At 34.0% G+C, this 115,343-nt stretch carries 112 protein-coding genes and 9 pseudogenes; 29 read left to right on the top strand and 92 right to left on the bottom strand.

The window, feature by feature from the left end; genetic code table 11:
• Positions 1–115 precede the first annotated feature (115 nt).
• Complete coding sequence (locus ACQKMV_RS04790; RefSeq protein WP_427502619.1) at positions 116–307, top strand: RNA polymerase subunit sigma; 192 nt, start codon at positions 116–118, stop codon at positions 305–307.
• A 337-nt stretch (positions 308–644) separates the two neighbouring features.
• Here the strand turns inward: ACQKMV_RS04790 and ACQKMV_RS04785 are convergent, their stop codons facing one another.
• The 3 genes from ACQKMV_RS04785 to ACQKMV_RS04775 all read right to left on the bottom strand — a co-directional run bounded on the left by ACQKMV_RS04785 (position 645) and on the right by ACQKMV_RS04775 (position 2,007).
• A complete protein-coding gene (locus ACQKMV_RS04785) occupies positions 645–1,160 on the bottom strand; it encodes an SRPBCC family protein (protein WP_427502618.1) in 516 nt (171 codons plus the stop codon).
• Between the two features lie 29 nt (positions 1,161–1,189).
• On the bottom strand, positions 1,190–1,534 hold the full coding sequence (locus tag ACQKMV_RS04780) for an ArsR/SmtB family transcription factor (protein ID WP_427502617.1): 345 nt from the start codon (positions 1,532–1,534) through the stop codon (positions 1,190–1,192).
• Positions 1,535–1,755: 221 nt separating this feature from the next.
• On the bottom strand, positions 1,756–2,007 hold the full coding sequence (locus ACQKMV_RS04775) for a hypothetical protein (protein WP_427502616.1): 252 nt from the start codon (positions 2,005–2,007) through the stop codon (positions 1,756–1,758).
• Positions 2,008–2,298: 291 nt separating this feature from the next.
• Between ACQKMV_RS04775 and ACQKMV_RS04770 the strand changes: the two genes are divergently transcribed.
• Complete coding sequence (locus ACQKMV_RS04770; protein ID WP_427502615.1) at positions 2,299–2,943, top strand: GDSL-type esterase/lipase family protein; 645 nt, start codon at positions 2,299–2,301, stop codon at positions 2,941–2,943.
• 447 nt (positions 2,944–3,390) lie between these two features.
• On the opposite strand, the pseudogene ACQKMV_RS04765 reads toward ACQKMV_RS04770, so the two are convergent.
• The 3 genes and pseudogenes from ACQKMV_RS04765 to ACQKMV_RS04755 form a co-directional block, all read right to left on the bottom strand.
• A pseudogene (locus ACQKMV_RS04765) lies at positions 3,391–3,516 on the bottom strand (phosphoenolpyruvate hydrolase family protein); the annotation flags it as partial.
• 9 nt (positions 3,517–3,525) lie between these two features.
• Positions 3,526–4,095 carry a histidine phosphatase family protein gene (locus ACQKMV_RS04760; protein WP_427502614.1) on the bottom strand — a complete coding sequence of 190 codons (570 nt, stop codon included), beginning with the start codon at positions 4,093–4,095 and terminating at the stop codon, positions 3,526–3,528.
• A 52-nt stretch (positions 4,096–4,147) separates the two neighbouring features.
• Positions 4,148–4,633, bottom strand: a complete 486-nt coding sequence (locus ACQKMV_RS04755) for an Lrp/AsnC family transcriptional regulator (RefSeq protein ID WP_427502612.1) — start codon at positions 4,631–4,633, stop codon at positions 4,148–4,150.
• Between the two features lie 234 nt (positions 4,634–4,867).
• On the opposite strand from ACQKMV_RS04755, the gene ACQKMV_RS04750 reads away from it, so the two are divergent.
• A complete protein-coding gene (locus ACQKMV_RS04750; protein ID WP_427503091.1) occupies positions 4,868–5,746 on the top strand; it encodes a DMT family transporter in 879 nt (292 codons plus the stop codon).
• Between the two features lie 67 nt (positions 5,747–5,813).
• Here the strand turns inward: ACQKMV_RS04750 and ACQKMV_RS04745 are convergent, their stop codons facing one another.
• On the bottom strand, positions 5,814–5,987 hold the full coding sequence (locus ACQKMV_RS04745) for a hypothetical protein (protein ID WP_427502611.1): 174 nt from the start codon (positions 5,985–5,987) through the stop codon (positions 5,814–5,816).
• A gap of 235 nt (positions 5,988–6,222) precedes the next feature.
• Here ACQKMV_RS04745 and speG point away from each other — a divergent pair, with 235 nt between their 5' ends.
• Positions 6,223–6,738 carry a spermidine N1-acetyltransferase gene (speG, locus tag ACQKMV_RS04740; RefSeq protein ID WP_053484049.1) on the top strand — a complete coding sequence of 172 codons (516 nt, stop codon included), beginning with the start codon at positions 6,223–6,225 and terminating at the stop codon, positions 6,736–6,738.
• Between the two features lie 134 nt (positions 6,739–6,872).
• Here speG and ACQKMV_RS04735 read toward each other — a convergent pair whose 3' ends face one another.
• Positions 6,873–7,091, bottom strand: a complete 219-nt coding sequence (locus ACQKMV_RS04735; protein ID WP_427502610.1) for a hypothetical protein — start codon at positions 7,089–7,091, stop codon at positions 6,873–6,875.
• A gap of 540 nt (positions 7,092–7,631) precedes the next feature.
• Between ACQKMV_RS04735 and ACQKMV_RS04730 the strand changes: the two genes are divergently transcribed.
• Positions 7,632–8,093, top strand: a complete 462-nt coding sequence (locus tag ACQKMV_RS04730) for a putative iron-sulfur cluster-binding metallochaperone (RefSeq protein WP_427502608.1) — start codon at positions 7,632–7,634, stop codon at positions 8,091–8,093.
• Here ACQKMV_RS04730 and ACQKMV_RS04725 read toward each other — a convergent pair.
• The 3 genes from ACQKMV_RS04725 to ACQKMV_RS04715 all read right to left on the bottom strand — a co-directional run bounded on the left by ACQKMV_RS04725 (position 8,090) and on the right by ACQKMV_RS04715 (position 10,709).
• Positions 8,090–8,482, bottom strand: coding sequence for a helix-turn-helix transcriptional regulator (locus tag ACQKMV_RS04725; protein ID WP_427502606.1), 393 nt, complete (start codon positions 8,480–8,482; stop codon positions 8,090–8,092). The two genes, ACQKMV_RS04730 and ACQKMV_RS04725, sit on opposite strands and share 4 nt — an antisense overlap.
• A gap of 150 nt (positions 8,483–8,632) precedes the next feature.
• Positions 8,633–9,109 (bottom strand): metalloprotease family protein, encoded by a 477-nt coding sequence (locus ACQKMV_RS04720; protein WP_427502605.1) that lies wholly within the window; start codon positions 9,107–9,109, stop codon positions 8,633–8,635.
• Between the two features lie 190 nt (positions 9,110–9,299).
• Complete coding sequence (locus ACQKMV_RS04715) at positions 9,300–10,709, bottom strand: PLP-dependent aminotransferase family protein (protein WP_427502603.1); 1,410 nt, start codon at positions 10,707–10,709, stop codon at positions 9,300–9,302.
• A gap of 135 nt (positions 10,710–10,844) precedes the next feature.
• Here ACQKMV_RS04715 and ACQKMV_RS04710 point away from each other — a divergent pair, with 135 nt between their 5' ends.
• A complete protein-coding gene (locus ACQKMV_RS04710) occupies positions 10,845–11,756 on the top strand; it encodes a DMT family transporter (protein WP_427502602.1) in 912 nt (303 codons plus the stop codon).
• A 193-nt stretch (positions 11,757–11,949) separates the two neighbouring features.
• On the opposite strand, the gene ACQKMV_RS04705 is transcribed toward ACQKMV_RS04710, so the two are convergent.
• The gene (locus tag ACQKMV_RS04705) at positions 11,950–12,693 is read right to left on the bottom strand and encodes an amidohydrolase family protein (protein WP_427502601.1); all 744 of its coding nucleotides are present in this window, start codon (positions 12,691–12,693) and stop codon (positions 11,950–11,952) included.
• Positions 12,694–12,971: 278 nt separating this feature from the next.
• Here ACQKMV_RS04705 and ACQKMV_RS04700 point away from each other — a divergent pair, with 278 nt between their 5' ends.
• On the top strand, positions 12,972–13,844 hold the full coding sequence (locus ACQKMV_RS04700; protein ID WP_427502600.1) for an RCC1 domain-containing protein: 873 nt from the start codon (positions 12,972–12,974) through the stop codon (positions 13,842–13,844).
• A 258-nt stretch (positions 13,845–14,102) separates the two neighbouring features.
• Here the strand turns inward: ACQKMV_RS04700 and ACQKMV_RS04695 are convergent, their stop codons facing one another.
• The 8 genes from ACQKMV_RS04695 to ACQKMV_RS04660 all read right to left on the bottom strand — a co-directional run bounded on the left by ACQKMV_RS04695 (position 14,103) and on the right by ACQKMV_RS04660 (position 19,835).
• Positions 14,103–14,288, bottom strand: coding sequence for a hypothetical protein (locus ACQKMV_RS04695; RefSeq protein ID WP_427502599.1), 186 nt, complete (start codon positions 14,286–14,288; stop codon positions 14,103–14,105).
• Positions 14,289–14,404: 116 nt separating this feature from the next.
• Entirely contained in the window at positions 14,405–15,097 is a 693-nt protein-coding gene (locus tag ACQKMV_RS04690; protein WP_427502598.1) for an ABC transporter permease, read from the bottom strand.
• A gap of 30 nt (positions 15,098–15,127) precedes the next feature.
• Positions 15,128–15,433, bottom strand: coding sequence for a hypothetical protein (locus ACQKMV_RS04685; RefSeq protein ID WP_427502597.1), 306 nt, complete (start codon positions 15,431–15,433; stop codon positions 15,128–15,130).
• A 599-nt stretch (positions 15,434–16,032) separates the two neighbouring features.
• A complete protein-coding gene (locus tag ACQKMV_RS04680; RefSeq protein ID WP_427502595.1) occupies positions 16,033–16,605 on the bottom strand; it encodes a DUF1697 domain-containing protein in 573 nt (190 codons plus the stop codon).
• 25 nt (positions 16,606–16,630) lie between these two features.
• Positions 16,631–17,449, bottom strand: a complete 819-nt coding sequence (locus tag ACQKMV_RS04675) for an alpha/beta fold hydrolase (protein WP_427502594.1) — start codon at positions 17,447–17,449, stop codon at positions 16,631–16,633.
• Positions 17,450–17,460: 11 nt separating this feature from the next.
• Positions 17,461–17,934 (bottom strand): GbsR/MarR family transcriptional regulator, encoded by a 474-nt coding sequence (locus tag ACQKMV_RS04670; protein WP_427502592.1) that lies wholly within the window; start codon positions 17,932–17,934, stop codon positions 17,461–17,463.
• A 343-nt stretch (positions 17,935–18,277) separates the two neighbouring features.
• On the bottom strand, positions 18,278–18,835 hold the full coding sequence (locus ACQKMV_RS04665; protein ID WP_427502590.1) for a cysteine hydrolase family protein: 558 nt from the start codon (positions 18,833–18,835) through the stop codon (positions 18,278–18,280).
• 193 nt (positions 18,836–19,028) lie between these two features.
• On the bottom strand, positions 19,029–19,835 hold the full coding sequence (locus tag ACQKMV_RS04660) for an aminoglycoside adenylyltransferase domain-containing protein (RefSeq protein WP_427502589.1): 807 nt from the start codon (positions 19,833–19,835) through the stop codon (positions 19,029–19,031).
• A gap of 598 nt (positions 19,836–20,433) precedes the next feature.
• On the opposite strand from ACQKMV_RS04660, the gene ACQKMV_RS04655 reads away from it, so the two are divergent.
• From ACQKMV_RS04655 to ACQKMV_RS04645, 3 genes are all read left to right on the top strand, one after another.
• The gene (locus ACQKMV_RS04655) at positions 20,434–21,120 is read left to right on the top strand and encodes a YetF domain-containing protein (protein WP_427502588.1); all 687 of its coding nucleotides are present in this window, start codon (positions 20,434–20,436) and stop codon (positions 21,118–21,120) included.
• Positions 21,121–21,268: 148 nt separating this feature from the next.
• On the top strand, positions 21,269–22,183 hold the full coding sequence (locus ACQKMV_RS04650) for a class I SAM-dependent methyltransferase (RefSeq protein ID WP_427502587.1): 915 nt from the start codon (positions 21,269–21,271) through the stop codon (positions 22,181–22,183).
• A 20-nt stretch (positions 22,184–22,203) separates the two neighbouring features.
• On the top strand, positions 22,204–22,557 hold the full coding sequence (locus ACQKMV_RS04645; protein WP_427502586.1) for a cupin domain-containing protein: 354 nt from the start codon (positions 22,204–22,206) through the stop codon (positions 22,555–22,557).
• Positions 22,558–22,856: 299 nt separating this feature from the next.
• Here ACQKMV_RS04645 and ACQKMV_RS04640 read toward each other — a convergent pair whose 3' ends face one another.
• The 9 genes from ACQKMV_RS04640 to ACQKMV_RS04600 form a co-directional block, all read right to left on the bottom strand.
• Positions 22,857–23,192 carry a VOC family protein gene (locus ACQKMV_RS04640; protein WP_427502584.1) on the bottom strand — a complete coding sequence of 112 codons (336 nt, stop codon included), beginning with the start codon at positions 23,190–23,192 and terminating at the stop codon, positions 22,857–22,859.
• Positions 23,193–23,378: 186 nt separating this feature from the next.
• Positions 23,379–24,089, bottom strand: a complete 711-nt coding sequence (locus ACQKMV_RS04635) for an ABC transporter permease (RefSeq protein ID WP_427502583.1) — start codon at positions 24,087–24,089, stop codon at positions 23,379–23,381.
• A gap of 11 nt (positions 24,090–24,100) precedes the next feature.
• The gene (locus ACQKMV_RS04630; RefSeq protein WP_427502581.1) at positions 24,101–24,796 is read right to left on the bottom strand and encodes an ABC transporter ATP-binding protein; all 696 of its coding nucleotides are present in this window, start codon (positions 24,794–24,796) and stop codon (positions 24,101–24,103) included.
• A gap of 63 nt (positions 24,797–24,859) precedes the next feature.
• Entirely contained in the window at positions 24,860–25,408 is a 549-nt protein-coding gene (locus ACQKMV_RS04625; protein ID WP_049664804.1) for a PadR family transcriptional regulator, read from the bottom strand.
• Between the two features lie 497 nt (positions 25,409–25,905).
• Positions 25,906–26,316: a hypothetical protein gene (locus tag ACQKMV_RS04620; RefSeq protein ID WP_427502580.1), complete on the bottom strand. Its 411-nt coding sequence runs from the start codon at positions 26,314–26,316 to the stop codon at positions 25,906–25,908.
• 239 nt (positions 26,317–26,555) lie between these two features.
• Positions 26,556–27,596, bottom strand: coding sequence for an alpha/beta fold hydrolase (locus ACQKMV_RS04615; protein WP_427502579.1), 1,041 nt, complete (start codon positions 27,594–27,596; stop codon positions 26,556–26,558).
• Between the two features lie 422 nt (positions 27,597–28,018).
• Complete coding sequence (locus ACQKMV_RS04610; protein WP_427502578.1) at positions 28,019–28,714, bottom strand: response regulator; 696 nt, start codon at positions 28,712–28,714, stop codon at positions 28,019–28,021.
• A gap of 5 nt (positions 28,715–28,719) precedes the next feature.
• Complete coding sequence (locus tag ACQKMV_RS04605) at positions 28,720–29,895, bottom strand: sensor histidine kinase (RefSeq protein ID WP_427502577.1); 1,176 nt, start codon at positions 29,893–29,895, stop codon at positions 28,720–28,722.
• 1,140 nt (positions 29,896–31,035) lie between these two features.
• Complete coding sequence (locus ACQKMV_RS04600) at positions 31,036–31,935, bottom strand: LysR family transcriptional regulator (RefSeq protein ID WP_427502576.1); 900 nt, start codon at positions 31,933–31,935, stop codon at positions 31,036–31,038.
• Between the two features lie 238 nt (positions 31,936–32,173).
• Between ACQKMV_RS04600 and ACQKMV_RS04595 the strand changes: the two genes are divergently transcribed.
• Both ACQKMV_RS04595 and ACQKMV_RS04590 read left to right on the top strand, forming a co-directional pair.
• The gene (locus ACQKMV_RS04595) at positions 32,174–33,493 is read left to right on the top strand and encodes an aspartate aminotransferase family protein (RefSeq protein ID WP_427502575.1); all 1,320 of its coding nucleotides are present in this window, start codon (positions 32,174–32,176) and stop codon (positions 33,491–33,493) included.
• Complete coding sequence (locus ACQKMV_RS04590) at positions 33,490–34,893, top strand: sodium:solute symporter (RefSeq protein WP_427502574.1); 1,404 nt, start codon at positions 33,490–33,492, stop codon at positions 34,891–34,893. Before ACQKMV_RS04595 ends, ACQKMV_RS04590 begins: the two co-directional genes overlap by 4 nt.
• Before the next feature lie 127 nt (positions 34,894–35,020).
• On the opposite strand, the gene ACQKMV_RS04585 is transcribed toward ACQKMV_RS04590, so the two are convergent.
• Positions 35,021–35,866: an MBL fold metallo-hydrolase gene (locus ACQKMV_RS04585; protein WP_427502573.1), complete on the bottom strand. Its 846-nt coding sequence runs from the start codon at positions 35,864–35,866 to the stop codon at positions 35,021–35,023.
• 552 nt (positions 35,867–36,418) lie between these two features.
• On the opposite strand from ACQKMV_RS04585, the gene ACQKMV_RS04580 reads away from it, so the two are divergent.
• Positions 36,419–37,198 (top strand): DUF1266 domain-containing protein, encoded by a 780-nt coding sequence (locus ACQKMV_RS04580; RefSeq protein WP_427502572.1) that lies wholly within the window; start codon positions 36,419–36,421, stop codon positions 37,196–37,198.
• 96 nt (positions 37,199–37,294) lie between these two features.
• Here the strand turns inward: ACQKMV_RS04580 and ACQKMV_RS04575 are convergent, their stop codons facing one another.
• The gene (locus ACQKMV_RS04575; protein ID WP_427502571.1) at positions 37,295–38,053 is read right to left on the bottom strand and encodes a class I SAM-dependent DNA methyltransferase; all 759 of its coding nucleotides are present in this window, start codon (positions 38,051–38,053) and stop codon (positions 37,295–37,297) included.
• Positions 38,054–38,598: 545 nt separating this feature from the next.
• On the opposite strand from ACQKMV_RS04575, the gene ACQKMV_RS04570 reads away from it, so the two are divergent.
• The 3 genes from ACQKMV_RS04570 (at position 38,599) to ACQKMV_RS04560 (ending at position 40,661) form a co-directional block, all read left to right on the top strand.
• Positions 38,599–39,462 (top strand): AraC family transcriptional regulator, encoded by an 864-nt coding sequence (locus ACQKMV_RS04570; RefSeq protein ID WP_427502570.1) that lies wholly within the window; start codon positions 38,599–38,601, stop codon positions 39,460–39,462.
• A gap of 33 nt (positions 39,463–39,495) precedes the next feature.
• Positions 39,496–40,068 carry a GNAT family N-acetyltransferase gene (locus ACQKMV_RS04565; RefSeq protein WP_427502569.1) on the top strand — a complete coding sequence of 191 codons (573 nt, stop codon included), beginning with the start codon at positions 39,496–39,498 and terminating at the stop codon, positions 40,066–40,068.
• A gap of 209 nt (positions 40,069–40,277) precedes the next feature.
• Positions 40,278–40,661, top strand: coding sequence for a DUF2809 domain-containing protein (locus tag ACQKMV_RS04560; RefSeq protein WP_427503089.1), 384 nt, complete (start codon positions 40,278–40,280; stop codon positions 40,659–40,661).
• Between the two features lie 211 nt (positions 40,662–40,872).
• Here the strand turns inward: ACQKMV_RS04560 and ACQKMV_RS04555 are convergent.
• The 12 genes and pseudogenes from ACQKMV_RS04555 to ACQKMV_RS04500 all read right to left on the bottom strand — a co-directional run bounded on the left by ACQKMV_RS04555 (position 40,873) and on the right by ACQKMV_RS04500 (position 53,857).
• Positions 40,873–41,851, bottom strand: a pseudogene (locus ACQKMV_RS04555) (NAD(P)-dependent alcohol dehydrogenase).
• Positions 41,852–42,283: 432 nt separating this feature from the next.
• Complete coding sequence (locus ACQKMV_RS04550; protein ID WP_427502567.1) at positions 42,284–44,488, bottom strand: M56 family metallopeptidase; 2,205 nt, start codon at positions 44,486–44,488, stop codon at positions 42,284–42,286.
• 9 nt (positions 44,489–44,497) lie between these two features.
• Positions 44,498–44,890 carry a BlaI/MecI/CopY family transcriptional regulator gene (locus ACQKMV_RS04545; RefSeq protein ID WP_427502566.1) on the bottom strand — a complete coding sequence of 131 codons (393 nt, stop codon included), beginning with the start codon at positions 44,888–44,890 and terminating at the stop codon, positions 44,498–44,500.
• Between the two features lie 629 nt (positions 44,891–45,519).
• Positions 45,520–46,041, bottom strand: coding sequence for a GNAT family N-acetyltransferase (locus ACQKMV_RS04540; protein WP_427502565.1), 522 nt, complete (start codon positions 46,039–46,041; stop codon positions 45,520–45,522).
• 293 nt (positions 46,042–46,334) lie between these two features.
• Positions 46,335–47,132, bottom strand: a complete 798-nt coding sequence (locus tag ACQKMV_RS04535; RefSeq protein WP_427503088.1) for a tyrosine-type recombinase/integrase — start codon at positions 47,130–47,132, stop codon at positions 46,335–46,337.
• Between the two features lie 264 nt (positions 47,133–47,396).
• Positions 47,397–48,416 (bottom strand): sensor histidine kinase, encoded by a 1,020-nt coding sequence (locus ACQKMV_RS04530; RefSeq protein ID WP_427502564.1) that lies wholly within the window; start codon positions 48,414–48,416, stop codon positions 47,397–47,399.
• A 5-nt stretch (positions 48,417–48,421) separates the two neighbouring features.
• Entirely contained in the window at positions 48,422–49,105 is a 684-nt protein-coding gene (locus tag ACQKMV_RS04525; RefSeq protein WP_427503087.1) for a response regulator transcription factor, read from the bottom strand.
• A 20-nt stretch (positions 49,106–49,125) separates the two neighbouring features.
• The gene (locus ACQKMV_RS04520) at positions 49,126–49,857 is read right to left on the bottom strand and encodes an ABC transporter permease (RefSeq protein WP_427502563.1); all 732 of its coding nucleotides are present in this window, start codon (positions 49,855–49,857) and stop codon (positions 49,126–49,128) included.
• Positions 49,850–50,701 carry an ABC transporter ATP-binding protein gene (locus ACQKMV_RS04515; RefSeq protein WP_427502562.1) on the bottom strand — a complete coding sequence of 284 codons (852 nt, stop codon included), beginning with the start codon at positions 50,699–50,701 and terminating at the stop codon, positions 49,850–49,852. Before ACQKMV_RS04515 ends, ACQKMV_RS04520 begins: the two co-directional genes overlap by 8 nt.
• Before the next feature lie 674 nt (positions 50,702–51,375).
• A complete protein-coding gene (locus ACQKMV_RS04510; protein WP_427502561.1) occupies positions 51,376–51,546 on the bottom strand; it encodes a hypothetical protein in 171 nt (56 codons plus the stop codon).
• A gap of 16 nt (positions 51,547–51,562) precedes the next feature.
• Positions 51,563–52,659, bottom strand: a pseudogene (locus tag ACQKMV_RS04505) (DHA2 family efflux MFS transporter permease subunit).
• A gap of 844 nt (positions 52,660–53,503) precedes the next feature.
• Entirely contained in the window at positions 53,504–53,857 is a 354-nt protein-coding gene (locus ACQKMV_RS04500; protein WP_427502560.1) for a winged helix-turn-helix transcriptional regulator, read from the bottom strand.
• 120 nt (positions 53,858–53,977) lie between these two features.
• On the opposite strand from ACQKMV_RS04500, the gene ACQKMV_RS04495 reads away from it, so the two are divergent.
• Positions 53,978–54,403: a YybH family protein gene (locus ACQKMV_RS04495; RefSeq protein ID WP_427502559.1), complete on the top strand. Its 426-nt coding sequence runs from the start codon at positions 53,978–53,980 to the stop codon at positions 54,401–54,403.
• Between the two features lie 108 nt (positions 54,404–54,511).
• Positions 54,512–54,892, top strand: a pseudogene (locus ACQKMV_RS04490) (DUF6262 family protein).
• Positions 54,893–55,202: 310 nt separating this feature from the next.
• Here the strand turns inward: ACQKMV_RS04490 and ACQKMV_RS04485 are convergent.
• From ACQKMV_RS04485 to ACQKMV_RS04465, 5 genes and pseudogenes are all read right to left on the bottom strand, one after another.
• Complete coding sequence (locus ACQKMV_RS04485; protein WP_427502558.1) at positions 55,203–55,994, bottom strand: putative protein N(5)-glutamine methyltransferase; 792 nt, start codon at positions 55,992–55,994, stop codon at positions 55,203–55,205.
• Positions 55,995–56,334: 340 nt separating this feature from the next.
• Complete coding sequence (locus ACQKMV_RS04480) at positions 56,335–56,484, bottom strand: hypothetical protein (protein ID WP_427424930.1); 150 nt, start codon at positions 56,482–56,484, stop codon at positions 56,335–56,337.
• 259 nt (positions 56,485–56,743) lie between these two features.
• Positions 56,744–56,821 (bottom strand): annotated as a pseudogene (locus ACQKMV_RS04475) (hypothetical protein); the annotation flags it as partial.
• Between the two features lie 99 nt (positions 56,822–56,920).
• Positions 56,921–58,375: a hypothetical protein gene (locus tag ACQKMV_RS04470; protein ID WP_427502557.1), complete on the bottom strand. Its 1,455-nt coding sequence runs from the start codon at positions 58,373–58,375 to the stop codon at positions 56,921–56,923.
• 223 nt (positions 58,376–58,598) lie between these two features.
• Positions 58,599–58,772 (bottom strand): hypothetical protein, encoded by a 174-nt coding sequence (locus ACQKMV_RS04465; protein WP_427502556.1) that lies wholly within the window; start codon positions 58,770–58,772, stop codon positions 58,599–58,601.
• A gap of 200 nt (positions 58,773–58,972) precedes the next feature.
• Between ACQKMV_RS04465 and ACQKMV_RS04460 the strand changes: the two genes are divergently transcribed.
• The gene (locus tag ACQKMV_RS04460; RefSeq protein WP_427502555.1) at positions 58,973–59,392 is read left to right on the top strand and encodes a DUF3888 domain-containing protein; all 420 of its coding nucleotides are present in this window, start codon (positions 58,973–58,975) and stop codon (positions 59,390–59,392) included.
• Positions 59,393–59,485: 93 nt separating this feature from the next.
• Here the strand turns inward: ACQKMV_RS04460 and ACQKMV_RS04455 are convergent, their stop codons facing one another.
• A complete protein-coding gene (locus ACQKMV_RS04455; RefSeq protein WP_427502554.1) occupies positions 59,486–60,193 on the bottom strand; it encodes a hypothetical protein in 708 nt (235 codons plus the stop codon).
• A gap of 46 nt (positions 60,194–60,239) precedes the next feature.
• Between ACQKMV_RS04455 and ACQKMV_RS04450 the strand changes: the two are divergent.
• Positions 60,240–60,405: pseudogene (locus tag ACQKMV_RS04450) on the top strand (IS110 family transposase); the annotation flags it as partial.
• A 197-nt stretch (positions 60,406–60,602) separates the two neighbouring features.
• On the opposite strand, the gene ACQKMV_RS04445 reads toward ACQKMV_RS04450, so the two are convergent.
• The 4 genes from ACQKMV_RS04445 to ACQKMV_RS04430 all read right to left on the bottom strand — a co-directional run bounded on the left by ACQKMV_RS04445 (position 60,603) and on the right by ACQKMV_RS04430 (position 65,498).
• Positions 60,603–61,673 carry a saccharopine dehydrogenase family protein gene (locus ACQKMV_RS04445; RefSeq protein ID WP_427502553.1) on the bottom strand — a complete coding sequence of 357 codons (1,071 nt, stop codon included), beginning with the start codon at positions 61,671–61,673 and terminating at the stop codon, positions 60,603–60,605.
• Between the two features lie 459 nt (positions 61,674–62,132).
• Positions 62,133–62,978, bottom strand: a complete 846-nt coding sequence (locus ACQKMV_RS04440) for an alpha/beta fold hydrolase (protein ID WP_427502552.1) — start codon at positions 62,976–62,978, stop codon at positions 62,133–62,135.
• A gap of 769 nt (positions 62,979–63,747) precedes the next feature.
• Positions 63,748–64,467, bottom strand: a complete 720-nt coding sequence (locus ACQKMV_RS04435) for a GNAT family N-acetyltransferase (protein ID WP_427502551.1) — start codon at positions 64,465–64,467, stop codon at positions 63,748–63,750.
• A 617-nt stretch (positions 64,468–65,084) separates the two neighbouring features.
• Complete coding sequence (locus ACQKMV_RS04430) at positions 65,085–65,498, bottom strand: CotG/ExsB N-terminal domain-containing protein (RefSeq protein ID WP_427502550.1); 414 nt, start codon at positions 65,496–65,498, stop codon at positions 65,085–65,087.
• A gap of 232 nt (positions 65,499–65,730) precedes the next feature.
• Between ACQKMV_RS04430 and ACQKMV_RS04425 the strand changes: the two genes are divergently transcribed.
• Positions 65,731–66,822 (top strand): CotH kinase family protein, encoded by a 1,092-nt coding sequence (locus tag ACQKMV_RS04425; RefSeq protein WP_427502549.1) that lies wholly within the window; start codon positions 65,731–65,733, stop codon positions 66,820–66,822.
• A gap of 579 nt (positions 66,823–67,401) precedes the next feature.
• On the opposite strand, the gene ACQKMV_RS04420 is transcribed toward ACQKMV_RS04425, so the two are convergent.
• The 9 genes from ACQKMV_RS04420 to ACQKMV_RS04380 all read right to left on the bottom strand — a co-directional run bounded on the left by ACQKMV_RS04420 (position 67,402) and on the right by ACQKMV_RS04380 (position 75,791).
• Positions 67,402–68,574: a hypothetical protein gene (locus tag ACQKMV_RS04420; RefSeq protein ID WP_427502548.1), complete on the bottom strand. Its 1,173-nt coding sequence runs from the start codon at positions 68,572–68,574 to the stop codon at positions 67,402–67,404.
• 11 nt (positions 68,575–68,585) lie between these two features.
• A complete protein-coding gene (locus ACQKMV_RS04415) occupies positions 68,586–69,413 on the bottom strand; it encodes a hypothetical protein (protein WP_427502547.1) in 828 nt (275 codons plus the stop codon).
• The gene (locus tag ACQKMV_RS04410; RefSeq protein ID WP_427502546.1) at positions 69,413–70,099 is read right to left on the bottom strand and encodes an ABC transporter ATP-binding protein; all 687 of its coding nucleotides are present in this window, start codon (positions 70,097–70,099) and stop codon (positions 69,413–69,415) included. Before ACQKMV_RS04410 ends, ACQKMV_RS04415 begins: the two co-directional genes overlap by 1 nt.
• Entirely contained in the window at positions 70,096–70,485 is a 390-nt protein-coding gene (locus ACQKMV_RS04405) for a GntR family transcriptional regulator (RefSeq protein ID WP_427502545.1), read from the bottom strand. The genes ACQKMV_RS04410 and ACQKMV_RS04405 overlap by 4 nt, the downstream gene beginning before the upstream one ends.
• A gap of 427 nt (positions 70,486–70,912) precedes the next feature.
• On the bottom strand, positions 70,913–71,956 hold the full coding sequence (locus tag ACQKMV_RS04400) for a phosphotransferase family protein (RefSeq protein WP_427502544.1): 1,044 nt from the start codon (positions 71,954–71,956) through the stop codon (positions 70,913–70,915).
• Between the two features lie 12 nt (positions 71,957–71,968).
• Complete coding sequence (locus tag ACQKMV_RS04395) at positions 71,969–72,745, bottom strand: SDR family oxidoreductase (RefSeq protein ID WP_427502543.1); 777 nt, start codon at positions 72,743–72,745, stop codon at positions 71,969–71,971.
• Complete coding sequence (locus ACQKMV_RS04390; RefSeq protein ID WP_427502542.1) at positions 72,742–73,977, bottom strand: acyl-CoA dehydrogenase family protein; 1,236 nt, start codon at positions 73,975–73,977, stop codon at positions 72,742–72,744. Before ACQKMV_RS04390 ends, ACQKMV_RS04395 begins: the two co-directional genes overlap by 4 nt.
• Before the next feature lie 448 nt (positions 73,978–74,425).
• On the bottom strand, positions 74,426–74,803 hold the full coding sequence (locus tag ACQKMV_RS04385) for a hypothetical protein (protein ID WP_427502541.1): 378 nt from the start codon (positions 74,801–74,803) through the stop codon (positions 74,426–74,428).
• Between the two features lie 100 nt (positions 74,804–74,903).
• The gene (locus ACQKMV_RS04380) at positions 74,904–75,791 is read right to left on the bottom strand and encodes a LysR family transcriptional regulator (RefSeq protein WP_427502540.1); all 888 of its coding nucleotides are present in this window, start codon (positions 75,789–75,791) and stop codon (positions 74,904–74,906) included.
• Between the two features lie 139 nt (positions 75,792–75,930).
• Between ACQKMV_RS04380 and hutG the strand changes: the two genes are divergently transcribed.
• Both hutG and gltS read left to right on the top strand, forming a co-directional pair.
• Positions 75,931–76,896, top strand: coding sequence for a formimidoylglutamase (hutG, locus tag ACQKMV_RS04375; RefSeq protein WP_427502539.1), 966 nt, complete (start codon positions 75,931–75,933; stop codon positions 76,894–76,896).
• Entirely contained in the window at positions 76,893–78,080 is a 1,188-nt protein-coding gene (gene gltS, locus ACQKMV_RS04370) for a sodium/glutamate symporter (RefSeq protein ID WP_427502538.1), read from the top strand. The genes hutG and gltS overlap by 4 nt, the downstream gene beginning before the upstream one ends.
• A gap of 61 nt (positions 78,081–78,141) precedes the next feature.
• Here gltS and ACQKMV_RS04365 read toward each other — a convergent pair whose 3' ends face one another.
• The 7 genes from ACQKMV_RS04365 to ACQKMV_RS04335 form a co-directional block, all read right to left on the bottom strand.
• Positions 78,142–79,407, bottom strand: coding sequence for a polysaccharide deacetylase family protein (locus ACQKMV_RS04365; RefSeq protein WP_427502537.1), 1,266 nt, complete (start codon positions 79,405–79,407; stop codon positions 78,142–78,144).
• Positions 79,408–79,891: 484 nt separating this feature from the next.
• A complete protein-coding gene (locus tag ACQKMV_RS04360; RefSeq protein WP_427502536.1) occupies positions 79,892–80,731 on the bottom strand; it encodes a D-alanyl-D-alanine carboxypeptidase family protein in 840 nt (279 codons plus the stop codon).
• 206 nt (positions 80,732–80,937) lie between these two features.
• Complete coding sequence (locus ACQKMV_RS04355; protein WP_427502535.1) at positions 80,938–81,396, bottom strand: hypothetical protein; 459 nt, start codon at positions 81,394–81,396, stop codon at positions 80,938–80,940.
• A gap of 37 nt (positions 81,397–81,433) precedes the next feature.
• Complete coding sequence (locus ACQKMV_RS04350) at positions 81,434–82,045, bottom strand: histidine phosphatase family protein (RefSeq protein WP_427502534.1); 612 nt, start codon at positions 82,043–82,045, stop codon at positions 81,434–81,436.
• Between the two features lie 30 nt (positions 82,046–82,075).
• Positions 82,076–82,498 carry a DUF3995 domain-containing protein gene (locus tag ACQKMV_RS04345; protein ID WP_427502533.1) on the bottom strand — a complete coding sequence of 141 codons (423 nt, stop codon included), beginning with the start codon at positions 82,496–82,498 and terminating at the stop codon, positions 82,076–82,078.
• Positions 82,499–82,752: 254 nt separating this feature from the next.
• Positions 82,753–83,280, bottom strand: coding sequence for a TetR/AcrR family transcriptional regulator (locus ACQKMV_RS04340; RefSeq protein WP_427502532.1), 528 nt, complete (start codon positions 83,278–83,280; stop codon positions 82,753–82,755).
• Positions 83,281–83,542: 262 nt separating this feature from the next.
• A complete protein-coding gene (locus ACQKMV_RS04335; RefSeq protein ID WP_427502531.1) occupies positions 83,543–85,231 on the bottom strand; it encodes an AAA family ATPase in 1,689 nt (562 codons plus the stop codon).
• 94 nt (positions 85,232–85,325) lie between these two features.
• Here ACQKMV_RS04335 and ACQKMV_RS04330 point away from each other — a divergent pair, with 94 nt between their 5' ends.
• On the top strand, positions 85,326–85,754 hold the full coding sequence (locus ACQKMV_RS04330) for a hypothetical protein (protein ID WP_427502530.1): 429 nt from the start codon (positions 85,326–85,328) through the stop codon (positions 85,752–85,754).
• Positions 85,755–85,841: 87 nt separating this feature from the next.
• Here the strand turns inward: ACQKMV_RS04330 and ACQKMV_RS04325 are convergent, their stop codons facing one another.
• From ACQKMV_RS04325 to ACQKMV_RS04285, 9 genes are all read right to left on the bottom strand, one after another.
• Positions 85,842–86,819 carry a helix-turn-helix transcriptional regulator gene (locus ACQKMV_RS04325; protein WP_427502529.1) on the bottom strand — a complete coding sequence of 326 codons (978 nt, stop codon included), beginning with the start codon at positions 86,817–86,819 and terminating at the stop codon, positions 85,842–85,844.
• A gap of 500 nt (positions 86,820–87,319) precedes the next feature.
• Positions 87,320–87,637: a YbjQ family protein gene (locus tag ACQKMV_RS04320; RefSeq protein ID WP_427502528.1), complete on the bottom strand. Its 318-nt coding sequence runs from the start codon at positions 87,635–87,637 to the stop codon at positions 87,320–87,322.
• Between the two features lie 12 nt (positions 87,638–87,649).
• Positions 87,650–88,129 (bottom strand): nucleoside 2-deoxyribosyltransferase, encoded by a 480-nt coding sequence (locus tag ACQKMV_RS04315; RefSeq protein ID WP_427502527.1) that lies wholly within the window; start codon positions 88,127–88,129, stop codon positions 87,650–87,652.
• Positions 88,130–88,139: 10 nt separating this feature from the next.
• Complete coding sequence (locus tag ACQKMV_RS04310; RefSeq protein ID WP_427502526.1) at positions 88,140–88,574, bottom strand: GNAT family N-acetyltransferase; 435 nt, start codon at positions 88,572–88,574, stop codon at positions 88,140–88,142.
• A gap of 404 nt (positions 88,575–88,978) precedes the next feature.
• Positions 88,979–90,040 carry a suppressor of fused domain protein gene (locus ACQKMV_RS04305; RefSeq protein WP_427502525.1) on the bottom strand — a complete coding sequence of 354 codons (1,062 nt, stop codon included), beginning with the start codon at positions 90,038–90,040 and terminating at the stop codon, positions 88,979–88,981.
• Positions 90,041–90,439: 399 nt separating this feature from the next.
• Positions 90,440–90,988, bottom strand: a complete 549-nt coding sequence (locus tag ACQKMV_RS04300) for a hypothetical protein (RefSeq protein ID WP_427502524.1) — start codon at positions 90,986–90,988, stop codon at positions 90,440–90,442.
• A gap of 783 nt (positions 90,989–91,771) precedes the next feature.
• Entirely contained in the window at positions 91,772–92,170 is a 399-nt protein-coding gene (locus tag ACQKMV_RS04295) for a GNAT family N-acetyltransferase (protein WP_427502523.1), read from the bottom strand.
• 220 nt (positions 92,171–92,390) lie between these two features.
• Positions 92,391–92,924, bottom strand: a complete 534-nt coding sequence (locus ACQKMV_RS04290; RefSeq protein ID WP_427502522.1) for a hypothetical protein — start codon at positions 92,922–92,924, stop codon at positions 92,391–92,393.
• Positions 92,925–93,108: 184 nt separating this feature from the next.
• Positions 93,109–94,143, bottom strand: coding sequence for an IS1595 family transposase (locus ACQKMV_RS04285; RefSeq protein ID WP_427502521.1), 1,035 nt, complete (start codon positions 94,141–94,143; stop codon positions 93,109–93,111).
• A gap of 254 nt (positions 94,144–94,397) precedes the next feature.
• Here ACQKMV_RS04285 and ACQKMV_RS04280 point away from each other — a divergent pair, with 254 nt between their 5' ends.
• The gene (locus ACQKMV_RS04280; protein ID WP_427502520.1) at positions 94,398–94,874 is read left to right on the top strand and encodes a GNAT family N-acetyltransferase; all 477 of its coding nucleotides are present in this window, start codon (positions 94,398–94,400) and stop codon (positions 94,872–94,874) included.
• A 796-nt stretch (positions 94,875–95,670) separates the two neighbouring features.
• On the opposite strand, the gene ACQKMV_RS04275 is transcribed toward ACQKMV_RS04280, so the two are convergent.
• The 3 genes from ACQKMV_RS04275 to ACQKMV_RS04265 all read right to left on the bottom strand — a co-directional run bounded on the left by ACQKMV_RS04275 (position 95,671) and on the right by ACQKMV_RS04265 (position 96,711).
• Positions 95,671–95,919, bottom strand: a complete 249-nt coding sequence (locus tag ACQKMV_RS04275; protein ID WP_427502519.1) for a DNA-binding protein — start codon at positions 95,917–95,919, stop codon at positions 95,671–95,673.
• Between the two features lie 506 nt (positions 95,920–96,425).
• Positions 96,426–96,575, bottom strand: coding sequence for an S-layer homology domain-containing protein (locus ACQKMV_RS04270; protein ID WP_427502518.1), 150 nt, complete (start codon positions 96,573–96,575; stop codon positions 96,426–96,428).
• A complete protein-coding gene (locus tag ACQKMV_RS04265) occupies positions 96,523–96,711 on the bottom strand; it encodes an S-layer homology domain-containing protein (RefSeq protein WP_427502517.1) in 189 nt (62 codons plus the stop codon). Before ACQKMV_RS04265 ends, ACQKMV_RS04270 begins: the two co-directional genes overlap by 53 nt.
• 21 nt (positions 96,712–96,732) lie before the next feature.
• Between ACQKMV_RS04265 and ACQKMV_RS04260 the strand changes: the two are divergent.
• Positions 96,733–97,005 (top strand): annotated as a pseudogene (locus tag ACQKMV_RS04260) (DnaA N-terminal domain-containing protein); the annotation flags it as partial.
• Between the two features lie 118 nt (positions 97,006–97,123).
• Here ACQKMV_RS04260 and ACQKMV_RS04255 read toward each other — a convergent pair.
• The 4 genes from ACQKMV_RS04255 to ACQKMV_RS04240 all read right to left on the bottom strand — a co-directional run bounded on the left by ACQKMV_RS04255 (position 97,124) and on the right by ACQKMV_RS04240 (position 99,885).
• A complete protein-coding gene (locus ACQKMV_RS04255; protein WP_427502516.1) occupies positions 97,124–97,381 on the bottom strand; it encodes a hypothetical protein in 258 nt (85 codons plus the stop codon).
• 465 nt (positions 97,382–97,846) lie between these two features.
• Positions 97,847–98,038 carry a DUF1643 domain-containing protein gene (locus ACQKMV_RS04250; RefSeq protein ID WP_427502515.1) on the bottom strand — a complete coding sequence of 64 codons (192 nt, stop codon included), beginning with the start codon at positions 98,036–98,038 and terminating at the stop codon, positions 97,847–97,849.
• A complete protein-coding gene (locus tag ACQKMV_RS04245; RefSeq protein ID WP_427502514.1) occupies positions 98,025–98,789 on the bottom strand; it encodes a hypothetical protein in 765 nt (254 codons plus the stop codon). Before ACQKMV_RS04245 ends, ACQKMV_RS04250 begins: the two co-directional genes overlap by 14 nt.
• A 286-nt stretch (positions 98,790–99,075) precedes the next feature.
• Positions 99,076–99,885, bottom strand: a complete 810-nt coding sequence (locus tag ACQKMV_RS04240) for a VanW family protein (protein WP_427502513.1) — start codon at positions 99,883–99,885, stop codon at positions 99,076–99,078.
• A 428-nt stretch (positions 99,886–100,313) separates the two neighbouring features.
• On the opposite strand from ACQKMV_RS04240, the gene ACQKMV_RS04235 reads away from it, so the two are divergent.
• Positions 100,314–100,493, top strand: a complete 180-nt coding sequence (locus ACQKMV_RS04235; protein ID WP_427502512.1) for a hypothetical protein — start codon at positions 100,314–100,316, stop codon at positions 100,491–100,493.
• 245 nt (positions 100,494–100,738) lie between these two features.
• On the opposite strand, the gene ACQKMV_RS04230 is transcribed toward ACQKMV_RS04235, so the two are convergent.
• Positions 100,739–104,569, bottom strand: a complete 3,831-nt coding sequence (locus ACQKMV_RS04230) for a S8 family serine peptidase (RefSeq protein ID WP_427502511.1) — start codon at positions 104,567–104,569, stop codon at positions 100,739–100,741.
• Between the two features lie 224 nt (positions 104,570–104,793).
• Positions 104,794–105,114, bottom strand: a pseudogene (locus ACQKMV_RS04225) (UV damage repair protein UvrX); the annotation flags it as partial.
• Positions 105,115–105,137: 23 nt separating this feature from the next.
• Between ACQKMV_RS04225 and ACQKMV_RS04220 the strand changes: the two are divergent.
• A pseudogene (locus ACQKMV_RS04220) lies at positions 105,138–105,506 on the top strand (DNA topoisomerase III); the annotation flags it as partial.
• 107 nt (positions 105,507–105,613) lie between these two features.
• On the opposite strand, the gene ACQKMV_RS04215 reads toward ACQKMV_RS04220, so the two are convergent.
• Genes ACQKMV_RS04215 through ACQKMV_RS04200 form a run of 4 tightly spaced genes read right to left on the bottom strand, consistent with a single transcriptional unit; the run spans position 105,614 to position 112,991 of the window.
• On the bottom strand, positions 105,614–107,917 hold the full coding sequence (locus ACQKMV_RS04215; RefSeq protein ID WP_427502510.1) for an FtsX-like permease family protein: 2,304 nt from the start codon (positions 107,915–107,917) through the stop codon (positions 105,614–105,616).
• Complete coding sequence (locus ACQKMV_RS04210; RefSeq protein ID WP_427502509.1) at positions 107,911–108,612, bottom strand: ABC transporter ATP-binding protein; 702 nt, start codon at positions 108,610–108,612, stop codon at positions 107,911–107,913. The genes ACQKMV_RS04215 and ACQKMV_RS04210 overlap by 7 nt, the downstream gene beginning before the upstream one ends.
• A complete protein-coding gene (locus tag ACQKMV_RS04205; protein WP_427502508.1) occupies positions 108,600–112,475 on the bottom strand; it encodes an AMP-binding protein in 3,876 nt (1,291 codons plus the stop codon). The genes ACQKMV_RS04210 and ACQKMV_RS04205 overlap by 13 nt, the downstream gene beginning before the upstream one ends.
• Before the next feature lie 3 nt (positions 112,476–112,478).
• Positions 112,479–112,991, bottom strand: coding sequence for a 4'-phosphopantetheinyl transferase superfamily protein (locus ACQKMV_RS04200; protein ID WP_427502507.1), 513 nt, complete (start codon positions 112,989–112,991; stop codon positions 112,479–112,481).
• A gap of 860 nt (positions 112,992–113,851) precedes the next feature.
• Between ACQKMV_RS04200 and ACQKMV_RS04195 the strand changes: the two genes are divergently transcribed.
• Positions 113,852–114,673 (top strand): MBL fold metallo-hydrolase, encoded by an 822-nt coding sequence (locus ACQKMV_RS04195; RefSeq protein WP_427502506.1) that lies wholly within the window; start codon positions 113,852–113,854, stop codon positions 114,671–114,673.
• Positions 114,674–114,897: 224 nt separating this feature from the next.
• Here ACQKMV_RS04195 and ACQKMV_RS04190 read toward each other — a convergent pair.
• A partial coding sequence (locus tag ACQKMV_RS04190; protein WP_427502504.1) for an IS3 family transposase occupies positions 114,898–115,343 on the bottom strand: 446 nt, incomplete at its 5' end.

Below are 115,343 nucleotides of genomic sequence, written 5' to 3'. Positions count from 1 at the left end.
TCCCCTTTTGTTAATTAGGGTCATTCCATCCAGTGACCTTTTAATAGTTATTTTGTGATTCTACAGACACAATCTTTATTTTAATTTACTTATATTACATATAGAGGTGCTTTAATTGACTACATTCGGAAAATGCTTGTATATCGCTTTCTTTGTAACACTGTTTTTATTTACAACAGTTTGGGATTATTTTAAAAATGGTAATTCTGCATTGCTTGAAAATTTTTTCTTTTCCTTCTGGGTAGCAAGTTTTTTATTCACGGCATTGCTACTTAGAAAGAAAAAAGATGCAACGGAAAAAAGCTAAAAACCAGAAATACACCTTTCCCTCTTGCGTTACGCTGGCTAGTTTACTCGTGATCATGCCAGTGAGTAAATATTTACTGAACCGTCCTACCCTCCTAGTTTACTTCATATTTTTCAATTACAAACTATCGTACATGTTATAGATTTGTTCCTTTTGCAACGTGGCAAAATTAATCTCCAACCAACAATCAAACATGCAAAATGCGATGCCTTTATTCAAGCATCGCATTCGTAAATTGGCTAAAAATTAATTTGTTACTATTACTACATAGTGTCATTGATATTTAAATTTGATGATTCTAAACTTTTCTAACCACTAAAATCAGCGGTTGATAACTCTACTTCTGCGACTGCACATGCTCACTCAAACGATCCCAAGTTTCTGTGATGCCCTGTAGCATGCCCATATCCATAACAGTCTTAAGTGCCTCTGAAGAAATATACTCTGCACGATTGATCAGCTTAGTCTTTCCACCCAAATCGACGAATTCCAATGTAATCTCAGTCGTCGGCATGGAGTCATCCGAATTACCTTCAGCATCCGAAAAGTAATCGGTATAGCTGATCTTCTCTGGCTCGATAATCTCCTTATAAACCCCTTTTCCCCACGCTTCCATACCAAAAAATTCACCTAGGTTTTGATCGACGCACTTCATACAGTAGTGCCAAACGCCTCCCGGACGAAAATCAACAGTGCAGACAGGAATTTCCCATCCCTTTGGCCCCCACCAGTGTTTCAGATGCTCTGGCTCTTTAAACATTTTGAATAATAAATCACGGGGTGCATCAAAAACGCGCTCCAATATTAGTACACGATCGTTTTCTACTCTTGAAACCATTGAATTGTTTGACATTGTAATTCCTCCATGATCATGAAATGATTTTATATTTCTTCTTTTTTCTGCAATACCTTCAAATACGCATCTAGATTATCGAATCTTTCTTCCATTACACACTGGAAGGACTGTATCCAAGAATCCAGCGCTTGAAATGGCTCAGGCCGGAGCTTGTAGATTCGACGGTTCGCTTCTGCCTGCACTTCCACAATCCCGTTGTCGCTAAGTACCTTTAGATGCTTTGAAGTTTGGGGTTGCCTCAATCCAAGCTGATCGGCAATTTCCCCTACGGTTAGAGGACCCTGGCGTAGTAGTTCGACGATATTCATACGATTTGTTTCAGACAAAGCGTTCAACGTCGTTATGTCTACACCTGGAATTTTCCCTGACATGTCGCTCACCTCGTGATCACAGTATATCTAAACAGGAATATTCCCGTCAAGGAATATTCAAAAATAACCTTTCAACTACTTCAGCATTCGGATTAATAAAAATTGTTATGCTAAATGTACTTTTCAATTGCTTTCATACTATCCCCATAAAGGAGCCTGTGTAGTACTTCAATTTTTCAATTTGACCTGTGCAAATTTGTGAAGTAAAGGGTTAGGTTAGTTTATTTTCTTTTATTTTTTCCAATTTTCTCATTATCACGTTTGAAATTACCGGTAATTTTAGCTAACAATAACTGTAATGCTGTTATATTATCTTCAACTTCTTTGATTCTTGTGATAAGACGCTCAGCCTCCTTATCCTTTATAATTTTAATCTGTTTATTTTCGTAATATATTACTACCGTCCCTTTTTTCGTTATTTGATAATCAAACGGTTCTTCATTTAATCTGTTTCGTTTGTCTATTTTGCTCACTACTCCATCTCCCTAATTCTTTTAGTTTCAAACATTATATTCAAAAAAAATGTTGGCTCACTTGTTTTCTTTAATTTATTCTCAATATGTATCCTGTGTTATAAATAATGATTTCTCTTTTACATGCAAACCGTTATTACTAAATTCTGTAGTTTCTGTAAACGCCGTGACTTTTTTATAATTTTTTTTGATTCTATATGCGACAATTGCATTCTTTGTCTAGGTATCGTTTCCCCATTCATCTTTTACTGAATATTATTAGAAGATATAACTAATTAATTGAGGTGAAATATGGATTTCAATCATTTACGTTATCTTGCGCTAGGTGATTCCCTTACTGTGGGTATCGGTGTGCTGTTTTTGGATCCTGGGTTTGTTGAATATTACAGAAGTCTAAGCCAGCAAATTTTAAAAAAGCATATTTCTTATCAAAAATATGCAAGGTCTGGAGCAACGACAGAGGATGTTTTAGCTATGCTGGACACCCCGATTGTTATGGAAGCTGTAAATTGTGCAAATATCATCACGATAACAGCCGGAGGGGATGATTTAATTAACGCTGCTAAAGGATACTTAATAAATAAAAACGAAAAGAGTATATCTCAAGCTATTAAACAATCAGGGAATAACATCTCAAAAATATTAAAAAAAATTCACCAGCTAGACAAACAAGATAAATATATTTTACGGTTACAAAATTTATACAATCCATTTATCGATATTCCAATAGCAGATGAGGCAATTAGAGCGTTTAATTCATTGATTAACAGTTTTGGTCAGGAATTGAATGTAAAAGTAGCTGATATCTATAGTGTATTTAAGGGGAATGAAAAATTTTTATTATCACCAGGAGGAATTCATCCAAATAGTAGAGGATATTACCAAATGGCATTAGCTCTTAGTAGGCTCGGATATTCCCCGTTTAGAGGTGATTAACATATGAACTATATTGATGAAAACTATGACCTATGTATTTCCGAAAGTTTATGATTGGGTCGTTAGAGAAGTGAATGTTCCAGTCCAAAAATTTCTTGGAACTGCTGGACTTGATAGACTCAACTTTACTTGTGGTGCAAAATATGAACAACTTCGGTTTGGTAAACTTGCCCCACATTGATTCTTAACTGATGTGGAAGGCTAGTAGATAATTTCACGGAATGTAATGTCAAAATAGCGACGTCACGATAGATATGGATGGAGTGATATGTGAACCACCAGTTTATAACTGGTGGTTTACTCTGGGGTACTGACAACTTTCTATTTTGGTATCACCGTTTAACGTTCATTTATTCTTTCTTAACCCCGCATAGAAAGAGGTTCTATAAAATACAAAAAAGTCACTCATGTTTGCTTATGAGTGACTCTAGCAATCGTTATAGAAAATCACTTTAAAAGCTTCTGTTGCTCCTTTATTCCTCTTTCTGCAGCAAATCTTTCAATACTAGATGCTCCAAAGAATCCAACTATTCCAACTACTTTTTCAATAATATAAGCAGCATCTTCTGGTTCTACGTGAGCTTAAACCTCCCATAATCTTTTTACATCGACCAATTCTTGCCCATCGAATTCCATTCTGTATATGTCTGGCTTTGTTGTATGTAATAAAAAGTTCAAATCGTATCTACTATCATAAAACCCCATCATTAAAGTCATTATAGCCCCATGTGTGCCAATTACTACTTTCTGTCCCTGATAGGTGTTTAATAATTCTTTTAAAACTTTTATAGCACGTTGCTGGCAATCAGCATTCGACTCTCCTCCCTCTAAAGCATAGCTTGGGTCAGAAAATGACTTTTCTAATAAAGGGAATAATTCCTTGTCAGAAATTCGCTTATCTCCAGCAATAAATATTTGCTCTTTAAGATCTTCAAATACAATTACCTCTTTTTCTATTTGATGAGCTATTTTCTGAACAGTAAGGATTGAACGACTATAAGGGCTTGAAATAACAGCATCAATGCCCTCTTTTTGTAGGATGTCAGTTATTCGTCGAGAGTCTGATTTTCCTTTTTCAGTTAATTCTCGCGTTCTCTCATTGCCTTCTTTTGGTGAATCTCCGTGTCGTACCATATAGATAAATGTTTTCATAATACCTCCTACTTTCTGTGCTAGATTTTTTCCATATTGCTCGGAAGAACTTCTACTGTTCATCTTCTGCTATCGGTAAGACTGTTGAATATTTAACTTCTCTTAAAGATAAGTTCGTTTGAATGCGGGATATGCCCAGCCTATTTAATTTTCTAATAAAGCTATCTAATTCTTTTCGATCTCTAATAATAACCTTTAAAAGATAATCATACTCTCCTGTTAAACAATGACATTCTAATATCTCGGTCATTGTTTTTAAGGCATTCTCCAAAGCTTCTAATTCCTTAGCTTGATGAATATTTGTACTCATGAAAACGTAGCACAGTAAATCGAATCCTAGTTTCTCATGATTTAAAATGGCAACTTGTTTGTCAATAAATCCTTCGCTTTCTAAACGTTTTATCCTTGTATGGGTTGCAGGTGGGGACAAATTCACCCGTCTCGCTATCTCTGCATTACTAATTTGAACTTCTCTCTGCAAAATATCTAGTATTTGAGTATCCACACTATCTAACAATTTTCTTTCGACATCTCTCATGCTATTTTCTCTCCTTTTTTTATTCGAAAATCCCGCTATTTCTGACGGGCATTATCAATTTTATTCCGTAAAACTCCGTTAAATTTACTATTATTTTGATTTTTATTCATTATACAAAATATTATACTGCCAAAAAAGCAAAAATGTTATGATTCTTTCATCTAATATATACTCTATTTAACATACGAGAATAAAAGGAGAGATCGTGATTTGCCGAATGTCTATGTTTTATTAATGCTTTTAACTAGTTTACTTTGGGGAGGCAATTTTGTAGTTGCCAAATCTCTTGTTAATCATGCCTCTCCGTTAACATTAACGAGCTTAAGATGGCTCATTGCCGTCGCTGTACTTTTTCCAATAGTATGGTGGAAAGAAAAAAGATTGCTTCCCTCACGAGATGCCCTTCTTCCTTTATTGATAATGGGCATTACAGGTGTGGTATTGTTCAATATCTTTCAATTTTTAGCATTGGAAAGAACTACATCGACGAATGTTGGCCTCATTTCAACATTAAATACAATTTCAATTGCCTTTTTTTCGTTTATTTTTCTAAAAGAGAAGATTAATATACTTCAAGCACTTTCAATGCTAGTTTCGTTGTTAGGTGTACTTCTCGTACTTTCAAAAGGGAACATCAACCTATTATTTTCTTTTCATTTTAATTTGGGGGATTTATGGATGCTTGCAGCTGTATGTGTATGGGGTATTTATTCTGTCTGTAATAAATGGGCAATGAAAACTACCTCGCCACTAATGGCTAATTTGTATTCAGGAATATTTGGACTTCTTGTACTATTGCCGTTTAACCTTAAGGATTTTACTATTTCTAATGTTAATCATTCTTTTATACTATCCCTTTTATATACAGGCTTTATCTCTACTGTCGTTTGTATGGTACTTTGGAGCATTGGTATTCAAAAGTTAGGGGCTACGACATCCGGTGTTTTCCTTAATTTCAATCCTATTTTCACGGCACTTTTAGCGTTTTTATTTTTAGGAGAAAGCATTTCTTGGACGCAAGGGATTGGGGGATTGATTGTTATTATTGGATGTTTTTTATTTTCGTATTTTAAAACAAAAACAACTTATTTAAATGCGTCCCTTTCAAATTAAGAGTAAAACATTGAAAGAAGCTGTATAGAAAAAAGTGTCAACGCAATTAGTTGACACTCTACCGAAATTAAAGAGAATTATATTTTTTCACTTCTAAAGGAATAGATATTAAAAATAAGTCTATAGCATAAGTGCTAATCGTAATCCCTTTACCTTCTTCAGCAAATTTTGCTTGAAGAAACTGTTCTGAAACTTTTCTTTTCCCCCATTTTTTTGGTAACCATTCAAATCCTGAGAACATAAATATTAATCTACCTTCTTTTTACTAAATTGTATTGGAAACTCAAAGGTTTGAAGATACGAAGCAATACATTTTCCGGAATGCCTTCCCCGCTGTATTTTACCATATACCTCTGAAAAGTATTTTTTCGTTGGTTCCTTGACTATATAGTTACTATACAGCTTATAGTTTATAACTGGAATAATTGTTTGTATGTAAAACATACACTTTTATTAATTTAGGAGGAACATCGATTATGTCAGAAAGTATCAAGTTAAGACCGTTAGAAAGAGAAGATTTAAAATATGTTCATAAATTAAATAATGATTCTAGAATCATGTCATATTGGTTTGAAGAACCATATGAATCTTTTGTAGAACTACAAGATTTATTTGAAAAGCATATCCATAAACAAAGTGAAAGACGTTTTATAGTTGAAAAAGAAAAGGAAATTCTTGGACTAGTGGAATTAGTTGAAATTGACCTGATCCATCGCAATGCAGAATTTCAAATTATTATTGATCCTAATTCCCAAGGAAGAGGATATGCCTACTCTGCTACTATTTTGGCAATGAAATACGCTTTTCATATTTTAAATTTACACAAACTATATTTAATTGTTGATAAACAAAACGAAAAAGCCATTTACATTTATAAAAAAGCTGGATTTCATATTGAGGGAGAACTTAAAGAAGAATTTTTTACTGAAGGTAAATATCGTGACGCCCTTCGCATGTGTATATTCCAATATGAGTTTAATAACCAAATATAGCTATACTTGCCCTTCTATGTATTATAATGCTTTTATGAAAAGTCATAGAAGGGCATAATCAATTGTTAGCTGTAGCATATTACTTTACTACGGCTTTTTTCTTTCAGTCAAATTTCCTCAGAAAATTTATAACCTCATTCAAACAAGGAGATGATTGCAACAATCCACGCTGCTATCACAAGTAATAAAAACCACCAACCTATAAACTTTAGGAACATTTTTAAAAATGGTTTCTTTTTGAATTCATCTGAAAAGGAACTCATCTGTATAGCACCCTCAGGATGCTTCAACAGCATATAAGAAATACTGCCGAAAATTAATGTAATCAATATTGCTACTATAAACAATTCCAATAGTCCCACCTTCACGTTTAATTCATTATCCCTCTGACAAGAACCTCGAAGTGTTTGTTCATTGTCATTTACACTCGTAAAATTCCCAAACAAATACTCTTTTGGCTATCAGCTTGTATATTTTACTATTTTCTACTCTATAAATCTCCCCTTTTTTCGTTGAATAATTATTCTTCCATACAAATCTTCAGTCCACATTGTTAGCAATGTAGCCTTATGTATGCTTTTGGATTCTATTAGTGAGTCTCGACATTTTTAGTAATTCATCTACTGTTAACCAATCATGACCACGCACATATGCCCTAACAGCGTCTATTGTAAAAGAATTTTATTGAAGTTCAACTTATTTAATTAACTCGTCATTTTTTCATGCGTGTTCACGATCTTGTTGATATTGATAACTGATTAGTTGAATCAAATAATTATAATTTCCTGTACCTTAGCATAATCGTTTATACTTTATATAAGATGAATTATGAATCCTAACCAAAATATTGAAACTTTCAGGGACTAAAAATAATAAGTAAAGGTGGGAAAATGATGGGAAACTGTTGTGATAGTAGCAATAAAAAAATTATAAATGAAAACACTATTGTTTGTCCTTCTTGCAAAAATAAAGCTAAAAATGTACAACTAATCACGATTAAATCAATGATGAAACCATCTGTCTTAGGATCTATAAATGCTATGGAAAATCACTATTTTTGTTCTACTAAAGATTGTCATGTCGTTTATTTTGATACGAGTAATAAAGAGTACCTTCTATCTGATATAAAGGTAGATGTACATCAAAAGGATGACTCATTAAGTACACCGATTTGCTATTGTTTTGATTGGACTAAAGAAAAAATTAAGCAATATGTTGAAAATGAAATCACACCTAATCCATTAGAACATATTCGAGCAAATATAAAAGAAAACCGTTGTGGCTGTGAGGTAAACAATCCTCAAGGTAGTTGTTGTTTAGGGAATGTGACGAAATATATTAAAGGTCTAGCCTAACGAAAAAAATAGCCCATCATCATAACGTATAGTTGATTTCCGTTCCAACTGGGCGCTTTGTTGCTGACGCTTCGCTTTCGCACAGATAAAACATTTGTAGCTGTCGCTTTGCTTTCGCTACAGAAAACATTTGCCGCTGACGCTTCGCTTTCGCGCAGAGCAGAGCTTCCTTGAGGCGTCCGATGAGCAATATTATTTTCTGTATGAATATTATTCAGTGCGTCTAAACCAATTAGTATTGTTTGTAATTCATCAATGGAGAAAAACTTTTTATCAATTTTATAATTGGCTAAAATTCCTAATCCTCCACCTTGACCGGGATAACTTACTATCGGAATTCCAGCTAAATTCAGTGATTCAATATCGCGATAAATCGTTCGTTTTGACACTTCAAGCTTTTCGGCTATTTCTTGTGCTGTGAGTTTCTGATGATTAACTAATAAATTTAATACTAAACATTCGGGCTGATTTCATTTCCTCTTCCTCTTTCATTTGTTTCTATAACGGTATTATTTCTTTTAAGATGACTTTCGTTATCTTTACCCTTTTTGTTCAGTCTGAGCTTTTTTCCAATAAGTGTTTGCTCCATTACTTGTTAAAGTTGCATTTTTCGGTACCTGTTTCATTATTAGAAGAAGATTTAGTAAATCAACTGACGATCCCATTGAGTTTAGTATAATCAGGAACTTTAATGTCGTCGTTAAGAGTCCAAATACACTTAAAATTAGTGGGAAAATTATTGAAAGTATAATAATCGTAATGAACAAATATCTTGATTTTGAAATCTCTTCTTCCGTAATGACAAAACCCCCAAATAGAGTAAGTCCCACAGAAGTTTTTTCTGATTTAATAAAATTAGGAATGAACATCAAATGAAGCAATTCGTGAAGTATTAATAGTAAAACTATCCCCCAAATAATACCAAAATTAATTGTTATGGATAGCGCACCAGATGTAAATCCAAAATCGCTCAAAGAAATACCGGAATAAATATTTATTACTCCAATAGAGATCATTAAAGCGACCATCATTAAAGGGATCGATAAAATATAACACTTATTAAATTCTTAGGTTCTTTCATCGGAACCCAGCCATTTCTAACTAAATCTAAATGTAGATTGGGGTCACTTTTCGGCAATTTCTTTAATATTTTCATTTGCCCCCTCCATTCAAGAAATTTTATAACCATCCTGCTCCATAATAATTCTATTGATTTTTAATAATTTCACTTAATTGGAATATGCCTTCTTTTATTTCATCGAGTGAAGCATACCCATAAGAGATTCGTATAAACTGTCCTGATTTTTCAGCATAAATACTACCAGGATTAAGAAGGATATTGCAGGATAATGCTTTCTCAAATAGCCTATTTACTTTAAATTCAGGCTTAATTTTGACCCAAATGAACAATCCACCTTTTGGGATGTCCCATGTAGCGTATGGGCTTAAAAATTTGTCCATTGCATCTAAAGCAACTTTTCTTCGAATCCGAAGTTGTTCTCTTACCTTATCAAGGTGACCATCATATAAATTACTAGATAACCACTCTGCTGCAACGAGCTGGGAAAGCGTACTAGATCCATAATCAGATTGCATTTTCAAATCTGCTAATCGATTAATGACTGACTCCGAACCAACTACCCAACCAATTCGTAATCCTGGACTCAGGGTTTTTGATAAACTTCCAACATACAATACATTTCCGTAATGATCCATTGCTTTCAGTGGTTTAGGTGGTGGATTGTCAATCCATAAATCACGGTACACATCATCTTCTATAACTGGCAGTTGCTCTCTTTCACAATATGCCATTAATTTTTTTCGTCTGTCTTCTTGCATTAAGGCACCTGTTGGATTGTGGAAGGTTGGAATCGTATAAATAATATTCTTTCCTTTTTCCTTTATCGGGTAAATTGAATCTATTACTATCCCCTCATTGTCCATCGCTAATCCTTGCAACTCCATCCCCGCAGACTCAAAAACAGTCAACGAGTAAAGATAGGACGGCATTTCTAACAATACCGTTGAACCTCTTTTTAGGAGTCCAATTGAAATTAAATGTAGAGCTTGGAGCGCACCAGAAACTATAAGAATCGACGACGGAGATGCTTCGACTCCTCTTACATTTAAATAATCACTAATTGCTTGGCGTAATTTTATATTTCCTTTTGGTTCTTCATATCCAAAAGAGGTCAATTGATTTGATACCTTTTGAACAATGAATTTCATCTCTTCTAACGGAAACATCTCAGGCGATAATTCTCCCTTACTCAGTTGAATAAGATTCGTATTCGATTCCGCTTCGTTAATCTCCTGTACCATAGAAACGCTAGGTTTATGAATTCCTAAAGTGATATTTTCATTCCAGTTAGTCGAAGATTTTGCCCCCATCAAAGTCCAAGTATTATTGGTGACCACTGTTGCCTTCCCTGCTTTACCTTCAATTAGTCCTTCTGCCATTAGTTCCTCTAATGCAGTTATAACTGTACTACGATTAACTTCAAACTGTTTTGCCAGATTACGTTGACTTGGTATGCTACTTCCTATTGCCCACTCTCCCTTAGCAATTTTTTCTTTTATAAAATCAATAATCAATTGATATTTTGGCTTTTTCATATGTACTCTCCTATGTATACCCCATTCAAACTGGTTGGTTTTTTTTATTTTAACCTGTTGAAGAAATTTCACCAAAGTCCTATTAACATTAAAAACATCCATTTATTGTTTGATAAAGAAAAACGAGGTGTATTCATGTTAAAAACATTAGATTTCAAAATTATATCTGCTCATTTCATAACAATTATTTTGTGGGCATCAGCTTTTCCAGGAATACGAGTTGCATTGACGGCATATTCCCCTGAACACATATCACTTTTACGATTATTAATCGGCTCATTCGTATTAATAATTATAGCAGTTATCACAAAAATCCCTTTACCTGCATTGAAAGATTTACCAATTATATTATTACTTGGCTTTTTAGGTTTCTCCGTGTATCAAATAGCATTAAATTATGGAGAGAAAACGATTAGTGCCGGCGTTGCAAGTTTACTTGTTTCTACAACACCGATATTCACCGCACTGATAGCTGTAATCTTTTATCGTGAGAAGCTTGGATTATGGGGATGGGTAGGCTCCCTGGTTGGTTTTTGTGGTGTAGCATTTATTTCCGTAGGAGGTTCAACTACAAGCTTTTCATTTAATACCGGGATTATTATTGTTTTAGTAGCATCTCTTTCAGAAAGTATATACTTTGTTTTTCAACATCATTATCTTAAGAAATATGGGCCAATCCCCTTTACAATGTACGCAATCTGGTCTGGCACTATTTTCATGTTGATATTTTCACCCGGACTAGGTGAAGCAATAATGGATGCCCCGATAAATGCAACATTAGTCATTGTGTATCTTGGCATTTTCCCAACAATCATTCCTTATTTTACGCTAGCCTTTGTTACTTCACGAACGGGAGCAGCTGAAGCAACAAGTACACTTTACTTAACCTCTGTTTTTGCATTTCTTATCGCATGGATCTGGCTTGCTGAGGTTCCGCATTTTTCTGCCGTAACAGGTGGCTTTATTACTTTAATAGGTGTATTTATTGCAAATATAAAGAAAGAAAATGTTATTAGAGAAAATAACAATGCTCAAAGTTTAAACTAACTATTGACCATTACAAACTGTTGACAACGAGTATTAATGTAGTTAACGCTCTATACCTGTTGTCTGTTTTTCAATCTTATTAAATAATCTCACAGAACAAAATAAAAGCCCTTCACATTTGATTGTGAAAGGCAATTAACGATTTATTTCTAAAATTTCATTAGGAATGAAGAAAAACAGTATTTTTAGCAACTCACTTGAAATAAAAATTCATCGCGTTTTGATATAAAATTTTCTCAGCTGACTTGGAATCAAATAATTCTTGAATTAGTTCAATATCTGCATAAGCAAAAGGTCTTTTCGCTCTTGTAGACGGCAAATCTGTGCCGAACATTAATGCCTCTGGATTGACAGCATGAATAGATTTCAAAGCATGTTCAACATCGAGCTCCACACGACCAAAACCTGTCGCCTTTACTCGTACACCTTTTTCTACGAGATGCAACAAATGAGGTAAGCCTTCCTCGGATAACCCTAAATGATCAATAGATATCGCCGGTAATTTTTCAATCGTTGAGGCAATTTCAGGCAAATCTTTTGCATCTATATATAGTTCACTATGCCAGCCAGCTAAATCATAAACACGTCTCGCAAAGTAATCGAGCTTAGATAAATCTTCGGAGCCACCACGCTTCACATTGAATCGAAGTGCCTGTACACCTTTTTTATGTAAATCCATAATCTCATCATCTGTCATCGAAAATGGTAGCTGCGTAACACCACAAAATGCAGAACCCATTTTCTCTAAAGCATTGACCAAATAATCTTGGTCAAAACCTTGGAAAGAACCTGAAACAATTGCACCACCTACAATCTTGTATGTTGCTGTTTCATTTTGGTAATCTTCAACAACATAGCTAGGTGGTACATATCCTTGATTTTCAGAAATAGGAAAATCAAAATCAATAATGTGAAAGTGTGCATCAAAAATTCTCATCTTTCCGCCTCCTTTCTTTTACGTTATCAAATACAGAACATAAAGGGAATATATGATTTATTATGTAAACCCATAATTTTTTCTTATCAAATAGAATGTCACTTTTGGAATGAGTTTTGGTACAAATAATAAACCTTTAAAAATTTGAAGTCTTATAAGCTATAATAAAAGAAAGGAAGGGCACTGTTTTATTGTTCAGCAATCGGGCCATTTTGTAGAACAAGTTTTTTCGTGAGCATGCCAAAATAATTGAACGCAACGGCGCTTTGGAAAGGAATGTGAAAGAATTGAAAAGATTAGTTCCAAAGGATACCATAGCGGCAGGGCATCGTCATACGGTTGGGCTTAAATCTGACGGAACGGTGATGGCTGTGGGTGATAATAAATTTGGCCAATGTGATGTAAGCGGTTGGCGCGATATTGTGGCGATTGCGGCTGGTAATGTTCATATGGCGACGAACACCGGTAATGCTCATACTATCGGTCTTAAATCCGATGGTACTGTGGTGGCTGTGGGTTGGAATAAGCATGAACAATGTGAAGTAGATGACTGGCATGATATTAAAGCCGTTGCGGCGGGGTGGCGTCGTACCATTGGGCTTAAATCGGATGGTTCGGTGGTAGCGGTGGGCCGAAATAATGAAGGTGCATGCAATGTAACCGGCTGGCATAATATTGTAGCGATTGCAGCAGGTGACTGGCATACCATCGGACTTAAATCGGATGGCACGGTTACGGCTGTGGGTATAAATAGGTATCACCAATGTCATGTTAGCGATTGGCGCGGTATAGTGGCGGTTGCGGCGGGTTACCTACATACCGTAGGGCTCAAATCGGATGGCACAGTTACGGCTGTGGGTATGAATAAGCACGGTCAATGCGATGTATGTGACTGGAGTGATATGGTGGCGATATCGGTAGGAAGTTATCATACCATCGGACTTAAATCTGACGGTACTGTGGCGGCTGTGGGTATGAATAAGCACGGTCAATGCGATGTATGCGACTGGTACGATATTGTGGCAGTTGCGGCAGGGTGTGCTCATACTCTTGGGCTTAAATCTGACGGCACGGTGGTTGCAGTGGGTGGCAATGAATATGGCCAATGCGATGTAAGCGATTGGCGTGGCATCCAACTGCTTGGTAATTAATTTTCAATGATTTGAACCGTGTCCAAAGTGGTTGAATTAAAAAAGCATAGATTATACAGCAAACAGCAGCTATTCCGAAGTAATGATAAAAGTCCCATTTCTTAATTTTAATGTTGAGAAATTGGACTTTTTATATTTATTTATATTGCAAAATAGCGCTTAAAACAGGTGCAAAATAACTCCTAAAGTGACACAAATAGAACATCCAAGTCGTTAAATATCCCCTTCAACATTTGTCTTGAGCCAACATATAACTCCTTATAAGAAATACCTTAAAGCATTATTTCCAGCTGTAATTAACGCTATAAAACCTGCTACCATGATCCATACCGCATAGCGATTCTCTTGTTGTTTTTTCTTACTATTCCAAATTGAAATCATGCTGCTTAATAATAAGATCACACCCAAAACTGCACCTGAAATAATGCCTATAATCATTCCCATTTCTTGTTGCCTCCTATTTTCACATTTTTTGTAAGCGCAAATCCATGCTTATTTCTGTCGTATTTATTACAAAATCTCTTCCGTTCCACTTAGGTCTTCTGATTTTGTTGACCACTTTAAATCGCATCCACGTTTTCAGTATTACGAATACCTAGATATGCAATTATTACTCCAACTGCTGCAAGTCCTAATTGAAGTGGAATGAAGGTCACTAAAGAAATTTCTGGGTTATAAGAACAAGCAATTGCCACAACGAGTAACGATGAACCGATAGTGGCAGGAACAGAATGGTTACGCATCCCAAAATACAAAGGGATTAAGCTTGTTCCTGTTGAGGCAATAGCAAATGGAACCATGCTTATGACTTCACCTATGAACTGATTTGCAGTTAATGTAAATGGAACGATAGGAATATAAATATTAATGATAAAAAATAGACCAGCCACAACGATATTAGACACTATCATAGTGCTAACCGTTAAGAAAGCTATCAAGGTCAGTTTACTAGCGATCAGCTTCTTCCGACTAATAGGATAAGAGAACATAATCAAAATTGTCCTGTTTTTATATTCTTCAATAACTAGTTTCGCAATTAATACAGAGGCAAACACAATAAACGTTGCTCTCACGCTTGCGCCTATCAGTACATAAACATCTTGATACGTTGAAATGGGTAAATCACCTTCTCTTTGTGCTATATAAATAACGGAACACACTACTGCTGTTATAATGATGTTTGCGATAATCGCACCTTTTACATACCAATGTAAATTAAATTTCTTCATTTCCAGCTTTAGTAACTTTAACATTGCATCATCTCTCCTCTTCAATTTATTAGCCTATTGTATGATGATATAAACAATACTCATTATGTTGAATATTGGTGGACTATAATGATTCTTGTATTCATCCATTTTTAAACGAATTAAAATAACAGCTAAAATAATGATCAATATTGTTTTAATAAGAATGTTCAATATTGATATTTGTCCAATATACTCTGTAAACATCAGTCCACTTTCTACTTTACCTCCCCATGGCATAAGACCAACCGGGAAGATGGTTGCCACAATACAAATGATTATTCTTATAAAATAGTTAGATAAGTGAAATTTTTTCCATCCTAGTTCCATCAGTTTAAGCATGGATTCTCTCTCCGTTCGTTGTTTTAAGACATACTCCTCATAAGAGCAGCGTTTTTTTATTGATACTTTCAATCTCAATGGCATTCCTATTGAGTGTTATTTGCAAAGTAACTGATATTTCATGTGAAACTTTTATTGGTGGGTATTTTCTTCTTTCCCTCCGATTAGTCTTCACAAGCAAGCTTTTACGACCAGTTCCCTTACACCTTTCTTCACAAACCTGTTTACACTAAAACGACCCCTTTCATGTACTTTAATTGTACGAATCGATCATCTCTTTTTTCTTACTCATTCCTTACAAATTTATTAATTGCAAATCTCTCGTAGGGGAAATCTACAAAATAAACAGAACCCCAAATGTTAGAAACTACTAACATTCGGGGTTCTGTTCCATTCATCAACACAAAAAAGCTAGGCTCACAAAAGATTTGTGAATACCTAGACTTTTTTATGCGTGTTCATTTATTAACCTTGACATTATAAGTTTACCACATAATTCTAAACAAATTCTGAACAAACCCGGAAGTTTTCAATTTATGCGATGTAATTACAAGAGGCTACTTCGATTTATTAGATTTTAAATAAAGCTTTAAAAAATGTTATTCACTTTTCTTATGTTTGACTTCTTCGACCATACTTGAAAGCTTCATGAGTGTTTTCCAATTACGCACAGTAGCTGGAACCTCAAGCTTTTTTATATTATTACCAAGTTTGGAATTCCGAATGCTGTCATAAAATAAAAGATAGACATCTCTTCCATTTATGACACTGAGTTCTTGATCACTTGTATACGATAAAAACTTGTCACTATTGACCTTAGAAGGAGCTGTCGGCAAAAAAGCAACATGCAAACATTCCCCCTTACATGATTGTTTCGCTTCTGAAATCTCTTGATCTGAAAAAGGGGAATGACTAATAATTTGCTGTATTTCTTCTGCTGTCCTAATAACAACATCACTGGAAATGCCAAAATCCTCTTTAATTTTTTCGTGAATAATCTTTTGCAAAAGCTCCTCGATTTCGCCTGATTCAAAAAGGATGTTTCCACTTTGGATATATGTCCTCACATTATGTAATCCTAATTGCTCAAGAGAACTTCTTAATTCTGCCATGATGATTTTATTATGCCCGCCTACATTAATTCCTCTAAGTAGAGCAATATATATGGTCATACTATCCCGCCTTTCTATCTACATTTTATTTGTTAAACATAGCAACATCCTTATATTGCTGTAAAGGCTGATCCTCTAGAAAGTCAATGATCATCTCATTAAAAATATCTCTGCGCATCGTACTTAAAGGATCGAATGCATTTTTGAATAATGCTAGTTTTGCATTTTCAATATGGTTGAAAATAGTTCGGGATCCTTTCCCTTCATCAACGCCTGTAATCATTTTCCCTTCGCCACCCATTACAAGCGTAGGTGACTTTATTCGATGTAATTGATCAGTATGAGTTGGAAATGGTGCTTTTTTCATTGCAAGCAACATCTTCTTATCAATCGAAAAAGAATCTCTTAGAATCCGTTGTGTATAAGGATCCTCCTTATAAAATTTCATCATGATATTTATAATTGTTCGGTACGGAAGTAGACTAAATATAAAATTTGAGATTGACAATACCCAGCTAGCAGCGAGTGTTGGCATCTCACTATAACTATTAGAGATTACGAGTTTGTCTACGTATGTTGGGTACTTTATTGCAAGCAGCGTAGCCAATTGACCGCCTTGTGATACACCGACGACATTAATTTTGCTAATTCCAAGTACATCTAAAAAACATTTTATATCCTCCACAATGATATGATGATCATATTTATTATTAGGAAATTCCTTTGTCGAATCACCGTGCCCTCTATAATCGGGCATAATCATTTGATAGCGTGATGAGAATGCTTCAAATTGAGGCTCCCACATTTTCCATGATGCTCCGCTGCCGTGCAAAAACAAAATAGGCGTCCCTTGACCTCTAATTTCATAATGGATTGTGATACCGTTCGCTTTAACTTTTGGCATAAAGACTCCCCCTACTTTGTTTTACTATCCTTTCTCTTTTCCCACTGAACTAAAATTTGCTCTGTCTGTTGGATCACAAATTCAAAAAACTCGATACTCTCATCGATTGTTGATACAGCTTGTTCCTCAAGAACTAGCTCCTTCGCTCTACGCAAATATTGTGCCATCATTGCGCCTTGTGCAATGCTCGTATGCAAAGTCGATGTCCATGCGTCTGAATGTAGTTGATAGAAATCTCGTTTGCTACCAGGAATCCCTACTTTTCGAAATAAAGAAATTTGAACTCCTTGTCGAACGGACAATGATGCCATGCCTTTACTAATTTGCAAGTCACTTACCATATCATCAAGTGACTTTGGCGTACTCGATATCAACAAGTACCCCCATATCTTTCCAAGTGTCCTTGCACCACCTGAGGATTCTATGTAAGTTCCAAAATCCTCTATTAATTCCTTCTGTTGATCGTTTAATAAAGTGTTTTCCATATCGTACACCTCTTTATATTTAATACGTTTAATATATATTAAACGTATTGAACGTATTTTGCAATAAGTGGTATTATATACAATAATCTCTGACCTTATTTTTCCTTATCTTAACAACAAATGTCTGTGTTTCATGAACTGGTTATTGCGTTTAACTAAAAAGCAAAGACTATGTCAGCGATTTAGCTTACTAAAACGGTCATACTTTTTCTTAAAATCAAATTTTGTACATATATTAGATCCCTTAGTAGCTTTAGTTGCGCAAAATCTATTCTATTTAAGGTAATGTTAAATGGCCAAAAAGAAAAGCACCCATCAAATGAGTGCCTTTACATACTTTTTCTTATCTATACGAATCATGTGTAGGTTGAAACAAGTCTTCTTCTGAATTTCTAACAATAGAAAAATGTTCGACATTATAATGACCATGCAGTGTATGATTATGATGTTTGATAATTTGTTCTGCACTTATAACATCACTATCCGCTGTTGAATGCCCATCACCTACTAATGTGACATCTAAACCACTAATAGTCGCAGTTCTTACTGCACTATCGATACAGTGCTGCGTCGAGCAGCCCATCACAACTACATGTTTAATATCTTGCGATTGTAAATGATTTAGCAGTTCAGTCCCATGGAAACAATTTGTTGCTTTTTTATCGAAAATTCTTGCTTCCCTAGGTACGCTAATGCCATTATGAATATCGAACCCTGTCCCTTTACCTTCAGCAACATCGAGATCCCTTACAAAGACGACTGGTACATCGGATTTCCTTGCTTTGTCAATGACTAAATTGATATTTCTAATAAGATGTTCTTTATTAAAAACTGCTTTTTCTTTCTCATTACCATCCATTAATTCTTGCTGAGCATCAATAATAAGTAATGCTTGATTCAAATAATTTTCCCCTTTCAATTTGAGGAAACGCTATATAAAATTTTAGTTAGACGATTTCCCCTTTTTGTTTATTACGCTAACATTATTTTTTTTCATAATATCTACCCCCCTAAATGAAATTGTCATTTAAGACCAATTAATTTTATCATATTTTTTCCATAAACGGTAATGGCAGATGAACTGAAACCATTCACTATTTTTTGATATTACTACAATTTTTAAGTATATAATCCATACATTGAATAGTATCATCAATGCGTTGTTTTTTCGATTTACAATAACGTAAATTGGAACCTTCTCGAATACTAATGGCTTCGTAAATAATATTGTGAAATTCTTCTGGTAAATTATGTATTGCATATTTACAAGCATCTACTTTTGAAACAATCGCATGTTCTTGCAGTGTGTAAAATTGTCGTAACATCCCTGTAATTGACCACTCTACTTCTTCATCAACTAATTTATTTGGTATTAAAAATGCTTTATATTTTTTTATTTTTTTCAATCTATTCGACCAATAACTGTTCATATTTTCTAAAACATAATTACTTAGCACTCTTTCATCTACAATGAAGTTATATGTAGCTATATCCGGTCCAAAAATGGTAATCCCTTTATTTTTTAAAATCCACCACGTAATTGGGTTAATATCATCATTACCCCAATTTATTTTACCTTCATTTACGTTTAAACATCCGTTTACCTCACGTTGTCTCTTCCCAACATCCCCAACTAATAAATAACATCCGTCCATCCCTATATCTTTATATTTTCGATTTAATTCTTTATGAAGATCTGATATTACTTTCATATCTTCTTCGGTTAAGGATCTGTTTACAACTGTCATAAAGTCGATATCACTAGAACCGTTTATGTAAGCGTCCAGAGCAATTGAACCATGTAAATAGAACCCTTCAAGCGTATTCGGTATTTTATTTTGAAATAGTGTTATATATTCATTTAAAATTTTTAGAACTTGAGTAGGAACTCTAGAATTCATAAAAACTCTCCTTTTAATCAAATAATACTTATATTACCAAAACACCTACTGTATTTTCCATTATTGATACTAAGTTCTTTCCTGAAAATAAGAAATACAATTTGTTAAAACGTATACTATACAAATAAGTTGATTGGAGTGGAGACTGGGTGACTCCTTGGGGATCAGCAATAGAAGAACGAAGGCTAAAACCATCACATCCTGTGATAACGCCTTCGTGACCAACATCGGTGCTGTTGCTGTCGCTTCGTTGCACTACGCTTTCGCACAGAATGAACCCCTTTTGCTGCCGCTACGTTAACACTACGCTTTCGCGCAAAAAACATCTGTTGGCCCGAGACCCTGGAGCGAGCAACGCGAATGAAGCGGCTCATCGGACGCCCCCAGGAAGCTCTGCTCTGCGCGAAAGCGAAGCGGCAGCGATAAAAGCACCCAGTCGGAACGGAAATCAACCCTACGTTATGATGAAGATCCAATAATGCACTGATTTTGTTATATTATTGATGAAATGTAAATTCAAATTCTCTCTATTAATTTATTGGAGTATCTTTTAAAAATTCATTGGGTATTCTAAGGATTAGATAAGGAGTGGGGGAATTTGTACACAAGTTATTTACAAGTAGTTGTTCAAACGATTATTAGTTTTTTTGTTCTTCTGACATTTACGAGGTTTTTAGGTAAGAAACAACTGAGTCACTTAACCTTCTTTAACTATGTAACTGGCATTACAATTGGTTCAATGGCAGCCAATATGGTAGTTTTAAAAACAATTGTATACACAAAATTTTTAGTAAGCTTAATTGTTTGGTGTGCGCTTACTACTTTAATTAGTTACATCGCTCTAAAATCTGGAAAAGCAAGAACATTACTTGATGGACAACCGACAATCGTTATTAAAAAAGGGAAAATAGATAGAAAAGCTTTAGCCAGCACTAAAATTAATATTGATGACCTTACGATGATGATTAGACAGTATCAAGTTTTTTCAATTACAGAAATTGACTATGCAATATTAGAACCAAATGGCATGCTTAGTATTTTGAAAAAGCCAGAATTTCAAAGCACGCAAAAGATAGATTTAAAAATCTTCCCTTCACTTCCGACATTTATACCCATTGAAGTAATCACAGATGGGAAACTATTGCCACAAAATTTACTGGAAGTTGGAAAAAGTAGAGAATGGTTAGATAACGAATTAAAAAAGGTAAATATCCACTCAATCGAAGAAGTTTTCTATGCAGAAATTCAACCGAACGGTAAAATATTTATCCAAAAATTCGATTAGGTAGATTTCTTTACTCAGTTGCTCTCTAACACATAATACTTGACAAAAAAATTTTTTTATGCAATAATTTACTTTTAAGTAATTTATTTATACAATAGGATTCTCCTGGCCAGGGGAATCCTATTTTTTTTTGAAGGAGTGTATTTGCATGAATAAAGGTGAATCCAGTTTAACTTCATTAATCTCGGCTTTTAGTAGAGCTTATCATAGTCAATTCGATACCCCTAAAATTTTTAATGACTACCTAGCTCAAGAATTAATCACACAACAAGAGTTCAATGACATTCAAACAAATATGGTTCAAGGCATCCAGTTTTTTAACAAAGAAATCGCAGAAAAACTAAATGGACAAACTGAAGAGCTATTAAAATGGATTGTGCAAACTCAGCTCTCCCCTACACCCTTGGCACGTGCAGCATATTGTGAAAAAGTTTTACAAAATGAAATCATGTTAGGTTTACAACAGTATGTCATACTCGGAGCAGGGTTAGATACTTTCAGCTTAAGACATCCTGAATTTGAAAACATTTTAGAAATCTTTGAAATTGATCACCCTGCAACACAGGAATTTAAGAAGAGTAGGTTGACTGAAGTTAATTTAAAGCTTCCTAGTAATGTACATTTCGTTTCGATGGATTTCACAAAAAAGTTTTCATCTCAAAATCTAATAGATAGCGGCTTTGATAATAAAAAGACTTTCTTTAGTCTGCTAGGTGTTTCATATTATTTAACGAAAGAGGAAATCTCAAGCTTAATCGATCATTTGTTTGCCAATGTACCTTCGGGAAGTTCCATTGTATTGGATTATGCAGATGAAAAATTATTTGAAGAAAAAGGAGTTTCAAATCGAGTAGATAATATGGTGAAAATGGCTGCAGCAAGTGGTGAACCGATGAAATCGTGTTTTACTTACGAAGAGATGGAAAAAATGTTAGAAAACTCTGGCATGCTTATTTATGAACACCTATCGCCAGATACAATTAATGAGCTTTATTTTGACAATCGAGAAGATTATTTAACAGCCTTTGAAACGATTCATTACGTTCATGCTGTAAAAAAATAAGTTAAGTTCGGAGGAATCTAATGAAATTTTATCAATTGTCTAAAGAAAATGGGAAAAACATAACACAGTTTAAATCAAATTTCATTATGTCTCGGATCATTAACACGGAAGCACCAGCTAGTATCGGGTGTATGTATTTAGAAGAAAACGGTGTTATTGGCTATCATCAAGCGGCAGTTCCCCAGCTTCTTTTAATTTTAGAAGGCAAAGGATATGTAAGAAGTGAACAGGAGCAATATTTTCAAGTCCAGCCTGGAGATGCAGTTTTTTGGGAAAAGGGTGAATGGCATGAAACAAAAACGGATAATGGATTGACAGGAATCGTAATAGAATCTGAACAATTAAATCCCGCAGCTTTTATGCCTTTAAAATGACGAACTAATATTTTTAAACTATTTCTCAGGCAATTAACTATGCAAGAATAACATCGTATCATATTTTAGTAATGTAAGATGGTTTAGTCTTACACCTCCGAGGCTTGTTACTAAGGGTCACTTATAATAATAAGTGACCCTCTACAAATTCACTATTCTGAAAATAGTGTTTCTATATAGTTTATTGGACAAACCCCTAGTATATTTCATCTGGATCACACACAATGAAAGAATGAATTTCCCGATACCAAAATAATTGCCTAGGAAATTTAGTGGAATCTAACTACTCTTTTCAAATCTTATTTTCCATCATCGTATTTTTCTTTAAAATTAGGACTCAGCTCACTCCACACATCAAATTTATTTCCATCTAAATCATAAAAAACAAAATTTCTCCCCGCATGTCCTCTATTTTCAACTTCTCCAACTCTGATTCCTTTATCGAAAAAAACTTTACGTATCGTCTCTAATGCACTTATTCCATCAACCTCAAAGGTTATCGAAAAATGTTCTTCGCCATAGCAATCAATAAAATTTGAGCTTTGATTGTTCATTGATCTAACAAGAAAAAAACTTTGATTGGCAAAATTAAGAATAGCTTTATCACTATCTTGGTAATTACACTCCGCTCCCAATTTACTTACATACCATTCACACGACTGTTCTACATTGCTAACTGGAATATAAGTAGTTCTCTAATTAACGTTTCACTCATCTATTCCGCCCTCTCCAGTATCTTTGCAGAATTATTCCATTCTTAGCCTTTTTATCCCTTCAAGGCAGCTCCTTAATTTCAAGCAAAGGTTAAATAACTTCAGTTTTTATTGATCACTATACTTGAATGTTTTTAAGGAAATAATAAGTGTCAAAGCTAGGCATCCCAGTAAAAGGAGTAAAGATTCTCCCCATATACTAAAGTTATTTAGAAACGCTGCTTTAATTCCATTTAAAAACCATTCAAATGGATTTACTAGACTAATATATTGTATAAGGTTTGGCGCTTTTTCCATTGTAAAAAATGCATTACTACAAAGTAGCATTGGTATCATCAGTACATTTGCAGTCATACTTAAATGTCCCTCGTTTTTCACGATACTTGAAATAAAGAAGCTTAAAAAAACAAAACTTAATGAAGCTATTAGGATAATCGGTGTCATATATAAGAGAATGTAAAAAGAAAAGTTTAGTTGATTGATAACGATAGCGAATAAAAGTACGATATAAGATAAAATAATTGCTACTATAGCCCATGAACTAGAAATACTGACGATATATTTCCATAATGGCATTGGTGTAGCGTGAAGTAAATTATAAACCCCTCTTTTTCTTTGCGATAACGCTATAAATGCAGTGGTCATAAATGAATAGAAAAATACACTAATGGCAATTATCCCCTCTACATAATTTCCTGCATAGCTCGGTAAAAATATTCTTAAAGCAATAATTGCAGCAAATGGCATTAACAATGACCAAAAGATTAAATATATATCTTTTATGCTCGATTTTAAATTTAATACGAAAATAGCCTTCATTTTCTCTCTCCTCACTTCGTTAATTCAAAAAATAATTCTTCTAAATTTTGCGTTTGGTAGTGCTCCATTAAACCATCAGGAGAGCCGTTTGCCATTATTTTTCCGCGATGCATAATCAACACTCTGTCGGCTACATTCATTACCTCCAACATATCGTGGGAAGAAAATAAAACGGCAACCCCGCTATCTTTTAATCGTTTAATAATCTGTTGAATTTCTCTTTGTCCTCTAGGATCCAATCCAGCAGAGGGTTCATCCAAAATTACAAGTTTAGGATTATGCAAAGTTGTCACGATAATGGCTAGGCGTTTTTGCTGTCCTAATGACAATTTAATAGCTGGCGTTTTTTTGACCTGTAATAAATCAAAAGTGGAGAGTTTTTCATCAATTTCATTTTTTGTTAGCGATATTCCATAGAATGCCGCAAATAATTTTACATTATCTTCTACAGAAAAGCCTTCGAAAAAAGGGGTTGATTGAAGCTGTGTACCTATTTCCTTTTTATAATCAGATGTCCAGTATTCAATTGTTCCACTGTCTTGAGGAATAATGCCAAGAAGCATACCGATTGTTGTAGTTTTCCCAGCACCATTTGTGCCCACTAAAGCCATTATCTCCCCCTCTTTAATGTCAACATATATATGATCAACGACACACCGAGCTTTATAACTTTTCGTTAATTGACTAGCGCTAATGAGCTTTTTCATATTTTCTCTCCTTACTTAATATTGTATATTCAACGTTGAATATATAGCTATTTTTTAACTCCCTCATTCGAGAGAGTCACTTTTTTTCATAATTTCAATAGCTTGATGGACAAATTTTGATTGTACTTTAACAATTTCAAGCATATTATCAAATGCTAGTTGTGTTAATGCTGGCAGTTCTCCTTGCATAGCAATCAATTTCGCCTCATAGCCAGCATTGATAGCCTTTTCTTCTTGTTCCAAAATTATTTTCTGTTTTTCTAATGCATCCACCGCTTTAGCTTTTGGCAGTTTAAATGCAAAAGATACCCCAGAATATAAAGTAGTAGGATAAACTACAGAGGATTTTTCAAGAGCCTCGATAATTAATTCTTGCTCATGCGCCCTGCCCTTTTCAGTAATTTGGTAAATTGCTTTCTGTCTATGACCCGTGGATTCAATACTAGCCACCTCTATATAGCCATCTTTTTCAAGCTTCTTTAAAGCATTATAGATCGAGCCGATTAGTACACCACCCCATCGTTCAGCGTCACTTAATTCAAGCATCACTTTAATATCATAGCCAGTCATTGGTTTTAGCCCCAACATAGCAAGAACTAATAGTCTTGTCATAATAATCACCTTTTTATATTCAACGTTGAATAAATTAAATATACAGTTCCTTCATTTTTTTGTCAATAGGCTTATTAATTAGTTATATGCTTTAAAATCATTATTCAAAAAAAACAAAAAACATAATAATAATGTTTTTTATGATAAAATGAATTATATTGCACTATCAAAGGGCATAAACCAATTTCGGCTGTAGCAAATTTAATTTTGCTACAGTCTTTTTTTATATAATTGTGCCTGGATTTGGCTTTGTGTAGCTTTTGAATAAAGTTCGATTAAAAGTAAGTTGCAAACGCTGATTTTATACAGAAAGAAACCAACTGTTTTGAAACAAAGTTTAATCAAAACAGTTGGTTCTTTATTTATCTAGTTTGATTTTTATAATAAAGATTGATTATTTCTGGAAGCGAATCTTCAATTAAAGCACCCCGTTAGTTGGAGAACAAAAGCGATGCTTATTCAACAATCACGCTCGTTTGCGGATATATGAAAATTGATTAACCCTCAACAAGCCCATAATATTTATAAAGTTTACCTTCTGATACTACGAGTAAAATTGGTCCTCCAATTTCTTCTCTTTCTTTAACCGAAAAGACTTTTGCACCAACAGGCAATTTGTTCGACATTTCGTCTTTAAAGTTTGTATCTGTATCGTTTTTTGTTTTTATTTCTCCTACCTGCTCGCCTTTTGTTAAGGTTAGTTCTTCAACCCAATCAATTCCAGTCTGATAAATCACTCCATTGAACTGAAATATATCGGCTTCAGGGTCTAATTTTAAAACCTCTTCTGCATTAGGATTTTCAGTTTCATGAACTTCTACTTTACCTTTATCCGATGAATTAGAACATCCGACAGCAGTTAATAAAACGAACATAACCAAACCAAAAAATAATCTGGACACTTTCATGTTATCCCTCCTCGGATTGTTAGACGGATAAAGGTTAATTAAGTTACCTATTTATTCCATAAAGTGACCCGATTGTTTAACACAAGTTAAACAACACTGTTCGACTAACCTGCTCCGTTAGTTGAATAAGAAAAAGATGGGATCTCTGTGGAATCCCATCTTTAAGTAAAGCCCCCATTAGCTTAAGTACAATTCTTCACAATCTCTCTTTCAAAGTAAGAAAAAAACTCTATTTATTTTTATTTCACAAACGTATCGCACATCCATTCATAAAATTTTTCCTTCTCTTCAAATTGTGGATAATGAGCTGATTGTTCAAAGGCAATAAATTCTTTTTTATCGGCTTCAATCATATCAAAGTATTTTTTTGCTGCATTAGATGAAGTGTTATAATCATATTTACCCATAACAAAATAGAATGGTAATTCAAGTTTTTTTACTTTAGTAGGTAATGGGTTTTGGTTTTTCGTTAATTCCTCAAGTAGAGTTTTTTGAGAATAGGATAGCCCATAGTTGTAACGAATCACATCTAATAAGTTATACTCACGACTGAATAACATAGTATTTATGATATTCCCATCAGGGTTATCAATAAGTCTCGAAGATCCACCATATTTTGCAACATAATTCCGTGGAGTAATCAGCTCACCATTTTTAATTTGTTCAGTTAACTCTTGTAAATATTGAGCATCATCTGTATTGCCAGCTTTTTCTGCTTGCTGAATAACGTAGTTCAAACCGTCAATTTCGCTTCCTACTATATCACTTATCTGTCCAATTCCAACATATGCTGTATATTTTTCAGGAGCTTTAGAGGCAGCTTGAGTTGCAATATACGTACCATAAGAATGGCCAATTAATATTACTTTTTCTTTGCCAAGACGATCTGATATATAATCCGTCAAGGCTAATAAGTCATCTACGAGTAAGTCTGATGAAAGATTAGAATAATCCTCAAAAAAATGATATGATTTTCCGCTTGCTCTTTGGTCATAATTCACGACCGTAAAATTGTTTTCCAATAAGTTTTGATACTTACTGGCATACGGTATTTCTGAACATCCAGGCCCCCCATGTACAAAAATAATAACTGGATTATCCTTATCTTTGCCACGTATCATAATTTCATGATCACTTCCATTTATCTCTACTTGTTCTAATGCCCTTATGCTGTTATTACCTTTTATATGAGGGGTCCATGTAGGAAAAAAAAGTGCTACTATTAATGCTATTATAATAAATACTCCTGTATATTTTATTAATTTCTTTATATTTTTCATCTTATTCCTTAAATTCCTTTCTTGCTTAATGCAATCTGCAATCCAAATATAAGATTGATCAAAACATACTTTTATTTAATGTGATAGGTATACTACAATTACCTTTTAATTTATCTTTATTTACGTCTTCTCCAACTTCATTAAATAAACAGTTTGCAGTTTGAGCATGCACTTTTTTACCTCCTTTTTAAATTTCATTTCATACTTTTACTCTACAAATGAAAAGTAATATACGGTAGTGCCTGTAAGTCATTAATAAGTAATAACTATTTTAAAAAAACGACAATTTATGACCATTGGCTAATATATATTACTTCTTAAAAAAAGTGGCTATTGAAAAGCTATTGATTCTCTCTTTTATTACGAAAATCAAAAGACGTTCCAGTTCATCACAATTAAAAAAGAATGTAGTCAAAGTCGATTTAACTTTGTCTACATTCTTTTATTTCAATGCTACCTTCTACTAGACTCTCTTCCATTGCTTTAATAATAGCAGCAGATCTGTTTTTTACATTTAACTTCGAATAAATGGTGGAAATATAATTTTTCACAGTTCCAATTGAAAGAAACATCTTTTCTGAAATGTCTTTATTGGACAATCCTTGAGTTATACATTTTAAAACTTTAAATTCTTGATTATTTAAATCATATGGATGATTCATGAAGTTATAGTCAAGTTGTTCCGAATGTTCGTTATTATTTGAACGTATCTGACCAAAGACCTCTTTTGCTAATTGTTGAGGAATGAGAGAACCTCCGTGATACACCATTTTAATACCTTGAACTAAAAACTCAGGATCAACTGCCTTTAATATATAACCCTCTGCGCCAACATTTAAGGCATTCAAAACATGTGTAATATCTTGAAAAGTAGTAAGTATTATAACTTTTATATCGGGCCAACGTTTTTTAATTTCATCTGTCGCCCTTACACCATCCATCACCGGCATTTGAATATCCATTAAAAGAATATCAAGGTTTTCCCTCTCGCATAAAGCAATTGCCTTTTCTCCATTTTCCGCAGTTCCAACAATTTCAATGTCAGAAATACTTTCAATCACAATTTTTAAGCTTTTTCTTAAAATCTCTTGATCTTCAACTATTGCCGCTTTAATCATTATAACTACACTTCCTTCACCATCGGTATGCTGCACGTTATTCTCATACCATTATTCAATTTAGAATATAAGTCAACTGTACCCGCTAATGCCGATATTCTGTCTTTCATTGAATGTAAGCCAAATCCTAAATTCAATTCATCACAACCGTTTCCATTATCTTCAATAAGAATAATCAATTCTTCTTGTTGAAAAGAAATATTTACTTTAATAAAAGTTGCCTGACCATGCCTTTTCGCATTTGTAAGTCCTTCTTGTATACAACGAATGACGGCAAACTTTATCCTATCACCGACTTTGATCTCTCTCCCTTCGACATTCAGGGTTATATCCGTTGATGTATGTTTCATAAAATCGACAATCAATTCTTTAACAGATTCAACAAGAGTTTGATGATTCGTTGGCGACATCTGGTGAATTGTTCTTCTCACATCGTTCAATCCATTTCGTGCTAAATCTGAAATCTCTTTTATACTTTTTTCTGCTTCTTTTTTATCTGCCCGATATAGAAAAGGAAGAGCATCTAAACTTGTTATGACCGATGTGAAAATATGGCCTACTGTATCATGTAAGTCTTGTGAAACTCTATTTCGTTCTTCCTTTATTGTTAGTTCCTCAATCTTTTTTGAGTAATATTCCAAATCCATGTTTTTATCTTCAATAGAAGCAATTAACTCTTTGTTAGCGTTATTGACAATGGTCATCCTTCCTAAACATAACCCAATACCATAAATAATAGTTGTGTCAATTAAGCGTGCAAAGATATCCTCATAAAGATTGCCGGCCCATGTACCAGCTAAAAAAATTGAAATGTATAAGAAAAGTCCTACCCATATTAATGGCTTAACTTGACAAGCATATGCAACAATAAGGATAGGCACGAATAAAATACTGTAAGTTTCTGATATTTCATATTGACTCGATATATAAATAAACAAAGAACCCGTTAACAACATCTCGGCAATTAAATAATATTGGAATTTTATAAGCTTAGGCCGATAAAATAGATGAGGTATTATACAAGAACAACTAGTCCATAAAAGTAAGGTCCATTTTTCCAAACCTGTTGTATTAACGAATATCGAGTAGCCATTAGAAGTAATCCATATCATACGAATAAGAGATAGAAAATAGTCCAACCAATGCCATTGCCTTTGCCTTTGATCCATTACTGCTTTCATACTTTTATCCCCCATTTTCACTGTCTATATCATCGTTCCTAAAACTTCTCATTTTCAAATCAAGGCTAGAGAAAATAAATTAAATTGCACTGCAGTTTTTGAGGGAAACTACCCATTCATTTCATTAACTATCCTCGTTTAAATTGCGATTAGCATCCCATGTATAATTCTCTATCACTATATGATGCAGGGATGATATTTCCTTCTTGTCTATATTCAAATAGATTCAATATAGAAACTTTCAATTAAAATATAAATTTACGACCTTTATATTTTATCATATTAAGCTACTTCCCTTTTACATTTTTATCAAATTATATCATTCCCTTCTTCAACTAAACCGTTAGTTCAATTAAGAAAAAAAGAGCTGCATTATGCAACTCAATGATCTTCAAGTAAAGCACCCCGTTACTTGAAGTACTGTACTTCACAATCTACTTTGTTAAGCTAACCGAAAAAGGCGATACCTTTAAAGAATTGCACTCATTTAGACTAGTAAAATATATTCTTGATTAAACGAATCATCATTCTTGGTATAAACATTAAGATGTTCCACACTATTTCAAATAAGATTGAATCTCGAATTTCAATAAGTATGTCTCTAAAAATGCCGTCCCGACCATTCTTTTTCTCTGTCTCTTTCCTGATTTTCATCCTCTATCTCCTAATAACTCAGTATTTACCATTTTACCCCTGCTAATATTTTAGCATTTTGTAATTTAATGAGTAGTCTTGTTTCATTAACCTGCCCCGTTAGCCATCCATGAAGTGCAAAAATCAGCACTTCACCACAGAAAATGAAAGATGATTAAGTTCTTTCATGGGAGTTTAAGTACATTTCTTCACAATCTCCACAGTGATATCACCATAATTTCCAATAAAAAAACCTCACCTCTAAAAATTATAGCGGTGAGATGTTTTTAATCAAACTTTATTACAAATTATCAATCTTTATTATAAATGATCAAACTTTTTTATTAAGCTACACTTTGTGCTTTCGCTACAAAAATAATTGTAGCTGACGCTTCGCTTTAGCTACTGAAAAGAATTGCTGAAAGAAGTAATATATATCCATCACAGAAAGTAAGAAATGGGGAATGCACACATGCATTCCCCATTTTCTAATTATCTTTTTTGCGTTTAGCTTAATGTTTCACTAAGATTATTGCTTACTGGCCAGGCGTTTTGTAAAAATTCATTAAACTTTAGTATATTTGGTTCATCTGAGCGAACTTTTAAATTAATGGCTGATGTAATGATAGATTCTGAAACATGTTGGAGGATGGTGATCGAACCGTCCTGTATTTCATTTGCAATAGCATTTTGACCTAAAATCGCATAGCCTGTTCCGTTCAACACGGCACGCTTTATCATCTCATCGCTTCCACCAATCATAATAGTGGACTGCGGTTGAAATTCGGCTTTTTTGAAGTATTGTTCTATGATATTACTGAAACTACAATGATAGTCATAGGAAATAAAGGTATCTTCTCTTAGAATTTCATGAAAACTTCTTTCTTTGCTAATTCGAGAAGAAGCAACTAAGAAAGCCCTTTCCTCTTCTAAAAAAGTTTTACTAATATCGATAGCATTACACTCATTCGCAATAATAGCTATATCCGCAACGTGGTCTCTCACACTTTTAATAGCATGTACACTATTTAGTGGTAGAAGACTTATTTTCACACTCGGGTATATTTCCAAATAAGCTTTGACAATCGGTGAAAGATGTTGAGTACAATAATAATCCGAGGCAGCAATAGTTAGAATGCCAGATGGTCCATGTAGTTCTTCCATGTCTTTTTCTATCTTATCTATAAAAATAAATAAGCTATCGACATGGTCTTTTAGCTTTCTTCCAGCAGCTGTTAGAAGAGTCTTTTTACCAACTCTTGATAATAGAGTGTGATTCAATTCTTTTTCTAAAGACTGTATTTGTAACGTAATCGTGGGCTGTGTATAACCTAATCTTTTGGCAGCCTTTGTGATGTTTAATTCCTCTGCGACCACTTGAAAGGTTTTTAAATTCCTTAGTTCCATCTAATCACCATCTACTTTCCCCTTATTCCCACATAAATAATAAATCTGTATTTCCATTATAAAGTAATTATTACCCGTCTTCCATTTAAGAAATTATGAGTGTTATGCAAGGTCGATTTAGATATTTGTTCTTTCTATCCTGCTTTATCAACTATTAAAATTTCTTATGGTAGGCATTTGACGTTTTTTCTGAATTAAGAGAAAATTCTTTCAACACCAATGAAATGGGGATGAATTTATGATTGATTTGAAAAACATTAATGAAGAAGGCTTATTAGCGCCTACAATGGCGAAGGATTTTCCAAATCTGCAGGTAGTAAAATCTGAGGGCTTATTTTATATAGGAGTCGATGGTAGAAAGTATTTAGACTTTACTTCTGGTATTGCTACAGAAAATACAGGTCACAGACATCCAAAGGTAATTAAAGCGATTAAAGATCAAGTTGATCATTTAGTTCATGGTCCTATCGGTATTATTAATTACGATTCAATTATTCTATTAGCTAAAAAATTGAGAAAGATTTTACCAGAGCCATTAGATTGTTTTTTCTTTGGAAATAGCGGAGCAGAAGCAATTGAAGGTGCAGTAAAATTAGCAAGACATGTAACAAGGAGACCTTACGTTGTTTCTTTCCTTGGAGGATTCCATGGAAGAACGATGGGCGCCTTAAGTCTTACTACATCGAAAAGTAAATACAGAAGGAATTTACCGGTTGGAGCAAACATGACCTATCAAATACCTTATGCTCAATTAACGGAAACACCTGAGGGTTTAAACCATGATGAATATTGGTCAGAACATGTTGAAAAAGATTTTGAACGTTTATTTAATCATCAAGTGTCTCCAGATGAAGTGGCAGCTGTTATTTTAGAACCTGTTCTCGGAGAAGGTGGTTATGTTATCCCTCCAACAGCATGGTTACAAAAAATAAGAGAAATCTGTGATCAAAACGGAATTTTATTAATATTTGATGAAGTTCAGACTGGTTTTGGTCGAACTGGTGGCTGGTTTGCGGCAAATAGATTTGGTGTGACACCAGATATTATGGCAATTGCAAAGGGAATTGCCAGTGGCTTGCCCCTTAGCGCAACAGTAGCTTCACGAGAGTTAATGGAACAATGGACAATTGGCAGTCATAGTACTACATTTGGCGGAAATCCTGTCGCATGTGCAGCCGCATGCGCTACGATAGACGTTTTAGAAGATGAAGGTTTAGTGGAAAATGCTAGAATATTAGGTGACTATGCATTAAATAAATTAATACACTTAAAAGAAAAACATCCCACGATTGGCAATGTTCGTGGTATTGGCTTGATGCTAGGAATTGAAATTATTCATCCTGAAACTGGTGAACCAAATGGTAAGGGTCTACTAAACATCCTTGAGAAGTGTCTGCATAAAGGAGTTATTTACTATTTAAGCGGTAATAAGGGCGAGGTAATTCGCATGATGCCTCCATTAAATATAGATAAGGAACATTTAGACTTGGGAATATCCTTACTTGACGAAGCAATTACAGAATACGAATTAGAATTAAGTTCGGGGGTGTATAAATGAATATACTGGATACTTTTGTTCTTCTTCTCTATTTCGGTGTATTGATTATTGTAGGAATAATCGGAATCAAAAAAGCGAAATCTGAAAAAGATTTTGTCCTCGCAGGAAGTCGTTTAGGGTATTACAGCCATGTCGGTTGTTTAGCCGCAGTTATTATAGGTGGTGCGGCTACCATGGGTTCAACGACATTAGGCTATAATTTCGGAGTTTCTGGACTTTGGTTTGTTTCAATGATGGGCTTTGGTATAGCTGCCTTGGGGCTTTTCGTCGTTAATAAAATTAGCGGTTATGAAGTATTTACGATTAGTCAGTTACTGGGAAAGCGCTTTGGAGAAGGAACTCAGCTTATTAGTGCGATTGTCACAGCCATCTATACTCTTATGGTTGTGGTAACACAAGTAATTGGTATGGGAAATGTTATTCATGTGTTACTAGGCTGGTCCCTTATTCCTTCTATGATAATTGGCGGAGGGATCGTGCTCTTTTATACAATCTTAGGAGGAATGTGGAGCATTACCCTAACTGATATCATACAGTTTATAGTAATGACGATCGGTGTATTTTTTATTATGTTCCCGTTTAGCGTAAACAGCGTCGGAGGTTTAACAGCCCTATTTAGTAGTGTACCAGAAACGCATCTTAGCCTTACAAATATCGGCTGGGATCGTATCTTCCAATACTTTTTATTGTACTTCTTTGGTTTAATGGTTTCTCAAGACATCTGGCAACGTGTATTTACAGCGAGAAACCAAAAAGTAGCGAAAAGCAGTGCTATATCAGCCGGTCTATATAGTGTTTTATATGGTTTAGTACTAAGTATTGTAGGTATGTGCGCTCTTGTGCTACTTCCAAATCTAGGGGACTCTCAATCAGCGTTTACTAGTCTTGCATTAGAAATTCTCCCACCAGGCTTGTTGGGGCTTGTTCTTGCTAGTGTTTGTTCTGCACTTATGTCAAATGCTTCAGGTGCTATCTTTGCCTCTGCGACCCTAATTACTAACGATATAATAAAGGTATATGTAAAAAAAGATATGACGGATAAAGATGTCATCAAAACATCTCGAATTGTCATACTTTGCTTAGGTGTGTTAGCAATCATTTTCTCAGTATGGATTCAAAACATACTAGTGGCATTAGACATGGCCTATGCAATTTTATCAGGTGCTATCTTCGTACCTCTCATTATCGGTCTTTATTGGAATCGTGTAACAAGTAAAGCTGCTTTCTATTCTATTATTGCTAGTTCACTAGTTATCTTTATTTCATTTATTATTTTTGGAATTACTTCTACTCTACCAATCATTTATGGTTTAATTACTGGACTCGTTGTTATTGTAGGTTTCACCCTTATTATTCCCGAAAATAACATGGAGGTGAACAAGGAAAATACGACAATTTAATCAGTAATTTAGTATAAGCTGCACTCCAATTGTTAGACACAACAAACAATTGGAGATGCAGTTTTTATCTTATCTAGAACGAATAACTTTATTTTGTTTCTTCGTCCTACAGAGACCTTCTAATATGTTAATTCAGGAATTTGCTATGATTAGGTATAGCAATCTGCTCAAATTCAGTCGCTAACTTATGCAAATTTCTAGTAAGCTCCTCCCCTTTCATTGGTAATCCATGTCCTGTAATAGCAACTGAAGGTTTTAGTGCCTCTAATTTTTTTACGGAATCCCAAGCAGCCTGCCAATCCGTTGTGAAATATCGTGGCGGTCCACTAATCTCCTTCTTTTGTAGCACCACTTTGTAGAGAGACTCTTGTTGAACCGTACCAAATGCATCTCCAACAATTAACGCTCGATCCTCTTCGCGAAATAAAGATATATGCCCTAGCGTATGACCTGGAGTATGAATCCAACGAAAACCTTGCATAAATGGAACACTGCCATCTGACGGGAGCGCTTCAATGTTGTTTCCTAAGTTAATAGCTTCATTCGGAAAAATGGATGACATTTTGGCTATTAAGCCACCATTTACAACAGGATCAGGTTCAGGATAATTTTTTTCCCCAGTCAAATAAGGTAATTCTAAAGGATGGGCATAAACTGGCATACCCCAGTGTTCAATAAGATCAATTATCGCCCCAACATGATCAAAGTGACCGTTAGTCAAAATTAATGCTTTAGGTCGACTATTTGGTCCAAATCTCTTCTCTGCTACTGAAATAATATTATGTGCACTTTTTGGCATACCAGCATCCACTAATACAAATTCACCTTTATGAGGTTCACCGTAAAGCACAATATTTACAATTTGAATCGTATGTTGGTATAAATCAGCTAATACTTCAATACCATCTCCACTCCAAATAGATGTTGCTGGAATATATTTAAAATCACTTCCATAGTTCATATCTTTATTCATGGAAAACCCTTCTTCCTTCATTAAATTATAGTCAATCATATTTTTCCTTTATACAGTAAAAATAAAGCAGGAAAAAAGTGGATTATTATTCAAAACTAACGATTTTTTTAGCTAAAATCTAGCAGTTATAGTTTATTTCAATGGATTTACTTTCTAATGCAATTCCTTCTTCACTCGATAGTGATGTAATAATCTCCCCTGTTCGCTAGCTATATGTTTAACTATTAGCATCTTTTGAATTCTCTTTTAAACAGAACAGATTTATCAGCATTAATCAAAATTATATCCCTTTTCAAGTAAGGATTTTAGAAACGCCTAAGATCAACTCCCGCTTTATGTCCCCTTTCTTTAGTTCCTTTCAATCACTCGTACCAAAGCCTATACGCCTACAAATGTCATCTTCACTTACGTTATCAAGTAATAAAATAGTCGTATTGTCTATTATTACCTATAAATGTATAATTTTACTGTCCTTTGTTCAAAGTGAATGATTCTGATTTAAACTGCGCGAAATAAAAACATGGAGAGGAACGTGATAGTTTGGAGACCTTTATGTACATTGTAGGAATTATTGTAGCGATTGTGTTTTTACTTATTGTAGGTTTAATTACAGCTAGCAAGCGAATTAAGAAGAATGATAAAAAAATGCGAGTAGACATGGAGATGGCTAACCCTTTACCGAAGGAGAAACAGCATTTGCTTGCCTACGGTGCCAATCTCGCTCTTTATCGGTCTGAGTCGCCTCGGATCCTATCAGTAAAAGTAGATCATGAAACTTTGAAGGAAGGTCTTTCTTCATACTGGGACGTTAGTAATCCAGAAGAGGCTGTAGAAACCCTAGAATGGCTACTTACGGAAGGACATCGTACGAGGTATGATCAGCTTTTTATGGCGTTGAAAGCAGGCCAGTCTTTTACAGAGGAGGAAGTGGGAAAATCGCAGGTATGCTATGAATCAGCACAAGAAGCGATGATGAAAAAGCTTTCCTTTGCGAAATCCGATTTTGACAAGGTGGACACTATTGCTGCCTGGGATTTTGACCGAGCTGTAAATATTGCAAGATGGAGCTACATACTAGGTTATATTACAGAGGATCAGGCATGGGGCTATATTGCAAGAGCAGCAGATGCAGGTAGCCATTTCTTCCAATCTTGGAAGGACTATTTTATTTCATTTGCATTTGGTCGAGCTATTGCTTATGAGGGTGACATTTACGACATCATTTGGGATGGAAAAGAATTGCTGAATGAAAAGGACTCGATCTGGAATGAATTTAGCATTCAGCGATTAACTGCACACGAAGTCGATAACTTAACATTGGATAAGGTATGAGCGAGTGTGCTGCTTGGAGCAAAAAAATGAATTATGATTAAAACAAAACCTGCTAGATTTTTAGCGACTTTCTTAGCTAAAATCTAGCAGGTTTATTTATTTACGCACAGCTTCAAATGTAATTAGTGAATGTTCTTTTGAAGGCTTCTTATTATAAACATATTCAGCGGAGCAAGTAATATCCGAAAAACCTAAGCTTGTTAATAGGAGCTGGAATTCTTCTATTCCGTACCACCTTAATGGGAATCTTTGTAATTCTGTGTCTATTAATTTCCCATTTCTCCATTTTTCATATTTTAAAACGGTTAGCGTATATTGATCGGCCCAGTTCATTTCAACGGCTTTTCTTTCTAATGAAATTCCTTCCTCTTGCGAAATTTCATAGTAGGATGAAGTAATCTCCCCTGTTTGCCAGTCTGTAGGTAAAAGCAAGTCTACAATTAGGCGGCCTCCAGGTATTAAATGATTATACAAACATTTTAATGCATCCATCGCCTCTTTTGAATTCTCGATTAAACAGAACGAACCTGTCGGCATAACAATCACTTCATATTTTGAGTCTAATGAAAAGCTGGTCAAGTTACCTTCATATAAATTTGGCGTGAACTCTCTATCTTTACAGCGTTGTCGGCATATATCTAACATTTCAGGTGAGTAGTCGATTCCCTCAACATCATATCCTTTTTCAAGTAAAGGAATTAAGAAGCGTCCAGAGCCTACTCCCGCTTCAAGTACTTTTCCCTTTGTTCCTTTTAAGCGTTCAAGATAATATTCAATATCTCCACCAATAGAATATCCTACTGGTTTTGTCAAATCATAAAGTTCTGTACATAAAGGTCCGTAATTACTATACATGTCAATTCCTCCGATTTCGTGCAGAAGAATCTATTATACTTACTTCTTCCACACCTTATATTTGTTTGTTGGAAAAATAGAGCTGACTTTCATCTTAAATCACTCACTTTCTGTATATTATAGTAAAATTATACATAACAAAGGAATGTAGTTCAATATATTTATATTTTAATAATCACCACAGTGTGTGATTGATTTCCCTTCCGACTAGTCGCTTTCCTCGAGGTGTCGGGGCAACGCGAAAGCGAAGCGTTAGCATCAGGATGTTGGTCACGAAGGCGTTATCATAGGACGTGATGGTTTTAGCCTTCGTTCCTTTATTGCTGTTGCTCAAGGTGTCGCCAAGTCTTAACTCCGATCAACTTTACATAAGGCATTCGTTTTATCATTCCAAACTTTAGATGCCTAGAATGATTTATTATAGACCTCCTTCTAAAAAGACATTGGTTTCCAATCATTTCTACAATATAATGTACGAATTAGCACAAATTATCAAAAAACATTATAGTTTATCTTTACTATTATCAATTGAGAGGGGCTATGGTATGGATTATTATGAAAGGATTCAAAACTCAATTGAATATATTGAAGAGCATTTACAGAATGAATTATTAATTACAAAAGTATCATCAGCATCTTATTTTTCAGCTTTTCATTTCCAAAGGCTTTTTCAAGCAATTACTGGATTTTCAGTTCAACAATATATTAGAAATCGAAGGCTAACTGAAGCTGCCCTATTATTAGAAACAACATCAAAAAACATATTAGAAATCGCAATTAGTTTTCAATACGGTTCTCAAGAGGCATTTACACGTGCTTTTGCAAACTATTTCGGGGTAACTCCTTCGAAATACCGGAAAGTTAAAAATACCACTCCCCTTCAAACAAAAATAAACTTTTTGGATTATAAAATTAAGGGGGAATTAACAATGAACAAGCCTGAAATTGTTTACCTCAAAAAAAAGCTTATTACAGGATATGTATACAAAACTACGTTACAAGACGAAAAGTATTTTATAGATATTCCTGAATTTTATTTTAATTTCGGTAAAAATCAGTACTATGAGCGTATTTCTAACAAAACAGCACCGAATATGGCTTACGGAGTCTCTACTCAATTTCAAGATGATGGACGATTTTCCTTTATTGTTGGCGAAGAAGTAGAGAAATATGATATTTCTATAAATGACAACTTCGTCAATACTCAGATTCCCGAAGGAAAATATGCGGAATTTAAAATTGATGGCTCTGCAGAATCCGTTCAAAATACTCGACGTTATATTTACGGGGTTTGGTTACCAAATTCAAATTACGAGAGAAATAACGGCCCTGACTTTGAGATTACAGACGTAGTAAATTCTATATTTCCAAATACAATGAAAATGAAAATTTATATTCCGATCAAATAAAGAAAACTTAATAAAAAATAAGGAGAGAATGCTATGAATATTGAAAAAGTGTTTGCAGAATTCCCAATCTTAAGCTCCCAAAATATTGTGTTAAAAAAAATTGAAGATGCACATTTACAGGAAGTATTTGCTATCTATGATAATGAAAAAGTCCTTGAATATTGTGGGATAATCCCGAAACATAATATCCAAACAGTGAGTAAAATGATTGGTCATTTCCACAGGGATTATCAGAAGAAAAGCAGAGTTAAATGGGGCATTTTTCAAAAGTCTCAAAGCGATAAATTAGTAGGCATTATAGAAGCAATGGATTTTAATCAAAAAGTGAATATGGTTACGATTGGTTACTTTTTAGCAGAAGACGATTGGGGTAAGGGCCTTGCGACGGATGCGGTTAAAATACTTGTCAAATTTTTATTTGAGGAAGTAAATATAAATCGCATACAGGCTGAGGTTATGCCATTAAATAAAGCATCTAAAAAGGTGCTCCTGAAAAATGATTTTTTAAAAGAAGGACTTTTAAGACAAGCTACTTTATGGTCTGGTAAAGGTATAGTGGATTTAGAAATATATGGACTTTTGCAAGAAGAGTACTACGATAAATAATTGAGTTATCTTCATAAAGGTTGTATGTTTTATAGTTAGTTTCACCTTTTCTTGTATTTATACAAATTGACCAATTCAAATGTCTATAAAGACAAATTCTTACTGACACCATTTATGACATAATGAAAATTAATGAATGATATCAACATACCGAAAGAGTGATTCTATTGACTAATGAGCATAAACCTAGCAACTTGCAATACCGTAACATGCGAATAGCTTATTTGATAACTATTGTAATCACCATTTTATTAGGCCTAGCTTCTAGAAAATGGAGTATCCTACTTCCGTCATTTGTTGCGCAGAACGCTGGGGACATGCTATGGGCTATGATGGTCTATTTCGGATTTCGTTTGTTGCTAGTGCGTAAGAGCACCCTCACAGCCATTTGGCTCAGTTTTTTGTTTAGCTTCGGCATCGAATTTAGCCAGTTATATCAGGAAGATTGGATTAATCAGATCCGCGGGACAACGCTCGGTGCTTTGATACTTGGGAAAGGTTTTCTTGTAGAGGATTTGGTTCGATACACAATAGGGATAATAGTCGCTACTGTTTTAGATGCCGTGGCACTTAGGTTCATTCTTCGAAGTTAAATTTTAGAATTAAAAAGTAACTAATCTTTTTTAGCATTATCGGTATACAATTTTTACAAAATGTGTGATTATTTATAGTGGTCCTTATTCAACAAAAGCCACTGTTTTTAGTTGAATTACACTTCTTCATATTATTTGTACCGGTATGATGATATACACTACAAGCCCATGATATTTGATTGCCTAGGGCGTTCAATCATTAGTTTTTCATTTATTTGTTTTCTTCCACATTAATGACGACATTTCCTTTCTTGTGCCCTTTCTCCACATACCGATGAGCTTCCACAATCTCTTCAAATGCGTAGGACCTATCAATTACCACTTTTAACTTTCCCTTTTCAACAAGTTCCTTAAGGAAGTTTAATGCTTCGGGAGTTTCAGGGGCATTTTTACTCAAAAGCAGTTTCTTCCTACTTGTCAATTTAGTCCATAGCATTCGAATATCGGGTAACACTTCAGTGATATTTATATAGGTACCGCTCTTTCTTAAGGACTTCATACAAGCAGAGAACGAACTTTTGTTTACTGCTTCAAAAATCACATCATAAGTTTCTCCTGTACTTGAAAAATCTTCTACAGTGTAATCAATTACCTTGTCGGCTCCTAGAGATTTTACCATTTCTAAATTTGAGGTACTGCATACCCCTGTAACATTTGCTCCTAGGAACTTTGCAATTTGTACTGCATAACTTCCTACACTTCCTGAAGCACCATAAACAAGGACCTTTTGTCCGCTTTGAATGTTCGCTCTTCTAAGAAAAAACAAGGCTGTACGTGCCCCAATTGGAATGGCCGCAGCTTCCTCAAAAGTTATATTGTTGGGTTTAAGAGATACCGGGCCATCTTCTGGCAGACACTTAAATTCTGCATAAGCACCAAAACCCATCAGAGATGCCGCGAAAACCTGATCACCTACCTTAAATTTTTTTACCTTTGTCCCTACTGCTTCAACTTCTCCAGCTAACTCCATCCCTAAAATCTCTTTTTTGGGTTGTTTGAAACCGAGTGTGATTCGGGCAGGCAACCAAAAAGCAGGAGGAACTGTAAAACTTCGTGACCGAATATCTGCTACTGCACAGTCGTCGCTTTTATTTTTATCAAAATTTCATTTTTCTTGGGAACAGGTTTTTCAACTTCTTTCAGTTGAAGAACATCGGGGGACCGTATTTTGTGTATACAATTGCTTTCAAATAAACTCCTCCGATTCGTATAATTTTTAATATCATATGAACTATACGAATAAAAAGAACATTACGTTTCACTATTCCAAAAACTGCACTTATTGCACCAACCTGCTTCGTATTTTAAGAAGAAAAAGATGGGATCTCTGTGGAATCCCATCTTGAAGTAAGGCATCTCTTTAGTTCAATAAATAGTGTCCTAGCTGTTGCTTTGAGATAAAATTTGAGCAAAAATACTTCGCAAACTCTTATTTTGCGATAAATAAGAAGAATCCCTTTTGAAAAAAGTTTGATCAAAAGGGATTCTTCTTTAGCAGTTTTAAGTTAGGTTATTATAAAAAAGTTTGATTATTTTCTACCTGTGTTGCTCCACAATCGCGCCCGATTGCAGAAGATTGAAGAATTTAAAAAAATTGATTGTTTTGTATCGTATGCCAATAATTATTCAGCAATTTTAAGACTATCTATTTTATATCCCTGTGCAAAGGCTTGGAAAGTAAATTGAGATTTTTGAGGTGAAGCTTTAGCCAATAGTAATGTCCCTTCCTCACCATTGACTTCTATAGTATCAACTAAGTATCCCTTTTTCGCATGGATATACCATGTATCATTCTGATGTAAAATAGTCGTTTCGTTTGGCTTCTTCTTAGCTTCCTCCCATTGTTCCTTTAATTCTTCAGGAATGTATTCATCGATATTTCCTGTAATTATTTTTGGGCCATTCCACAGTTCTTCTTTTTTATAGTCATTCAAATTCGGCGTAAATCTCTTTGTATCAATTGGAACATTCACTTCAAGGCTTGTAGGATGCAGATAATCAACGAGCTCTCCTTTAGCATCATAAGTTTCATATTTCACTAATATTCCTGTATCTTTATCCACCCAAAATCGGAATGACCTGGCGTCCCTATGGTTTATATTCCCTTTTATTACAAGCGTGTTATGACCGAGTAATTCTTCATTTTGATTCTCTATTTCCCATTTACTTAAATCTCTTGTATAGTTAGAGGCAATCTCATAAGGAAATAAGGTTGCATTTGCCAAGCCAAATGGGGATCTTTCTCTATAAATGGTTAAGGGATTTCCATCAGGGGCAGTTGAAAATGCTTGTTCTAATGTTAGTGTAATTCCTTTTTTTAAGTTCTCTTCCATTCCCATTACTTGTGATTCTATATAGGTTTTTGCTGAATCATTAAGGGACCACACTGTTCCATCTTTATAAAATTCTTGAGAAGAAATTTCACCTGTATTAAATGTTATTTTACCATATCCTCCTGGTTCCTCTTTTAAACTAATAGCATATTTAACTACCTCATAACCAGGACTAAAATCGTAATGAATTTTATATTCACCTCTTGCGGTTTCAAAATAATCTACCGTGTTAATCATTTTAGTTAGAATCTCTTCTTCAGTCATTTCATCATAATTTTCTTTATGTTTTGGCGGTGTATATACAGTTGTCTCCGTTTTTGTTTCTATTTTTGCTTTCCCATCTGTGTTCGCTTTTATTTGCTTTTCACTCGACCCATCTGCATTAGCATTCAGTAAAGAAACTGATGCAACAGCAACCACCGCCAAGATACCAAGTGCTGACCAGCGATACGATTTCTTTTTGAATTTTTTAATCATAAGGATTCTCCTCTTTAATATTCTTTTATTTTTACTTAAATTGGCTAAACTGGGCACCGGATAATAATTCCTATAGTGTTCTAAAAGACTGATAATGGTATATCCATATGGTACCTTTTCCTCTTCCTCCATAAAGCTGAGAGCGTACGCATCACATGCAAGTTCCTGATCCTCTCGCATACAAATATAAGCAACCCAAATAATCGGGTTAAACCAATTTAAGATTAGTAAAAAATGCATAAGCCAATTAATACCGACGTCTCTTCGTTTTATGTGAGCTAATTCATGATGGAAAATATGTCGTAGTTGCTGTTCATTGAGAAGATTGATTTGATCACTTGAGAGTAATATTCTTGGTTGAAGGAATCCAAGCACTGTTGGACTTGGGATTTTTCCAGCTAAAAGCAAAGGGACATTCTGCTGAATAGACATTGATTTCTTACAGTTTTCAAAAATGGTGATAATCTTTTCATCTGTTATAACAGGTTGTTGTTTTATATAGTGCTGTAATCGTCTATTCGCAAGATAAGTTGTGAAACCTAATAGAATTACACCTGTTAACCAAATGTATAAGGCAATGCTTTGAATGGAAAGTGGCTTTTCCTCTTGTTTGCCATTACTATTCATTGTCTCTTTCTTGCTATCCACTATCGTTGGTGAGGTAGGAGTATCAAAGCGTTCGTCATCTGTAACGACCTTTAGATTAGACAAATTGTTTGTTTCATGCAGCTGCTCTTTTTCTGAGGAGCTAATGGATTGGTTTTGTTCAGAAGTAATTGATTCATAGCCATTTAATAGAATGGAATAAACACTAAAGGAACTTCCTGGTGACCAGGGAAGTATAAGTCTCACTATTAAAATCATCCATAGTAGATAGTGCCATCTTGGAGTTAAACGGTTTCTCAGTAATACCTTGACACATAAGATGACTCCCACTAATATGCTTGCCATAATAGACGTTTCTATCACCCAGTCAAAAAGGTGAGGCAGGTAGGTGTAGAAAACAATATCAATCATTTTTCCTTATCACTTCCTCCGATTCTCTTCAGCCTTCTCATCGAGAATACGTTTGAGTTCATTAATGTCTTCTGAAGATAACTTTTCTTCCTTCAAAAAATTTACAAGTAAAGGTTTAAAGGCTGCGCCATAGAATCGTTTCAGCAAAGACTTTGTTTCTACTTGCAAATAACTTTCCTGCGACACCAAAGGATAATATGTATACAAACGTCCTTTTTCCTGATGATAAGAAACTGCTTCCTTTTGGACTAATCTGTTAATAAGTGTTCGAATGGTTTTTGGTTTCCAGTCCGTTGTTGACCCCAGCCTTTCAATGATTTCATTCGCTGTTTGAGGCGATTCCACCCACAAGACTTTCATAACTTCCAATTCAGCCTCAGATATTTTAGGTAATTCCCTCATCTTATGGAATTACACCTCCTTTAATATTACGAATGTAATCTATGATTAAATATTACATTTGTAATCCTATAGTGTCAACCATATATCTTTTCTAAACTTTAATAAAAATATCTAGGTGTTGTTCAAAAACTTGAACTGGTCCAATTCAACAAGGACACCTTCTCGAATACAAGAATGGCGCCCGATTATTGTATAGCCCCTGTAATTGAAGTATAGGAACGATAAAAAAAATGCTGGTATACAGCTTCTCTATATACAGGTTTTTATTCAGATAACACACTCTGAAAAATCTCGAAAAGTCCTATCGTAGCTATGTTTATATAGCTTTGCATAAAAAGCTGTATAAACAATAATCCTCGTAAAAAGGCACGAACGTTGATTTAACAACATTCGTGCCTTTTTGATGTGTTTCCAAACTTTCATTTGGGAACGTTATTCGGTTTATTTATGTATACGTTATAAATCTTTAATAAACTAAAGTATTTTTGAATTTAATAAAATAATAACGTTTCTTAAACAATCGTGCCTGATTGCGGTATAAATATTATATTTTTGCTAGAACAGAGCTAACAAAATCAGTGTTTATTATAGGTCAAGCCGTGATAGCTTACATCTCTTTCTAAGAGGTCCTAATATACTACGGCTTCTGTTATTTTCACATCTAGATTTCTAACCGCCAGCATCGAATTATCCTGAACGATTCCTGTTTCTGAAAAACCAAATGAAGCGTATAATGTTTTAGCTGTGAGATTACTTGTGTGATAAAAGAGTGCTACATATTCTGCTTCGCCATAAGGCATCGCTTCAATATCCATCAACATTTTTTCAAAGGCAAGCTTGCCATACCGTTTCCCTTGATAACGCTTGTCAATCATAATATGATTGACAAAATAGCCCATCTTCCTGTAAAAATCTTCATTTTCAAATGATTCATGATCCAATATATCATAAGAATACATCAAAAACCCTACCACAACTCCATCAGCATAAATGGCGAAGGGGATAGCTGGTTCGCCGTTTTCGTTCAACACATAAGCGTCTGCAATGCATCTGAGGTTAGTAGTTAGTATAAAATCTTTCTGGTTTTCTTCAACATCAAGCGCTATTACTTCATCTATGTTATCCCCGTCTATTTTTCGTAATTCAATCATCTTTTTATCTCCTCTCCTAAGACAAACTACTTCCACACCTAGTCTAAAACATTATAACTATAATTTCCATAATTATAAAAACAAGGTATATAAATATTCACTCATACTAACTCTTTTTCCCTTATGATTTCTAACCTTTGTTTCGTAAAATGACTCGATTGTTGAATAATGAAAAAGTGCCCAAAGCGTCGTTTGGTAACATTTCATAAAAGGTTGTTATTCAATAATATGGCCCTATAACAGAAAAGACACGCACTTTTACATGGGTGTCTTGAATTACTAAGAGTTTAATTTTAAAAGTATTTACTGTAATAATCTTGTCTTAGTTTTCCGCTTAACTGAGCATATATCTTTATAGTCTCACTCTTTTCATGCCCAAGTAAACTTTGGATGACATCTATTGGCGCACCGTTATTAATCATATGCGTTGCATAGCTGTGTCGTAATTGATGCGGATGTATACTCTTTTTTATTCCAGCCCGATTTGATACGCGCTTAATAATATATCTTAAATTATCAATGCTCATACGCCTTTTAGGCTTTCTGTTCGTAATAAACAAACAAGGATCTTCATCCTCTCGTTCATCTAAATACCTTTTTAACCAAATGGAGCAGCGAGTATTAAAGTATACTTCTCTTTCTTTATCACCTTTCCCTTGTACAATGACGGAATTTGTTCGAAAATCAATATCTTCACGATCTAATTTTACTACCTCCCCAATACGGCAACCGGTTGAATACATAAATTCAAATAGCGCATTTTCCATCGTTGTTTGGCAAGCTTCCCTTAGATGTTCAATCTCTAATTCTGAGAGAAACTTAGGAATTCTTTTACCTAATTTCGGCTCTTTCAATTTAGCAGCAGGATTTTTTAGAATATATCCCTCTTCATGCGACCATCTAAATAGTGATTTAACACAACGAATCCTATGCCCTAAACTAGAAGGCTTTAAGTGATTTCCTGACTGTATTAAGTATTCTTTTAATTTTTCTGTACTAAATCCGTTCATATCAATATCACCAAAAAACCGCAATAAAAGATTGTATTGAAAACAATATGTTTTTAATGTAAGTGTTGAATATCCCTCGATTTTTTTATCTTATTGGTATTTTTTCCACGCCTCGGATAATAACATTTATCTTTCACTCTCCTTCTAAGGTTAAATCTAGTATTCTATATTCTATTATGTTCAGAGAGAGGCTTTTTCATACAGTGATTATTCAATAAGCTAAGATATTGATAATTTCTAAAGTCTTTTTAACCAGTTAATTAGAAAAGGGGCCTTCCCCTTTTTCCAGGAAAGCGCCCGTTTTGCGATACAACTATATCTTTTTCTGTAACTATAAAAAACCTTTTATGAGTTACTAATATCTGTTTGAGTAAGTATAATTTTTGTACCCAATTCATTGCTCTCTATTGAAATGTGAAGATTTAATAACTTAGGAACCTCATTAATAATATTCAATCCTTTTCGACTTGATTGTTGAAGTTTTTTCATTGGGTTAAAGCCTATCCCATTATCCATTATAATCAGCTTCTGTTTACCTTCTTCTTTAGAACCTTCTATTGTTAAATGATTAGCTTCAGAATGATATAAAACATTTTGTAATACATTATCGAAAAGTCTTTCGAACCATACTTTATCCAACGTCCAAATAATATCAGGTTCTATATTGGATAGATATTTTATTTTTTTATGATATAAAGCGTTCTTCCACTTCTCCATAAACTGATTCATAGTTTCTTCTAAGTTAATTGGTGACCTGTGGGTAATTATTGAATCAGAGTTCAAGTAATTTTTGTGATATATCCGATCACTTAGGGTAGATATAGTATCTGTATTTTTATTTATTTCTTTTATTGCTTCATCGGTGTTTTGTCCAGTTTTTAGGTAAAATAAATTAATTTTAATTATAGATAGTGGTGTTTTAATATCATGTGCAAGTTGATCTAAGTACCTTTTTCTTAGTTCTTCCGATTCCTTATATTTAACTTGATTATACTTTAAACTGTTAATTAATATATTAACCGACTCACCAAGGTGTTTCATTTCGATATTCTTTAACATTTGAGTCTTTACCGGTTCCGGATAGTTTTGGTCATTAGCTATATCTCTAATAAGATCTGAAAGAAGGCTTATTTCAGATGAAATATTAATTATAATTCTTGAAAGAAATGCAACATATAATAAAACCATAACGAAAAAAATGGAGAACACGTATATATAATTTTCATCTGCTATGAAAGGAGTGTCTGTTCCATTTATATAATCACTTAATAGATGGATACCTAATACAATGTAGTTCGATATCATAAGGGCAATTGGGAAGAACAAAATCGAGATAAGCGTGAAAAGATATAGCTTTTTATTCAATAACATCATTCCTTTGGTACAGATAATTTATAGCCATAACCATAGATGGTTTGGATCAATTTGCCCTCAATATCCACTTTATTTCTCAAACTATTTATGTAAACGTTTAAGGAAGTTGCTTGATTACTTTGATCGTTTCCTTCCCACATATGATTTATTATTTGTTCCCTTGACAAGCTAATATTAATGTTTTCATATAGGTAAAAGAATAATTTTTTTTCAGTTTTGCTTAAAGGTATTTCTGTTCTTGTTTCACTGTTTAAAATTATATGTGCTTGTTTATTGACAACTAAATCATTTATATAGACAAGATTACTATACCTGGCTTGCAGTAGGTTTTTTAGCCTTGCAATAAGTTCTAACGGTTCAAACGGTTTAGGTATAAAGTCATCTCCCAACTCCAGCCCTTTGATTTTGTCATCAATTTGACTATGGGCTGTAAGAAAAATAACAGGCTTTTCAGGATAAACCGTTTTAATCCGTTTACAGACCTCATACCCATTATCAAATGGTATTTCTATGTCCAATAAAAATATATCTATATTGCCAAAATCTGAGTAATTAAATCGATTATCCGTTTTCACAATAACCTTATTAAAATAATCATTCAAAAATACATGTAAGAACTTTGATATAGTGGGATCATCCTCAAGCACAAAAATGTTTAACTTTTTAAGTGTGTCTTCCATGGCCAAGTTTCTTCTCCTTTTTATAGCTTCTTTTTATATATTATTCTTAAATTTATAATCAGCATAATAGAATTTATTAGAATAAACAAACCTATACCTATAATAATTGATGACATACCTCCTTCATAGTAAAATTCTTTATCAATTATATGCAATCCAAGTCTATACCCGAATGCTGTAGGTATGAAAAATGAAAAAGGTGCTGCCATTAGAATCATTGACAATAAAGAAATCCCTATCCCAATAGAGATGCTTGCCACTACATTTTTGGATAATTGAATAATTACGGAGAATGTTAATATTATAGTCGTAACAACTATTGCGTTCAGGGTTGTATAAGAATAAATCAACTGCAGTATATCTTTAATACTACCGTCCACAAAAAAATAAAAAACAGATAAAATAAGTAATTGTATTAAAAAGATAACTGACATAATGATTAAGCTTACAAAGATCTTGGAAAAAAGTAACCGAAAACGTGGGATATTATAAGTTATCCAGTCCAAATATGTTTTGTTCTTAAATTCAATATAAAAAACATAGGAGATTAACACGCTTGAAATGATCGGCAACATCATAAAATATTGATTATAGTAGGTGAAGTAAAAACCACTATCAAGGCTTATATCTCCATTATTTATGGCAAAGTTAGCAAAGTTCATTATTAATGGAATCAGGCTAAGCACCACAATAACCAGAATTGCTTTTTCGCTTTTTATTTTAATCCATTCATTTTTAATTAACTTAAGCATGTCTTTTCACCTCAATTAAATCTGATGACATCAACTTGATATATAAGTTCTCCAAAGTAAGTTTTTGTACGTCCTTGTATATAAAATCCTTATCTTCCAGTAAATCATTAAACTTAATTTCACTTGCAATGAAATAGGTTTCTTTTTTATTGTCTTCAAGTAATGTAATATCTTTTTTAACATTATTTTCTATGTGCTGTACTTTTCCGTACATATATATATCTTCTTCATTGTCAATTTCCAAGATTTTTTCTCCGTTTCTCATGAATAACAAAGTGTCTGTAATCAAGGAAACTTCATTTAAATTATGACTCGAGATCAATATTATTCTGTCTTTATTTTTAAGATTCTTTTCTACAAGATCCCGCATATCCTTCATACCCATAGGATCTAACCCATTAGTAGGCTCATCCAACAGTAATAAATCAGGACTACCCATTAGGGCTTTTGCCACACCCAATCGTTGTTTCATCCCCATGGATAATTCTTTAAACTTCTTTTGTTTAGCATCCATTAATCCGACTACCCTTAATAAGTAATTTATGCTAGAATCATCCTGAACAATATCGGCATATGATGCATGTAATTTCAGATTTTCTATACAGGTTAAATTAGGGTAAAAGGCAGGGTATTCGATTAACTTTCCAATTGTTATGTTATCCGGTTTTTTGAGAATGTCACCTTTATAATTAATTGTATTTAATAGCGTTTTAAATAACGTAGTTTTCCCTGCCCCATTTGGTCCCAATAGTCCATATACTTTCCCTTTTTCCAACTCAAGATTGATACTTTTTAGAATAGTATTTCCATTTACATCTAATGAAACGTTTTTCAAAGTTATCATTTCTTCACTCCTAGTTGTTATATATAATTAAAAATGATATTACGCTAATGATATAAACAACAAATAATATTAATGCTGGTTTAAAATTACTGTTTTTAAATCCATGTTTCACTATCTCAATTATAAAAAAGGAAACAGACAGTAGAAATGAAACAATTGCCAGCAAAATGAACATTTTCTCCATAATTACACCCCTTTGACTTGTATTGTATCTGTACTATAATTCATGATTATTAAAAAAACATTAATAAAATGTAGACTAAGTATTTCTTTCCGAAGTAGTATTAGGAAATTGCGTTTACAAAAGTAGAAATCTTGATAATAAGGACCGGAAAATCAATCTAAAAAGTCGCTTTCCTTACGTAAGGGAAAGCGACTTTTTGTATAGTCTTATTCAATTAAATGGCCCGATTGCTGAATAAGGAAAAATCCTGCATATAACAGGATTTTTGTTCAAACTTTTTTAAATTATCATTCTAAGTTCTAAAAAACAGTTCATCTTTTTTATAAACGGTACAACTTTCTTACAAACGGTTAAATTTTGTTTTAAAGATACACTAGCTATCCATAATTAATTGCTCCCACTCACTTAAGTACATACGTTTTGTAATTTTCTTAGGATTTTCAAATTTACAAAAAACTCTAAACTATTAAACTAACCTTCTATTTATGTGTTATTTAGAAATATCCATTCTTTTTTTACTTTTCAAGAATAAGTCCAATACTAAACCAATAACTGCAATCACGATTGAAAACATGAAAGTGTCATTGTTTCCTGCAATAAAGGCTTCGGTTGATATCGTTTGTTTCAGCTGTTGAAGTGCATCCGCAGACATTCCATTCATCGAAGCTTTATGCCCTTCAATCATTTCTTTTGCATGAAGTTCTGTACGATTCGATATTAAAGTAATGATTAGACTCGATGTAAGTGCTCCAATCGTTTGTCCTAACGTACTGTTCATCGCTGTACCATGAGATACTAATAATCCATGAAGCCGTTCCTAATGTTAAATTCCCTAAAATCACAGATGCTATTATCATTAAAGGGAAACCGATTAGTACCATCGGACACATTCCAAAACGATCAAATAACTTTCCGTTAATCGGTGACAGTATACCCATAATCAATGCCCCAGGAAGCATAATTAATCCTGATTTTAGCGCCGTCATTCCTTGAATAGTTTGCATGAATAAGGGCACTGGAATCATCACGGAATACATTCCGAAAATAGTTGTAATTAGCACAATAATTGATAACGTATATTTCGGATTTAAGAAAATTTTAAAGTTTAACATAGGCTTCTCTAAGAAATTTTGACGAATGACTAAAGCCACTACTCCTAGAACTCCTGCAATTAAACAAATGATAACTACTGCTGAATCCCAACCCTCTTTACTTGCTGAACTAAAGCCATAAATGATACCACCAAAACCAATTGCACTCAAGATTACAGATAGCACATCCAGAGACCCAGGCTGTGTTTCTTTATCCTTTTTCATGATTTTAAACGAGATAAGCGTAATGATCAGAGTAATCGGCCAAATCATGTGGAACAACCATTCCCACGTCGTTACCTTTAAAACAAGTCCAGAAATAGTAGGTCCAATCGCTGGAGCAAAGACCAAAATTAACCCGACGAACCCCATCGATTTCCCTCTTTTTTCTGGTGGAAATGAAGTATACAACAAGTTCATTAACAATGGTGATAAAAGTGCTCCACCCATCGCTTGAATAATACGTGCTGCAATAAGGAAACTGAAGCTTGGAGCGAAATCGTTCCAATTGTAAATAACGACATACTCCATAAGAATAGATTACGAATTGAAAACTTATTTAATAAAAATGCTGATGTTGGAATAATAATCCCACTCACCAACATATAGCCTGTTGTTAACCAAATTGCACTTGACGCACCAACATCAAATGTTTTCATGATTGTTGGAATCGCGTTGCTCATTAATGTATTACAAAGAATGGCAAAAAAAGCGCCAATCATTACATTCGCTAACAATAACATATCCGGTTTTGTTTGCTGTACTTGTTTATGCTTATTCAACAATCCTGCCCTATTGTTGAAGTTCTCAAAATATAAAAAGTATCGACTGCATACATACGTTGTAATGAAGTAAACTATATTATAAAAAGCACAAATGATTTGTGTTTTATTAGTTTAGTTTGACTCTTCAATAGGAGCTGGATAATTACAGAATATAAGGTAGGAATTGTCAAGAAAAGAAGGGGTGATATGATGTTCGATCAAGTTGCGTATTTTATTTTTCAAGCCATGTTAATTCTAACGATTTTTGTTGTTGTGTTTGGAATCCCTCTTGTGGATACACTGATTAGAAAAAAATAAGACTGCATCCAAATTGTAACTGGTTCCGATAATGTAGAGAAACATTATAAATAGAGTATTAATTAGCAGACTAATTCGCATAGCGTTCTGGACTGCTTTTTTTATTGTTATATCAACATTTATAAAGAATTAACATATGGAATAACGATACTTTTAAGTAAGTAAATTGGAGAGGTAACGAAGTATTCAGATATGGAGGGAATTTACTCTAGAAAATTCTCCAACGTTTATGAAAAGGGAACTCGCCAGATACAGATATTACCACAACTACAACTCTAATTTTTCTTTATATTGTAAACTGTATCCATATGAGAAACTAAATTGAAAGTATGCTCAACCATTAACTAAATGAAAAAGCGTATCAGACTCGTTCATAAACTAACCTACTACACCAATTACAATTCCTTTGTTTTTGTGTACGGGTCAACGACTTGTAACGGTAAAATTACCTTTCTGTATTGTCTTCCGTTTCTTTCTTTTGTAAAGCGATATATTTTTCACCCATTACTATCATTTGTTCAAGAATAGGTTCTAAACTTTTTCCGAAATCCGATAAGGCGTATTCTACCTTTGGTGGGACAGAAGGGAAAACTGTACGTATTACTATTCCGCTCTTCTCTAGCTCCCGCAATTGTACTGTCAGAACATTCCTGGACACTTGGGGAATTAGACGATGAAGTTCACCAAAACGTCTAGTTTCCTTCAACAATTCAAAAATGATACGAGATTTCCACTTTCCACTAATCATATGTAGACCCACTTCTACTGGGCAACCAAAAACATCATCCTGATAAGGCATAGCTTCCTCCACTAGTTAGATTTTTATGACTATGTCATCTTTTTATGCGTACTTATATAATTACAAAAATTAAGATAAGTTAGTAGTGTAACATAAATAACATGAAAAGAGGCGATATCTATGACATCCCCTATACAAAAACGTCCTGTCACGAATCCAGAAGATATGAATGTTGCATTTGCTGATGCATATAACTCAAATAACATAGACAATCTTCTTGCATTATACGAACAGAACAGCATTCTGATTAACCCAAACGGTGGCAAAGAACAAGGTATCAATCATCTACGATTCACACTTGAGAATCTGTTACAACTGCAAGGTACTATGGTCTCGAAAAACATATATTGCATTCCTTTTGAAAATATCGCTTTACTACGCGCTCATTTTATCCTTCATACGGTTGACAATGACGGGAAATCTGTACAACTCCAAGGACATACTTCGGAAATCGTGAGAATGCAAACTGATGGAAGCTGGCTATATATAGTAGATCATCCTTTCGGTGCAGATTCGTTAAAAGATCATCCAATCTTTAGCTCGTAACTTTTGTTTGCATCTCTTATGGCCAAGAATCTAACCAGTGAGCTAGTTCTCATTTTAATGTTTTTTTGTAAAAACTAGGGTTTCGGTACCTTTTGATAGGTGTTAAGAATGACTGAATCTGACCGTTCTGCCCATTTAAAAGGCGTTCATGCCCAACGTAAGGCTAACTACCCATCAAAAGGTAGATGAAGCTATAAAAAGGCTTATACGGGCTAACGAGAATATTAATATTAATAGTGTTTCTTGTGATGCTCGAGTGTCGAAAGCAACACTATACATCAACAAGGATATTCGTGATAGAATTGAAACTTTAAGGCAGCAACAAGCACAAGTACCACACCTAAACAAGTGAAGCGAGAAATGAATGAAAATAATAAAGACACCCTTATTGAATCTCTAAAAAGAAAGGTCAAGAAATTGGAGAGTGAAAATAAAGAACTAAGGGAGCAATTGAAATTCGCTTACGCAGAGGTGTATAAAGAGTTATGATCGAGAACAGCAAAATTCGATATTTTAAATAGGTATCTAGAAGGTTGAAATAAAAATAAAGTTATTTAATTTTAAAAACTCAAACAAGCATAACCCCGTTCAAATTTAGGACGGGGTTAAAAATATAGTTGTTTAATTTTTTAATTTAAGAAACTTCACTATACTAAAAAATATAACAATCATGTTGTTTGAAAAATCTAAGTCTTATTGAACAATCGCGCCCTTTAATTGAATAAGTTGAATAAGTATTTTTTGTTTATTAGCATAGTGCTAAGAAATTATCATTTCATTTGAGATTAAGACTAAGTACTTATTTACTCAAAAAACCAGAATGGGATCCGATAACGACAGTAGCGTCCAGTTCCTCGTCTCTAGCCTCTTTTGTGGTAAGCCCAGCACCTGAAAAGATTTCAATCGTCTGAGGTGCTTGCATTTCGCTCGTCTCTATCAAAAGATGTCCTCCAGGTGCTAGCCAGAGAAATGCTTCTTCCGCTACTCTTCGCTGAATGTCAAGTCCATCCTCTCCCCCGTCAAGTGCCACCCTCGGTTCATGTAAGCGAGCCTCCTGTGGGAGCAGCTTGATTGCCTCGGTAGGAACGTAAGGTACGTTCGCAATTAGGATGTTCACATGTCCTTTAAGTGAATGGGGCAGAGCTTTATACAAGTCACCTTCAAAGACATGGCCACCGAAATCCTTTACGTTGCGGCCAGCGCATCGTACTGCGACAGGGTCAATGTCAACAGAATACAATTCAACTCTACCTAAAGCTACCGCCAGTGCTACACCCACAGCACCTGACCCGCAACATAGGTCAACGACGATATCACCAGAACACGACAGGGCTTCTGCCTGGTGAACAAGAAACTCGGTACGTTGGCGAGGCACAAAAACGCCTCGGTCCACTTCTATCCGCAAACCACAGAACTTTGCGTATCCAACAACATATTCAAGAGGTAAACCATCAGTTCGCATTTCCACCATTTTCTTGAGGTCCTCCGGAGTTCGTGCCTCTAAGATAAGTAACCTGGCCTCATCTTCTGCAAAAACACACCCCGCGCTCCGAAGCCTGTTAATTATACATTTTTCTGTTTCATTGTCCAAATTAAATTTTTTTCCTATTTATCTCACCACTTTTGATAAATTTATTTATAACACTGTATTCGTTAAAAATTGGAGATATCCTTCTTCAACAAAATAGCCCGTTGTCGAATAGCATGGCTAATATTTTTAAATAACTTATTATATTCCATATGACCTTATTAAAAATTTAACAACTTTATTATCTGTATACAGATGGAGAACAGCAAAATTCGATATTTTAAATAGGTATCTAAAAGGACCAAACATATTTTATATGACTAATATGTTTGGTCCTTTAATTGATTTAACTTTTTTCGATTTTGGTCTTGATAATTATTTTCTTTCTATGTTTACATTCATATTATTTATCTGTTTGTTCTTGCTTCTTTTTCAAATACTCCGCACGTATTTTTTCAAGTTGCTGCTTTTTATCAAATTTGGCAGGCTTGTGTTTTTCATGATACTTTGCCACAGCCACCTTACCTTTGGTATCTAATTGATATTTCCCCACTTTGTTCACCTACTTTTCTTGTCTTTAAAGAGAATCTATTCAACAAATATAATATACCTTATTTTACAGAAGTAAACCTATTTACTTTATTAGTGTACTGCCTAACCCTGCATATATCGATAAAAACTTAGTAAAAAAAGAAACCCCTTCCAGTTCTAAATAATAAAAGAGAGTTTAATTTTTGAAATATAAATAGTTGTACGTTAGACATTGATATGACTGCGTTTATAACCTGTTTAGTTTATATTACTGAACAGTTCTATTCCCACTCAATAGTTGCAGGTGGCTTAGATGTAATATCATACAGCACACGGTTAACGTGTTTTACTTCGTTGATATATCAAGATTTCCACGCTATCGCTCAAAATCCCGATTGCTGAATATCGTTAGTGAAATACTTCACAAAGCTTTTTTTATGGATATACACTTCAAACTTTTATCGTCTCTGTGGAACCGTCATTTCTTCCCACGAATAATTGGGTATAGTTGCAATCCATAACGTATCTCCCATGATATCCACATCCCAAACGATGGAATCCCCCACATCAAACACTTTTTCAGATTTACTTTCATCTTCCGTGTTGATGGAATAAATAGCTTCACCTCTATGTGTGTATCCGAATAATTTCTCTCCTTTTTTAATAAGTTTAACTACCACTTCATCAACTTTAATTTTTCTCCAATTTCCCTCTTGAAGATCTCGGGTCCAAATTCCACTTTGTGTGGTAATAAATAGCCTATTATTAATCACTTTCATATCTAAAGGTTCATCATTACTATTCGGCATAGATATCTCGTTCCACTCATCATTTGTCTTTTGAAGAATCTTCCTTTCTTCTGTAAGTCCTACCAAATCACCATTATCCGATATTTGGACCTCATAAAATGGTTTAGGTACTATAGCTTGTTCCCAACTCTCTCCTTGATTGGTCGTATAGTGAATCTTTCCATTTGATAGCACAGCTATATGGTTGCTGATCGAATAATCGATTTTCTCGATTGATTGGTCTAATGAAAGAATTTTCGTTCCTTTACTTTTTGATGTAATACCTGCCCACAATTCTTTTTCCGTTGCTGCATATAATTGATCATTTATATCAAACCAAGCGTGTGTTACATAATTATTAGCTTGGAGTTCTGTCCATGATTCTCCATTGTTATGGCTCCATTCAATAAAAGGTTGCTTGGTTGTACTAAATTGTGTTGGCTTTTTGTCTCCCCATACCACTAAATTGTTGTTTCCAGCGACAACCCCCGTTATCGCCATCCCTTTTTTTGTTAGGTTTTCGGTGCCAATACGTTTGGATATTAATCCTCCACCGTATGGTAATTTATGAATGGCACTGACCACATCTCCGTTTTGGGCATTAAATGAAATTGAAGTAAAACGGTTATCTCGATCATTTCCATATACTTTTAGAATGGGCGTACCATCGATACTATCGAGTGTAAAATGATATCCTGTTGCCCAATCTTTTCCTTGTTTTAGTCCGTATTTATCCTTTGCTAGTTGGAGTACATCAGAGCTATCCAACTTAATCTCATCGTAGAGTATTGTTGGATTCGGAGATTGCTTACTCGGTCTAAACAAGGTAATTTTTTTTTCTGAGATACCAATTAGTACATAATCATCTGTACCTGGAACTATAAAGAACAGAAACCAATTAAAACGTTTCCCTGTTTCTCCTCTCGAGCCTCCCATCGTTTCATCCACACTGTTTACGCTTGTAAGTGTTGCGTTTACATTCCATTCTTTTGCTCTCTGCAATCCAATATTAATCGCTTCTTTTAACGTAATTTCACCATCTGAGGCGATTCCTTCACTACAAATCAAATTTAAAAAAACTAAAAAAACAACTAACAAACAGGAGATTTTTTTTAAGAAACTCAAAATTAACACCATCCCATAACTAAATAGGTATATTAATATCTGATTAATATACCTATTTAGGATGCAATAAATCCTTTGTTATATGCCCTCTTAGAACCAATATAACAAACAAAAAACTCCATTTATCAGAGAATCCTTCTTGTACTAACCTGCTTACGTTAGCTCAATAAGAAAAGCAGCCATTAATTTCAGCAACTGGATCTTAAACTATTGCACCAATTAGCTAAGTAAGAAATAATGAAATGGAAACAACAAATAAAACCACTACTAAAAGAAATGGAACAAATGCCTTTCTTATCTCTTCTGAGTTTTCAGCTTTCTTAATCTTCTTTCGGCAACCAATCCAACTACCAATCAATACAATCGAAATTATTATTACATATGGAAATTCTTCCAAATTGAATCCCCCTTATCCCCTAGTGTATCGAAAAAAATCTAACCTCTACTTCAACTAAATTGCTCCTTTAGTTTAAGAAGAAAAAGGCTCTACTCTTTATTAAAGTAAGCACCCGTTACTTCAATAAGTACATACTTTATTCAATAAAGGTAATAATACATTTAATTATGTAAAGACCGTAAAGAGGTGTATTCAGAAAAATGAAAAGGATATTACTCATTTTTATACTCTCCCTTGTTCTAATTACATCTTTTCAAACAACAATCGTTTCATCATCTAAACCAACTCAAGACTCTGAAGAGCTTAGATTACAGGATATGCTTATGTTAATGCTTACTCCTTATATAGAAAAAGATTTAAATAGCTATTATTATCCTAAGATTTTGAAGGGATTTTCACCTGCTGTCACACCATGGAAAATTGAAGTGATTGAAACGAGTAGAGTAAATGGTTTCCGTGGTTTTATATTGCAAATTACATTTGAAATTGAACCTACGGATGGTGGACAGTGGATTCCAGTAGGGAAGGATCGAATGACCTATGAAATTTCCACTAGCCCAAAGGTTAAATTAATAAATCACACGCATCTAAAGACGTTATCCGCCAGAATAATTACCTGATCCGTTAGTTGAACTAAAAATTTTAGACTTCTTATATTTCAAAAAAACGTTAATCCTTCTTGGATCAACGCATTTCACTAGTTAAACAATACATTATTCATTTGGTTTGAATTCAATTGATTTTGCTTGATACATTTTTTCCTTAAACATATACGTAACTTGAATATCACCTATATTTCCACCTGCAGGAGAAATTTGACCTCCGATTTTCGCAATAAGTTGATGGTCGTTTATTTCAAAGTTGATAATATTTCCAAAGTATATATCAGGAAATAAATGTTCATGTTCAGTATCAATTTTTAAAGGTTTAGTATCAATTACATATTTCTTTTTACCAATATTAATGATTGCTTTGTTAGGTAATAACTCTGTCTTTACGTTTTTTAACACTATTGCAATCGGGTCGTCAACAAGCACTTCAACTGGTACTTCAACAAGCTCCTTACCTATTCTTTTATTTTGGATATGGAAAACGTGAACTTCTCGTTCTAATATTCCAGTACCAGTACCCTTGGTCAAAATTATGATTAACTCATTTTTTCCATCTTTATTGATGTCCTCATAGATAATTTGAGGTGACCAAGTAGGACTGGTTGTATTCATCCAAAAAGGTCTTGTAAGAACACTGCCTTGAAAATAAATTTTAAAATCTGTATATACTCCATTCATCTTTTTAGCATAAAGGGTAACATCCGCTTTATCAGACTTTGCAATTTCTTCATATTCATTTATCATTGCTTTAGTATTTGTTAAAACAGTAAAAAGTGAAATGGCAATAATTAACACGATAATTTTTTTCATAAGAAAAGCACCTCATATTAAGTGTTCTCTATAACTGACTGTTTATCCCACTAAACAGTTTTTAAAAGCAAGAAAATACATTGCCATTATCGTAAATCCATTGGTATCTTACCGAGCAAAAAGTTCTAGCTTACGAAAAACCAATACAGATGCCATTGATGCTTATCACTTAGGCGAACTGTATCACAAAGAGGATTTAGAGCCTCAGAAAAAGTTGTGGTATTCAGTTATTAACCTTCCCATCTACGCTATTCATAGGCGTTTCTTCGGTATACATTTGTTATCTGAAACTAATACTAAATACGTTATAAAACTGGAATTACTTCTTGAACTAAGCTGCTCCGTTTAATAAAGAAAAAAAGAGCTGCGTATGCAACTCAATGTTCTTCTAGTAAAGCACCCCATTAGCTTAATAACTATTTTTTATTTCATATTCCTCGATTACAATGTCGGGGTAGTTTATTTCGGATAGCAATTCATCTATATCAGTTATTTCAAAAGGATAAACTACACCTTTCACATTTTTCTGTTGAGCAATTTTTGCTAAAGAAGCAGTTGCCATTGCTGTTGTATGGTAATCAGAAAATGTGGATAGGGCTAATATTTTTACCGTTTCTTTGTTATCGATTACTCCTTTTACCTCAACAGTAAGATAAGCATTTTCATTTTTATGAGACTTATGTTTTACTACCTTAGAAAGAAAACCCTTGTACTTATGAACATTTTTTATGAAGCCAACCTGTCTTAAAAAAGATACCAGCTTATTGAAAGCATTAACATTCCAAGAAGTCCAATAATTTATAGAGTTAATGTCCAACGTTTCTTTTAAGAAAGCTTTTTCTGAATGGTCTATACATCGTACTTCTTTTTCTTTAAGGTGATGAAGGAAATACATTTTTCTTTTATTAGTAAATCCAGATATAACTTTGTTTTCAAGCTTTACCGGTTGAGCAATTATATTTAACATATCCAAAATTCCAGATATTCCAGCTTTAGCATTTGTATTTTGTAGTAATCCAACATTTATCTCTGTCACTTCTGAAAAATTTGAAATAGCCTTTTTTATCATTAAGCCTGATAAGCCAGGGAAAAATCCAGACATTACAACTGAACCTATATCATTTTTTTCTGCATCTTCATTTAGCTCTTTAACATTCGCTACAAAGTCATAATATGGTGTAACATCTAGACATAATATTTTATTTTCTATACATGCTTTTTGAATGTATGGATTTTTCTGTTTCAATACTACAACTACAATATCAATATTTTTTATTGTCTGCTTCACATTTTCTTCATTATTAGCATTTAAATATTGGAATTGAACTTCAGTCTTAAAAGAATTCGCCAATTTTTCTCCTCGTTCAATTTTATAGTCGGTCACTATTAACCTTATTTGATTATCAAATATTCTTAATAATTCGCTACAAACTAATTGACCAAGAACTCCTGATGCTCCAACAACCATAATCTTCTTCATGATTTTTAATGTCTTCTCCCTCGTATAAATTACCAAATTTTACTATAAGTAATTTTATTCATTTCTACTGCAACGTTAGCACAAGAAGCGTTTGCTCTAATCGAACAATCACCTCTTTGCTCATATGTATGTATTGACAAAATTAAACACCATAATGAATCAACCATCTATCTTCTTTTATTGCTTCAGCTATTTTTTTCATCAATTCTTCAAGTTCTTCTAATTTGTACTCGTCGTTTGCTTCACTAACCATATTTAAAAATTGTTTATGAGAACTCGGTGGTATCAATGTTATTCCAAAATATGCGAGACTTTTATAAAAAGCCGATACCCTATATGCTAAGAGATCGGCTTCTTACTGTTAAATTGTCTGTAGTGGTCGTAGAGAGACTAATGGCACAATTTCTTTCTTTATTTTAAATGATCAATCTTTATTGCAAAACCTCATGAGTAACTTTTCTATTCATTAATCCAATCAATTAATTCTCTATCAAAAGTATCTGGTTCTTCAAACATTGGGTTATGGCCACTTTTTTCAAAAATGACCTTCTTCACTTTTTCATATGAATAATCAATTAAATCCCAGAGCGAAATAGGAGCGACTAAATAATCATACCTTCCTAACCCTACAAAAATAGGTTTATCTACATGAGCTATAGATTGGATTAGATTTCGTTCAGCAAAAGCTACACCCCAAAGGTAATCAATAACCTCCATATTTGTATATACGCCATCCCACATATAAGCAGCATCGAACGTATAATCATAAAAGCTATGTGCTCCCATACGAAGACACATATGCACAAATCGTCTTTCAGGATCATTGTGAATATCATTCTCTAAACATGCAATATCATGCTCAAATTGCTTTTTACGCTCAGCACTGGCAGTTTCATTAAAAAATGAAAAGCTTTGCTGCTGTCTCTCTTGACTGTTTGTTGGTGCTGAATTTAATAAAATGACCTTCTGAACATACTGAGGATATTTTTCGGCATAAGCCAAGGCCATAAATGCATGTCCAGAATGTCCTAAAATGATAAAATCCTCTAGCTTTAGCAATTGTCTTGCTGTTTCGATATCCTCGACAATTTTATCTAAAGTATAATCTTCTTTAGTTAAAGAGAGTGGAGGCTTCACAAAACCTCTATGATCTAAGAAGATAAATTGAAAATGTTTATATAAGTTTTCCGAGAACAAGCGTGGATAATATACACTACTACCCACTACCAATATCGGCTGACCTTGTCCCTTAACACAATATTTTAATTCAAATCCTTCACTAAAGATGCTTTGATAATTACTCATAATAATAGTCCTCTTTTCTTTTTATATAGAAGAGCTATTAACGTTATGCTCTTCTTTCTATCACTCCCTTTCTTTTTTACATTCCCGTGTTTTCTCCATAGAACGCTCCAGCATTTTAACTCACCTCTATTATTATTTTCTATGTATATATAAAAGTTGAATTTTTTAAATAGGAACTTATTTCCCAAGTATACAATAATAATTTAAAAGTTTAAAATTATTTAATATTAAGAAAAACTAGAAAGGTAGAGGATATAAAAAAATGGATAAGCGATTACAACACATCCTAACATAAGAGAGAATGGTCGATTGGAAGAAGCAAATCAATTTATGGTGGTACTTGTTCAAGAAGAGCCTAAAAATGGATACTACTAATTATTGTTGCAAAGATATCATCCCCTCTTTTCATCCATAATGCTTGTTAAATACGAGCAATATGATAAAACAAGAACATGCATTCGCTCTCTCTTAATTTTTTCACGGGAATATTTTTTTATTAAAATAAATTGGGTGCGAGAATATATCTTAGAATATAATATTTAATGTCGGATAATCTGTATTTTTTTACAGTTCGACTTTGACCAAAGTTTGGTTAAATTAAAGATATTAATCTTTATATGAGATACAATTCTAAAGAGCATGTTTTGAAAAAAGATTGATCAAAACATGCTCTTATTTGAATGTGGTAGATTAACTTCTTAAAATTTGATTATTTTTGAAATCCTTATTGCACTCACCTCGTTTCTGCAATAAGAACCCCTGAATTTTCCTAAATAGAATATTGTAAAGAAATTACTGTATTTTTATATTGATTGCATCCGTTTGAAACCATTATATTTCTCATTGGAATATTGTCAATTTGAGTCATCCCTAAATAAGATATAGCTTTAAATTCATTTTTCAATCTGTATAATCCTATTGAATGTAAGCTCTTTCCCAATCCCGTCCCCAGAAAATTAGGATGAATGCCTATCCAAAAAATGCGTTCTTCATTATCTGTATTTGGTTCTATATGAGGAAAAACTACACCAACAGGTTCATTGTTAACTTTATACACTGTAAACATTTCCTTTACTTGTAACGGGAGTTCGGCCCTCATTCCAGTTAAAAACTTTTCTGTATCAATAAAACTTGTACCCATCACTTCAGATAAAAAAGAGATAGAATTATTCTCAGAAAATGACCATACTTCATAATCTGGTATTGAAACATTTAATGGTGTCATTAAAGATCTCTTATATACAACCCTTTCACCAACAATTTCTATTTTAGTCCTAGTACAATTTAAGCTTTCAAAAAGAATTTTAGGACACTCAAACCTAACTTTTTTCAGTCTACTACTTTGTAATTGATCTAAAAGTTCATTTATAAGCACATCTATTTGAGAAGCAAGATGAAGTCTATCCTCTAAAATTTCTAAAATAATTACACTATCACTTTTTATGTAATGTACGCCAACTCTTTGTAACTGTTGAAACAGTTTATCCACGAATTTTCACCTCTTTTTATTTATAAAATTCTTCACTTTGCAGCAATTCCCTCTTCCACTATCCTGTACCGTTGATAATCCCTCTATAAAAGAATATTTTTGGAGGAATGTATTTTGTTAATGTCAAAGGCATGGGAAATAATTACTTACTGACTTTTGGGATAATATTTATTTCTTCTATATGCATATCTTCTTTAGTATTATTACAGATGCCAGTAGGAGAGTAGTTGTATAGGTGGCGGGGTTGCGGAACAATCTAAAATCGTTCCATGCAAAGTTTTCAAATATGGGTCTTAGTCTAAGCCTCTTCATTAATTAAACATATGCTTTACTATAACCTAAGAAGTGAGATAAAAGTGGATAGGCTACCGTGATTTATACAATTCTGATTGATGCTTTGTAATACACAACGATAACAATTCATCCAAAAGTATATATAAAAGAAAGGCTCCGACGTAACCCACCCCCAGCTAACCTTCACTTTTCTTTCAACCTTGGACTTCGATAGGAATAACACAGAAAAAGTTAACTAGTAAGAACTAGTTAACTTTATATCCAGACGCATTCAATATTCCATTGAATAACATTAAGTGACATACTCTTCAGATAGTGAAAAATCACCTGAAGTTATTAAAAAATAAGTCATTCCAAAAGGAGTTACTGCCCGTGCGTCGCCGGTTTCGTGAAGTACGACGTACCCTACTCGTGCGTCGCTGGTTTCGCGAAGTACGACGTACCCTGCTCGTGCGTCGTTGGTTTCGTGAAGTACGACGTACCCTGCTCGTGCGTCGTTGGTTTCGTGAAGTACGACGTACCCTGCTCGTGCGTCGCTGGATTCGCGAAGTACGGCGTCTTCTGCTCGTGCATCGTTCGTTTCGTGAAGTACGACGTACCCTGCTCGTGCGTCGCTGAATTCGCGAAGTACGGCGTTTCCTACTCGTGCGTCGTTCGTTACTAATAGGATCCTGGTGCATGAAGTGACCTAACCCTGAGTTGTTAGCTATTTCTACTGCCTTCTGTATAAATAACATATTCAAACCTCCTTTCAACTTTAATAGAGAAAGAAGGTAGATTCCTTTTTCAAAAAAATCAAACCCATGCCTCTGCACTTTTCTTTCCCTTATCGTAATATATGAGGTTGTACTAAGGATGTTAGAGATAATCGCGTAATTTTCGAAAGCAAATTATAAACTCTATATTTTTTTGTGGAATCTTACATTTTTGTTTTATACGAATAATTTAAAATGAAAGGAACGAATTCGCGTGGATAACGGCATAATAATACCTGAATATCAGCTTTTTATTCATCCTTTAGATTTAAGTGAACTTCGTAAAGATATATGGTGTGACGATCCTATCTCTGCCAAGCTAACGATTAACAAAAAAAAGTATGATATTGATATCGTCTATCGTGGCTCCCATATCCGGGATTTTCGAAAGAAGTCGTATCACATTTTGTTTAATAAGCCAAGTACGTATAGTAATGCTAAAGAAATTCATATCAACGCAGAATATAAAGATCCTTCTCTATTAAGAAATAAACTTTCGCTCGATTTTTTCAATGAAATTGGGTGCCTATCGCCAAAATCCCAATTTGTAAATTTGAAATTGAATGGGAAAAATGAGGGGCTTTATTTGGAATTAGAATCAGTGGATGAGTATTTCCTTAAGAATCGACAACTACCGCAAGGACCCATATTCTATGCGGTTGATGGCGATGCTAACTTTTCGTTGATGAGTGATCTTGATAAAGAAGTAAAGAAATCACTTAAAGCTGGCTATGAACTAAAATACGGGACAGAACAAGATGAATTTCATTTACAAAAAATGATTCTTGAAATTAATACCATTTCAAAAGCTGAATTTGAAAATGCAATTGTGAAATACCTCAATGTTGATCAGTATATTAGCTGGTTGGCTGGCGTTGTTTTCACCCAGAATTTTGATGGTTTTGTTCATAATTACGCATTATACCAGAATAGTGAAACTAGGCTATTCGAAGTCATCCCGTGGGATTACGATGCAACATGGGGAAGGGATGTAAATGGGAAAGTGATGGAGGAAGATTATTTACGAATCGAAGGATTTAATACGCTTACCGCAAGAATTCTCGACGTAAAAACATTCCGACGTCAATACAAAAACTTGCTAAAAAATATTTTAAATAACCAATTTAATGTAGACTATTTGAAACCGAAAATACAAGGTATGCATGATTTAATAAGACCTTATGTTCAAAAAGATCCATATAAAAAAGACGATATCCATTTATTTGATAAGGAACCAGAGTATATATTAGATTTTATTGAAGCACGAGCGAAATATATAAGAAGGAAATTAGATTCATTAGATTAAAGTTATTGAATCATATTACAAGACTCTCTTTCCATGTGGTAAGGGGGTTGTTGTCGCTTGAATTAGCACACAATTATCTGTACTGTAAATATAGTAAAATCGTTAAAGTGGTGTTCTTCTTATGTGGTCTTTTCATTTTAGTTAGAGTTCATCAGCTAAGCGATTAATATGGGTACTTCATTATTAGAAATTGGGAAATTTATTTTAACTTAATAATTCATTTAATTTCCCAACTATCTCTGAATAGCTTTTATAATGAAGCCGTCCCCTTTTCAATTATTATGCTTCGTTAGCTCAACAAGACAAGTATTCTATGTGAGAGTGTATTAAACTCGATATCTTATCTATTTGTAATAATTATTAATCCTTAAGTTTTTCAAACATCTATATTTTTTTTAGTAAATCTTTACCCCAAACTTGCATTGTCCATAATATCACCTTCACATACATGTTTACCTTATTTTATTATCTTTTCTTATTGATATAAATTGCACAGTTAGTCCAATAAAAAAAGAGCTGCCTAAGCAACTCAATGTTCTTCAATAAAGCATCCCAAAAATATTCTAAATTTTATGTTCTTTAATTAACGTTATATAATTGCTCGATAAATAGTGAGGAATCTGCATCTAGATTTTCTTTGTTTTCGTTGATGATTTTACCTTCGTATAATGATTCACCTGTACGTAAATCACCGATAAAGAACAAATGACCGTCAGAAACACGATCGACTAAATATAGTTTACCATCTGTAATCTGTAAAAAAGGTTTTTCTTTAGCATTAGCAATGCTTGGATATTTAAAGCTAATAGGTTCTTCCCACTGATTCTTCTCTATATTATAACGGTTCAGTACTAAACCATTGGTTGAACGAACAGGAATAAATATATCTGTTCCTTGAAGAATGATCGAGTGCTTATATGGTTTTAATTCGGCCGGAATTGTCCATTCCTTCTCTTCATTATTCAGATAGTTATACAAATACATTGGGCTAGAGATAATTTCACGCTCACCATCTTCTAGAAATTTGTATTTTTCAACCATATATAAGAAATAATTTTCATTTTGTATTTTTTTATAGTCATTTAATATATCGATGATGGCGCGGCTTACCTCGTCTGACTCTATTTTTGCAATAATTGAGTCTTGTTCTAATTCCTTTTTGTTTTCATCAACCGTGTATAAGTGCAACTCTTCCTCATTATTGAGATTGCTTGTTGCTAATATTTTTATTTTCCCATTTTCAACATAGACATCTCTCTCATCGATCCAGTCATATCTTACTTGGTCTGGCATATTGATTTCAAATGAAGAACTTTCATTTGTATTTTTATCAAGTATATCGATTTGCAGAGTGAAAGAATCGCCTCGGTCCTCTTTATTTGAAAAAATCGTGTAAATTAAACGGTCTTCATCTTCAAAATACTGACCAGGACTTGCTTTTTTTCCACGCATAAACTTACGGTGTTCTTGAATATATTTTTGAAACATCACAGGGTAATATCGTACCTTCAACTCTCCGATAAAAGACCCACTCTGATTAGTCGAACCATTTTTTGATATATCTAAGCTACGATAAATATCTACACTTTGATAACTTGCATGAATGATTAAATTGTCGATTTCTCCCTTATCTCCGTTAGTAGTTTCAATTTTAAAAGATACATTCCTTGCCATTGCCTGTTGAATATAGTAAGAACCGATTGTCGTCACGATGATTAAACTAATCAATATCGTTTTCCAATATTTTTTCATTGCCATCCCCCTTAGACCCTGATTTTATATTTTAGCAAATAATTTGCGATCCAAATGGCACTGACTAATACGATGATGCTTATTACCAGTTCCATTAGGAAGACTTCTAGTGTGTAAAAATAGCCATTTAATAACCTATTTACTAATAGTGGCGCAATAAATACTCCGAACGAAAGCATTCCATAAACGATTGCGATAAAAATGCCTTTTAAACCGTAACTTCTTTCAATTAAAACGGCCGTGAATAGAACTGCTACAAAGATTAGCCCGACTCCATAAATCAGGATAAATTCTGTTAAGGTATTCGGATACAGCCATTCACACATTTCTAGACTATCAAAATCATAAATTGAAAAATGCGATTGTAAATCTGTTGGTATAATACTATTAACAATTTGAATTTCGATTGAGATTAATACTATTTGCAAGGCAACTAAACCAAGTACTAAAAGCATAATTGTCGTTAATTTTGAGAAATAGATAGTAATTCTTTCAGTTGGCAACATTAATAATCTATAAATAAATGTATTTTTTCCAAACCAGTCCCGATACCAAATAAAGAAAACATAAATCATCAATACAGCTATGCTAAAAAAGATTGGCAGCAGAAACCATTCAGAACCAACGAACTGATCAAAAGAAAATGATCCGTAATCTTCAGTATATTGGCTCATAGATAGTTGATTTTTATACATCACTTGATCCACGTCATTCATATATCCTTTTGACACGACAACCGCCCCAATGAATTGACTGACAATTATTAATCCTATTAAAGTTAGGTACAGTTTGAAAAATCGATTTACTTCGAAATTAAGAAGTTTTAAATAGCTTTTCATCAACGATACACCTCTCTCATGACATCAACGACTGATTTCCCTTCCTTTTCACGCACTTCCTCTACGCTAAATTCTTTTAATACTTCACCGTTATCAATAAGCACTGCCCTATCAATCAAGTGTTCAATATCACTAATTTCATGGGTTGTGATAATTACACCACGATCTTCAATTAGATGACTTGTAAACACTTCGGCAATCTGCTCCCGAGAAAAAATATCAATACCAGAGAATGGCTCATCCATCAGTAAGTAATCCACATTCAGTGCCAAACCTAATATCATATTAACTTTAGCCATATTCCCCTTTGATAAATTGGCAATCCGTTCAGTAGGATCTAGTTTAAAAAATTGCAGCAACTCTTCTGCCCTTTGAGGATTCCAGTTTTTATAAAAATCGTCCATGAACGCAAAGGCTTCACAAATTTTCATTTGCGGCAACATCGTAATCGTATCTGGAATAAAGGTAACTTTTTCATAGCTTTCTTTTCGGATTTTTTCTCCATCGATCAAAATTTCACCGCTATTAATCGGAGTGAGCGCCATAATAGCTTTCATAATTGTCGTCTTTCCTACTCCGTTTATACCGATTAAACAAGTAATTTCACCTTTTTCAGCAGTAAAAGAAAGACCTTTTAATACCTGTTTCCTGCCGTATTTTTTCATGACATTTTTCACTTCGATCATTTCGATTCCTCCGCTTCTCCGCTATCGGTATCATGCTTTTTCTTCACTAGTTCCAATACTTCAGATAACGGCACATCGATGGATTTAATAGAACCTAAAAATAAGTCAACCGCTTCGATAATCAATTCCTCGCGGACACTTTTAAGGACCGCTTCATCTTTAGTAATGCAGCTCGGCATATTCCCCTCAGTAAAAATCAATCCTTGTTCCCCCATTTCCTTATAAGCTCGTTGTGCGGTATTTGGGTTAATCTTCAGCTGGTTGGCTAGTTCTCTTCTTGATGGAATCTCCTGACCAGGTTCAAAATACCCCTTGGCGATTTGCTCTTTAAAATGCCGGATAACCTGTACATAAACTGGATCCCGATTATTAAACTTTACAGTCAATTAACTCAACTCCCATAAAATCATATTTTCGTGTATTAAGCACTTAATACAGATTGAGCATAATGGTGGGCTAAGTACTTTTAAAGAACTACCCGATATATTATTTAGCCATTACCCCGCTAATCGGCCTTTGTGTATTAACAGCTTAATACACCATTCTCAAAAAAATAAAAGTGTATTAAGCACACAATACACTCTTCGTAATGTATTATATGCTTAATACACTTTTTATGTCAATCAAATCCATGGGAATAAATATCAATTCTTAAAATGACAACCAGTTGTAAAACTAACCTTCTACGTTCGTTTAAGTAGGAAAAACTCAATGAGCTACATGCTATTTGACACCTTAATTTCGTTGGCTTCAAAGTTTTTGACTACATGAAATAACGGCTGCTTTAAAAGCAACCGTCATTTATACCATAGTTTATAGTGCCTTGGAAGCCTGATGAATTAGTGCTGCTACCATTTTATCCATTTGTGCAAAACGATCGTCTTTTGTTTGACCATTCACGTATCGATAATAGATTTGCTGGCATATTACTGCTAATTTAAAGTAGGCAAATGTAATATAATAATCGATGGCTGAAACATCACGCCCGCTTTTCTCTGCATAGCGGTTAATGAATTCCTGACGTGTGTAAAACCCTGGTAAAGTCGTTATTGGTGGTTCTCCAAATGCGTATAAAAGCATTTTGGGATCATCTGCATGCATCCAGTAGCTCATGGCCACGCCTAAATCTGCTAATGGGTCCCCTACAGTTGTCATCTCTAAATCAAAAAGTCCAATCATCTCAGAGTAATCACTTGAAAACTTAGCGTTATTAAGCTTGTAATCATAATGAATTATAGTTGCTTCGTGATTAGAAGGTACATGATCCTTTAACCACTTTGTCAATGCCTCTACTTCAGCATACTCTGCCGTTTTCGCTTTGTCATACCGCTCAATCCATCCATGTACTTGCCGTTCCATAAATCCTTCTGGCTTCACCATATCCTTTAGCTGCGTTTCCTTATATGGTATTGCATGAAGAGCCACGAGTGAATCAACCATTTTTTCTGATATGAGCCGTGCTAATTCCTCCGTATTTTCAGTACCAGGTGGAAAATGAGTGTCAAGTACGATACCCTTTTTGCGTTCCATTAGGAAGAAATCACTGCCGATAATATCTCGATCCTCAACGTACACATAAGGTTTTGGTACAGCAGCAAAAAATGGATGTAATGCAGATAAAATAGTAAATTCACGTTTCATGTCATGCGCTTTTTTGGCGACTGGACCATGTGGAGGTCGACGAAGAACAACTTCAAATTCACCTACTTTTAGGCAGTAAGTCAAATTTGAATGTCCAGCACTAAACTGTGAAATTTCTAGCTTCCCCTCTGGTAACTCCGGAAATTGACTCTTTAAAAATGACTGTAATTTCACTTCATCAATACGCTCACTCGCTCTTACTTGTATCGTATCCATTAAACCCCTCCCTTATATGATCGAGCTCATACCGCCATCAACAACTATGACATCCCCCGTAATATAATCTGAGGCAGCCGCGGCTAAAAATAATGCAACGCCTTTTAGGTCATTTTCAGATCCTAAACGTTTTAACGGCGTCACTCCCATTAAATAATCTTGCCCGCGCTCAATTAAGACATTTGACATTTTTGTCGGGAAAAATCCTGGGGCAATCGCATTCACATTGACGCCATATGGCCCCCATTTTACGGCTAAATCTTTTGTAAGCGTAATGACCGCACCTTTACTTGCGTTATAGCCAATTGTATCCATGAATTCAGGTAATGTACCACCAAGCCCTGCAACCGAGGCGATATTGATAATTTTTCCGCTCTTTTGTTCTAGCATTATTTTGCCAATAGCTTGGCTCATTAAAAATGTCCCATTGACATTAACATCGAAGACTTTTTGCCAAGCCTCATAAGGCATTTCAACAGCCGGAGTACCCCAAGACGCCCCACTGTTGTTTACTAAAATATCAATTTTGCCGAATGACTCCAGCGTTTTTGACACAACGTTCGCTACATCCTCTGGCTTTGTTACATCACAGGCAAGAGCTAATGTTTGTACACCTAATTTAGCTAATTCTGCGGCTACCTCTTCGCATGCCTCGACCTTTCTTGAGCACAGAACAATGTTGGCACCTGCTTCAGCAAAGCCTTGTGCAATTTGAGCTCCAAGACCACGTCCTCCCCCAGTTACGATGGCAGTTTTCCCCTTCAAGCTAAATAAATCTAGTACCGTCATTTCACCAGCTCCTCTTGTTTCTTAGCATGCTTTTTCAGCTCCAGCTTGGCAACTGTGTTACGATGTACTTCATCCGGTCCATCTGCTAATCGTAATGTTCGAGAATTTGCCCATTGTGCTGCAAGTGTCGTATCAGGTCCTACTCCAGCAGCACCGAATGCTTGAATTGCTCGGTCAATAACTCTTAATGCCATATTCGGCGCCACTACTTTAATCATGGCAATTTCTGCCTTTGCCTCTTTATTCCCTACTGTGTCCATCATATACGCTGCCTTTAGCGTCAACAGTCTTGCCTGCTCAATATCAATACGGGACTCTGCAATACGCTCACGTATCACTCCTTGATCTGCGAGTTGTCGATGGAAAGCATGTCGCTCCTGTACACGCACACACATTTCCTCTAATGCTCGTTCAGCAGCACCAATAAGACGCATACAATGATGGATTCGACCAGGGCCCAAACGACCTTGCGCAATTGCAAAGCCTTTTCCTTCTCCCCACAATATATTTTCAACAGGTACTCGAACATTAGTAAACGTCACCTCACCGTGTCCTTCTGGTGCATGATCATAGCCAAATGCAGTAAGCATACGCTCTATTTTTACTCCAGGAGTATCCATCGGCACGAGTATCATCGACTGTTGCTCATGGATAGGTGCTGTAGAATCTTTATGTTTTCCCATAAAAATAGCGATTTTACAGCGAGGATCCCCAGCTCCTGTTGTCCACCACTTATGTCCATTTAAAATATAAAAATCACCATCACGTTCAATACTTGCCTCGATATTAGTTGCATCACTTGACGCGACTGCAGGCTCAGTCATTGCAAAGCAGGAACGTATTTCTCCTCGTAATAACGGCTCTAGCCACTGTTTTTTCTGCTGTTCTGAGCCGTAACGCACAAGCACCTCCATATTTCCCGTATCTGGTGCATTGCAGTTAAACACTTCAGGCGCAAGTAAAGAGCGTCCCATGATTTCACATAAAGGTGCATATTCTAAATTCGTCAAACCTGCACCATATTCGCTGTCTGGCAAAAATAAATTCCATAAACCCGCTTCTTTTGCCTTTTGCTTTAACTCCTCCATAATTGGTGGGATCGCTCCCCAACGATCTTCCATTGCTGCCACCTGTGCAGCATACACTGCCTCATTTGGATAAATGTATTGCTCCATAAAGTTTGTCAGCTTCATTTGTAGTTCTACTACTTTTTCGCTATAAGAAAAGTTCATAAAAAAACCCCCTTTGTTTGAACATCGAAATGATAAATGAATGAATATTCATTTTTATTCTTACATTAAATGTTACCGCTATATATCTTGTAAATCAATGTCTATTAAACGAAAATTTGAATTATAGAGAAAATTCATACTTAAGACAGTGTATCGAAAAGATAGAAAATCACATTACGATTAAAAAACACAAGTCAAAAACTATTTCACCATAATAAGTATCCTCAAATCAGAAAAGCATTTTTTAGTTATGATTAAATGACTTGATGTATTCATAGCCGCTTTTTAGTACTTCTTTAGCTTATCAGCCTATTCTTTTTAACAAACGTCATCCACAACTTTTGGTGATGAGCTACTTCTTTGTAAAATTAGTAAATTAGGTAAAGAAACGATTAGTAGGATAAAAAAGAGTAACTTCTCAATCAAAAAAGTTACTCTATCAATCAAATTAATCTATAATTTTATTTTTATGTCTATTAGCTAACTTCGTAGCGAGGAACTGGGGAAATAAATTCAATACACTCACAATTACTAATAGTTGAGAAGGTGAAAATGGTTTAAAATATCCACGATCCCACCCTATTCCTAACGTATCCTCTATTCTACCGAAAAAGTAAAAAGAAATTAGAGCTGATACAATATTACCTATAGTAAAAGGAATTGAGTTGCATAGAAATTTCCCAAGAAAAGCTAGAATTGAAGTCCCTACAATCATTAGTAAATAGCCAAGCAGTGAACGATTAGCAAAATCTTGGTACATTGAAAAATAAACAAAAGGAAAACAGTATAAACAGACTATTAAAATACCAATTACTATTTTTCTCATATTGTCACCCCTCTTATAAATAGAACATAAATATTGGACAGCCGAAGACTATTAATTCGATTGCTTTGTTCAACCTTGCATGTTTTAAGCTTTCCATAATCTAAAGTGTTTTGCCTATTTCCATAATATCAGTCAGCAATTGGCGAATGGCCAAAGGTAAATGACGATTTTTTAAGTACACCAAATAAACGTTTCGTCGTAAATTGGGACAATCTATTTCTTTTTGTACAATAGTTTTAGCGGTAGGACCTTTTAAATAATTTTCAGGTAGAATGGTAACCCCTAAATTTTCACGAACGAGAGACACAGCTGTCTCAAAACGTTCAATTTCAAATTGGATATTAATGTTTTTTTCAGCCCTTTCAAATGCGACTAAAATGTCCTGTCTCGTTTGAAAGCCCTCTGTACTAATGATAAAAGGCTCATTACTTAAATCGGCGATTGTCAGCTTCTCTTTCTCCGCTAATGGGTGATTTAATGGTAAAACGGCTACAAGTCGTTCTTCATATAAGCACTTAACTTCGAGATCCTCATCATCCATTATTTGATTTGTAATTATTAAATGTGTTTTATAGCTTTTGAGCGATTTTTTGACACGTTTACTTCCTAAAATATCCACTAGATGAAACATCATTTGTGGATACTCCTTTTTATACTCTGTAATGACTTTTGGTAGCCAATGCTTAATCGATTCCATTACGCCTATCGTTATTTCGCTTGTGCCACGTACAATTACCTCATCCATTTCTATTTTTAAAACTTCCATGTTTTTCAATATAACTTTTGCACGTCCATATAAAAGCTCACCTGCTTCTGTTAATTGAAGATTTCTCGTATTCCTTTCAAGTAACGGTGAACCAATTTCTTGCTCTAATTTTTTAATTGCAGTACTTAGAGAAGGCTGAGAAATATGTAATTTTTCAGCTGCCTTCGAGAAATTCATTTGCTCCGTAACTGCTATAAAATATTGTAATTGTTTAAAATCCATAACAACATTCACCTCATTTATAGTTTAAAACTATAGATTAATAACAATTATATATTAGCATTTATAATTATGCGAATATATAATTTATTCATAACAATATTTGCACTACAATAATATTGGAAATGGAGTTGATAAAGATATGTATACAATGACAGATCAGAAACAATGGAAAGGCCGTATAGATTCAACTACTAATACGAGTAGTTTTCGTTTACATCAAAAAGTAAAAAGAATTCCTATTAATGATGTAAGCGCTTCAGATAATAAGCAAGCCGCAATTGTTGGCTTTATTTGTGATGAAGGTGTACGTCGTAATCAAGGACGTGTGGGAGCAGCAAGTGCACCTAATGCTCTACGTGAAGCATTATCTAGCTTACCTTGGACATTTAATGATGAACAACAAATTATTGATGTAGGTAACGTTCTTTGTCTAAACCATGCTTTAGAAGAAGCGCAGCGTGAGCTCGGCGAAATTGTCAAAACATTGCTAAATAAAAAATTACAATGTGTTGTGCTTGGTGGTGGACACGAAACACTATACGGACATTATTTGGGCGTTCGTGCAGCGTTACCTAAAGATGCGAAAATCGGGATAGTCAATATCGACGCTCATTTCGATTTACGATCTTTTGATGAGCAGCCATCTTCTGGCACAATGTTCCGTCAGATTTTAGAGCAGGATCCACATGCAGATTACTTTGTTCTAGGCATACAACGTTTTGGTAATACGAAAGAGCTATTCGATAAAGCCAATGAATTGCATGTGAATTATGTGTTAGAAGATAATATGACGCCAGAAAATGAAGCGCAAATCATGCATGATCTTCAGCAATTTATGGATAATCATGATTATATTCTTTTAACACTATGTATGGATGTACTAGACGCTGCATGTGCGCCAGGTGTTAGTGCCCCGTCACCGTTTGGACTAGATCCAAAGACTGTACGCACGATACTTCAAAAAGTTACTTCGCACCCAAATACACATTCTTTTGATATTTGTGAGGTAAATCCTTCACTAGATGAGAACGGACGCACAGTTAAATTAGGTGCTTATTTTGTTTATGAAGCACTAAATCACTTACTTAGGAGACAAGGTACATGATCGAAATTAATCAAATTACAACAGTATTTCTAGCAGTTGCACTATTCGCATTGGGCGGCTGGCTCATCAATAAAATCGGTTTTTTAAAGCGGTTTTGTATACCAGCACCTGTAGTCGGTGGCTTACTATTCGCCGCATTGGCAACTATTCTAAAGACAACTGGCGTAGTAGAATTTTCGCTTGATACGTCATTACAAAGCTTGTTTATGATTACTTTCTTCACAACAATTGGTTTAGGGGCAAGCTTTAAACTTGTTAAGCTTGGTGGAAAATTATTAATTATTTATTGGCTGGCTTGCGGTTTCCTAGCTTTAATGCAAAATGTTATCGGTGTATCCCTTGCATCGCTAATGGGTATTCAACCGTTAATCGGTATGATGGCTGGTGCTGTTTCTATGGAAGGTGGTCATGGTGCAGCAGCAGCATTTGGACAAACTTTAGAAGACTTAGGTATTTCATCAGCTATGACAATCGGTGCAGCTGCGGCTACATGTGGTTTAGTTGCTGGTGGTTTAATCGGTGGTCCTATTGTAAAGTACTTAGTCGGTAAATATAATTTAACGCCAGATGTACAAGAAACTGAAGAAATTGATTTTGAAAATAAAAATGAACAAATTACATCCGATTCATTCTTTACACAAGTATTATTAATTACGTTCTGTATGGCAGTAGGTACATATGTTGGAACATTATTCTCAGAAGCTACTGGCTTCGTACTACCTGGCTATGTTGGTTCAATGTTTGTAGCTGTATTAGTACGTAATATTATGGATAAAGTAAAACCTGAAGCGGTTAATATGAAAAGTATTTCTTTAATCGGTGATGTGACATTAGGTATCTTCCTTTCAATGGCACTCATGAGTATTAAATTATGGGAAATTGCTGATTTAGCACTTCCACTATTCATCATTGTTTTCGCACAAGTATTCTTCATTGTCGTATTTAGTATTTTTGTATTATTTAAAATCCTTGGAAAAAATTACGATGCTGCGGTTATGGTTGCCGGTTTTGCTGGACACGGTTTAGGGGCAACACCAAATGCGATGGCCAATATGTCAGCAGTTGTGCAACGTTTCGGTCCATCTAAAAAAGCTTTTCTTGTAGTACCAATTGTAGGAGCGTTTTTAATCGACGTATTTGGTATTCCAATTATTATTACGACTATTAATCTATTTAAATCATAAATGAGGCCATGCAATTGTCTTTATTAGACAGTTGCACGGCCTTATTTTATTGGCTTATAGATTATTGTAATATTTCACTAACAGTTACAAATTCGTAGCCTTGCTTTTGTAAGTACAGAATTACGTTTTCCAAACCATTTGCTGTCGTTTGATGAATATCATGCATTAAAATAATGCTGCCATCTTTCACTGACGCTTTCACATACGCTAAAATTTTATCAGCATTGCGATGCTTCCAATCTAGCGTATCGATTGACCATAGAATAGAAGGCATCGTAATGACAGAACGAACTTTATCATTCGTTGCACCATATGGTGGGCGGAAAACTGTTGGATATTGACCGATTGCTGCATAAATGGCATTGCTAGTTCGATCAACCTCTTGTTTAACATTTGCTGTCGATAAGGCTGTTAACTTTGCATGGTCCCATGTATGATTGCCTATTTCATGGCCAGCCTCATAAATTTGCTTGACGATCGCTGAATTTCGAGAAACATTGTTCCCAACCATAAAAAATGTAGCCTTTGCATCATATTTCTTTAAAGTCGCTAAAACTTGCGGGGTAACTTTTGCATCTGGCCCATCATCAAATGTTAAAGCCACACGCTTCTTTTGCCCTTTCGCTACTGGTACACCTTTATTGTATACTTTGTTATCAAGTATTTGGATATTAGTCAGCTCTGAAGCTTTAACATAGCCCTTTTGTTCACCTGCTTCTACATAGGCCCAGCCTGCTAGCGTTGTATATTGCTGAACCTCTGTTTTATTGGCAAGCGTACCAAGAACCTCGCTACTTGGGCTAGCAGTTAAATGAAACACAGCGCCATTAGCAGCATTTACTCGTTTTTTTGTCGCAACAGGTTTCTTTAAAGAATTCGTTGCAACATAACCTGTTTGATGTCCATATTGGACAAATGACCAACCTCCAGGCGCAGATCCATAAACAAAAATAAGAGTGTTTTCATTAAGCTGCCCTGTTTTCTGTGCACTTGGACTAGGATATGTAAATAAAGTTGTTCCATCTTTTTTCGTCACTACATATTTTTCGGATTTTAGGCTCACTAAAGCTGCCGTTTCGACATATCCCTCTAGCTGTTGCACTTTAATTCGAGTCCATTCATCACTTACTGGTGTAGCTGTTACATAACTACCTTTCACTATTTGACCGATTACGGCACTTTCTACGGAAGGTTCTACATAAACTGTTGTGTCATTAGCTACTGATTGAATAACGGGTGTACCCTCAGCATTTGCAGAAGTATTACCTACAAATACAAAACTGATTAAAAATGTCAAAATAATAGCATAGGGTAAAAGTTTTTTCATTGTTCTACACCGACCTTTTCATCACAGGATGTCTTTTCTCATATGTTTTTTTCTATAAAAGTATAGGATTCGACTCTAATTATAGAATAATAGATTCTACCAGGAAATAGTAAGAATCAACTAGTTTTTGTGAATAAAAATTTCATTATTAACGTTTTATGGTTGCTAGGATTAACGGCATATTATTGAATTGTTTACAGGTGCTTTTTAAAAAAATCTTTCACCTTTTCTTCATTCAATCTTCCCTGTATAGCGTTGGCAATAGCTGATGAAAAGCAATTATTTAATGAGCATTTAGCACCTCCCCTCTTAAATCAAACTGATCGATTGTATTCCCAAGCATGAATACCGTGATAGCTTTTTGCCGACTTTCATTTATCAAAGGCTCCCAAGACGCCTTTTTCGAGTACATTTGCAGTGCACCTTCTTCATAAGACGGTTGAAACGATTAAAAAGTTATTATTTTTTTCATATTTTTTTCCTCCTATAGCGCATCGTACGCTGTAAGAGCATCTTCTATATGGAATGGTGGTGTCCAAGCTTGCCCATTCGCATTAGTCGTCACAAAAATATAACGTTTACCATCTTTTTCGATAATAGAGGCTAAGCAAAGACCAGCTTCAGGTGTGTAGCCTGTTTTTCCTCCCAATATTGTACCTTCCCCACCTGGTATTTTCGTTAGAAGCGAGCTTGTGATCGTTAATTCATTTGGTACATGAGTAATATAGCTTTTTGAAGTCATAATTTGATAAAAGGTAGGATTTTCAATAGCGTAACGAAATAACTTACTAATATCACGTACACTGGAAACATGCGTGGGATCATGTAATCCACTGGCATTCACAAAATGGGTATCGTTCATCCCTAATTCATGTGCTTTATTATTCATTAATGTTACAAATGCTTCTTCACTATCTGCAATCGCATCGGCAAGTGTTCCTGTAGCATCCGCTCCAGAAGCAAGCAGTGTGCCATATAATAAGTCCTCTATCGTTACAAAATCTCCTGCCTTAAAGCCAGCCATGGAAGCATTTTGAGCAGTAAATTTAGAAATCGTTTGTGGTTTAACGATTGTTTTCTTCTGCAGATCAGTAGTCATTTCAATGGCAACAATCGCTGTCATAATTTTCGTTAATGATGCTGGATAAATAATGTCATCTGCATTTTTTTCGTATAATACTTCTCCTTTTTCATTCAGCAACAAAGCATTTTTACTATGTAACGAAGGTAGCTCTATTTGCGTTTGTTCCGTTGTTGTATAATTCGTATAATAAAAAAGGCATGCAGCCGCACATATAAAACAAAATAAGACAAATTTTTTCATAAAAAACGCCTCCCATTCATTATAATAGGAGGCATTTATGAATATTCCTGTAGGCAATTTATGAAGAAATTCTTAAGGTTGATTTTTATTAATAAGGCTGTGTTAAATTTTAATGTTGACTTTTATATTAAAAATTTAGGGATATTTAATTGGTTCCATTAATTTTGTATTAATAATGCCATTTTGAATATTGGCTTAGATTTTAATTAAGATAAATCTTCTAAACCCCAATCATTATAAGTGTATTTTTCGTCATTAGATATAGGTTTATAATCCTTACAAAAATCAAGAAGTTTCCGACTTCTTGTATGAAAAGATATATCATGTTTAGAGAAGATTTTAACGACTTCATCCCGATTTTGAGGGGTCATTTCTTTTAAGCAATACACTTCATTTTCTAAATCTCCGAATGGATTGAAATTACCGTGTCGGCAAGATTGACAACAAGCAATAGCTATGTTGTTTGAAAGTTCTTTCTGTAAAAACTTTATTGCATATTCAATAGAGTCCGATATCTTAGATTGGATGAGGTGATTATTCATTGAAACTTCGAAATGAATGTTTTGAAATTCGTCTTCATCTGTTTGTTCGTAAAGGATTTTTGTTGGTATGACGGAGATTTCTCCATCAATTATATAATTTACGTTTAAAGTATCTACTTTCAATGAAATACCTCCTATTCAACTGTACTTTACAGAGCCACTAATAAAAATCATCGAAATCTGAACAAATTCTCGTTATGGTTTTATTCTCTAATTTGAAAAATACATCCTGGGATACTTCTAGCTTCAGTGCATCTTCTTTTTTCAAATCCGCATAAATTCCTCGTAAAATACGACCTGTTAGACCATGTGAAATAGCAATAACTTTCGGTATATGTTGAATGTCTTCTAGCCAAGCACTTAGTCTGTTCACTACGGAGTCATAAGCCTCTCCATTTGGCGCATTAAAATACCAGTTATATACGTCTGTGTTATGAAAAAGGTTTGGCCAAGAACTTTCGATTTCTGTCGTTGTTAACCCAGCCCACTGTCCCACTGCAACCTCGGTTAAACGATCGTCTTTTTTAACATTCTTCAAATCATATCCAATTGTTTCACAAATTATTTCCGTGCTTTGCATTGCTCTTCCTAATGGACTCGACACAATTTTCCATTCATTAGGATCTCCAATTAAAGTTTTTAGCATTAGAGCATTTTGTTGTACTTGATGTACACCATCTACTGTTAATGGAGAATCGAGCTCTCCTTGGTATCGTCCTTGTGTATTAAATTCTGTTTCACCATGTCGAAGTAAGTATAACGTTTGATTCAATTTTGCTTCCCTCCCTAGTTATTACTACTATTAAAATAACAGAATAATATAGACAAATCCCAAAAACAAACATAATGGACTGTGAAGCCAAGTATCGTACCTAGCAAACTGAGAGTGTTTTATTTTTTTAAAAAATCCAACATACTTAAAATCACCGACTGCCCGAATAATGAAAATGAAAGCACAGACAATACTTCCGATTTTAGATAAACCATTTGCTTGAAATCCTTGCAAATAACCTCCTTGAACAACAATAATGACACTAGCCAGTAGAATAAGAATGGCAACTAACAATGTCCCCCATATTCTCGGAGTAAAGACAGGTTTCTGCTCTCCCTCTTTTACAGGAATAGCAACAGCAGAACCCCAACGACCACCAAAAGCCCAATAGATATGCAACAAACTGATCAACCACAGAAGCCCTACAGTCATTAATATTAAAAGTAATTTCATTTTTTCGCCCCCCAATATCGTAAACTCAAGCAAAACATACTATACCGTATGTTAAAGTAAAAATTTTGTCCCTTCAGGTTTTATAACCATATTAGGGACGTTTATTATCAAGTCAGGATGTTGATTAGAAAAATATAGGTTTATTTATTAACCGATAAAAGGATTTTTTTTGATATTATGCTAATGTATGCCCATTTTTAACTGATTGTAGCGGAAATCAACGTCTTCGAATTAATTCCAATAGATCAAAATGGTTAATCAACACACCTGTTATCGTGTATTAAAAGCTCAAGCATTCTATCAATATCAAAATTAGAATTTGCTTCGAACCTTGTCATCCATCCTACATACGTTAAATAGGCAAGTCTCGCTCGATCTATTGATTCAGTCTCGTCTATGCCGATTTTTTGATACAATTTTGCAACACAAGAAATTCTCTGTTCTTCAATATCCACTAAACGGGCTGCCACAACCGGGTCATATTTAGCCCAAGTATAGATGCCAATCTCCATTTTTTTATCTCGATTAAAACTAATCTGTAATAGCTGTTCTAATGAGGCATCCTGTTGCTCCATACTTTGAACAATTAGCTTTGTTGCATGTATTTCCCAATAGTCGAGCATAGAATCTAACAGCTCTTGATGGTCACGAAAATAGTGATAAAAGCTCCCTTTGCTTATTTTTAGCAATCGAGCAAGTGCTTCGATGCGAACTTTATGTATTCCTTCATCAGCTAATTGTTGCAATCCTGCTTTTATCCAATCTTCCCTCGTTAATTGCATGTCATCTCTCCAATAAAATACGGTAGCGTATGTTTTACGTTAGATTACAATTATTTTCATTTTTTGTCAATTATTCATTCTGATTATTTTTATGAACTTTAATGTTGTTGTTAATCGTAACATTAATCGTCATCACCCTTGGTAAAATACAAGCACAAACTAAAATTATCGACACAAGTTTTTTCATTATTATTCCTCTTTTCCTATTTATCAGCAGGAAAAGCCAAGGTTTTTAACTTACCTTGACCATTATTCACACCAACTAAAATGTATTATCAAATAGATTTTCTGCTATGCCTAGTAAAATATCTTCCTCGGTAAATTCCATTAATTCTTCTTTCGTAATATTTTTCTGTTGAATTAGGCGGTTAGATTGAATGGTCACGAGCTTTTCAAATAAGTTTCGGATATAACGACCATTCGAAAAGTTTGGAATTGATTCGACTGGAATTTGATGCAATTGCTCCTTCATATGGTGTGCAAATACGTCGCCGTACTGGTAATCATTATTTTTACAAAGCATGGCAAAAATATCATACAGCTCATCTGTGCTAAAATTATCAAACTGCACAAAATGATTGAAGCGGGATTTAAAACCTGGATTGGCAAGCAGAAATTCCTCCATAAGCTCTGTATAACCAGCAACGATAATAACTAAATCATCGCGTAAATCCTCCATCGCCTTTAATAGGCTATCAATCGCTTCTTTTCCAAATGCGTCTTGTTTATCATTGATGAGTGAATATGCTTCATCAATAAAAAGCACACCGCCTTTTGCTTTATTCACGACTTCCTGGACCTTTAATGCCGTCTGACCAACATATCCTGCTACTAAGCCTGCACGATCTGTTTCCACAAAATGCCCGCTTGAAAGTACACCAAGATGCTTATATATTTGGCCTATGATACGAGCCACTGTTGTTTTTCCTGTACCTGGATTTCCAGAGAACACTAAATGATATGTTATAGGGAAGCTTGTTAAACCATGGTCGACACGCAAACTTTGAATTTTAATGAAATTAATAAGATTATGTAATTCCTTTTTGGCATTTGGAAGTCCCACAAGACCATCAAGCTGCTTCTGTAATTTTTCAATCTCTCGCTCTATTTCAGGTGTTATTCGTAAACGTTCACCGTTAATAAATTCACCGCTATAAATAATTTTCCCTTCTTCATTAAAATAATCTCCTCGACCGTGCTTTTCTCCATTTACAAGTTCTCCTATATAGGAAGCCTGTCCATTAGCATAATAAAGAGTACCATGTCCTGTCATAGCATCCTCTTTAAATTGCCCCTCCGATTCAAGCGTACCTTGTCTGGAATAGTTCTTACCTTTTCCATGTTTCATATCCTCAAAGAAATAGCCTTCATACTGAAGGGATGTCACACCATTTGCTAGCTCCTCAGCACTTGGCGATTCTGGTGCATAGTAAAGCTTTCCTGCACCTTGCATATGATTCCATATAAAATCACCTTCATATTGTAAAAAACCACTTGGATAGTATTGTTTTCCCTTGCCTTTCTTCATGCCATGGACAAAATCACCCTCATATTGTGGCTGATTTAAATGCGGATACTGTTCACGAAGCTCTTCAAATGGGGCAATTACATCTTCCTCATAATATAAAATCCCGTAACCTTCCATTAAATCATTACGAAAATGTCCCTCGTAATATGCCTGACCATCCTTATATAAAATACCATTACCTTGTTTTTTATTTTGAATAAATTCGCCCTGGTAAATCATTTGTCCTTTTAAATACATGATGCCGTTACCTTGCTTCATATGTTTGACGAATTCTCCCTCGAATAACAGCTCACCTTCTTGGTCAAATAGCGTCCCCTTACCATCATAAATGTCATGACCAAAGTCATTTTTCTTCACACCGCCACGATACATTAATGTACCATCTGGATACAATATCTCTTTTTCTTCATAATTTTGTGTCATTTGATTGCCATCCTTTACCCATTCAGTATATGCTCAATTATAGCGTGGAAAAGAATACATATGTGTGAATTTTTAGAATTCAAGGAGTTTGAACATGAAAAAACGATATAAAATATTAATCGGTATCTTATTACCTCTTATCATCTTATTTGCTTCAACTATCTTTTTAACCCGCGATTCAACTTTTGATAAGGAGGTAATTGACCGATTTAATATTGAACAAATTAAAGAAATTGAATTGATCCGTTCCTCTGATAACAAAACAATCACTATTACAGATGTAGCTACAATCAATCAAATAATGCAGCAACTTGAAGATCAACCGCTTCGAAAAGTCTATTTTTCCAATTCAGATTATGACGAGGCTTATTGGTTAACACTACGTAATAATGATAAACGAGAAATTGGTTTACGATTAGATGACTCAAAGCATTTATTCGTTTATTTGTATGAGGAAAACTATATGAAAGATTACAAGTTTTTAGATGATATTAAGATGGCCTTTTTTGAGGATCTCTTTTGAGAAAACATCCATTCTGAACGGTAAAAATCCGCTGCGATTAGATTCTATGCGGATTTTTTACCTTTTATTTTAGGAAAGCTTTTGTTTTTATATATAGCGATAATTTTGCTGCATCGATTGAATCGTATCAATGATCTCTTCTCTAAGCTCAATTGGCTCTAACACTTCAATGTTTGCTCCTTGGCTCAGCAGCCACATTTTAATGCCATGTCCAAACACTTCTGCTTCAAATAAATATTGCCCATCTTTATTAGATAATATTTTTGCTGTTGGTAAGCGATCTAATACAGCTTGCGGAGATGTTCCTTTAAAGATAAATTTCATACGCATCAGCTCGCCAGCGTGCATAAACTGAATACGTTTGCGAAATTCTCCTTCTTGAAAACGTTCGGCATATGGTATTTGAAATTTTTTATCAAGCTCAAGAAAATGTTGTATTCGGTCGACTCTATAGACAATGGGCAAATCCTTTTCGTGCTTATTATCATAAGCAATTAAATAAAAGTAGTATTCTGCGAAAATGACGGCGAGTGGTTTTAAAATCTTTTCTGTAGGAATTGTTTCGCCTTCACGTAAATAATCAATTTTAATGATTTTCTTTTTTTGAACCGCCTCTGAAAGATCCCAAATTAAATGCAATAGAGACTTTTTATGATTTAAATCTACGTACAAATGCTTTTCGTTTAAAATAATATTGTGAATAAACTCTTGCTTATCGGCTGCAACAATTGAAATAAGCTTATCTATAATATCGCTCATTTCTGATCTCAGCAGTGCTCTTGATTCGATAAGAATTTTAACAATCGCTAAAACTTGCTCCTTCGATAAAATACTTTCCCCTTTATTTGTCAGTCTGTACACATTTTCTGTTCGCACATATTCTAAATGGCTATCCAATTTAGCTTTTTCTAGATACGCTCGAATTTCATTCAAATCCCGTTGTATGGTTTTTTCACCAACATTATGTGTAAATGCTTCTTGCTTTTTGTTAATCCCTTGACCATCCATCAGTCTGTCAAACATCGAAATGACGCGATAGCCCTTGTTTTGTTGTGAATCTACCATATATCCCACTCTCTCTTCAAAGTTACTTCTCTATTATACAAAAAGAGTTGGACACTATTAGTCCTTTTAACTACTAAATTTCTATTTTATTGGTATTATTGCCACTACATACTATACTTTTGTTATAATTCACTTTATTTTTACAGTTAATTCCGCATTGATAGATAAAAAGGACTTCAACCTTGGTGATTGAAGTCCTTCGTTATTATGTCAATGAAATAAGGTGTCACATTGAATAAAGTCTGACCCTTAGGCAAAGCTAGGGGTTGATCTCCGTTCCGGCTGGGCGCTTCCCTGGGGGCGTCCAGCCTTCACTCCAATCAACCACTTTACATAGAATCAATTGTGATAAAGCGAAATTTTAACATTATATATGTGCGAAAGTGAGTAGCCCGAAACAGAAATTACTCTCATTTTTTTGGACAGCATGCACAAAATTTCATTGACCATTTGATTTTTCAACACAATTAAAAATCTTGTTAATTGAAGTCTTTAGCGGATTATTCCTTTACTCTTACTGCAGTTCCATATGCTAATACTTCTGATGTGCCATCCATAACGGATGAAGTAGAAAACCTTACCCCAACAATTGCATTTGCTCCTAGTCGTCTTGCTTCTTCCTCCATATCTTTCGTGGCAAGTTCTCGAGATCGAACGAGCATTTCTGCATACTCCTTCATCTCTCCTCCGACAATATTGCGAAGTCCCGCCATCATATCGCGACCAATATTTCTTGATTGTACAGAGTTACCTTTTACTAAACCTATAGTTTCTACAATTTCTTTTCCCGCTACAATATCTGTTGTTGATAGTAACATACAAAACTCCTCCTATTTTTTATAATTTTGAACGGCTTTAACAGCTTCAGTAATGGAAGTCGTAATAACTCCCGTGCGCTTAATCAAGCCAATAACAAATAAATTGCGATAAACAAACTGATTTTCAATTCCGTCCCGTACAAGTGCCTCTATTTTCATCATATTGTCACGGCCTTGTTGACGAACATCTGTAAATACGCCTACGATTGGTCGATTTAGCATCGCAAATGCACCAATCTCTGCTGCCACACCTGAGTCAATTTCAACGCCATCTAAAACGGCTACTAATACATCACTATTTTGCAGCATCTCTAAATCTGCTTGCGCAATCGCCAAACTATCTGCATATGCCGTTTTATCATTTATCGCATCATTCTCCTGTGGCACATATAATTCAATACCGGGTACTGCCTCTCTAATTGCCGCAGCGAGTTGCTCGTTAACTAAACGATCTCCTAAAGAAAATAATCCATTTGCTAAGTATGCCTTCATAATAAAACTCCTATTCCAATGTTTTTTCAAATACTATTTTATGTCGATCTTTTTTATCTATAAAAGTTGAGATAATATCGAATCCGTGTTTAAGATTTGTTATGAGCATTGCTTTTCGCTCATTTCTACCATATGTACGAACTTTTTTAAAGCCAAGTGCCTGTAGATGTTCATGCTGCCGCTTCATTAATTGACTGGCAATTCCTTGACTACGCTTTTTTTCATGAACACCACCTAACCAGCTATAAAAAACACCATCCGGATGTGTGTATCCTAGTTTAAAGCCTATGATATCTTCATTTTCTACTGCTAGTAAACAGATGAGGCCTTCTTTACTTTCAAGTTTTTCTAGTGGTAGATTTGCTCCATCAAATACATGTGCATGAATTTCTTGTAATTGCTTCAACCAATCATATGGAACGCCTTCAATTGTAACGATCTGCATTTTTATCACCCCTATCCATATTGTCATTAATTATAGCAGAAAAGGTTTAACGATAAGGTTGAACATTGCAGTATGATTAATTTTCCGGAAAAAATTTCAATCAAAGTTGAAGAAAACTCATAGCTACCTTTATACTTACCTTCCTCCGTGCGATTACCTTAGTTTATCGAAGTGTTCTTATTCTAAAGAGATTTTCATTTTTCCGTAAACGCGTATAAACTTAATATCTTTAGATTTAACTAACCCCTGCCCAATCCATATGTATCCCCCTATAATTAATCCTATCTCATTTCATTCAGCAACTTTCCACGTTTCTATTAATAAAAAAATCTCCCACTTTTATACGAACCCAAAATCATATCATTTGGATATGGTGTTCGTTTTTAGCGGGAGACTATTTTCTATCATCCGATTGTTTCTACAATGTTTCCTTGCTGATCTTTAATATATGTTTTTTTAATGAGGATTGAAAGCCCCAGTATAGAAGACAATTCAAATTCTTTTTCTCGCGGCATTAAGCATTGATTGAGTTCCATAACAGCCGTTTCATTTAAAGTTATGATAACATCCGCTTCATCCACTTTATAGCCACATTTTTCTCCTGGCTCAAATACAACTCGGATTTCTCGACCAACTAGCGTCAGGCTTTTCCCTTTTAATATCCGTCCGCGTAATAGTTTGCCGATTATTCCCGCTTGCTTTGCGCCTAGCGTTAACTTATTTGGCTGCTTGCTGAATAATCCCTTTTTCCCCTGCTCCCAAGCTAGTTGGTCCACAAATAAATAGCCGGTATTAGAGCCTTCTTCCACCATTCCTTTTTCTACCGCTTCGGCAATGGATGAAATCTGTAAAAGAGATGCACGAGATAAATCAGTCACATAGTTCGGGATATACTCTAAACCTGCATTTAGCACTCCAATTGTATTCCAAGTTTGCATGGCCTCGAGCTCATCGTCTGTAATACCTACCATTTGAATAAACTCCAGTTGTCCATTTGGTGTCTCAATAGCAAACAACTCGGAATCTAACGTAAATGCAAGCGCCGTTAAAAGCGTGTCAGCACCTTGGCAGATTGGACCGTTTGCATCCAAATAATCACCTGATCTAAAAACATTGCCACTGTCAAAAACATATCTTCCCATGTTTTGTAGCAAATTTAACGCCCATGCTGGTGGCTCTTCCTCATCTTCATTTCGGGCAAGGCGAAATGTTAACTCAAACCCATATCCGCTGTAGTCAGCGTCTTCTGTTTCTTTTTCATATAACTCAGAAAATCCATAAGTTACAAAATGCCAGTGTGGAACTGGTGTCTCACTCTTATAGGCACTGATTCCTTCAAGTGGATCTTCGCCTCCTAATAAATATGGAATAACGGTTCCATAATGCTTCGGCTCCTGATTACCGTAAACTTTTAATAGTTCCTGATCAATCGCATCCCAGCCAGATGCATTTACTTCTTCGCTCATAATAACGCCTCCTATGTATTTTCGATTATCGAGTATTTACCTTAATTTACGGACTCGTTTCTTTGGTCTTTCGCTCTTCCAGGCTACTAACATTCTGTTTTCACCTAATGCCCGATTATTCGTTATATATGTTTTTAATTTAATTATGATTTCTACTATAAAGTATATAATATACTCAAAAGAGAATAATACCCAACTTGACTACCTTTAATTTTATAACAGAATAGATTTATTTTCATGAATCGGTGATGGACATCGAGTAAATTATCAGGACTTAAGCATTGCTTCCAACAACATTTTTTAGCGACATGGACCTATGGAGCCTTGGTGGATATCTAAATGCGCCAAGGCGTTATAATAGCGAGGGTAAAAAATATCTGAATAATTCGAGGTTTCTCCTTAACCGTATAACATTGCTGGTGAACGTACACTTTGTAAATAGTCTGCAAGCTTTCCAGCATATACTTTTTCTAAATAAGGCAATTGTGTGATACAATGAGGTGTCATTAATGCTGGGTTTTGACAAACTTTCAGCCCACCAACCTTTAAAAGCGTCGCCACAAATTGTGAGCAAAAATAAGCACGCTCTCTTCGGACCTCCTTTTGCATCATTACGCCAAAGAGCCCAATAAAATTATATTTATAGCGATCGCGATTCCAATACATATAACGTACGATTTTCATCATCTCTAAGTATTGATAGCGAGATATTTTACAACGATAAATTACACAATCAGCTGTTTCAAATAGCCCTCTGTCTGCATCTTCTTGCAAAAAACCCCCACTTAACGGATTGTTTAGTTGTCTACGTCCAAAGCTATACATTTCAAAAAGCTCCTCATCAAAAGCAATGGACGCATGATTCATCTCTTTTCCAGTATACATGCCTATAGCTTTTGATAATAATGTACCTGTTTTTGTTAATACTATGTAAATGGTGTATGCCATTTCCTCACCTACTTCAATATTCTCTCCTACTACCAATACGTTTTAAATATTCAAATGGTTTCATTAATTTCCTTTATTTATAAATATATAAAATAATATTGAATTTTTTCTTAGCAGAAACTTAAGATTTTCTTAATTTTTCAGGAACCACATCCGCTTCATGTCACCACCTTCAGAGGTGAAAGTCTTCTGTAAGTGCCTTTGCGCTTTCGTTACAAAAAACATTTGCTGAATGAGGATAAATCAATTGATTGTAGAATCTATTTTTCTGCTACCTTCATTTATATGATTTTATTTGTATTCTTATGTAGAGGAAATTGCAGTTTAGTCTTTTAATTTCGTCCTTCCTTAGTGTTTATAGGAGCTTCAAGGATAAATAATATTTTTTTATTTAACACTTACATTACATAATTAGCGTTCGGATTTTTGTGATTTGTATATTTATTTCAAACTGTACATATGGAAGCGAAAGGAGAATAATGATAGAATTTCGTTTAGAATTATTTGTCGAAGATTTACATCAATAGAACGAATATTCCTATTTTGACAAGGGAAATTTCATTTTTTTCTTAACTTTGACCTACTAAAAGAGAACAAGTTTTTATGATTTCTTTGATAGTTTGCCTTGTGTTTAAATACTCATCAAAGTTAGCTGTTGTTATTTTTAGTTTGCCCTATTATGTGATATAATCCCTTTACTGACTAACCTAAGTAAGTCAAAATTGAGCTGTAGCGATGCCGTACGCTACAGCTTGTTTTGTAATGAAAAAGGGCTCACTCAAATCATTCTCCTCTTAAAGGATTTTTACTTTCCAAATACTCCTCGGCTAGTTGCTGATTTTTGTATATGGCCATACCCGTTTTCAATTTGTTAAAGCCGATCTTTTCGTAAAAAGGTTCATTTCCTGTTGTTGCAATTAATTGAATACAAGAAACATCTTCTAATTGGTGAATGATGTCCTCTAAAAGGGTTCTAGCAATCCCTCTTCCTTGATAATCTTTATGTACTACAACATCATATATAGCTGCATTGAATACACCATCTGAAAGAGCTCTCGCAAAACCTATAATTCGCTTATCTTTTACTGCGAAAACTTGGTGTGTACTTGCATTGAAAACTTTTTTTATGATCCGTTCGTCATGTTTCATCCATCCTACCGATTGATAAACTTCTTTTAACATTGTTAGCTCGTTTTCCTCTACTTTATATTTAAGTAGGCTGTTTTCTCAAAGATTGTTGCTGTTAAAACTAAAAGACAGATTTAATCTACAAAATGTGTAGATTAAATCTGTCTTTTAGTTTTGATATTTCGTGAATCGAAAATTTAACGAAAGCTCTGGTTAGTTGAAGAAAAAACATTCATTATTTTTAAAATATTTTACTTACTTCTATGTAAAATAACTATTTTCCTCGTGGCCAAATGAAATATGAAATAGATATGATAAAATCAATTCCCAGTACTAAAGACCATACTTTTAGTGTTTCAAAAAGTTTAGAACTACGCTCCGCATCATTTACTAGGTATATCAATATTAATAAAAATCCTGCTCCGATGATATATGCAAATAAATGCTGAAAAGACCCTTTCAAAGAATTACGAGCATATGCGAAACCAGTCTTTTTTGCAGGTTTTGTTCCCTCTTTTTTTATGTAGTATAAGAACCTTTCATCAGCCCAACGAACGATACTCTTTCCAAAAGCAATTGACACACCTAAATAGATAGCAGCAATTGCGTGAGACGTAGTTGCATTTCCACCCTTTAATAGATCCATAGCAGTTACGATTAACAGAAACAAATCAATCACGGGTGTTAGAAATAAAAAGAACGATCCCATTTTTTTATAGTTATAAACATAACGTAAAGTTAGACCGAGTATTATAACAATCCAAAACCCAATTTCTGCTGCAATAATTGACCAAGTAATAAAATTCAATTAATCACCCCACACTTTTACTTACAAAAAATCTAGTAGTATAAAAACACACGCTTATATAGCGTATATTATATTATAAGGAGAAACAATAAAAAATTCCACCTTTTATCAAATTAACCATATTAATTCAGCGAAAACCTCTTTTTGCTTCGCTAATTGAATAACAGTAAACCACTGAATCCGCTTAAAAAGCATCTGATAAATGGTGCTCTTTGCCTTTTCTTATTGCTTCAATTGTGAAATAGTTAGATTTTTGACAAGTTGAAATAAGCATTTGCTCTACCCGATTTTCAAATGCCAAGTTTTTATGTAACTCAAGCCAACGATACCAGTAAAGGTAACTATCCAAATAATACGTACCAACGCCCTGAAATCGTTCCATCCATCCTTTCAAACGGCGATGGAAGTTATTAACGTGTTGTATATGGAATATTTCTTTTTTTACTCGTTGATTTTGATTAAGATTAACTGTTTCGTGTTTAAGATTTTTTGCTGCTGCAAATTTTTTATAATTGGTAGCGGTATCCGTGCATAACAAAGAAGAATGGGCTATATAATCCCCGATAACCCCATCAATTTCTTCTGCTTTTACACGACCTCTACCCGCCATCCTCGCAATAATATTGTTATTTCGATCTTGTGCTACAACTACAGCAATTTTCTGATTTGAAATCCCTCGTTTTTCATCCTTTTCTCCTCGTTTTTTTGGTTTACGATGTGTAAATCTACGACCTTTTAAAGATTCACGAAAGAAAGTCTCATCACTTTCAATGATGCCAGATAATTGGTTGAAGCCGTGACTTCCTAAAGCGTTTAAAATCTTATGTCTCCAATAAAAAGCGGTAGATATATGAATTTTTAAAGAGTCTGAAATCTTCGGTAATGTAACACCGTTTATCATCATTTTAATGTATTCAATCCATTTTTCCGGATAACGCGAACCTGAAAAAGGCGTATTTGTCATATCATTAAATGTTTTTCCACAATCCTTACATAAATATCTTTGTCTAGAACGATATTTACCATTACGTTTTACGGCAGTACTTCCACAATGAAGACAACCTAAACCAGACGAAAAGCGAGACTCCTTGATCTTAGGAAGTAATTCTTCCATTTTATTTTCTTCTTTTGGATATAGATCTTGTTTCATTGCCTTAAATAAGGCTAGTTGATCTGCTTTTCCTAATTCTCCGACTGCTTCATATACATATCTCCACATTATTGAACGCCTCCTGAAAATGCATTATATTCAACCATATTCAGTATTTTCAAGAGAGCAACAATCTATACGAAAACAGCCTTTAAGTAAAACCATTTTTCATTCCCCCAATTTGTTTGTCATTTCTTTAAATATATACGTGTTGGTTAAGATCGTTCACCATCAAATTGAAGTTGAATACATATCATTTATAAATCAAGTCTATTGACGAACGTTTGTTCCTGTATTAGAATAATAAAAAAGGAGGCAATTTTATGCAAATAACGAACACCATTGAATTAGTACATTTCTCTGAAGAGTATGTGGATATATTGAATGATTTTGAGCTTCCGGAAGAACAAAGTCAGTTTACTGCCCTTCCAAAAGAGATTTCCATAGAAATGGTTGGACAATATCCGATTGTTATTCTGAGTGACCATGTACCCGTAGGATTTTTTGTTCTGCACACAACAGAACGAGTAAAAGAGTACTCTAATAATCCAAAAGCTATGCTACTTACTGCATTATCTATTGACCATAAACAACAAGGAAATGGGTACGCCAAAAAAGGGATGCTGGCACTGTCTGAATTTATTAAAAGAAAATTTAAAGATTGTAATGAAGTCGTTTTAGTCGTTAATCATAAAAATATTCCCGCTCAAAATTTGTATTTAAAAGTTGGCTTTGTCGATAACGGTGAAAGAAGAATGGGCCCTATTGGCGAGCAAATTGTTATGAACCTAAACATTTAATAGATTTTCAAAAATCACTCGTCATGACATGGGTGATTTTTTTCTGTTGGCCCCTTACTTGTGAGTATGATTGTTATTGCGGATATACTGTTTTGACAATCCACTATTTAAAGAAGTAAATACAATGAAAGGTGTAAGGATTACATACTATTTTGGATGCTCATGGATTATTGCACTCCATATCAAATATTTGAATTCCTTCACATAGTTTACATAATATTTTTATTCAATCATCCCTCTATTTGGTAAGTTCTCGTGTTTTCGGGAATGTTGCTATCCCCCATCGTCTTCAGCAGCTATACCTCCCAAAATGGTTTTAAAAATGAGAATTAATTTATATACTCGAGTTAATTTCATAATTCTAATCTCTTTAGTATCAAGGGTTCCGAAACAATAAAAAACGGGCACCCCCTTTTTTAAAACTGAGGTACTGCTAATCTCATATTTCGCTAACACCTCCATCTGTAAATAATTCCATTGAGTCTTCCACAGACGCTAATTTTTAATTTTTTTAAATAGAATTTACATGAAGTAGCTTCTTAATTCTTCTCGTCAACTAGTTTCATATTTCATTTTCCAGCTATAAAAAGTTGATGATCTAATGAAAACCTTTCACACAAATCGCAGATAGAATAGCGACTTACTTCGAACAATTGAAGGATATGTAGTTTTAGCTCGAGTGGCTGTTTTCTTCGTCCATAAAAAATGCTCCCCTTAGATAAACAGATTTTATTTTTTTAATCTGTCTACCTAATAGTGAGCATATTAAGTACTTTTGAGTCTGGGCTTTTTGTGTTTATTTATCATATGGTCTATATTTTGTTTGCAGCTCCTTAACTGCTTCTTTTCGATTTTCAATATCTTCTTTTAAGAATAAACGATCCCGAGTTAATTCCTTTATTGGAACTAACTTTTCACGCTTTACAAGTGAGCTTAAAGCCTGGCGAGATATTTGTAATTCGTCCAATACCTCAGAAGAAGTTAATATTTCAGATTGAACTAATTTAATAAATTCATTTTTATTATCTAATTTGTATTCTATCAATGGGTTAACCTCTTTTCTTCCAATATAACTATTAAGAGACAGACAAAGGCGTGACTGTCCCAAAGACAATTAATCGATAGTTCATTATCTCCTCTACTTAGTAACTCAAAGACACTTGAAAAAAACTAAAAGGAGTAAATTTGCATAGAAATCCCTTTCAATGCACTGAAGGTATACTAAAGATTATTGGATAGCCTTTGTTACAGTTAATAACTTTAACAAACCTCACAAAAGCATACAAATCAACTTTTGCTGGTTCTTGAGCATATTTTGATAATAGATTTCCTTGCAATTTTACTGCCAATAATGTAAGCACTTCTTATTCTACTTTCGTTTTTCAACTGCAAACGAAAAAGAACCTGCTCGTTCGTTCCTGTAGCTTGTAAGTTAACAAATTCCTTTGTAGACATTACAAGACATGCACTTACTAACTAAGAAAATGAGCAGATTCTTATCATTTTATATTACGTCGGCCCTAAGCCCTTTCATCTCTCTAATAGCAGGACTTATAAACCAAGCGCTCGGTACATGAGTGCTGTAATTTCTGCGCGAGTTAAGTTTTCATTTGGTCTAAAATCCCCGTTTTCATCGCCTAGTGCAATGTTATGATCTGCTAGAATAAATATATCCAATCGCCCAGTGCAATGGATCGACATCCTTAAACGAGCTATTGGCTCCTGACGTTAAGCCGAATGCTTGTATCATCATTTTCGCCATTTCGGCACGTGTTACATTAGCATTTGGTCGGAAAAGCGCCGTCTGGATAGCCTTTAATAATGCATCGATTCGCAATTTCCTCGGTCATTTCATTATATTTGTACCTTCTGTATTGTTGTCCTGACTCGAGTTGGACAAATAATTTCTAAAGCAAGCTTCGAAACGTGGCTTAAGTCTACAAAATTACTGTCCTACAATGATAGTGACTCAACTGTGACGATTACTTCGCCAAATTCGTTTGCTCGAGACTGGCTTGAGAATCATTATATGCATTTGATTAAAGGTATATTTACGGAGCTTACAGGTGAAGACTTGCTTATTAACTTTGTTGTTCAAAAAGACCAGGACTCCAACGATTTCAATTTACCGGTGACAAGCTAGTCAAGCAAAAAAGTAAGAGTTGAAAGTGAAGGTACTATCTATAGAAGATTTTAACTCATATGAAAAAATGCTAAGGAGATTGTTTTATTGGCGGTTTTAACTTTTATTATAAGAATTTAGCTACCACCAAAGCCGCAATACAATAAATATCTATTGGAATCAATGAGAGGCATCCTATCATCCAGTTTAATTTTATATATACGTTAGGTGGTATTAGTTTCAATGCTATTTTTGTATTTCCTAGGAGTTCATTATTTTTTCGTACCCCTTCAGAAATATTCTCAAACTTCAGTTCTGCTTGAGTTAAATTAGGATTATGAAAATCAGCTTCTAAAAACGCGTATTGAGGATTTAAAATCGACAAATTTCACACTCCTTCGCATCATCCTAATTCCTTAATAAATCAATTAAAAAGCTTAAATTGCACGTGGCATTTTGTCTATTATATTCTCAAGATAGTAACAACATGTGTGTATGCACTATTAATTTACAAAGTTTTGCAATGAGTACAATCAACATGTCGATTATTGACGTAAAATTTTAAAGGGTGTTTTTTGTTTTAAAATCAAAATGCCTTTTAAGCTTTCAACAAAAAATTAATATCACCTTTTTAGAAGAAAGCCCAGAATAGTTACTTCAATGATCCTCAAAATATCCTGCCCTGTTAGCACAAGAAGCGCGTGTACTTATAAAAGGTGAATACCCATATTCGGGCATGCGTTAAAGATGCAATGGAAGAGGATATCATTCCCCACGACTTCACTAGAAATACGGTGTTAAATTTCACAGTAGCTGCTAAAAAAGCGAATGAAAAACACTGTTTAGTTCTTTATCCAAATAAATTAACAATTTCTAACCATCCATATTTTCCATTAGACCATCTTTTAGCAAAATCTATACACCTTCTTAATGTTGGATCGTCTATGTTTTCATCAGCTGTACTTGGATTTAAGCAAATAAAAACTACCTTTTCTTTATCTGGCTCCCAAACTCTTGAAAGAGAATACCTATATGTCCCCATTTTTAGGAATATTGTTATGATTACCACTAATTTTATTTGTTAACCATGTACTGGCTTGTTTAGCTATCATTCTTTCAAACTCATTAATTGTGGAACTATTAACTTCAGAAAATATGTTAAGGATGTCTTGCCAGGTTAAAATACCAATTCCTCTCAGTTTGGATAGTTCAGAATTACGATGTTTAAGGTCTTTCATTAATCTAATGGAGTTATTATATTCATTTGTAATTGAGAGTCCATTAGGAGAATATTTTTCATTTAATATTAGTAATGAAAAATAAAAGTCTTTCCCCTTAACATATTCTAAACCAACGTCAATATTACGAATTACTTGATTTCTTTCTGAATCATGAGTAGTGTTCATACTAATATCACTCTTGTATTTTGCTTCTATAAACCAAACAAATTCGTCAGATTCTATAATAATATCAATTTCCGATTGACCTTCTGGTACAGGAAGACTTTTAGGGGGATTTAACTTTTCCCATAAACGGATATCTATAAACTCAAGTTTATACCTGATTTCTTTTTGAAAAGATTTTTTAAATAACTGTGCTAGCCAGCTTTTTGGATCAATTTGTTCAAAACTCCGAAAAACATTCCAAGTAATAGCGTCTTCACTATTTTCACTTTTTAACTGCTCAAGTTTCATCTCTCTCCAGCGTTTAAATTCAGAATTATATTTATCAATAATCAATGAGTCTTTATAATCTGTATTTAGTAAAACTCCACTCTTTGATTTTTCTACCAAATTTCTTCCCCCTTAACGTTATCCATTATTTTCTAAAACGATTATACATCATTAATACTCAATAAAAAAACACAACTATAAATTTTTAATTATAGTTGTGCCTTATATTTAGGTTAATTCATCTCCAACCACACAACAGCTTCACAATGCCGCGTACGTTGGACGTGGTACAAATATTAAAAATTGATGTAGTAGCTCACCTATAAATTAAAGAGCTAGTCTCGATGTCTAAATTCATTATATTCTATTAATTTCTAAAATCATTACGGTTTCCAGTTTTCCGTCTTCACGGCAATTCAGGAGCGAGCGGTATAGGATACTTCACCTCTGAAAAGTTTTTGATTAGCAATACCTCTTTTAGCATTTGTCCCGTTACTTTATCGATCGTCTTTCGCCAAATTTCATTTTGACGATAGTTTTTCCCGTCTCTTTTTAAAAATTGATGGTTTCTTTCCTCGATATGGTAAGAGTAAGGCATTTCTTCATTAGCAAAAATAGCGCCTTTTAAATGTTTCTCTGTTACCCAAACCTTTATTTGAAAAGATTTGGATGTAGGATTATAAAATCGTAAATCTATATAATTGTAAAAAACACTTGCACCACTTCCAAATGGAAGCGTTCGCCCCGAATCAGGAAATGGGTCGAAACTATGATGATGTCTTTCCGTAACAATAAGAGGTGTGTGTAGCGCCATCCAATACAGTAGATTAGCGAGCTGACAAATTCCTCCGCCAATGCCCGTCTTTACTTCTCCCATTGCGAGCTGCATGCCTTCAATATAGCCTTTTGCTTTAGTCGTTTTCCCTACTAGTTGCCAAAAAGAAAAAGTTTCACCAGGCTTAATGATTACGTCATCGATTTCACTCGTAGCAATTTTTAAATTGATTATTTTATTTTCTTGTAATTTAGGATCACTGTTTCCTAATTTTCTTTTCAGCAATGATTGATGCTTTTTACAAGTATAGGGAAATGTAGTTGATAACTCTTTATGCGTGGCAAACCATTTTCTTTCTTTTAAATTTGCTAAAAACCGAAAAAGTCTTTTTTGTTCTATTCGTATGTGATAGAAGATTGGATGAAGTTCAGATAGTCTCAATACTATTTTCCTTCCCATTTTTAAACTAGAAAGTAATTAACTTTCTAGTTATTGATATGCTTTTTTAGTTGAATTCTTTCCACATGGATTTTTAATACATTCCATCTTACTTCTTGGTATAAATGAGCATCTGACTCATTTAAATACGAATTTTCTTAATTAATCCCCTTTCGGTAATGCCACAGAACGTCCCGATTGAGAATAAGCCGTCATTATTCAGCCAGTTGAATAAATGATGGAATCGAAAAAAATGGCTGCTTATTTCAGGATCGATTTTAACGACTACTATAATAGGCATTGCATTATTTTCTTAGTTATTTTATTACACAAAGCCAATTCCTTACTCAGCAGATTTATTTAAAATTGAAGAAACAGCAGATGGAACGCTTATCTTTAATTATCTTGGAGAAAGTCATGCAGGCTCACATATGACACATCCTTTAGAAATTGAAATAGATGGAGAAGTAAAAAATATTAGCTTTATATATTATGTTGAATCAATCGCTAACTCTCCAACTAGAGATAACTTAATAAAATCGGACGGTAAGGTTTTCAAAGCTTCTGATCAATTTACTTTGCCATACAGTCAATATACGGACGCTTCCTAATATGGAGAGTTTGGTCTTGACAAAGTAACGAAAGAAAAAAAGCAAACATGGGAAAAGCTTCTACAACAAATGACGTTGATTTGGGAGAGATAAAGAGGAAATGATTTGTATGTCACAGTTAGTGTAGTAGTAGATGATCTTTTAAAGGGATTGCTTCATAATAAATACCAAAGAGAGAAATTGCGCTGCGCAATTTCTCTCTTTTTGCTTGAACTGAAATTAATTATAACTCATCCTCGGTAACTTCATTTATTACCATTACCATTGCCATTTCCATTGCCGTTGCCATTTCCATTACCATTACCATTTCCGTTGCCATTACCATTTCCATTTCCATTGCCATTTCCATTGCCATTTCCGTTGCCATTGCCATTTCCATTGCCATTTCCGTTTCCATTTCCGTTGCCATTGCCATTTCCGTTTCCGTTGCCATTGCCATTGCCATTGCCATTGCCATTGTCATTCCCTGGTTTTACAACCAACACATCAAATGTTAGTGTGTGCTCACCATACGTTACTGTAATCGTCGTATTACCTTGTCCTTTTCCTTTTACAGCCCCTTCTTTTACAGTAGCTATTTTATCATTCGCTACTTCGTAGGTTGCAAGCTTTGTAACATCTTTTTCTGTTGTTTTACCATCAAAAGTAGTTACTTCAGTAATCTTAACTTCAACTTCTTTACCTATTCTAGTTTCAACCTGAGCTTGGTCGATTTCTAGTGTTACTATTGGTTCTTTTACAACAGGTGCTTTAACTGTAACATTCATAGTAACTTTATTATCACCGTATGAAATAGTAATTGTAGTCGTGCCCTCACCTACTGCAGTTACTAATCCATTTACTACTTTTGCAACATTTTCATCTCCAACAACATAAGTAGCTTTTGAAGTTACGTCTTTCTCTGTTGCATCACCTACTGCAGGCGTTGACGTTTCTGTTACCGTAAGTTGTGCAGTTTCTCCAGCTGTTAGGTCTAGCTTAGTTGGATTTACAGAAAGTGCTACTACTGGTTCTACTACTTCTTTTTCATATATCTTCACTTCACCAACATTCCCGGCAGCGTCTTTAATTATTACTGATACAGCATTTGTTTCTGCTGTTACTGGGAATGTGAAGCTACCGTCTTGATTTAATTCAAAAGCAACTGGCGCTTGTACTTCGCCATTTACCGTCGAAATATAGGAAGCTTTTAATTTATCATTTAAATTGTAATTTAAACCGTATAAATATAACTCTTCATTGTAGTCGATATACTTATCTGTTACCTGTCCTGTAGCGACACCTTTAGCTACTGAACCAGTAATTTCTGGTTTAGTCGTTTTCACGACAATTGGTCCAACATAACCCGAAACTACTCCTGATGCTGCAAGACCGGTGAAGTCAATTGTATACAGACCATCTGGAATCGTTGTGGCAGGTGCTGATCCCCATGGTTTGTACTGCCCACCAATCTTCAGCGTATAAGAGCCTTTTCCTAGCGCAGTACCTGCATGTAGATAACCAATGTAGCCGTCTCCGTATTCTCCACCTTTAGGATTCATAATATCCCAAAGCTCGATAAAGTTAGTTGTTACATCTCCAGTTAATGTGAAGGAAAGTACAGCTGAGTCTTTCACTCCATCTCCGTTAAAGGATAGGTCTGTTTCTGTAATCTTAAAATCTTTAAGTTCAGTTACTGCCGTGCCACCAAAGTCAGCTGCGAATGGTAATGAAATTTCTGTATCTCCACCGCTGATGTAAATATACCCTAGTATTTCAGAGCCTTTTGGTGCAGTAGCTTGTGAAGCAGTTAATGTAATATTTAAAACTTGCTCACCAACTAGATTAAATGTCGGCTGATCTACTGTAACAGTTGCATCACCAAATGTTTTTGTCACATCAATTGATACGTTATAATTGCCGCCGTTCCCTTTAATATCTTTTACTAAAACTTGTTTCGTTACAGAAATATCTCGGTCTTTAAGTGATTGTGGACCGAAAGTAACTGTACCTTTCAAGTTTTCTACAACTGCACCAGTTCCATCTAAAATTGCGCTATCAAGTGCATAGGCAAGAATTTCCGGATGAGCTGCTGCATAAGCATTTACGCGCCCTGCCCCCTGAGAAAACACATCGTATTTTGTTTTATCTATAACCTTTGCTGTATTAGAAAGCGCCACTTTTACATCGAACGCGTTCCAATCAGGATTTGCTTGTTTAACTAATGCAACAATACCTGCAATATGCGGTGTTGCCATAGAAGTTCCTGTTTTACGACCATATGCTTCCCCATAATCTGCATTAGGGAAATCTTTTTTATACATTGGAATCGTGGACATAATGTTTGTTCCAGGTGCACTTACATCTGGTTTAATATCAAAGTTTGGTGTAGATGGTCCACGTGAACTTGAATCGTTTACATCATCCCCCAGTGTCTTTGTAGAAGCAAATTTACTAAAGCTTACTTTTCCGGCTCCGCCTGCTAATGCAGCGCGAATTGCAGCGCCATCCGTTTGGGACATATCAAATGTTGGCAAAAACTCAAATGAATCACCAAGGAATGCGCCTGAAATGTTCGGTGCATTCGTTCCACCAGCAAAGTTATGAATAATTGTTGCGACTGCTCCTTTTGCCTTTGCATTCGCAATTTTATCAACGAATGCGATACTGCCACGAGAAATCAAAGCCACTTTACCTTTTACATTAATTCCTTCATAGTCTTTTACTTCCCCGTTTCCAGGAACAGCAACTAGGTCAAATTCTCCTTGAAGCTGTGTTGCTAAATTTTTCGCAAAAGTCGTTCCCATTAACGGAAGCTGTTTTGTTAAGTTGTAGTTGCCAACTGTAACATTCACTTCCCCGTTATACATTGTTTCAGGATTTGATGTGTTACCAACAGCAATTCCTAAACGAGCGGTTGCAGGCGTGCCCATTGTTCCGCGATTTGGACCATCGTTCCCTGTTGCAATTACTCCGATTGTTCCAGCCATCATTGCATTATTAATAGCAAATGAACCAGCATCCGTTTCAGAGTTAGCTCCTCCGCCAAGTGAAAGGTTGATAACGTCCATTTTTTCTTTTACAGCAGTTTCAATTGCTTTAACAATACCAGATGTAGCTCCACTACCGTACGCCCCAAGAACGCGGTAAGCATAAAGGTCTACTTTTGGAGCAATTCCTTTAATACCGAATTCGTTAGCTCCGATTGCTGCAATTGTTCCAGCAACATGTGTACCGTGAGAAGTATAAAACGCGCTTCCCTTTTCATTAAATTCAGGTGTCCCAACTGGACGTTCCGAAGGCGATGTTTCCGATGCATCGTCATCTGTACGAGGCTTCGTGTATGTTGATGAATTTGGAATGAAGTTTTTTCCACCTTTATAAACTCCAGCAAACTCAGGGTGATCTGCATCAATACCAGTATCTAATACTGCTACTTTTATTCCTTGTCCTTCAATTCCTTCCTTCCAAAGCTGTTCGATGCCAAGGAAAGAATTACTTGTATTCATTTGAGCGTCTAATTGATCTTCCTTAATAAGTTCCGATGATTTCATCGTATTATCTTCTGAGGCGTAAACAATTGCATCAGGTTCGATTAATGTAATTCCTTCTACTGTAAGCAGTTTCGGGAGATCATTTGCTTTCACAGTTGCCGCAAAACCGTTTAAAACAGTATCAAATGTGTATCCTTGAGTCATCTGAACTTTTTTACTAGCTAACTCTTTTGTAACTTTTGCTTGTTGTGCTTTTACGTTTGAACGAACTTCATTTGCTCGGGCATTAGAGAATTTTTGGCCTTTGATTTGGCTTATTCCTTGCTCAAGTGCCACAGGCTTTTCAGATAAATGAACGATGACTGCAACATCTTGATTGCCCGATACATTTTGTAAGCTTTCGTGAAGAGTTGGACCATCTTTAGACAAGCTTAGTTGTTCAGCGATAGCCGCTTTTTGTTGAATTATACTTTCACTTTGACTATCCTGCTTGAATGGTTTCGATTCTTCAGCACTAGCACTCGACAATGGAACCAATAGAGAAAGCACCATAACGAAAGCTAGAATACTACTTAAGAACTTCGTAAACTTAAACTTTTTCAAATCTCATTTCCCCCTCCGCTTTTAATTGTCACACTTTTCGGATTAGTGTGATATTTCCAATTTATCACAATAGAACTAATTCGAATATCGGAATATCTGAATATTCCAAAATATTGATAATTAGTATCAGTTTATCAAATATAGATTAAATCTATCTTCCTAGTAATTTAATGAAAAAGTAGAACTTTCAAAGGAGGAATGACTTACAGTAATTCATTAATTTTTTCAACCAAACTTTCGTCTACACTATACACATGTATAGCATCAACCGGTACGTAATTAGAGATCAATTTTGTAATCGTCATCGACATTTGAATAAAGAAACTCATTTTAGGCTCAAACAATCTAATGTCAGGATGTTTAGGTATTTCATACTTCCTATTTCCCGCTTTGATTTTAAATTTTTCCTTAATCACCGGCGAGGCAGCGAGTACGATACTACCTGGTTGCTCAAAATTACCGATAACTACAATGGGATCTTTCAAGACATCTAAACCTTCTAGCATTGCAATACAGCTTGCATAATAACACTTATATTTAGTAATGTTTGCAAAATCCCTATATTACTAATCTCTCAACAAAATCGTGCCCAGATTGCGGTAAACCAATGCTTGAAGTGAACGGCAAAAAAGGCAAAATGCTTGTATGCCAAGATCGTGAATGTGGTCACCGTAAAAACGTAGCTCGTGTCACAAACGCTCGTTGTCCACAATGTAAGAAAAAGTTAGAATTACCTGGTGAAGGCGACGGTCAAATTTTTGTATGTAAATGTGGTCATCGCGAGAAATTATCTGCATTCGAAGCCCGTCGTAAAAAGGAAGGCGGCGATAAAGTGGATAAACGAAGCGTACAAAAATATTTAAAACAACAAGAAAAAGAGGCCAAAGCAATTAATAATGCGTTTGCGGATTTATTAAAAGGGATGAAGTTTGATTAATAAACTAAAAGGTGCAAATCTAATTTTGATTTGCACCTTTAATTATAACTTATTTATATTGATTTATATCACTTTAGTTAATCAGTAAATCCTTTATACTAGATAGTTTATTCTACGCTTTTAAGAGCTTCAGCCATATGAATCTTTTTAATTTTTGAAATAACAGTTAGATTAACTATTATTACAATTAATAGAACGAAAAATACAGCTATACAAATACTAGATTTTTCTATTATAATGCTAAAATCTAATTCATCGCCCATTCCAGCGGATTCAAAGATTTTTGAATGAAGGTAGTGACCACCAAGTATCCCCAAAATTATTCCTAAAATTGAAAATAATATATTTTCAAAAGAAATGAAACTTTTAAGTTCTTTTTGATAAAAGCCAAGCACTAATAATGTAGCTAGATCTCGTTCTCTTTCTGCAAAATTCAACATACCTAAATTATATAGTACAAGGAATGCCAAAATTGCAGCTGCGGCAATCATCAATACAGCCATTGATAAAGTACTACTCATGCTAGTAGTAAAATCTTTCTCTTGTAAGCTTGTTTTTACTTTATGGGACACCACATTATCGGAATATTCATTTTTTTCTTGCTTGCTTAATAAAGCAGTTGGTATGAATTTTCCATTTAGATCTTTCCATGTACTTTCACTAAGATAAATTCCTTGACCAATATTTACTTTTGATATATCTGTTACCTTTAATATTATCGAATTTCCAGAATTCAATTTTAATGTTAAATCGTCACCTACGTTTATTTTGTAAATGTCTGCTGTTTTTTGAGTAACTAAAACTCTTCCATTATCTAAAGGAATTTTCTTTTCATTTTCATCATAAAACTGAATATTTTCACTATAATTTTCCAAAACATGCAAATTGGTCATTTTCGTTTTGTTTTTTGAGGACACTTCGGTAACAACTTCCATGATTCTTTCATCATTATTATTATCTAATAGTGTCCTAAGTTCCTCAAAATCTATATTTTCTTTTAAATATATTTTAGTTTCATAAAGATAAGTCTCTTCGTATACAGAAGAGGCGACATTTTCAATTGTATCTTTCATTCCAAGAGCTGTGATTAATAAAGTAGTACTCCCTAATACACCGAAAAGAGTCATAAATAATCTAATTTTATTGCTAAAGATTTGTCTGCTTATTAATTTTTTTGTTGTGCTTAATTTCTCCCATACAAACGGAAATGATTCGAGTAAAATATTACCGGATTTTTTAGAGATTTTAGTTCTAATTAATTCAGCAGGTTGTTCAACTTCTGTTTTTAAATAAACATATATTGTCGGAATTACTGTACTTAAAATTGAAACTATTAAGATTAATATTACTTTTGGCCAATATAAAATTATTTGTGCATCTGGTAATACAAACAACTCTTCAAATAGTTCCCAAACAGATTGAGGGACTACCTTCCATCCTACAAATAAACCTAACAAACAACCTATAATACTAATCCAGATACCATAAGACATGTAATGTAAAATTATCTGTCTACTATTGTAACCAAGAGCTTTTAATAATCCTATTTGTTTTCTTTGATTATTCATTAAACGTATCATTGTAGTAAATGTCATCAGAATTACTACCGCAAAAAATATTAAAGGGAAAATATTACCAATAGACTTATATTGTGTTATTTTCTGTTGTATTGCTAAATAATTTAGTGTTTCTTCCTTTTCTATAATACCTTTTAACTTATTAGATAAAACTCCTCTTATTTCTTCTTTTATTTTTTGATTATTAACCTCTTGATTTGTTGTTACTAAGACCTCATTAAAAAATACTTCCCCTACAATTTTTTTAACATCTTGAGGTGTTACTTGTATAAATCCATATTCTTTATGATTAGGAATTACTGAAGTAGCATTAGGTACTGTATAAATATATGATGCACTGGTTGCCAAACCAGCCACTTTTAACGTAATTTGTTTTTTATTATATGAGAGTGTTATATAGTCGCCAACTTTAATCCCATTCTCTTCAGCAAAATTTAGATCTAGGATACTTTCACCAGACTTTAAATTAGATGTACCATTGCGAATATTCAATTTATTGATTTTATCAGATTCTGTAACATTCACTTCAAGTTGAGCTTCATATTCAGGAACATTCGCTTTAAATGCTAATCTTTTTTGAACTTCCTTCACGCCCTCAATTTGACTAACTTTTAACAAATCATCCTCACTAAATGACTCTGAATATAATCTAAAATCTGCGATATTATCACGGCGACTTATACTATCTGTATATTCATCTAAGCTTCTCCATGTACTATCGAGGCCAATGAATACACCAACTCCTAAAATCAACATTACTATAATTGAAATAAATTGAGAAAACGAACCCTTAATATCTCTTAGTAGCTTTTTTTTTAATACAGATTTCACCATTCTATTTCCTCCAAATCCAATGGTTCATCTATTTTTTGAATTTTAGTTACCTCTCCACTGTTCATATGAATTGTCTTATCTGAACATTTCGCTATTTCTGCATTATGTGTAACGATTATTAGAGTTTGCCCTAATTGTTTAGAAACATCACATAATACTTGCATAACTTGCTTACCAGTCGCTGAATCCAGGGCTCCAGTAGGTTCATCACATAAAATTAATTTAGGATTTTTAGCTAAAGCCCTTGCTATTGCTACACGCTGCTGCTCCCCTCCAGATAATTGACTAGGAAAATTATTCAATCGATTACCTAACCCTACTTTTACTAACATCTCTTCTGCATCAAGAGGATTTTTACAAACTTGTGATGCCAATTTAACATTTTCGATAGCTGTTAAGTTAGGTACCAAATTATAAAATTGGAATACAAATCCTACATCATTTCTTCTATAAAAAGTTAATTCTTCTTTATTGAAAGAGGAAATATTTTTATCGGCTATATTAATTAGTCCCTCTGTAGCCGTATCCATTCCCCCTAGTAGATTTAATATTGTTGTTTTACCAGCTCCACTCGGTCCTAATATAACTGTAAATTCTCCTTGATTTATCATGAGATTCACATTATTTACAGCATTAATTGTTATTTCACCAGATTTATATTTTTTAGAAACACTCTTAAATTCTATATATGACATAAATCAACATCCTTTACTTCTGTTTGAATAGAAATTAAATTTTTATTAATACTATTAGCTAAACCGATGACATTTTCCTTATCAAAAATAGTAGTATGATCCCCGTTCACATGCTCCTCTAACAAGATTCTTTCGGTATGGTCAGACCAAGAATAATAGTCATCTACAGGTTCATTTTTTGCTCCTATATATATAATCGGAACATTAATTTTTTTTGATGAACTATACATAAACCTTACCGTTTCAAAACTTCTGAAAAGATTAATATAGTAAACTAATTCTCTAGGTTTGTTACTACCGAAATGTGGTATCAATCTTGATAGTTCAGGTGGAACAATCTTCACTAATTTAGGCATTAACTCCAATCGATTCTCCAACATTAAAATTATTCTATTCCACAATTCTGTTGTATTATTTATATCTGAAATCTTAATATTAAATGAATCCTCAATCATTTTCATTTCAGCAGTAAGAGATTGCTCAAATCTTACGACTTTTTCATTAACTGGTGGCATAGAATTTATTAATAATAAACCTTTTATATTCGGATTTATTTTTGTTATTTCAAAACCTAGTGTTCCACCAATACACCATCCTCCAATATAATCTACTGAATCTAATTCCTTAATTATTTCATTATATTTTCCTGCAAGTATTGGTAAATCAATGGAACGCATTGCAACATCCTTATAATTCTTTTCAAACTTTATAGCGTATATATTATAATCAGCGTCCAAATTCTGAGCTAATTTATTATAAATCGCAATTTCTCCACTTCCTGCATGTATTAGAACTATATTTTTATTTGTCTTACCTTTCTTAAGTTGAATTAACTGTTTGTGGATATTTATATTAGAATTTTTTCTATCTTTAACCTTATCATTGATCAATTTTGCCTGCTCTTTTAGTGAAAAATTATTTAACAAGTCTTCAATTGATATTTCTATTTGGTATCTAATACAAATTTCATGTAGCAATTCAGGTAGCTTAATTGAATCTCCACCAATATCAAAGAAATTTTCACTTATATTATTTAACTCAGAATAGTTATCCCCAATAATCTCCTCCCATAAGACTAGTAAATTTTCTTCTTGCTGATTTAATTTCAAAGGTTGATTAATTTCTATCATCTTATTAAGTTGTTCAACATCAACTTTTCCATTTGCTGTTAAAGGTATCTCTTCTACGTTGACAAAATTAGTAGGTATCATATAAGATGGCAAATGTTTTTTTAGTTCCTCCCGAATGTAAGATGATTCTAGTTCTTCACCTTGTTCAGATATATATACAGTAACAATTATGCTTCTATGATTAGTCTTTTTTACATATACTTTAGACTGCTTGATATTATTTAAATTGTTGAATATGTTTTCAATCTCTAATAGATCAATTCTATAACCATTAACTTTTAATTCAGCTTGCATTCTACCAACAATATAAATACAGCCTTCATCTGACATATAGCCTTTATCACCCGTTTTATATAAACGTCCAAATTTATTATGGTTAATAAATGCCTTATTTGTATTTTCCTTATCCAAATAGCCATTTGCTAAACCTAATCCCCCAATAAAAATTTCTCCACTAACATAATTTTCAACAGTATTATAATTTCCGTCTAAAACATAGATAGTTTGATTTGAGAGCGGGTAACCATAGGGTATCTTTGTTTTATTAAATTTTTTTGTTATTGGGTAGTAAATTGACCAAATTGATACTTCAGTAGCCCCTCCTAAACTATATATTACAAGATTCGGGTTTTTGTAATTTTCTTGTATAGAGTTTACTAATTCTGAAGGAATAAAATCCCCACTCATTAATACACATCGAATAGACGTCATTAATTTACTATATTTAAGAAGAAGTTGTGCTAGTCCCGGAGTTGAGTTCCAAATCGTTATTTCTTTAAATAGACTTGTATAGTTTTTAACGTGCTCTACAGATTCACATAATATAGTCTTCGTTCCTACTAATAATGGTGTCAAGATATCAAAAATAGATAAATCAAAAGAAAGTTCTGAAATATTGAAAATAACATCTGTTGAATCTATATTTAACTTTTCTACTAAATCATAAATTGTATTAAGAACCGCATCCTCATTTATACTAATACCTTTAGGCTCACCAGTTGTACCAGAAGTAAAAATTACATACAATTCATCCTTAGGAATTTTATTATTAGGTTTTAAGATAAACTCAATAGTTCCATTTTCTATAATTAATGAACATTCACATATTTCCTTTATTTTATCTTGTCTTCCTTTAGGTAACGATTTGTTAATAAAACAGAATGAATCTCCAGCTTTTATAACACCTAACATTTCAACGATACAACTATTACTTTTATTAGTATTAATACCAATTCTGATTTTATCTAAATTATGTTTTTGTTTTAATTGAATTATTTTTTCCTTTATTAATTCACTTTTTTGATCTAACTCTTTAAAAGTTATTTTCCCAGAAACATCTTCAAAAGCAATTTCATGCATCTTTTCATTTAAAATACTAGGGAATTTGCATAAAATCCAGTTATTTTCTAATTTTCTAATAGCCTGAGCATTATACATATCATAGACTACATCCGATTCTTGGATATATTTTCTATCCATTGCTCGTAAAGCTTCTTCAGAATTTATCATATACATTTTAAAAGACTCAATAAAATTGGAAAACATTTTATTAATTTGAGAGCATTCAAAGATATCTTTTATATAATCCCAACTAATATTTAACTCACCGTTAATTATCTTTAATTGGCAATCTAAATATACTTGTGGCGTTTCTGAAACCCAATAATCTATTTTTCCAAAAGAATCAAAATTGTTAAAATCAAACAACATTGACGTAAAAACAAAAGGCATAATACTCAAGCGATCATTATCTTTAGCAAGCTCTCTTAAAACTTCTACTCCTTCAAATGCTGAATATCTAAAGGATTCGTTTACTCTTCTCTGTAATTTATGTACATTTTCAGTTAAATTATCTTCGAGATTTATATCTGTATTAATAAGAGTAGTACTTGTAAAATCTCCTATTACACTCATATATTCCTCTTTTCTAGGGCGTTTAAATGTAGTCATATTTATTGTAAAGTTTTTATTTGTAGACCACCTTTGAAGCACTGCAGCGTAAAGTGTAAGGAATACAGTGTTAATAGATATTTTCTTTTCTGTAGCTATCTCCTGCATTTTTAAAAAATCGGAGTTAGAAAAGTTATACTCTAATCTCTTAAAGTCACTTTTCTCTACTTCTTTAAGGTTTAGCATTAATTGAGGGGCTTCTGGTAATGTCGAAGTGTTACCTAGCCAATAATTCTTTGCCTTTTTATACCTATCTGATTTTTTTTCCTCATGGTATTTCTGATTTATATATAAAAGATTTTTTGTCATATCTTCTAAAGGATAATTTTCATCTTCATATAAGCTTCTCCATTGATCAAACAGTTGGAATATACTCATACCATCAGCTATTAATAAGTCTAAGCTAAAGAAAATTATATGTTGTGAAGCATCTATTGACAGGCAATCAACAGTGAAGTAAGGGAAATTCTCCGCCTTATATAATTTATGGGAAAGTTCATTTCTTTTTTGAATTTTTATATTTTCAATGTCTTTTTCATTCAATACATTTTCTATTTTAAATTTATAATCAAGCGTTTCATAAATTTTAAAGTATTCTAAATCTAACACTTTAGCTCTCAACATAGGTTGTTTTAATATTAATTTATTGAATGCTTTGTTTAATTTCTCAATATCCCCATTAAAACTAAGTTCAATATAAATATGAGTTCCAGTTCTACCACTAAAAGCATCGTTTCTACCTAATAAATAAGCTTTTTGCACTTCTGTCATTTTTATTTTCATAATTTATATAACTCCTTTTAATGTTTCAAATTTTATTAAACACTCTTCATTCGAAGAAATAGAAATTATTGTATCTGTTGTTGTTAATATTTTTGCTTTAATTTGATCAAAATCAGGATGTTTCACATTAAATAAATCATCTTTTAACCAAGAAATATTAATTTTTTTAAAATCCATATTCAAACCTTTATTATAAAATTTTGAATAAGATTCTTTTATAGTCCAAATGTGTATTAGTGAAATTCCTCTTTGCATTAAAACCATATCTTTATCATTAAGAGAAAAATTAATTAATGCTTGTTGATGCGTGTTAGATAGAACTCGTTTTTTTTCGATATCTATTGAGATCTGATTTTTTGAAAATGCGTAAATACCATAATTAAATGAATAAGATTTTGATACAAAGAACTTTTTACAGCCTTCAATTTCTTTTTTAATAAATTTTTTCATTTCTATACGATGTGTATTTTCATTAAATTTATATTTCCTCACCCTAACTTCTATTATTTTGACCATCCCCCAAACCTTAAATTACTATTGTAATTACCATTCTACACCACCAGAATCTTAACCATACTATACATATTTTGGATAAAATGGTATAATTCTTTATATACATTACCAGTTTATTAGAAATATGTGTATATTTTTCACATAAATTACTTAGATTGCATTATATTTTACAAATAACCTATGAACCTAAAGTAATGTGGTAAATTGAATTAATATAAATTGATTTCACAATCAAATTTCATGACAAATGAGAGTGACCAACAACCAACGTAATAATGCAGTTATACTAATGCTATAAAATCCATTACTCAATATAATAGCAGCAACAATTTTATTAGATGTTTATGATACTAATCCTCCCATGTTGTCTAAGCATTGAATATATATGCTTCGTTGGTTTCTTCGGATGTTTTTCATAATTATGCTCCTCTCCTTTTTGATTATGTTAGTACCATACCATTAGCTATAAAAGTTTCAAAATCAACTTTTGTTGATAATTGAACAAAAATTGATAAAATTCAGAAAAAAATACTCTTCTTGGAGTTTGAAATCACAGATAATCCTTATAAGAAAGAAAAGAAGCCTAGTAAAAACTAGATTTCTGCATTTAAATAGAGGTATTAAAGTCCTTATAAAGTCCTTTTAAGAACCCTATGCCACCAGTCTAGAAAAGTTTCAAAATCAAGTTTTGTTATAAATTGAACGAAAATTGATAAAATTTATGAAACTATTCGGAGTTTGAAATCACAGATTGAGGAATAGATCTAGATCTTGAAGTATTGCAGAACGGACAGGTTGTTAGTTGAGTTAATAGAGGGTTTCTATTGATTACTGAATAAATTGATTAGAAAGTAGGTACTCTTTTGAAAATTACAGCTATTCTAGAAAATTCAAAGTTAGAAAAGAGCTTAATCTCAAAGCATGGTTTATCACTTTACATAGAGATAGAAGAAACAAATATTATCTTTGATTTAGGGCCAGATAACTCCTATATTAAAAATGCTCATTCTTTAGGTATTGATTTAAATAATGCAGATACAATAATTATTTCACATGGTCATTCGGATCATATAGGTGGATTAAATCATTTGAATGAAGTAAATAAACATGGAAGCATTTTTTTATCATCGAATTCATTTGAACCACATTGGCTAAAAATTGGCCCCTACTATCATAATGTTGGGGCAAACAATACTTTACCTCAAGTTTTCATTAGTCGTATGAAATTTGTTTATGCTGATATGGAAATTACAAAAGGAATACACATTATTCATTTGCAACCGACTAGTGAATATACAAAAAATCTTTTTAAAGGAGATAAAAAAGAGTTAGATGATTTTAATCATGAAATTGTATTAGTAGTTGAAAATAAAAAAGGATTAGTAATATTTAGCGGTTGTAGTCATCATGGAATTGTTAATATAGCTAAAACTGTATTAACAAAATTTCCAAATAAAAACATCCATGCAATTATAGGAGGGTTTCATTTAATAGGAATTCCTATAATTAATACAATAGGAAAAACAAAAGAAGAAGTAATTTCAATTGGTAATGTGCTAAATACTATGCCAATAAATCTTATCTATTCTTGCCATTGCACTGGAACAAGTGGATATAAAATCCTAAAATCCGTTTTAAAGGAAAAATTACATTCGTTTAAAACTGGAGAAATTATAGTAATTTAGATAATTTAAATTTTAATATGCTTCCACTTTAAGTGTTGATATAACAATAGCTATCGTTAGAGTAGCAGTCATTAACATTCCCATTCAATTTCAAACTCGTAATTAGAATAAAATTATAAATTATTTCATTTATATTTTGCGTAATGGGAAAATAACAAAATTAGTTAAAGAAAAAGCTGATTTATAATAAAGTGTACCCTTTGTAAAGGACATTTTGAAAAAAGCTAGGCAACCTTTTGAAGCTGCTGTCTGTATTTTGCAGGCGGCAGCTTTTTCAAGTTCCATTGCCCTCTATAATGGTTGTAATACATCATATAACTTTTCACTTCTCGTTTTACTTCTTCTAATGTTTCGCACGCTTTCAGATTGGTTTCATCTTTAAAATGACCGAAGAAGGATTCTTGGGGGGCGTTATCCCAACAGTTTCCTCGACGTGACATCGATTGCCCTAGTCCCATCTTCTTCACAAGTTTCTGGAATTGTGGATTCGTATAATGGAATCCTTGATCTGAATGAATAAATGCATCTTCTGTTAAATGGTGGTGATTTTGCTTTAATTTACGAAGTGTATTGAGCGCGATATCCATACTTAATGAAGCAGATACTTCATACGCTAAAATTTCGTTTGTCTCAGCGTCCTTAATCGTTGATAAATAAGCACGTTTGCCGT

It is taken from the genome of Lysinibacillus sp. NPDC094403 (assembly GCF_050278745.1).
Lineage (GTDB): Bacteria > Bacillota > Bacilli > Bacillales_A > Planococcaceae > Lysinibacillus.
Note: the sequence above shows the minus strand (reverse complement) of the source record. Positions and strands in the feature narration are given on the sequence as shown.

Bases quoted from the DNA above. Each gene is read 5' to 3' on its own strand.
- ACQKMV_RS04770 (WP_427502615.1), top strand. From the start codon at position 2,299: ATGGATTTCAATCATTTACGTTATCTTGCGCTAGGTGATTCCCTTACT.
- ACQKMV_RS04615 (WP_427502579.1), bottom strand. From the start codon at position 27,596: ATGAAAAATATAAAGAAATTAATAAAATATACAGGAGTATTTATTATA.
- ACQKMV_RS04520 (WP_427502563.1), bottom strand. From the start codon at position 49,857: ATGCTTAAGTTAATTAAAAATGAATGGATTAAAATAAAAAGCGAAAAA.
- speG (WP_053484049.1), top strand. From the start codon at position 6,223: ATGTCAGAAAGTATCAAGTTAAGACCGTTAGAAAGAGAAGATTTAAAA.
- ACQKMV_RS04780 (WP_427502617.1), bottom strand. From the start codon at position 1,534: ATGTCAGGGAAAATTCCAGGTGTAGACATAACGACGTTGAACGCTTTG.
- ACQKMV_RS04750 (WP_427503091.1), top strand. From the start codon at position 4,868: ATGCTTTTAACTAGTTTACTTTGGGGAGGCAATTTTGTAGTTGCCAAA.
- ACQKMV_RS04595 (WP_427502575.1), top strand. From the start codon at position 32,174: ATGATTGATTTGAAAAACATTAATGAAGAAGGCTTATTAGCGCCTACA.
- gltS (WP_427502538.1), top strand. From the start codon at position 76,893: ATGATCGAAATTAATCAAATTACAACAGTATTTCTAGCAGTTGCACTA.
- ACQKMV_RS04210 (WP_427502509.1), bottom strand. From the start codon at position 108,612: ATGTCATATATAGAATTTAAGAGTGTTTCTAAAAAATATAAATCTGGT.
- ACQKMV_RS04705 (WP_427502601.1), bottom strand. From the start codon at position 12,693: ATGAGAATTTTTGATGCACACTTTCACATTATTGATTTTGATTTTCCT.
- ACQKMV_RS04455 (WP_427502554.1), bottom strand. From the start codon at position 60,193: ATGAAAAAAATTATCGTGTTAATTATTGCCATTTCACTTTTTACTGTT.
- ACQKMV_RS04685 (WP_427502597.1), bottom strand. From the start codon at position 15,433: ATGCTTAAACTGATGGAACTAGGATGGAAAAAATTTCACTTATCTAAC.
- ACQKMV_RS04285 (WP_427502521.1), bottom strand. From the start codon at position 94,143: ATGTGGAGATATGTATATGAAGCAGTCGGAGAATTAGGAAAAGCAGAT.
- ACQKMV_RS04730 (WP_427502608.1), top strand. From the start codon at position 7,632: ATGGGAAACTGTTGTGATAGTAGCAATAAAAAAATTATAAATGAAAAC.
- ACQKMV_RS04675 (WP_427502594.1), bottom strand. From the start codon at position 17,449: ATGCCAAAAGTTAAAGCGAACGGTATCACAATCCATTATGAAATTAGA.
- ACQKMV_RS04695 (WP_427502599.1), bottom strand. From the start codon at position 14,288: ATGGGAATGATTATAGGCATTATTTCAGGTGCAGTTTTGGGTGTGATC.
- ACQKMV_RS04305 (WP_427502525.1), bottom strand. From the start codon at position 90,040: ATGAGCGAAGAAGTAAATGCATCTGGCTGGGATGCGATTGATCAGGAA.
- ACQKMV_RS04415 (WP_427502547.1), bottom strand. From the start codon at position 69,413: ATGAAAAGCTATTTAAAACTTCTTAATTTCGAAGTAAATCGATTTTTC.
- ACQKMV_RS04325 (WP_427502529.1), bottom strand. From the start codon at position 86,819: ATGGTAGATTCACAACAAAACAAGGGCTATCGCGTCATTTCGATGTTT.
- ACQKMV_RS04755 (WP_427502612.1), bottom strand. From the start codon at position 4,633: ATGAGAGATGTCGAAAGAAAATTGTTAGATAGTGTGGATACTCAAATA.
- ACQKMV_RS04560 (WP_427503089.1), top strand. From the start codon at position 40,278: ATGCGAATAGCTTATTTGATAACTATTGTAATCACCATTTTATTAGGC.
- ACQKMV_RS04500 (WP_427502560.1), bottom strand. From the start codon at position 53,857: ATGCCTTATCAGGATGATGTTTTTGGTTGCCCAGTAGAAGTGGGTCTA.
- ACQKMV_RS04565 (WP_427502569.1), top strand. From the start codon at position 39,496: ATGAATATTGAAAAAGTGTTTGCAGAATTCCCAATCTTAAGCTCCCAA.
- ACQKMV_RS04360 (WP_427502536.1), bottom strand. From the start codon at position 80,731: ATGAAAAAATTTGTCTTATTTTGTTTTATATGTGCGGCTGCATGCCTT.
- ACQKMV_RS04510 (WP_427502561.1), bottom strand. From the start codon at position 51,546: ATGAATGGAATGTCTGCGGATGCACTTCAACAGCTGAAACAAACGATA.
- ACQKMV_RS04515 (WP_427502562.1), bottom strand. From the start codon at position 50,701: ATGATAACTTTGAAAAACGTTTCATTAGATGTAAATGGAAATACTATT.
- ACQKMV_RS04300 (WP_427502524.1), bottom strand. From the start codon at position 90,988: ATGGCATACACCATTTACATAGTATTAACAAAAACAGGTACATTATTA.
- ACQKMV_RS04625 (WP_049664804.1), bottom strand. From the start codon at position 25,408: ATGACAAGACTATTAGTTCTTGCTATGTTGGGGCTAAAACCAATGACT.
- ACQKMV_RS04315 (WP_427502527.1), bottom strand. From the start codon at position 88,129: ATGAAGGCATACTTAGCAAATGGATTATTTTCTTTAGGAGATCGTTTA.
- ACQKMV_RS04440 (WP_427502552.1), bottom strand. From the start codon at position 62,978: ATGAGTAATTATCAAAGCATCTTTAGTGAAGGATTTGAATTAAAATAT.
- ACQKMV_RS04635 (WP_427502583.1), bottom strand. From the start codon at position 24,089: ATGAAGGCTATTTTCGTATTAAATTTAAAATCGAGCATAAAAGATATA.
- ACQKMV_RS04395 (WP_427502543.1), bottom strand. From the start codon at position 72,745: ATGACGGTACTAGATTTATTTAGCTTGAAGGGGAAAACTGCCATCGTA.
- ACQKMV_RS04645 (WP_427502586.1), top strand. From the start codon at position 22,204: ATGAAATTTTATCAATTGTCTAAAGAAAATGGGAAAAACATAACACAG.
- ACQKMV_RS04420 (WP_427502548.1), bottom strand. From the start codon at position 68,574: ATGAAAAAATATTGGAAAACGATATTGATTAGTTTAATCATCGTGACG.
- ACQKMV_RS04715 (WP_427502603.1), bottom strand. From the start codon at position 10,709: ATGAAAAAGCCAAAATATCAATTGATTATTGATTTTATAAAAGAAAAA.
- ACQKMV_RS04495 (WP_427502559.1), top strand. From the start codon at position 53,978: ATGACATCCCCTATACAAAAACGTCCTGTCACGAATCCAGAAGATATG.
- ACQKMV_RS04200 (WP_427502507.1), bottom strand. From the start codon at position 112,991: ATGGTCAAAATAATAGAAGTTAGGGTGAGGAAATATAAATTTAATGAA.
- ACQKMV_RS04710 (WP_427502602.1), top strand. From the start codon at position 10,845: ATGTTAAAAACATTAGATTTCAAAATTATATCTGCTCATTTCATAACA.
- ACQKMV_RS04585 (WP_427502573.1), bottom strand. From the start codon at position 35,866: ATGAATAAAGATATGAACTATGGAAGTGATTTTAAATATATTCCAGCA.
- ACQKMV_RS04460 (WP_427502555.1), top strand. From the start codon at position 58,973: ATGAAAAGGATATTACTCATTTTTATACTCTCCCTTGTTCTAATTACA.
- ACQKMV_RS04310 (WP_427502526.1), bottom strand. From the start codon at position 88,574: ATGCAGATCGTTACAATTGAAGGCGTTCCATATGATTGGTTGAAGCAA.
- ACQKMV_RS04330 (WP_427502530.1), top strand. From the start codon at position 85,326: ATGAAAAAACGATATAAAATATTAATCGGTATCTTATTACCTCTTATC.
- ACQKMV_RS04605 (WP_427502577.1), bottom strand. From the start codon at position 29,895: ATGAAAGCAGTAATGGATCAAAGGCAAAGGCAATGGCATTGGTTGGAC.
- ACQKMV_RS04205 (WP_427502508.1), bottom strand. From the start codon at position 112,475: ATGAAAATAAAAATGACAGAAGTGCAAAAAGCTTATTTATTAGGTAGA.
- ACQKMV_RS04410 (WP_427502546.1), bottom strand. From the start codon at position 70,099: ATGATCGAAGTGAAAAATGTCATGAAAAAATACGGCAGGAAACAGGTA.
- ACQKMV_RS04630 (WP_427502581.1), bottom strand. From the start codon at position 24,796: ATGAAAAAGCTCATTAGCGCTAGTCAATTAACGAAAAGTTATAAAGCT.
- ACQKMV_RS04320 (WP_427502528.1), bottom strand. From the start codon at position 87,637: ATGTTACTATCAACAACAGATATTGTAGCGGGAAAAGAAATTGTAGAA.
- ACQKMV_RS04690 (WP_427502598.1), bottom strand. From the start codon at position 15,097: ATGTTAAAGTTACTAAAGCTGGAAATGAAGAAATTTAATTTACATTGG.
- ACQKMV_RS04270 (WP_427502518.1), bottom strand. From the start codon at position 96,575: ATGTCGATCCATTGCACTGGGCGATTGGATATATTTATTCTAGCAGAT.
- ACQKMV_RS04590 (WP_427502574.1), top strand. From the start codon at position 33,490: ATGAATATACTGGATACTTTTGTTCTTCTTCTCTATTTCGGTGTATTG.
- ACQKMV_RS04280 (WP_427502520.1), top strand. From the start codon at position 94,398: ATGCAAATAACGAACACCATTGAATTAGTACATTTCTCTGAAGAGTAT.
- ACQKMV_RS04545 (WP_427502566.1), bottom strand. From the start codon at position 44,890: ATGAGGGAATTACCTAAAATATCTGAGGCTGAATTGGAAGTTATGAAA.
- ACQKMV_RS04295 (WP_427502523.1), bottom strand. From the start codon at position 92,170: ATGTTAAAAGAAGTTTATCAATCGGTAGGATGGATGAAACATGACGAA.
- ACQKMV_RS04600 (WP_427502576.1), bottom strand. From the start codon at position 31,935: ATGGAACTAAGGAATTTAAAAACCTTTCAAGTGGTCGCAGAGGAATTA.
- ACQKMV_RS04380 (WP_427502540.1), bottom strand. From the start codon at position 75,791: ATGGATTTTAAACAATTACAATATTTTATAGCAGTTACGGAGCAAATG.
- ACQKMV_RS04400 (WP_427502544.1), bottom strand. From the start codon at position 71,956: ATGGATACGATACAAGTAAGAGCGAGTGAGCGTATTGATGAAGTGAAA.
- ACQKMV_RS04620 (WP_427502580.1), bottom strand. From the start codon at position 26,316: ATGAAAGTGTCCAGATTATTTTTTGGTTTGGTTATGTTCGTTTTATTA.
- ACQKMV_RS04365 (WP_427502537.1), bottom strand. From the start codon at position 79,407: ATGAAAAAACTTTTACCCTATGCTATTATTTTGACATTTTTAATCAGT.
- ACQKMV_RS04445 (WP_427502553.1), bottom strand. From the start codon at position 61,673: ATGAAGAAGATTATGGTTGTTGGAGCATCAGGAGTTCTTGGTCAATTA.
- ACQKMV_RS04550 (WP_427502567.1), bottom strand. From the start codon at position 44,488: ATGATTGATATTGTTTTCTACACCTACCTGCCTCACCTTTTTGACTGG.
- ACQKMV_RS04660 (WP_427502589.1), bottom strand. From the start codon at position 19,835: ATGAATTCTAGAGTTCCTACTCAAGTTCTAAAAATTTTAAATGAATAT.
- ACQKMV_RS04235 (WP_427502512.1), top strand. From the start codon at position 100,314: ATGACACATCCTTTAGAAATTGAAATAGATGGAGAAGTAAAAAATATT.
- ACQKMV_RS04680 (WP_427502595.1), bottom strand. From the start codon at position 16,605: ATGACCATATATATTGCTCTACTTAGAGGAATTAATGTAGGCGGGCAT.
- ACQKMV_RS04340 (WP_427502532.1), bottom strand. From the start codon at position 83,280: ATGCAATTAACGAGGGAAGATTGGATAAAAGCAGGATTGCAACAATTA.
- ACQKMV_RS04670 (WP_427502592.1), bottom strand. From the start codon at position 17,934: ATGGAAAACACTTTATTAAACGATCAACAGAAGGAATTAATAGAGGAT.
- ACQKMV_RS04745 (WP_427502611.1), bottom strand. From the start codon at position 5,987: ATGTTCTCAGGATTTGAATGGTTACCAAAAAAATGGGGGAAAAGAAAA.
- ACQKMV_RS04720 (WP_427502605.1), bottom strand. From the start codon at position 9,109: ATGATCTCTATTGGAGTAATAAATATTTATTCCGGTATTTCTTTGAGC.
- ACQKMV_RS04650 (WP_427502587.1), top strand. From the start codon at position 21,269: ATGAATAAAGGTGAATCCAGTTTAACTTCATTAATCTCGGCTTTTAGT.
- ACQKMV_RS04525 (WP_427503087.1), bottom strand. From the start codon at position 49,105: ATGGAAGACACACTTAAAAAGTTAAACATTTTTGTGCTTGAGGATGAT.
- ACQKMV_RS04570 (WP_427502570.1), top strand. From the start codon at position 38,599: ATGGATTATTATGAAAGGATTCAAAACTCAATTGAATATATTGAAGAG.
- ACQKMV_RS04335 (WP_427502531.1), bottom strand. From the start codon at position 85,231: ATGACACAAAATTATGAAGAAAAAGAGATATTGTATCCAGATGGTACA.
- ACQKMV_RS04575 (WP_427502571.1), bottom strand. From the start codon at position 38,053: ATGTATAGTAATTACGGACCTTTATGTACAGAACTTTATGATTTGACA.
- ACQKMV_RS04760 (WP_427502614.1), bottom strand. From the start codon at position 4,095: ATGAAAACATTTATCTATATGGTACGACACGGAGATTCACCAAAAGAA.
- ACQKMV_RS04610 (WP_427502578.1), bottom strand. From the start codon at position 28,714: ATGATTAAAGCGGCAATAGTTGAAGATCAAGAGATTTTAAGAAAAAGC.
- ACQKMV_RS04385 (WP_427502541.1), bottom strand. From the start codon at position 74,803: ATGAGAAAAATAGTAATTGGTATTTTAATAGTCTGTTTATACTGTTTT.
- ACQKMV_RS04540 (WP_427502565.1), bottom strand. From the start codon at position 46,041: ATGATTGAATTACGAAAAATAGACGGGGATAACATAGATGAAGTAATA.
- ACQKMV_RS04785 (WP_427502618.1), bottom strand. From the start codon at position 1,160: ATGTCAAACAATTCAATGGTTTCAAGAGTAGAAAACGATCGTGTACTA.
- hutG (WP_427502539.1), top strand. From the start codon at position 75,931: ATGTATACAATGACAGATCAGAAACAATGGAAAGGCCGTATAGATTCA.
- ACQKMV_RS04345 (WP_427502533.1), bottom strand. From the start codon at position 82,498: ATGAAATTACTTTTAATATTAATGACTGTAGGGCTTCTGTGGTTGATC.
- ACQKMV_RS04215 (WP_427502510.1), bottom strand. From the start codon at position 107,917: ATGGTGAAATCTGTATTAAAAAAAAAGCTACTAAGAGATATTAAGGGT.
- ACQKMV_RS04390 (WP_427502542.1), bottom strand. From the start codon at position 73,977: ATGAACTTTTCTTATAGCGAAAAAGTAGTAGAACTACAAATGAAGCTG.
- ACQKMV_RS04430 (WP_427502550.1), bottom strand. From the start codon at position 65,498: ATGTTATTTATACAGAAGGCAGTAGAAATAGCTAACAACTCAGGGTTA.
- ACQKMV_RS04250 (WP_427502515.1), bottom strand. From the start codon at position 98,038: ATGGGGACATATAGGTATTCTCTTTCAAGAGTTTGGGAGCCAGATAAA.
- ACQKMV_RS04580 (WP_427502572.1), top strand. From the start codon at position 36,419: ATGTACATTGTAGGAATTATTGTAGCGATTGTGTTTTTACTTATTGTA.